This is a genomic window from Syntrophothermus lipocalidus DSM 12680, assembly GCF_000092405.1.
Taxonomy (GTDB): domain Bacteria; phylum Bacillota; class Syntrophomonadia; order Syntrophomonadales; family Syntrophothermaceae; genus Syntrophothermus; species Syntrophothermus lipocalidus.
The window spans coordinates 230,503-345,845 of sequence record NC_014220.1 but is presented as its reverse complement, the minus strand read 5'-3'; the positions used below and the strand labels follow the sequence as shown (position 1 = coordinate 345,845).

Sequence of the window (115,343 nt, the reverse complement as noted above, 5' to 3'; positions counted from 1 at the left end):
CCCTTCTCCGTTTTCTGTGTCTAGGCAATGCTCGTTTCACTCCCTGCTGTTTAAAATCGTCCGCACGTACTGAGCATAAGTTCAAATTACATGATAAAATGATTCTGAACATATGTCAATATAAGAATATTCTGCCCATTATGGCCGACCCCGATAACCGATTCACCGCAACAAGTTGGCGGCCTCAGAAAGGTAACCCTTCTCTCTATCTGGCACTGGCACCAGAAACGTCGCCGGTTAAAGGCCCACATCAGTCTGTTAGGCGCCTGAAAGCTAGGAAAGGTGGGAAAGCAGTGAAAGGATTAATTTTTCGTTGGGCTGTTCGAAGGCTGGTTAAGAAAGGAACGGCAAAGGTAACCCGCCAGTTGGTCCGGGGAATTCTATACCCGGCAGGAACGGCTTTACTGACAAAAGTTATTAGCAATAAGACTTCCCCGCCATCGATTGAATCCTCTTTCTCGGCTTCGGACAGGATTATTTCCAAAGACTTATCTGAAGCGACTAACCACACTCCACCACAAAGCTCACAAGATAATCAAACGGCTCCTTGAGGTTCTCTACAGAAAGCTCCCATACCGTCTTCCCGGCCCCGGGAAGATCTTCGATGCGGGTTCAGCCGGGCACGGGATTGGCTATCCGCTCCTCCCCCCAGACCTCGATCAGGGTCATCAGCTTGTTCTCATTTTCTTTCCATTCCCGCGGGTTGACCCGGTTAGGAACGACGAGGTCAATCCCGGTTTCTTTTTGCCTTATCGATTGTACCTTTCTCTCTATCCGATCCAATTCATCCCTGTCCGGCATGTCGCCTGCGAACCCGATAACAGCCATGACCACATCAGCCCGAGCTAACACTTCAGCCCCTGGCGGGTCGGTAAGCTCCAGGTCAACCACCGCAACACCCGCTCTTTCATCTATTCCTTGCCTCAGTTCCTCCCAGGAGGCGAGCGCCAAGCCTGAGGGCAACCCGGACAACTTTTCCAACCACCGCCGAGCCGCCGAATCTCGCCCCATGTCCACGATAGCTACAGGGTACCCGCCGCGGGCCAAACCACAAGCCAGGTTCACTGCCAGAGTAGTCTTCCCTGCCCCTTCCCTAATAGAAGTAACCGCCACCAGTTTCATATCCATCACACCTGCCATCCAGTCATAGTCAATAACCATCCATATTATGCCAAATAAATACTCAACCTCAATTCAACTAACCCAAACGTCAGAAGGTCGTGAACGTGTCAGCAGACCGCCAATGCGCAGAGCTTGTGCATAAGCTTTTTTTATAAATGCCTCCGGATCCCCCCTGCTCCAACCACCATCGGCGCACACCTCCAAACTCAGGAAACCCCGGTAAGTGGCCTGCGGAAAAACCCTGCCGATTTGTTCCCAGTCGATAACTCCTTCGCCCGGCAGCCAGTGCCGGTCCCGCATCCCGTCGGTGTCGGAAAAATGCGTGGCAACCAAGCGCCCGCCCAGTTCCGAGAGCAATTGAGGACTGTCAGGGTTGTAAAGCAGGTCGTGCGAGCTATCATAACACAGCCCCAAGCAAGGGGATTCGATTTCAGAAAGAACAAGGCGAAGATAAGAGGTGTGGTCAGTGTTTTCCAGAGCCAGAATTATGCCCCCTTGCTCCGCGACTCTCAGGATGCGGCCGATGCTTTCCACGCCGTATTTCAATACACCCGGCGGGGCAGGTCCATCTGCTATGTGCATCACCATCACCGGAATATCGTACCTGATACAATCCTCAACCCAAGCCATGTGTTTCTTCACTTCGGCCTCTCTGACCGACCGGTTTTCGTTCCACAACGCGTTGCACCCGTCATATGGAACGTGTATGTTCTCCAAGAGCAAACCGGATTCCCGTACCATACGCGGCATGTTCTCCTTTTTAATTCCCGGATATCCCTGTTCGTCCTCCCACCAGACAGAAGTAGCACCAAACCCGGCCTCTTTAATCATCCTGAGCCTCTCGCTCAGCGGGAGTACAAACCCGAACCAAGAAAAAATACCCAATTGAAATCCTGAGCCGGGCAATCGCAACTCCCTCCATCTCTAGGCATGTGCGCCTGACCTAATTTGCAATACAAAAAGTAATGCCCTCACCAGTTATGACCTCAATAAAGCTATTCGATGTAATCGACCGAAAACCTTGTCTTGAACCGATACAAAATCGAATAAAACGGCTTGCCAAATACCATGGCAAAAACCACATTACCGATGGCGTGTAAAGTATCTGCCGGCAGGCTGGCCGCATAAGCGGCCACAAAGGTCTTCCACGTCAACGGGTAAACAAAGCCTACCCAGTACCAAAAGTCCATCACCCAGCCGAAAAGATACCCGCACACCCCGCCCACAACCGCGAAAATAGCAGAATTAAATCCTTTCTGGTACCTGGCCAACGCCCCTGCAATCACCCCGCACACGCCCCAGCAGAACATCTGCCAGGGAGTCCACGGCCCCTGTCCCAGAAAGAAATTCGAAACCAAGGCGGCAACCGCACCGACCACAAACCCCATTTGCGGCCCAAAAACATACCCGGTTATCATGACCACAAAAGTCGTGGGCTGGAGCCCCATGATCGCCGCAAACGGTACCCGAGATATGGCAGCCAATGCCGACATAGTAGCGACAACCGCCATCTGCCTGGAGTTGACCCTACCCCATTCGAACCGCCACAATACAACCCCGATAACCAAAGCGATACCCACGGTTAACAGTAAAGCCCAGTTCACTTCCCTGCTGAACCACAGCTTCGCAAACAAACCCGATATTAACGACAGGACCACAACCGTAAAGGTTAATTTAAGAGCTTTTCGGTTCATGTTTCATTGCCGCATCCTTCAATAATCGTTTCTCCCTCATTTCATTCCTAATACATTCCTTAATTGCGCGATGCTGTAAGCACACTGGGCCCTGGTGGCAGGAAGCGCGGCTTGGAAATCAGGATACAACAACCCGTTTTTCCGGGCTGCTTCTACAGACGCTGAATACCAGTATGGGCCAGCGGTTACGGAACCGGCTTTATCAGGGGGCAAGGCCCTCGCCAGTATACTCGCCAGTTCGGCTCCGGTGATCTTACCGTTAGGGTCAAATAAACCGCCAGGCTTGCCCTTCATATAACCTTTGCTTACCACGGCCGCGATAGCCTGACCAGCCCAGTAATTCTTAGGAACATCGGCGAATCCATTGCTGGCTTTGCTCTCTGCCTCTTCCAAACCCAGCCCTCTATACAAGAACACCGCTAACTCTGCTCTCGTTACCCGGTTTTCCGGCCTAAAACTCCCGTCCGGGTACCCGCCCAGAGCCTTGACCTGTACCAGCTTCATTATGGAGTCATAAGCCCAGTATTCCGGAGTAAGGTCGGAAAAAACGCTTTTCGATTCACTTTTCGATTGTTTCCAGTAGTTAACATTTACCGGAAACGGCTTTCCGGCCAAAGCCGTCACCGCATAGGCGGTCATCGTGACGGGCGAAGAGGCCAGTCCTTCCTTCCAGTTGAAGGAACCATCGCTGTTTTGTAAGCTTAGAAGGTGAGTCACGGCGTTCTTTCCGTTTTTCGACCACTTGAGGCCTTGAGGGTCTTCCCCCGCAGCTATTAACCCCTGTATGACCCAGGCATCGGAAGCGGCATTGGCACCGCTGGCCATCCACGCATCACCACAGTTGAATCCCCCGTTGTCCTCCTGGCACCTCTTGATGTAAGCCAGCGCGTTTTTTACCGCAGTCGAATTATTGGGGTTTTCTCCTAAAAGCACCAAGACCTGAAGGGCTACTCCCGTATCATCCGCATCACTCTGGTACCCCTCTAACCAGCTAAAGCCCCCGTCCCCGTTCTGCCGGGCTAACAGCCACTCCCGGGCCTTATCTTGGTTTGGAATCTTTTTTCCGGCAGAGGCCAGAGCCAGTACCGACCACATGTGGGCGTTTATCATCCCTTTTTCTCCTCGACCGGGCTGGAAGAACGCCCCATCGCTCTGTTGAAAAGAACTTATCTTTTCCGTCAAGTCCAGCTCTTTGTACTTAGGATCTTTTGCGGCTGCACTAAGAGCCAGTAACAAACGAGCATAATCACAAGTCTCTTGTATATGGTCCTTACAAGTTTCTAGGTAATCCAAAGGGCTCTTACCAGACGGCGCCCACGCCGTGCCCGCGACATCTTCTCCCGCTGCCTCTAAAGCCATGATGACCCAGCAAGTGACCGCCTGGCTGCTCTCGCCTCCTGGCTTCGCCGGAAAACCACCGTCGCGGTTCTGGACACGGTGCAGGTATTGAACAGCTCTTGCCAGGCTGGATGCCGCCTCTGAACCCGTCACTGGGTAACCGGCCAAAGCTGCCTGCGAGCTCACTAAAACTAAAAACAGCGCTAAACTAAGCCCTATTGCGAAAACTTTCTTTTTCACGCTTATGCACTCCCCCGCTTTTTACTGTTTGCCGTTTCGCCTCGAAATTACCCCCGGAAGGAAGCCCCGCCCTCGTGCTCAACGCAGTTCATCAAGCTGGCTAAGGCTTCCCTAGCCTGGTCAAAGGTAACTATGCCAGGAATAATGTTGTGGAACAGTTTGTTCAACTGCGGTGAATAAAAGGTCGAACCTGTAAGCACATCGTACTTGCTTCCTTGTTCCATAACCTCTCCTGCCGCCATCAACACTATCTCATCAGCGTATTCAGCAGCAAACTCGACATCGTGCGTTACTACGGCCACAGTAGCTCCCCCGGCTTTGAGCTCCAGCAAGAGGCCGCCCAATTCTTCTTTTAATCTATAATCGAGACCCCGGGTGGGCTCGTCCAAAAGCAGCAGCTCGGGCCTGGCTGCCAGAACCGAAGCCAGTGCCACCCGCTGGCGTTCCCCGGTACTCAAATCGCGGGGATTACGGTCAGCAATCGTTTCCAGGCCCAGCCTATTTAGAATCTGCTTCCCGGTTGCATCGTTCTCAAGTCCCAGGTTTTTCTGAGTAAACTCTATCTCCTGCCTTACCGTAGGCATAAACAAATAATCGTTAGGGTTCTGCGATAGGTATCCGACCGTCTTTGCCAGCTCTTCAACGGGCAGCATTCCGGTATCCCGCCCCACAATGATAACCCGTCCACGAGACGGTCTGAGCAAGCCGTTTATGTTTTTGAGAAGAGTAGTCTTTCCTGCCCCGTTCTCTCCCATTATGACCACGAATTTGCCCGGTTGAATGTCTAAGTCGACTGATTTCAGCACTTCGGTTCCACTAGGATAAATGAACCAGAGTTTTTGGACCTCTAGCACAGGTTTCTGGGAGTCAGCCTTGACTACGCGTAGCCTGTCCTCAGCACATGTCGAAGCTGGAAAACCGCAGTTCGAAATCCAGTTCCTGAGAAGCCTTCGTCCTTCTTTGACCGTAACCGGAATGCTCCAGCTCCCCACGCTGGCAAACAACTTGGGCAGAGGAGGGACAAACGGCGTCCCGCCCCTCACAGCCCATTCAGCCATGGCCTCGGGAGCGTGGTGGTCATAAACAATCCTCCCCTCGTCCATCACCAGCACCCGGTCGGCCAGGTGAAAACACCTCTCCAGGCGTTGCTCGATCAGGACCACCGTGATACCGTTTTCCTCGTTCAGCCTCCTCACCATGGTGAGTATTTCCTCTCCCGCCACGGGATCGAGCTGCGATGTGGGTTCGTCTAGCAACAACACCTCTGGCTGCATTGCCAGGACCGAAGCCAAGGCCACCTTTTGTTTTTCCCCGCCCGACAGCTCTGGAATAAATCGGGAAAGAGAGCCTGTTAACGAGAGAGCTTCCGTGACCTCCATCACCCGGCGTCTCATAAGCTTGGGAGGCAGCCCGAGGTTTTCAAGGCCAAAAGCGATTTCCTGCTCCACCCCGGTCATAACCATCTGCGCCTCGGGATCCTGAAAGACTATACCCACCTTCTGTACCAGGCTTCTTTTGTCGAGTTCCCGCAATTCGGTACCGTCGAGATAAACCCTGCCGCCGTATTTGCCCCCGTAAAAACCGGGGATCAAACCGGCTATAACCCGGAGCAGACTGGACTTTCCGCTTCCCGAACCCCCGATTACCAGAACGAACTGTCCCTCAGGGATAGACAAGTTGATCCTGTCTAAAGCTGGCTTTTCCGTGCCGGGATAGTAATAGGTCAGATTTTCGATCTTAACCAAGGCCAACTTTTCCACCCCCAAGCGAGAACAGCAGGTACTGAAAACATAGCAGTCATGACCGAGGCCAGGCCGACTTCCCTACCAGTAATAGCTGCCAGGCGAGGGTAGTACATATAATCGGACCAGCCCCGCCCCACGGCTACTAACGCGGTAATTGCTCCGATCATCACGCCTGCCATTACCAACCAGTCCCGCGGTCGCCACAGCTCCCTCCGGTAATAGCTCCGAGGCCCACTCCCGAAGCCCCTAGCGTGCATGGACTCGGCCAGGAGCAACGAACGCTCAAGCGAAGAAAGTAACAGGACGCTGGCTACCGGAACCAGATTGCCCGCACGCTCCCACCACCTGCCGACTTCGAACTTAACGCCCCGGCAGCGCTGGACCTCGGTTATCCGGTAAAAATCACCTATCATCAAAGGAAAAAGGCGGGTAGCAAGGGTTATGACAAGAGTGGCCCTCGTCATCCAGCGGCTGAGCAGGCTCAATATCTTGTCGGGGTGCACCGCATAGGTGTACAGGCAAAAAACGCTTATTACAACCAAGAGCCTCAGCCCCATGCCTGCTCCGTAAGCCAGGCCTTCCACGGTTACCCTCAAATGACGCAAAAGAGGCACCCTGGCCCCGGAGAACAGCGGGGTTGAACCAGCCTGCCCCACCACAGCGTTAATTAGAACGATTAAGAGAATCATAGCCAGTGTCAGCTTCATGTACGACCGCCATTCCCGAGCAGTATCAGAGGCGATAATGACCGCTCCAACTGCCACGAACAGGCCCAAGAGGTAAGCAGGATGAGAAAACACCAGGGACAGCAGGAATACCGACAGGATAAATACCAGCATAGTAACCGGATGGAGCGTATGAATCAAGTTGCCTTTTTTCCGGTAAGCCAGCATCGCTACTTTCCTGCCTTCCCTTAGAACGGTAACCTCATTACTTTACCTTCCACGACAGCTGCACTGTACAGCCCGGATATTTTCTCCGGCCGCCCGGCCAGGGCCTCGACCGCTTGCTCCAGCCCCTCGCGGTCGATACCTATTACCAGCCACAGAGGACTGCCATCTCCCAGTCCCTCGCCGGTAGCCGCTATGACCGCAGCGTTAGTAGCATACACCCGCGCGGGTTCTCCCCTACAATCGAGCAGTTCGACTCCATCCTCGGTGAAGTGGACAAACGTCCCGTTCCGCCGGTATCCTTGGTTCAGCTTGTCTAGGTAAGGGCTGTCTTTTAGATGTCTCCACTCGCCTACCACGATGGTTGGTCCCGATCTCGATGAAAGCAGGCTCTCGTTCAGAATTCGAACCCCAACCGAAGAAACTCCGCTGGCTTTTAGGGCCTCTTTCAGGGTCTCTCCAAGGTCCAAGCTCCCTGGAGCGCACAAAACGGTAGTTCGCCTTGTTTTCCCGCGGTAGCCATGGAGGAACGGCTCCGGGTAGCAGCCTATCACTGCCGAGTTAACCAATCCAAAAGTATCCCATGAATGGTAGTCCCACCACACCGAATCGCCAGCCCTCAGCTCGTAATCGCCTGCCCCTACGTCCGAGCAGATACCGTTGACAAAGAAAAACCAGTCTTCCCGTGGGCCTGAGAACCCCCCACTCTGCGACTCTACCCCGTTGATCCCGGTAATCAAGCCGCCGCTGTACCCCGTTTTCACCTGACAGTTAGCTTGGAGAACATCGAACACTGTCCAGCCGGGTTCCATGCGAACCTTCTTGTCCAGAAGTTTCGAGCTTCCGAAGTCTTTCGTTACCACGAGGTGCACCGTAGCAGCGGTTTGTCCGGTTTTTCCCTCACCTTTTTCGAGAAAAGCATCCTGGTCAGAATCGGTACCGGGACTTGCTTTTGTCCCGGTAGGCTCCTTAGTGTCCGCCGTTTTCCCAAGCGTTTTCTCCTGAACGGTATCGTTTTTTGCCGCACCGTCTTTGGCCGCTTTCGAAACCTGGATTCGATCCGCATCTTTGTCTGGGCCTGCGCTCTGAACAGCTGCTTCCTTTGTTTTATGGCCGGTAATATCATTGGCCGCCCGGCCGCCGCAACCGGCGACCGCCACCGCCAGAAAAATAACCATCAGGACTGCCAAACAAAAACCCAGTCGGCGTTTTAACAAAACATCATTCCTCCCCCAAAGTCCCTGCTTAAACGGGGCCCTTCAACTCCCTGCGCCTTGCACCCTATTTTGACCCTGGTTCTGCGGCCTGCGATTTCAAATACCTGTAGACGACCACCGCCGCTTCTGCCCGGGTGGTGCTCCTTTGACCCTGGAAAGTCGATCCTTCACATCCTCTCATGAGGCCGCGTTCTACAACGTACTCCACGCTTTTCCGAGCCCAAGCAGGGGTAGATTCTTTATCTCTTAGAACTGTTTGGCTTAGCTGTCCGGGTGCTGGCACTGCGGGCATCCGGGCTAGGATCGAGGCCATCTCGAAGCGGGTTATGGTTCGGCCGGGACCAAAAGTTCCGTCAGGGTAACCACCGGCTAAGCCCTGGTTGGCTACCGCCCCGACAACACCTGCAAACCAGTCTTCATACTTTACATCCCGGAAGCCGGTACCCCTGACCTTGTCCGGAGTCAAGCCTAAGGCGTTTGCCAACATGGCCGCGAATTCCGCCCTGATCACCGGGCGAGCCGGTTCGAAGCCCTTGCCGGTTCCGCGGACAACACCCTTGGCCGCCAGGTACTCTATAGCTTCTTTGGCCCAAGCGAACTTCTCACCGACATCGGGGAAGGAAATGGTCTTCTCCGGTTGTTTTGTCACGACCACCTGGTTCGTCGGCGGCAACTCGACCACCGCAAACTTGGTGAAATGGTCGGTTTTGAATATGGCCAGCCCCTTCTTGGCATCTATCAGTCCGGGAATGGGCACCCATTGTTTATCCTTCTCGTCGTACCAAGCCGGGGTCAGGAGTTCGAGCTTTAGACCCTCATCTATCGGAAGCTTAATAATAACGGTTACGGGCGAAGCGAACTTGGTACCACTGGGCTCAAGCTCGTAAAGGGATGAAGCGATTTTGCCCGGGACCTGCACGTCAACTTGGGACGAATTCAATTCCTTGAGCGATATTTCTACCGTCTCGTTCAAGGCCTTGGCGGGTATGAGCAACGACACCTCCTGTTTGGTATCTGCCAGCACGGCTTCTTCCGTTCCCACCTTCACGGTTACGGATACCCGGTTTTCCGCCAACTCCTTTTTCAAAGCTTCGACCTCGGATTTTGACATGATGTGATCTTGGTTGAGGATCTTGATCCCGGTCAACACCTGCCCGAGTTCGTTCTGGTATTGGCTGACGGCTTCCTTTACCGCTTGCACAATCTCCGGGCTTATCGCTGTTGTCTGAGCCTCTTGCAGGTATTTACCGCTGACGAGATCTTCCCACTTGGGACCGCCGGACATGGCGTTGGTGCTGTACCAAAAGATGATCTTGTCATTTTGGCGTACTGAGCAGTCGCCGGGTAAAACACTCGGCATGCTGCCGTTCACGCTGTAGCACCAGCCGTTCATTCCCTCGTTTCGTTCGCCTTCTATAGCAACCACCAGCCCGGGCCACTGGCTCGAAAACTCCCAGCTCAAACCCGTTTTGTCCAAAGCCCCCATCGCTGTCAGCCCGAATCTATCGTTTGGAGAAAGTTCCACTGATCCTGGGCCGTACAGAAGGTTTCCACCCTTTCCCACCACAGCTATGTTCACCGTTACTGTCTGGTATCCCGAGGTCGTGCCTGACCCAGAATTCGCGGCAGCTACTGTTACCGTTGCCGTTCCGGTCAGACTCCCGTAACTCGCCCTCACCAGGGTGGTACCTGGAGCAAGGGCACTAAGCACGCCTCCAGTATCTATACTGGCGACACTGTCATCACTTACTTCCCATACTGCTTGCGTTGTCACATCGGTCTCGGTTCCGTCTAGGCGGAGGAGTTTCGCAGTGAGATCCTGCTGGTCTCCTACCCTAACACTTGCTTGTGCAGGCCTGATAAATACACCAACGGGCTGATCGTTGCTCAGGGTTGCGCCCAGCATCAGGCAGGCATCCAGAACCCAGGTGTTATCCATTATGTTCTTGCTGCTGCCGAAAGTACCATCTTCGTTCTGTACTCCGGTCAGTAAGTAGTCTACCGGACTGTTTTCCGCGCTGCTCTTCCAAGTTTGGGGATCTATTTCCAAAAGTTTCAAAGTATATATGACTTCAGCCGTGTCTATCGCGGGGTCCTCCCAACCAGCGTCATCTTGAAAACTGCCATTCTCTTTCTGTAGTGCTTTCAGCCATTCGAGGCCCGCCTCTATGGCCTGTGTCACAGCATCTGTCTGGTCCCCTGACGCATAGTGCTTTAGATAATCCAAAGCTCGGATTGCCTGGCAGGTCGCCACAGTATCGTTCCAGGAACTGGTCCAAGCCCCGGTGCTCGTATCCCTTTGGCTCAAAATATACTCAATCGCCGCATTTTTGTCGTAAACCTGGCCTATTACCCCTGCCCTTCCCAAAAGCTCAAAAGCCGCGAGATCACCGAAAGCATTGTTGTCAAAAGACCCGTTCCCCGTGCACGTCTGACGATCGTTTAGTATCTGGAGCAGTTGGTTGGCTTTCTCATTATCCCCGAAAGCCTGCGCTGCCAGCAGATGCTGGGCCAGGAGTTTAGATGAATAAGTACCGCTAAGATTGGACAGTATCTGGTATGTTTTCGCCAGAACCTTATCCTTAAAACTCTGGCTCTCATAAACCCAGCTGCTCAAATCGACTCCGGCCTTATCAAGCACATATGCATCGTAAGCGCCAAAACTCGTCCAACCGTCATCTACTGGAGTCCCAGTTTGAAGCAAGACATAATTATTCTGCACCGCCCTGGCAGCAAGGTCATTAAGACTCGCCTGGGCTTCTGCGGTTCCTGGCAGAATAACCGTTGTTAACAGTACGGCCAGCAAGCAGACCAGCGTTACCAGGCGCTTCCGTCCACCGTTCTTATGCATGAATTCTAACCCTCCCTCAACCATTTCTTTACTACAATGGCATCAACGCCCATCTCTGAAAATCAATCATCGAGCGTTGATCCGTAGCTACCCTACCAAACCAAACACCAATTAAAAAACCCCACTTCCACTGAAAGAAGTGAGGTTAAAACTCACAAGGCCTGATATGCACTCATAGCGCACTCCCCCTCTCACGCGGAAGGTTGACGACGCACCGCCTCGGGCAGGTTTCCTGACTCGCGGATCCTCGCTCCATTCCCGCCTTCCCATCCGGCACGCACCCGGTTCCGTCACAACCGGCTACATGTTCGGACAGTGGCTTACTGGGAATGTCGCTCCCCGCTCACAGTGGCGCGACCGTCCAGGATTCTCACCTGGTTCCCTTTTAACCTCGCTTCGTCTTGCTAGCCGAAACGAAGATACCCGATGCCTTTGTATTTTGTATTTAGTTGCCTCCAACTCCTTACTCTTACTACGATTTAATGTAGCACTTTTAAAGTGCCATATCAAGTATCCCAAACCATTTTTGTTATTTAATTCCATGCCGCGTTAAAGCGAACCGTTAAGACCGTTCTTGAGGGCTCCTCCGACTACTGGGAAACCGAGCCCTTCTTTCTCTTTGGCCCCCGACCCGCGAACCACCACTATTTCTTACGCTCAGACACGATAACCGCCGCTATGATAATTATACCTATTAGAAGCTGCTGGTAATAAGGCTGGACGCTCACGATGGTTAGGCCGTTCGCCAGCACCCCTAGCAAAAGGCAAGCAATAACGGTCCCCGGTATACTGCTCGCCCCCCCTTTCATGCTGGTACCGCCGAGCACGGTGGCTGCAATCGCTTGAAGTTCATACCCGAGGCCGACTGTAGGGTCAGCAGTGTTAAGACGGGATGCTAAAACCAAACCCACTAGCGCCGCTGCTGTTCCGCAGATGGCATAGAGTCCGGTTTTGTACCAGCCCACCGGAACCCCAGTTCGGAGCAGGGCTTCTTCGTTTTCTCCCATAGCGGAAGCGTACAGCCCTAATTTCGTTCGGGTGGCTGCTACCCATCCCAGCAAAGCTACTGCCAAAGCAAGCCAAACCGGAACGGTGAGTCCCATAATGTTTCCCTTCCCTAAACAAGCAAAACCGGATCCGAACCCGTATATAGGGATCCCCTGGGTCAAAATGAGAGCCAATCCCCGCGCAATCGACCCGCAACCCAGGGTAACTATAAAAGGGTTAATATCGAGCAGGGAGATCAAACTCCCGTTCAGCAGTCCTACTAGGGAACCTAAACCCAGAGCGCAAGTTACCGCTGCCGCTACCGTTGCCCCGGCTTTAAGGCAGAGCCCGGCGACAATCCCGCTCAGAGCCACTACCCCACCTACCGAAAGATCAATGCCCCCGCTCGCTATCACGATAGTCATAGCCACTGACATCACGATAAGCACGGCTGTTTGCTCGAGTATATTCTTGGCGTTATCCCACTGCCAAAAATGCGGGGAAACTAACGAGAGGACAGCAGCCAGAACCGCCAAGGCCGTCACCAAGAGCACCTGGTTGAAGTACTTTCCCGTACCCACAGAGATATTTGCCTTGGCCCGCTGCCACAACACTGCCACACTACTGGTTTCTACGCCGTTTCCGTTCCCGTTATCAGTTTCACGACCGTCTCTGGGTCGGTGTGCTTGACGCTGGTACAACTAACAACCCTCCCGTGCCTGAATACGCAGATGCTGTCCGCGATAGAAAAGACTTGGTGAAGGTTATGGCTTATGATAATTACCGAATACCCCTGGTCCCGCAACCTCCTAATCAAATCCAGCACAAGACAGGTCTCCTTATAGCCCAAAGCTGCCGTCGGCTCGTCGAGAACGAAGAGCCTGCCCCCCATGTTAACGGCTCTGGCCATGGCCACCGCCTGCCGCTGGCCTCCGGACAAAAGCCCGACTAGCATGTCCACTGCTGGTAGGTTTATTCCCATTTCTTCCAAAACCTTTCGCGCTCGGCTGTACATCCTTTTCCTGTCTAGAAATATGCCCCTAGTTAACTCCCTGCCGAGAAATACGTTAGTAGCTACATCGCCGCAGTTTACTAAGGCTAAATCCTGGTAAACAGTAGCGATTCCCTCTTGAATAGCCAGGGCAGGGGTCAAATGCGTATACACCCGGTCGTCGATAATAATGCGTCCTTCATCGGGAACCAGTATTCCTGATATGATCTTAACAAACGTAGACTTCCCAGCCCCGTTGTCGCCGACAACAGCGGTAACCTCACCCGGTTCCACCGTGAGGTCAACTCCGGCCAATGCTTTCACGCTACCGAAACTCTTATGCAGGTTTTTCACTTTCAAGCGGATTCCGCTCAATCTCTTCACCTCGCCGACATCACACCTGGGTTCGTCTTTTTGCCCAACGCGACACCTCCCGGACGGCACCCATAGCGTCGGGGGCGTATCCATCGGCCCCAATTTGCCTGGCATAGCTTTCCGTAACCGGGCTCCCGCCCACTATAACCTTGAACCGATCCCTTGCGCCCTCTCTGCACAGCAAATCGATGACTTCTTTCATCCCGGACATAGTCGAAGTCATCAGAGTAGAAAGGGCTATTACATCCGCCTCGACCTCACCGGCCTTTTTCACAAAAGCCCGAGCGGGAACATCCCGCCCCAGGTCGATGACTTCATGGCCCGCACATTCCAGCATGGTTTTTACCAGATTCTTTCCTATATCGTGCACATCGTGCTCGACGACGCCGATTACTATTCGCGTCCTCAATTCCGAAGGCTTTTGAGGCAGGTAGGGCTTTAGAACCTCCAATCCGGCATAGAACGCGTCGCAGCACAGCAGGAGTTCGGGTATGAAATACTGTCCTTTTTCAAAGAGACAACCCGCTCTGTACAAGCCCCGCCGCAAACCGTCATCTATAATATGTCTGACCTCCCCGCCTGAACAAGCATAAGACTCACAGAGAGCCGCGGTTCTTTCGATATCCATACCGAGAACCACCTCGGCAATCAGTTCGGCAAAACTTTTCCTCCCGCTGTTCAATATACTCCCCTCCCTGCTGGCAACCTAGCTGCGCCGCTACTGCTCTCAGACTTCAAACACTCAGGAGTCCGTAATTCCTGGTCCCAAGACCCAACTTCTCGGCGTAGTCAAGCATAAAGTCGCCGCTCACCCCTGTAAAATCCCACAAACCAGCTCCTCACGACGAATTCAAGCCGGTCCGAGTTGCCTCGAACCGGCCTTGACCCTTGCAGCCGTTTTACACCCTGCCTCCTAGTGCCAGCCCTCAAAGGTGTGAACGTTGCTCTTGTTGACCAGGGCCAGGGGGGTCCAGTATATGTCTTCTGTAATCTGGTGTCCCTGCAAAACCTTGAGCATGAGGATTACACCACCTTTTCCGAAAAGGTATGGCGACATGGCTACAGTACCGTCCAGTTCGCCTTTAGCTATGGATTCCCTGGCTTCGTCGATGAAATCTACCCCCACTACCGTCACCTGCTGTTTCTTGCCCTTGGCCTTTAGGGCTTCAACCGCTCCCAGGGCCATGACGTCGTTAGCACAGAATATTCCCTTGAGGTCGGGATGGGCCTGCAGCAGGTTAACCGTTAAATCGTACGCCTTTTGGCGGTCCCAATCACCCGGCTGAACGCTGACCAGTTGAATCCCGGGGCTGCTCTCAAACACTTCTTTGGCCCCGTTCTTGCGGGCTTCTCCCTGGGCTGCTCCGGCCAAACCTTCGATTATCGCCACCTTACCCGACTTCACCTTCTCCACGATAAAACGAGCTCCGAGACGTCCCTGCTCTGCAAAGTCAGAGGTTATGAAAGCTTCGACTTTAGCTCCCTGCTCGGCCGCCGCTTTCTCGTCTATACTGGTGCCCACGGCGACAACCGGAATCCCTTTTTTGTTGGCCTCCGCCACCCCGGAAATGAGGTTGAACGGGGTGATGGCAGAAATGGCGATTGCATCGTACCCCTTGACAACCAAAGCTTTGAGCGTGTCCAGCTGGGAGTTGATGTCGTCCTCTTTAGGGGCTGCCAGCACGTCGATGTCGACTCCGTATTCTTTGGCCGCTTCTTCGTAACCCTGCTTCATAGTAACCCAGAACGGGTTAGCCAGGGTAATCTCTAAAGCCGCTAACTTGTATCTCTTGCCTTTTTCGGGCAGAGGTTTAAGAGAATCCAGCAGTTTAGCCTCGGCTTCCTGGAATGCCGCGTTAGACTTAGCAGGGGCCTTATTTTCGACTTGTGATTTGGACTCGGTCTGTTTTTCCACTTTTGTTTCCGTCTTACCCGCACAACCTGCTGCACACAAGGTAAACATCATCGCAATCACCAGCATAACTGCGGTTAAAACCCGTATTTTCATCCATTTCATCCTCCTCGCTGCGCGCTATTAATACTGGAAACCTTTTAGGAACTCGAGAACATCCCTTTCCGTTACCCTCAACCTGGGTCCGGATTGAGTGCACTTTATCGCTGCACAGGCATTGGCAAATGCGAGGGCCTCGTCAGCGCTTTGCCCCTTGTAGAAAAGAGCGAATATCAGCCCGGCAGCAAATGCGTCCCCAGCCCCGGTAGTGTCGACGGCTTTTACCGGAAAGGCGTCCTTCTTCAGCACTTGTTTTTCGTACAGCCAGGCAGCCCCCTCGGAGCCCAGAGTACATATGACCCCCTCAGGCGGCTGTCCCCACCGTTTCACCTCCTCCAGGGCCCGGAAAATGTCATCGATACCGGTCAGCTCCCGCAGGTTTTCGGCGTTGCTGATCACCAGGGTACTGAGGGTCACCATTTGTGCCAACTCTCTTTTTGGCACCCCGCACAAAGCCATGAAGGACGGGGGACACTGCAGGTTGAAAACCATAGGAATTCCCAGGTCTCTACACCTTTGAGCTAAGGACAAGGCCGGTTTGCCGGGAAACATATCGGTGTAGAAAACGCGGGCATCTTCCAGCATGTGAGGACCGACTTCGTCTGCTGCCAGCGAAAGCAAGGTATTGCCGAGGTTAGCCAACACTATCCTGGACCCGTCGGGGGATACAGCGATGAAGGTATGAAGAGTAATTCCCCCTGCAACTACCTTAACGTGGTCGGCACCTACCCCACACTTTTTGAGGTCCTCGAGGAAGAGCCTGCCGTAGGAGTCATCCCCTATCTTGGCTACCAAAGCCGTATGCACGCCGAGAAAAGACAGAGCAGTGAGAACGTTGGCACAACTCCCCCCGGGAGTCAAACATTCTTCATGAACAAAAGCGAACCCATCAGATTTGGGCAGCGTATTACAACGCAAAACCACATCCATGGCGGCTGTACCTAACCCTACAACCTTTGACGACATTCTCGCTATCTTCCTCCCCTAGAGACTTTGGGTCCTCACCTAATCCACCTAACTTTTTACCGTCTGTACCTAGCCCGCTCACCTCCTATCAGCCTGGGCCTAGTTCTGGCTGCTACGACCCTGGCTTTACCCACGTACTCAGTGGTAAGATTTATAGGCTTTGCCACGGGCCTGAGGTGCATGCCGATCATGGTTAGTCCGATGTCTATCCCCAGGTTAGCGGAAATAGACTCCACCACCACCGGATCCCGGAAGTAACCCCAACTGATAGCGGCGAAAGTCCCTCCTGCTTCCGGGATCGGCAGCACGTTTACCTCCACCAGGTCCTTGTCCAACATCAGACTTTTTTCGACGATAAGGGCTCGGTTGAGGTGCTCACAGCACTGCACGGCAATTTGTAAGTCTTCGGGCTTGTGTTGCCACAGGGCCTTAGCCACAGCGTGGGCTAGAACGGGATCCCCAACCGTGTCCTCCCTTCGGCCTTCGACCCGACTGATACTGCAGGACACAACCAAGATAGCCCCCGGAATATAAGGACCAGCAGCTAACAACTCCTGCATCACGGCTCGGGTGTCCCGGAAAACGCTGTCAGGTGTGACCATTTTCCTTGCCACTCCCTCCTCGTTCGGCTCTCAGTTCTACTTTTAGAGACCTCGAGTCGCCGGGCGGCCCGTCTGTACAGCCGCCATTGTGGGCTGTCCTTACCCTCATTTCCTGTTTCCCACGATTTCTAAGAAAGCATCAATCCTCACCCGGAGCGATTCCCGGTCTGACTCCGAGTAATCGGTTTCGAGATGGAGGTACGGCAGACCTAAATCTTCCTTCACAGCCTGGGCAACTTGGTAAGCCTCGATGTTATAGGTGTGACATGCCTGCCAGGTCAAATCGATCACCCCGTCCACCTGGAAATCTCGAGCCATGTCCTTTATGAGCCGGATGCGCTCGTGGTTGGGGGTCATTACCGAACACGGTATTCTGAGGTACTTTTCGGCCAAAAGCATTAGAGGGTCTCGGGTGTCCTCTTCGTCGATTATCAAACCCACGGTTTTGTACCCGCTGCAGTTCTCCATAGCCACAACTGCTCCCCCGCATTCCTCGACCAGGCTGACCACTTTTTCGCTGCCGACGCCGATCGGGGTGCCCGTGACCAGTATTCTCGGGGCATTCAGTTCCCCGTACTCCCCTTCTTCCAGTTCTGATACCAACTGTTCCAGCATGTGCACCCTTTCCCACCTGTCAGAATGGAATCCTATCTGCCAGGCAACCTTGACCAAGTCCGTCCCCGAGATAACAGGCGGCTTCCTGCGGTTGAGATCAAAAAGCCTCTTAAGAGCCCGGTTGCACTCGTTCACTACGTGAATTGCCTCCCGCAGGGCTGTATCTGTTATTTCCACGTCCAAAACCTCTTCCAACTTGCCTTTCAGTCGCACCATTTCCCGGTACCAGAGCTCGAAAACATATTCCCCGGTCGGAAACTGGGGCAGGTGCATAACGTGGACGGGCTTCAGTTCCTGCAGGAGTTCAAACATTTTCTTCTTGCCGTCACAGGTGGTCTCGCCTATCACTAGGTCGGAAAAGTGAAAGTAAGGGCAGGTGTCGCTCAGGGCGAACCCGTATGATGATTTGATGAGCGGACACAAATTGGCCGGGAGTCTGGTTTCTGCCGCGGCTATCGGTTCCTGCCTGGTCCCGCAAAGGCCTACCGGTATAGCCCCTGCTGCCAACACCAACTCTCGAGGTCCGTAGGAACAGTATATGCCTACAACTTTTACCCCTTTTTCCTTGGCTTCTTTCAGTATCATGAGATTGCGATCTCGAATCGAGTCGAAAGATTCCAACACTCCTGTACCCATAAACCCACTCCCCTGAACTGTTCTAATGTGCGAGCTATTTGCAAGGTACAACTGGCCCGAGATCCGCCTGCTCCATGGAAAACCTCCGGCTAGCCTCGATTAACGCGTGAATATTCTCGGGCGGAGTCTCCAGGGGTACCGTGCATCCCGAGCTCAAAACATAGCCCTTGGGAGAATCAAAACCTTTGCTGAGACACTGGGTCGCAGCTGCCATTACTTCTTCGTACGATCCCCTGGCGAGAACGGAAACCGGCGGAACGTTACCTTTTATGACCAACCGCGCCCCCATAAAACGCTTGGCTTCTTCTACATCCTCCTTTTCGTCAAAGCTGAACTGGCTGACCCCGAGTGCAGCTACGTCCTCCCAAATAGGTTTGGTCGTTCCGCAGATGTGGAGCGATAAAGACCGCCCGAAACAAGACCTGTGCCACTCGCAGATGGTCAACAAGTAGGGTTTCGCGAACTGGCGGAAATGACGAGGGCTGATGACGCTGCACGATGCCAGCGGCTCTCCCAAACTACAAGATACTCCCAGCCTAAAACAGGCTTGCATATAGTTCATGATGCTTTGCGTGCTTATTTCTAATATCTGGTAGGCAAACGCCGGCTTCCTTATAAGGTCTTTCAGAAACTCCTCTGTCCCCCGCAAGCAGGCTGCCAAGGTAAAAGGACCTCCTACGCCGCTTCCTACTTTGACCCGATCGCCGACTCGATCTTTGATGGTTTTCAGGGCTTCCAAGTACATAGGCAGCCGGCCGTCCCTTTCCGCCTCAACCGGCTTCAGCCGCGACAGCGATCTTTCATCCTCGACGACAGCCGTAGCCATCTGGGGACGCTGGTCAGGAGCGTATCTAAGCCTGCAGCCCATAGCCTCAGCCATGCCTAAATAGTCCGGTCCCACGCCTACGGAATCGTATCCAAACACTTCAAAAGCCCGAACTTGGGCCTCGGCCATCAACCCCGGCGAATGCAAGTAGCGATCTACTGGTACCCCCACAACCACCGAAGGATACTCTCCGAGGATAGGACAAACCGGTATCCTGTCCACTTTTTTTCCTTCCGCCAGGGCTTCCATGCGCTCCCTGGGTGTTATGGTTTCCATAACAATGCACTTTACGGGCATTCAGAATCATTCCTCGCTGTAGTCTCCGGTGTCCCTTCATCAACCGCAAATAAGCGCCCTTCTCCTGGATCCGCACCCCCTATTTTCAGAGCCAATTCTACGTTCCTCACCAGAGCCGCTAACTGGAGATATGAAGCCTGCCCAGCGGTCATTTCATCCAGGACCCGGTTAAATGCGGGATGAAAGTCCTCGCCGTTAGCACAAGCTCGACCGGCACTCGCTAAAGCCTCGGCTAGCACAATGTCATCTTTCAGCCTCAGCTCGGCTGGCAGGGGATTGAAAATTACCCAGCCGCTCCCCCAGGAACGGGCAGGCGGCTCTCCCACATCCCAGCTTCCGTCCAACGATACCGGACCGCACCGAAAGAGGAACCCATCGCACAGAGCTTGTCCAACTCCCACAGTCCGAACCTTTTGCGCTCGTAAATATCCCAGCGTACCCTCAAGGTCTACACTGTCTTTGGGAGCTGTCGCTATCAGACACGCCTCGGTCCGGGACAAGCAGATCAAGTCCTGCGAAACCATACCTTCCCGTATGCCTCCCATGCCGGCAGTTACCACGATCACAGGGCTGGATGTAAACAAGCTCATCACGCCCGATACCGTGAGATAGCCGCTGTTTTTCTTATCGAGAGCATCTTTTACCCGCCTCCCGTCCAAGCGCTTCCACCCGTCCGCGGGCCTATGGTGCAAAAATTGTTCAACACCGCCGCAAACGACACGACCTTGCTCCACCCAGACCAGGATTAAACCCTGGTGCCGAGCCAGCTCCTGCTCAATGACTTCGTTAGGGATAGAAGGTAGACCGCACCCCAGCAAAGCGGTTTCGATAACTATCGGTATGCCGGGGTTCTGGGCTGCCCTATTCTCAACCATCACCCTCGACCCCCACCTTTTCGGGTACTTAAGCTAACGGGAATTATCATAACTTATTGTTATGTTCTATATAATTAATTGGACGTATCCACTACTGAATTATAAACTAATATCAACGTCGCAGCCAACCACTTTGTCTTTTTTGTAGCTTTAACTATATGGGACTTTGAAATGGGCAGAAGGGAAAACAGCCCGAACGGAGAGCCCTGACAGAGGACAAATAACCTGAAGCACCTTGGCTATGCGGGAAGAGCAAACGCACGAGCTCTGCTTCTCAACTGATACTGGCCACTTTTAGACCTGAGTCCCTAAGTCCAGCTATGGTAAAAAAATCCCGCTGTGCGCCTGTCAGGGTATTTTAGCTTGCTTTCAGGCGACAAAATATCGGTTCCAGGCAGTACGGTGCCGAATTGTCGCCCAGCGCTCATGGCAAAGGGACACAGAGAAGGTACCCAACTTTGCAGGCTAACGGGCAATCTTGCCCGGAGTATACCTTTCTCTATAATCCCCTCTTCCAACCGACAGGCGCACGCAGGGGCGAGGGAGTCGACATTTGCCTTGGCGCAAATGAGGTCACAGTGCCGCGTCTGACAAGTGTTACATCAAAAAACCCCACTTCCCGTCAAAGAAAGTGGGGCCGCTGTCCGTAAAATGCCCGTTCGGACAGTTCGCGTGCACTCCCCTTCTTGCGCGGAAGGACGAAGATGCTCAGCCTCCGGCAGGTCTCCTGACTCGCGGATCTTCGCTCCATTCCCGCCTTCCCATCCGGCACGCACCCGGTTTTCTCACAACCGGCTACATGTTCGGACAGTGGCCTACTTGGAATGTCGCTCCCCGCTCACAGTGGCGCGACCGTCCAGGATTCTCACCTGGTTCCCTTTTAACCCGCCTGATCCTGCTACCAGGCAGGTCACCCGAGACCTCAATGATTCAGTTGTCGACGGTATCTTACACTAACATTAATACCACATCTTCTCAACACCTGGCAACCATTTTTGTTATTTAGTACCATACCGTACTAAAGAGCGCACTCTTAATTCTTAATTCTTAATTCTTAATTCTTAATTCTTAATTCTTAATTCTTAATTCTTAATTCTTAATTCCTAATTCTTAATTCCTACCATTTCACCAATAGCCCGTACTAGCTCATCCCTTCCCTCACCGGTGAGGCTGGAAAAACATAGCGGTGGATCTGATAAACGGAGCTCCCGCTGGATAGCCGCCAGTTGCGTTTTCCATTTTCCGCGGGCTATCTTGTCGGCCTTGGTAGCTACTACTGTGCGGGGAATCTGGTGATAACCTAGCCACTCGCTCATGAGTTTGTCCGTTTCAGTTGGATGATGCCGTATGTCTACGACCTGAACAACGCCCTTCAGCTGGCGCCTCTCCTTGAGGTACTTTTCTATCAAAAGGCTCCACCGCTTGCGCTCTGCCTGCGAGACTTTGGCATACCCGTAGCCCGGCAGGTCCACCAAAAACCAGGCATCATCGAAAAGGTAGTAGTTTATAGTCCTGGTCTTGCCAGGGGTAGAGCTGGTCAGAGCCAGGTTCCGCCGGTTGGCGAGGCAGTTGATCAAAGAAGATTTGCCTACATTAGACCTTCCGGCCAAAGCTATTTCCGGCAGCCCCGATGCAGGCAAAGATTCTATATCTACGTAAGAGCCCTTGAATTCAGCTTTCTTCACTCTCATGTTCTTCATTGAAGGGTTTGCTCGGCAACAGGTCCTATGACTTCTCCCAGGCTTTCTTTAGCCTCAGGCATTCCTCTAACCAGGGCCTTTTCCAAAACCTGATCCATATGGTCTACCAGGACGAAGTCCATTTTTTTCTTGACATTAGCGGGTACTTCTTCGAGGTCCTTCTTATTTTCGGCAGGCAGAATGACTGTGGTAATGCCCGCCCGGTGAGCAGCCAGCACTTTCTCCTTGATCCCGCCTACAGGGAGAACCCTTCCCCTTAAAGTAATCTCTCCGGTCATGGCTACATCGCTCCGGACCGGCCGTTTGGAGAAAGCCGAAGCGAGGGCGGTCGCCAAAGCAATACCAGCGGATGGGCCGTCTTTGGGGATAGCCCCCTCTGGCACGTGTAGATGCACATCGTATTTCTCGTGAAAATCGGACTCGGTGATCCCCAGCTCCCCCGCTTTGCTCCTCACATAGGAAAGGCTGGCCTGGGCCGACTCTTTCATGATATCGCCCAGGTGTCCCGTCATCGTCAATTTACCGGTTCCGGGAAGCAAAGCGACCTCCACCGATAGGGTGTCACCACCGGTCTCGGTCCAGGCCATGCCGGTAGCAACCCCGACTTGATTTTCTTTTTCTGCCGTACCGTACCGGTATTTTTCTGCTCCCAGGAAAGTCGGTACCGAATTGCTGGTTACCCTAACCGACTTGTTTTTATCAGCCACCACTTCCCGAGCCACCTTACGGCAGATGGTAGCAATCTCCCGTTCCAAGTTACGCACCCCGGCTTCCCGCGTGTACTGCCTGATTATCTTGCGGATAGCGCCTTCAGAGAAGCCGATATTCTTCTTTTTCAGTCCGTGTTCTTTGATCTGTTTCGGGACCAAATAGTCCAGCGCGATCCTGGTTTTCTCCTCTTCAGTGTACCCGGAGATGTAAATGACCTCCATCCGGTCCAACAGAGGACGCGGGATGCTGTAGGGAGAATTGGCAGTCGTTATAAACATCACTTTGGACAGGTCAAACGGCACTTCCAGGTAGTGGTCGCTGAACATGTGGTTCTGTTCAGGATCCAGCACTTCCAATAAAGCCGAAGCGGGATCTCCCCGAAAGTCGGAGCTCATCTTGTCCACCTCGTCCAGCAAGAAAACAGGATTCTTAGTTCCTGCCTGCTTCATTCCCTGGATAATACGCCCAGGCAAAGAACCTACATAGGTGCGGCGGTGTCCTCTAATTTCCGCTTCATCCCTGATCCCGCCCAGAGACATGCGCACGAACTTTCTCCCCAAGGCCCTGGCAATAGACTTTCCGAGCGAGGTCTTACCCACTCCCGGAGGCCCGATGAAACACAAAATGGGCCCCTTCATTTTTCGAGCCAGCTTCCTTATAGCCAGGTACTCGAGTATCCGTTCTTTGGGCTTGGTCAAACCATAGTGGTCCTCGTCCAGTATCTTCTGGGCAACGTCAAGATCCAAACGGTCTCTGGTTTCCTGCGACCACGGCATGGAAAGCAGCCAATCCAGGTAGTTACGTACTACCACCGCTTCCGCTACCATGGGAGGCATCTTTTCCAGCCGCTCTACTTCTTTTAAGGCCTTCTCTTCGATTTCCGGCGGCAGCTTGGCCTGGGCTATCTTTTCCCTCAGTTCCTCTCCTTCAGCTACCCTTTCATCCTTTTCTCCCAGCTCTTTTTGGATGGCCTTCATCTGCTCGCGCAGGTAGTATTCTTTCTGGGTCTTCTCCATCTGCTTCCTGACCCGGATGTTTATCTTTCTTTCGAGCTCCAAGACTTCCATCTCTTTGGCCAAGATTTCACACAGTATCTCCAGCCGTTTCTTGACATCAAGTGATTCCAGTATCGCCTGTTTCTCATGTACCCGCAAAGACAGGTGAGAAGCGACAACGTCGGCTAACCTCCCCGGTTCCTCGATGGCCACCACCGAGACCACAGTCTCCGGCGGTATCTTCTTGCTCATTTTAACGTATTGCTCGAACTGGTAAATAAGAGTCCTCATCAAAGCTTCTATCTCAGGGGCTTTTCTGTCAGGGTACTCTTTGAACTCTTTGATGCCAACCTTAATAAAAGGCTCAAAAAAGATGTATCCCTGAATCTCGGCCCTGTTCAGCCCTTCCACCAGTACCCGCATGGTACCTCCGGGCATCTTAAGTATCTGCTTAATCTCAGCAATGGTGCCTATCTGATAGATGTCATCTTCCCCCGGATCATCGGTCTGGGCTTCCTTCTGAGTGGCCAAGAAAATCTTCTTGTCCTCAAGCATAGCCTCCTCAATGGCGTTGATGGATTTTTCCCGGCCTACATCCAAATGTATAACCATGTGGGGAAATACCAAAACACCTCTTAGCGGCAGCAGTGGGATTTCGCGATAGTAGTACTCCTTCCCCTCGTACACCCCAAATTACACCTCCTATTACGGCCAAACCGCAAGTATATTCTACTATATGAAAAAAACGAATGTAAGAGGGCATCAACGCCGGACAACCGGAAAATACCCGTCTCATTAGATTTTTAGCTGTTTTATTGTACCAGAAACCTATCCAGCGGTCATGTTTAAAATTATGGGTCAACTGCTTAAAAAGCCTTTTAATGAGTAAAAAATGAAGGCTTTTTGCCAAAAATGCCCCTCGGTTGAGCCGGTGAAAGTATGTTTTCAGTCTTAACAGTTAACCAAAGTACGTGGGTATCCTGATACAATAGAGTCCCGCGAAACATCAACCAAGACAGCGTTCTCGATTACCTGGGCAATGCTCTCCACTGGGACTACCTCTATGTCCTCCCAGTGTTCAAAAATCTCGAGCCAGTTTTCCTGGGGTATGAAAACCTGTTTAACGCCTGCGCGGCGAGCCGCCTCAATCTTGGGAATTACCCCGCCTACCGGTTTCACATTCCCAGCCACTGATATCTCCCCAGTCATCGCGACATAAGCCCTGACTGGCCATTGTTTTAGGGCTGAAAAGACCGCAACCGCCATAGCCACCCCGGCTGATGGTCCATCTACAGCCATCCCACCCGGGAAATTGATGTGAATGTCATAATCCCCAGTCTTGAGCCCATATACCCAGCGGAGAGCGGTCATTACGTTCTCAACCGCACCTTTGGCCATACTCTTGCGCCTAAAAGCATGGCCAGAATCGCCGAACTCTTCTTCTTCTATCACCCCGGTCACCTTCCACCGTCCTTGCCCTGGCCTGGCCTTCATCGCGCAGACTTCAACCTCGATCAAGCGTCCCTGGTTAGCGCCGTGAACAGCCAAAGCATTTACCACTCCTACCCGGGGAGTAGGGCTCGGTCGGACCTCATAGCGCGGGTTGAATCTGCCGTGATTAACTACTCTGGCGAGTATTTCCCGATCTATCCTTGAGGCCCCTTTCACGGTTGCGATCCCCGCTGCCAACTGGATAATGTTCACCGCCTCCCTGCCATTGGTAGCGTAACGCGCAACCTCGGCCAAAGCGTCTTCGTCGATGGCACAACCGATCTTTTCCGCTGCCCTCCGGGCTATGAGCTGGATCTCGTCCCTTTCGAGCGGCCGGAAGAATATTTCCATGCAACGAGATCTGAGAGCAGCGGGAAGTTCTTCCGGAGACTTAGTCGTAGCTCCCACCAAGCGGAAGTCGGCGGGAAGCCCGTTCTGAAAAATATCGTGAATATAGGACGGGATGTTCTTGTCCTCCTGACTGTAATAGGCGCTTTCCAAGTAGACTTTTCTCTCTTCCAAAACCTTCAGGAGCTTGTTCAGGTGGGTTGGGTGCAATTCACCAATCTCGTCGATAAAAAGAATGCCGCCGTGAGCCTTGGTGACAGCGCCCGGCTTGGGTTGCGGGATCCCTGCCAATCCGAGGGACCCCGCCCCTTGATAGATCGGGTCATGAACTGAACCTATGAGAGGATCCGCTATATTTCGCTCGTCAAACCGGGTGATGGTAGCATCGATTTCCACAAACCGTGCTTGACCGCCGAAAGGAGAAAGGGGATCGGCTTTCGCGTACTCCAAGACCAGCCTTGCAGCCGCGGTTTTCCCGACTCCCGGAGGGCCGTAAATGATGACGTGCTGAGGATTGGGCCCGCAGAGAGCCGCTTTCAGAGCCTCGATCCCTTCTTCCTGCCCTACTATTTCTTCGAAACGGCTGGGACGGGTCTTACTCGATAAGGGCTCGGTCAAGGATATTCCACGGAGCCTTCTAAGTTTTTCCCGTTCCTTTTCCGAGTCTCGAAATACGGCCGCCTTGGTTCCCCTTTCCCTGCGCAACAGATGCCAGAAATACAATCCAATAACTATGCCGAAGAAAACTTGAATCAGGTAGAAAAATCCCCCTAACTCACTCAAGCGGTATCACCCTCATCCCTACGCTTTGGTGGTTATGCTACTACATATTATCTCCACCACCTAAGCTTTCATCAGGATGGAGCCGGAGTAAAAAAAGGCAGCTTTCGCTGCCTTTATCAGTTTACCCTCCTTTTTGGCTCTACGGTAACCAAGAGAGGTTTTTCCTTTTTCTGTATCACATCCTTTGTCACCACACATTTGGTGACGTCCGCCCGAGATGGTATCTCGTACATAACGTCCAACATAACGTCTTCCACTATGGCCCTTAGACCTCTAGCACCGGTACTGCGCCGCATAGCCTCCTCAGCTATCGCTTTTAAGGCATCGTCAGTAAACTCAAGGTTTACGCCGTCCATGTCGAACAGCTTTTGGTATTGCCGCACCAGAGCGTTTTTAGGCTCAGTCAAAATCCTGACCAGAGCAGACTCGTCTAAGGCGTCCAAAGTTACGATGATAGGCACTCGCCCTACAAACTCTGGAATCAGTCCAAATTTTAGAAGGTCCTGGGGCAATATCTGTTCCAGTATCTCCCCTATTTTCTTCTCTTTCTTGGTCTTGATGTCAGCTCCGAATCCCATCGACTTCTGGCCCACGCGGTTCTGAATTATCTTGTCTATTCCTTCAAAGGCACCGCCACAGATAAAAAGTATATTACTGGTATCAATCTGAATGAACTCCTGGTGAGGGTGCTTGCGTCCACCTTGGGGAGGTACGCTAGCAATAGTCCCTTCCAGTATCTTTAAGAGAGCCTGCTGCACGCCTTCTCCGGATACATCGCGAGTGATTGATGGATTGTCAGTTTTGCGGGCTATTTTGTCAATCTCGTCGATGTAAACTATCCCTTTTTCTGCCTTCTCGATGTCGTAATCAGCCGCCTGGATAAGCTTCAACAGGATGTTTTCAACGTCTTCGCCTACATACCCGGCCTCAGTCAGTGAAGTCGCATCGGCAATGGCAAAGGGCACGTTCAATATCTTGGCCAGTGTCTGAGCCAGAAGCGTCTTCCCGCTACCGGTTGGCCCCAGCATCAGGATGTTGCTCTTCTGCAGCTCAACATCGTCCAGCTTGGTCCCGAGGTTTATCCTTTTGTAATGGTTGTAGACCGCTACTGCCAGTATTTTCTTCGCTTTCTCCTGCCCGATAACGTATTGGTCCAAGATATCTTTTATCTCTTGGGGCTTAGGGATATCTCCCATTTCAAACCCAAAATCCTCGGCCAGTTCTTCTTCTATTATTTCATTGCACAGTTCTATACACTCATCACAAATGTAGACTCCGGGGCCAGCTACCAGCTTTCTCACTTGATCCTGGGTCTTGCCGCAGAAAGAGCACTTTAACTGCCCTCTCTCGTCGCTGCCAAACCGCTGCATAACCTCACCTCGCTCACATTACAATAAGCACTACTTCTTACCCTTACGCTTGGATTCATAGAAAATGTCATCGATAATCCCGTACGCTTTTGCCTCCTCCGCAGTCATAAAAAAGTCCCTTTCCACGTCCCGTTCGATCACTTCCAGTTTTTGCCCGGTCCTTTCTGCCAGTATCTGGTTCAACCGCTTTTTCAGATTGACTATCCTCCGGGCATGTATCTCGATATCGGTGGCCTGTCCCTGGGTCCCACCGATAGGCTGGTGAATCATTATCTCGCTGTTGGGCAAAGCAAACCTCTTGCCCTTGGCCCCAGCTGCCAGTAGAAAAGCTCCCATGCTAGCGGCCATGCCTACACATATGGTCGATACGTCGGGGCGCAGGTACTGCATGGTATCAAAAATAGCCATGCCTGCCGATATTGAGCCTCCCGGACTATTGATGTAGAAATGGATATCCTTGTCCGGGTCCTCTGCTTCTAAGAAAAGGAATTGGGCTATGATTAAGTTCGCAACCTGGTCGTCTATAGGGCTACCTAAAAAAACGATACGGTCTTTCAGTAACCGCGAGTAGATGTCATAAGCCCGTTCCCCGCGGCTCGTCTGTTCCACCACAATCGGTACCAGGTAGGATAACTTGTTCACGTTCTTCACCTCACAAAGTCACAAATTACGCCTTTACTATACAGTTTATTCAGTATCCGTTCTGCTTTCCTCTTCCCCGCCCGAAGGTTGAACGGTAACCGCGTTCTCCAGGAGATAATCAACCGCCTTATCAAGCATTATACCGTACTCGATCCTTCCCCGAGAGGCGGCCACGCGCTCTCTGAGCTGGTCAGCATCCATGCCGAAGTCGCCAGCCACCCTTTGCAGGTGCTGCTGGAAGTCCTCTTCCGTCGGTTCAAGACCCTTTTCCCGCGCGACCTTTTCTAAGACCAGGTTAGCCCGCAGCGTCTTCTCAGCTTCCTGAGCGTAATCTTCTCTGATAGTCTCTAGAGAAGTCCCGGTCACGTTTGTATAGTCCTCCAAGGTCAGGCCCTGCTGCGCTAGCCGTTGTTGGAAGCTTTCCAACATCGAATCTATTTGTTCTTCTATCATAGCAGGATGAATATCTACCTCAGCTGATTCCACAGCCTTAGCCACCACTTCGTCTCGCCTCAGCTGTTTGGTCCTCTCTTCAGCCATCTTGGTTAAATTCTTGCGTATCTCTTCCCGCAACTCCTCAAGAGTTTCGAACTCACTGACCTCTTGGGCAAACTCGTCGTTCAAGGGACTTAACTCCCGGCGCTTGATTTCATGGACATTAACCTTAAACATTGCTTCTTTCCCGGCGAGGTCTTGGCTGTGATAGTCTTCAGGAAACTGTACCTTGATCTCTTTTTCTTCGCCGGTCTTGGTTCCCACCAACTGCTCTTCGAATCCTGGAATAAAAGTCCTAGACCCCAATTCCAAAGAGTAGTCCTCCCCTTTTCCCCCAGGGAAAGGTTCGCCGTCGATGAACCCCTCAAAATCGATCCTCAGCACGTCGCCTTCCTGGGCAGTAACATCGTCTTGGACCTTGACCAAACGGGCATAACGTTCGCGCATAGCCTCCAACCGCTTATCTACGTCTTCTTCCGTAACCGTAATTGGTGAAGTGGTCACCTCTATACCCTCTACCTGCCCCAAAACCACTTCGGGCTTGACCACTACTCTGGCTTTAAAAACAAGAGGCTTGCCTTCTTCCATCTGCACAACATCGATCTGGGGCTCGGTTACCGGGGTAAGATCATTCTCCTTCACTGCCTCTTCGTAGGCAACAGGAAGCAGTTCGTTCAAAGCTTCCTCATACAGGATCTCTTTCCCGAAATATGATTCCAGAACCGGTCTTGGAACGCGGCCCTTCCTAAACCCTGGTACAGAGACATCCTTGACCACGCGCCGGTACGCTTTGTTCAAAGCCTCGCTAACCTTGTCACCTGGAACCTCTATTTCCAGAGCCACTTCATTCTTCTCTATTCTTTCCAGCTTAGATCCCATTTATGCTCCTCCTGTCCTGATGAATGGTTTCACACGTACAGAGAATCTTAAACTCCTTAAAGCAGCCCGTGCCCGGAAAGCATCATCCTGTTTTCTAACCCTCCCTCATAACCCGTACACTAATTACTTCTACGCCCCGCAACCGATGTCCTGCCTTTTAAGCTAATTTGACACAAAAACACAACACCTCGGCACTAGCCGAGGCTACGTTTCAATGGAGCGGAAGACGGGATTCGAACCCGCGGCCCTCGCCTTGGCAAGGCGATGCTCTACCACTGAGCCACTTCCGCGTCTGTATCCACATCATCGCCAACTATATATTAGGACAACGCCCGCTGGATCGTCAAGCTCATAAATTCATAAATAAAGACGGACTATGAAGTTGACAAAAACGCTAGGAATAATGTTATACTCTAACATAAGAAGAGTGTCATCGGAAAATGATAAACGAAAACCAGGAATATAGAGGTGTCCTCAGTTTAACTGAGGCGTCGTTCAACTGGCTGTCCTATCAGCACGATTCTCAGATTTTTGAAATAGAGAGAAGGCGAGAGTGTGGGTGGTCTCCGAGATGAACTTTTGATACAAGATATTCTGCGTCTGAAGAGAGACAAATCTGTTTACATTATTGCTCACTATTACCAGCGGGAAGAGATACAAGCTTTGGCCGATTTTGTCGGGGATTCTTATGCAATGGCTATCGCCGCCAAAAACAGCCCGCATGATATTATTCTGGTTGCCGGTGTAGATTTTATGGCTGAGACGGCGGCAGTGTTATGTCCTGATAAGATAGTCTTAACACCGGAACCGGAAGCGACTTGTCCCATGGCCAGTAATATAAGTGTTAACGATGTATTGTGTTACAAGAAAAAATACCCAGAGAGTATTGTGGTGTGCTATGTTAACACCCCGGCGGAGGTAAAGGCCGTCAGTGACATCTGTTGTACCTCGTCCAATGCGGCAAAGATATTACAAAAGCTGCCAGATAACGCTAAGGTATTCTTTATACCTGACCAGTACCTGGGTTCTTACCTAGCCGGGAAACTGGGTAGGCACATTGATGTCTTTTCAGCCAGCTGCCCGACCCATGCCAGTATTAGCGAGGAACATTTGCTCCAACTAAAAGAGCAGTTTCCGGACGCAAAGGTGCTCGTACACCCAGAATGCTACCCGGAGATTGTGGCCCTGGCCGACTACGTGGGCAGCACCAAAGGAATTCTTGATTATGCCACACAATCGGAGAGTAAGATTTTTATCATTGGGACGGAGTGCGGTATCCTATATTCCCTGGGAAACAATAACCCTGACAAAACATTCATCCTTGCTTCGGAAGAGTTGATTTGCCCAAATATGAAGAGTATCACTCTTGATAAAGTTTTTTATTCTTTGCAATATTTGCAGACCAGAGTAGTTGTCCCCGAGGAAATTAGAGCTAAAGCTGCCATTGCTCTGGAAAGAATGATAGAGTACGCATCTTGAGGATATGCAATAACTGCATTTGCCAGTTCGTTTTTTGCTGGTTCTGAACCATGGAATGGCCTGAGAATTAAGGAAAGGATTGAGGTGAAAACGAGGTGAAAGTCTCTACAAAAGGAAGATATGGGCTGAGAGCAATGCTTGACATGGCCCTACATCAAAACGAAGGTCCGATGGCCGTACACATTGTCGCAGAGCGTCAGGGCTTATCGGAGAGATATTTAGAACAATTGATGGTGCCTCTGAAAAAAGCGGGTTTAGTTAAGAGCGTCCGCGGGCCTCAGGGGGGGTATGTTTTGACTAAAAAACCACGAGACATCACCGTGGGCGAAATAATCAGGGCCCTGGAGGGACCAATTGCTCCCGTCGACTGCGTTAGTGAGCAGACTCCCGAAGAATGCGAGCGTGCTGAGTTTTGTGTGACACGTCTGATATGGTCCAAGATGAGAGACTCAATTGCCGAAGTGCTGGATTCTCTTTCATTGGAGGATCTGATTCAAGAATCAAGAAAGATTTCCGTGCGGAGCCGCTAAATATCTTAGATTTAGTGAGGAGGTTTTGACATGAGACAGATTTATATGGATCACAGCGCAACGACTCCAATTGACCAAGAGGTGTTTGGATGCATGATACCCTACTTAACCGATAGGTTTGGTAATCCTTCCAGCATTTTTTACTCGGCAGGTCAAACTGCCCGTCAGGCAGTAGAGAAGGCTCGAGAGCAAGTGGCATCTCTGCTAAACGCATTGCCGGATGAAGTAATTTTTACCAGTGGCGGGACAGAAGCCGACAACCTGGCCGTAGTTGGTTACGCTAAGGCGAATCGCCATAAGGGCGGCCGGGTGTATGGCCAGAGACTTGGCGTCACCTACGTTGGCCAGCAGTGAAAAAAGCTCCAGACTGTCAATAAACTTCTTGCCTTCTTCAGCGCCGCCCTTCACGCCAAAGGTAAATACGGACCCAGCACCTTTAGGCAGGTATTTTATGGCCAGGTGATAGTACTTGTTACTCCTTAATCCCGGATAGCTAACCCAGGAGACGAGCGGGTGACCCTCCAGGAACTCGGCAATTCTGATTGCGTTGGCTACATGCCTTTCCATTCTAAGGGAAAGTGTCTCTAAACCCTGCAAGAAAAGCATTGAACGGGCTCATGGCCGCCCCGGTATCTCTCAGGAGTTGCACCCTGGCCTTGGTAATGTAAGCAAGTGGTCCCGCCGCTTCGACATATTTTAGGCCATGGTAGCTGGGGTCAGGCTCCGTTAAACCGGGAAACCTTCCGCTTCCCTCCCAGTCGAATCTACCAGAGTCTATTATAACCCCCCCGAGTGACGTACCGTGGCCGCCTATGAACTTGGTGGCGGAGTGAACGACTATATCCGCCCCGAATTCTATCGGCCTAATAAGGTAAGGCGTTGCAAGTGTATTGTCAATTATCAGCGGTATTCCGTTTTCGTGACCGATGTTTGCCACCGCTTCGATGTCTACTATGTTTGCGAGCGGATTGCCGATGGTTTCTATGAATAGGGCCTTCGTCTTGTCGGTTATGGCTCGTCTAAAGTTTTCCGGATCATCAGGGTCCACGAAGACCGTCTTTATGCCCAGTTTGGGAAGGGTCACGGAGAAAAGATTGTAGGTACCTCCATACAGAGTGCTTGCTGAGACTATCTCGTCCCCCGCGCCGGCGATATTCAGTATGGCGTAAGTGATAGCAGAAGAGCCGGATGCTGTAGCTAGAGCACCCACACCTCCTTCAAGTGCTGCCATTCTCTCCTCGAAAACTTCGGTAGTAGGGTTTGTTATCCGGGTGTAGATACTCACGGCCTCTGTCAGAGCAAACAGATTGGCTGCGTGTTCTGTATTTTTAAATACATTAAGATGTAGTCTGGTAGATTGGAACCGCCCTGGCTCCTGTCGTCGGATCGGGTACTTGACCCGCATGTACCTGTAATGTGTCAAACTTTAGTCTCCTTTCTCCCATTCAAACCACTCCTTTCCAAATGCTGCCTCGCCCGGGTTAAACCTGCTCTATATTTACAGCAATTGAAATAACTCGATGCTCAAGTACCGTTCACCCGTGTCTGGTCTTCTTCCCCAATGCAGACCTTGGCAGGATATAATTCATACATAGCTCGATACTTTACCGGAGTAACATTGGGCATTACAACATTTGCCCCCAGCTGCAGGGCCTTTTCTCGCCCATCAGCAGGCCTTAGAGTAGCAAGAGCGGTAGTAGCGGGAATATGAGCATCACGGATTACGATTCTGGTGATGGCTATAACCTTGAAGGTCATCTCCACAGTGCCATTCGCGTTCCCGGCCAGGGGAGTATCCTCGTGGCAGATATACGGACCCACCCCTACCATATCCAGATCCAGCTCTTTGAATTTCAATATATCCATGGCCAGGTCCTCGAACGTCAGGTTCAGAAATCTATACGTTCAGGATGGCTGTAGATAGACATGCGCTCCCCCCGTGCAAAACCAACTATCGTGACGCCTAGTTCCTCTGCTAGATCAACAGCTAGTCCGGTAGGCGCAGAACGCGATACGACTACAGGTACTCGCATACGAACAGTTTTAATCAGCATTTCTGAAGCAATGCGTCCACTAAGCAGTACTATCTTGTCCGTGGGATAAATACTATGGAGGTAAACGTAGCCCAGTATCCGGTCAAGAGCATTATGTCGGCCAATATCCTCATATCTCACCACAATGCCATTGTTGTCAGCTAACGCCGCACCATGTACGCCTCCCGTGAGGTGAAAATTCTCCGATTGCCGATCGAGTTCAGCCATCAGATTAAGGAGGTGTTGGGCCTTAAAACAAGCATCAGTCTCTACAGTCTTGAGCTGATCCCGATCATTGACAAAATAAAGAGCCGGCCGCCCCTTGCCACAGCAACTGGCGAAATTCCTGCGAAGAAAGCTGTCAACCCTTGATACCGGATTTACGGTATCGACCCAAGCTACGCCCTGTTCCATGCGAAACTGCAGGCTAAATACCTCGTCAGGTCCATTTACAAGGCCTTCACTGAGAAGGAATCCTACCACCAATTCTTCCAAAGCATACGGAGAGCATAATAGCGTTGCCAATTCAGAGTCATTCAGCATTATGGTGAGCGGAACCTCATTCACAACTGGATCTTCGGTTTCAACAACTTGATGATCAGAATACACCAGGATCCTGCGACTATCGAATACTTCGGCCATTACTCTTGACCTCCAATCAACCTCAAGTATTGGAGCTATGTCCTATTAAGCTGATATGTATTATAGGTTATATGTTCTAAATGTCAATCATAATCTTCTTCTTGTTATGATTGTTATGAAATCCATGATATTCTCAGTTGTAAGATCAAAAATGTCCGCCTGCTTCTCCTCCTGTATCTGACGGTCATTTGCCCTGTCTACCAAAGTCCTGTACGGTATAGACTTGTTAGCCCGCAAAGTTGGGACGTTTCTCGTTTTGTATTGCCACTTTTGCGCTTAGCCCTGCCAATAGGTATCTATTCGGCGGAACTCATCTGCTATAATTGAGAAGGGTTTCACCGATACTATCATTGAAAAAGCAAAAGGAGTTGATTTTGAGTGTTAACCAAAGATAACCTGTTCACACTCAAGCTCGTACGGCAAGAGAACCACCTCGCTTTGCCCACCATTACCTCGCTCGTGCTCGTGAAAGAGATACACGATGTTCTTTACCAGTATCTAGTAGACGAGGAAAAGGAACGCTTGCTGAACACGTTTCTGGATAAGCTGAAGAGACACATGACCCGGGAAAAAGAAGGCAACGGCCCGTTTTCGGTTCCGGTAGAAGAGCTGAGGTTTCTGGAGCAAGAAGGGCTTGACGAACTCAAGTACATGAACTGGCTGGAGATACCGGTGTACGTGTTCGAAGTCGCTCTGAATGTGGATTCCTCCGATGAAAAGTATGAAGAGTATGTAGAAACCGTTTTTTCGATTCTGGATGAACTGGTGGTCTACAACCGTGTTCCCGGAACCAACTTGGTCAATGTTTATCCTCAAGGCACGGTTTGATTAGCCCCGCAACCCGGTTGAATTGACTACATAGGCATAATTAAGTAATTAAAATCGCGAAAGGCAGGCCCACACCATGATACCTCTGCGTGACAACGTGCCTGGGGAAAAATTCCCTTTCAGCATGTGGCTTATCATCGCCCTCAACTTTTTGGTTTTTTTCTATGAACTGTCTTTACCCTCAGAAGAACTGCAAAAGCTTTTTTACACCTATGGTTTGGTCCCGGCTAATCATTCGCTTTCCTCTTTCATCACCTGCACTTTTCTCCATGGAAGCTGGATGCACATCATCGGCAACATGTGGGCCTTGTTCCTGTTCGGCAACAATGTAGAAGATAAGATGGGCCCGGTTCGTTTTATCTTGTTTTACCTGGCCTGCGGGGTTATCGCCGGAGCCACCCACTGCTACATCTACCCTCAGTCCACGGTCCCTACGGTAGGCGCTTCCGGGGCCCTCGCCGGGGTCATGGGCGCTTATTTCCTCATGTTCCCCAAAGCTCGAGTCCTTACATTGATCCCGGTATTTTTCTTCTTTTACCTGGTTGAGATACCGGCTGTAGTCTACCTGGGTTTTTGGGCTTTCACCCAGCTGGCTTCCGGCACCATCGCCCTCTTCGCCCCGGAAGGAGCCGCCCAGATCGCATTCTGGGCACACGTCGGGGGTTTTGGCGCCGGCATGATTTTGCACCGGCTCTTTCTCGAACCCGTCGAAAACTGAACCACAGATACACACAGATTTAACACTGATTTACACTGATGGCATAAGTTTTATCTGATGTTAGTTATGTATCGTGAGACATCTCTTCCTGTCAATTTGTTTTGTCTGGCTGACACATATTTTAACTTCAAGCTATCTGTGTACATCAGCCCGGCACTCAGCTCAAGCCCTGATTAGTGTATAGCGTTGTTGTGACAGGATGTCATGTTGAAAGCTAGGTGGGCTGAGTGCCGGGTCTGTGTCCATCTGTGGCTTTAACTATGGTTTGACTGCGAAAGCATGTCTAAAAAGAGTAGCAGCTTGGCTTTGACGGCTTCGTCGAAGTTCTGGAACGGGCGGCCGCGTTTAAGTCCCTCCAGCACTGCGGCATAATACCCGCTTACCTCTGGCCGGCACAGCTGTAACCTGCGGACCCGGGCCAAAACCTCATGTTGCCTGTCCAACCCCGCTTCCCACAGGCAGGGGACATCTCCCGCGATTGCACCCTCGACCTCAAGCTCCGGTTCTTCGGCTACCCTCAAACAAGATTCCGCCAGGTCTAACCAGACCTCAAGCGGTTCATCCCCCTGCACCGGGCGTGACTCCTCTAGTACCAAGCCTTCGGGGTCAGTTCTAATCTCTTGCGGTTCCTGGGCTTCTCCCCCTTGGTAAATACGGATCTTAACCCTACCGTTATCCTCGGACAGGTTGTAGGGAGAGGTTGGCAACACAGAAAACAACCGGTAGACTCCGCCGGAATCCAACTCCAGATTAGCGGTGTCGAAGGGGATAGTGTCCAATTCCGGTTCTGTCCCTTTCTTTTCAATATAGAAACGAAAGGGAAGCAAGGTCTTGACTTCCAGGTTTAAAGCAGACTCTCCTCCCGGCCACCGGCACAAACCTTGGATTACGCTGAATTCGGGCGAGTAAGGACGATACACCCGCGATCCTATTCGAGACACGACCTCTTCCACCCCTTGCATCTTAGAAACTCCACCTGTTAACACCACGATGTCGATATCCCATTTCCCGGCCCCGAACAGCCCCAAGCGCTCGGCACTAGGCCCCACCACGTTGTTTATGAAATCTTCCAATCTTGATAAAGTGCGTTCGAAAACCAAAGACAAATTCCTTTTTTCAAAAACCGCTGATAGGCTCCGTCCCCGGTAAAAAGACGGTATATCGATAACTATATCCTCCTGCCCTTGCATCCTGAGTTTGACTTCCTCTGCCCATTTCAACATTCTCGAGTATTCGTACAGCTCCTCCCGGTTCAAACCTTTTTCCTTCTTGAACCTCGGCGGAATCGTTATTCCGGTATTCGCCTCGAAGCAAGGGAAAAGAGTTTGGCGAAGAACCGACTTGTCAATTTCCGCCCCGCTGAAAGCATCGCTGCCGGCGTGCAGCTGGGCTTCTAATACTACTCTCACCTTGCGGTCTGGCCTCACGTGAACGAAGCTGGCGTCGGCCGTCCCTCCGCCGAGGTCAAGGATTAGAATGTTGCCCTGCCACAACCGGGCCTCATCCGGTCCCCCTTCGGCCAACAACCCGACCAAAGCAGCTACCGGTTCCAAGGCCAGCCTCACCCGGACCCCGGGGAAAACGCTTCTTACCGTCTCTAACAACATCCGCCGGGCTTTTAGACCGAAGTAATTGGGAACACCGACCGTAACCGCCTGCAACGGGTGCGGCAGACTTCCGGCAACATACTGGTCACGGAGATAGGAAAAGTACGACCCCAATATCTCACTCAAGCCAAAGTCTCCCACCCTGAAATTCAGGTTCCGCTTTAGCTCGATCTTGAAGAACCGGACGATTTCCGCTTCCTCTTTCGGTAAAGACAAGCTATCCGAACCGAAGCACAACCTGCCTCCCTCTGGTGCCAATGCAACCACCGAAGGCAGCATCCCCCCAGGCCCGAGCAGGTTGACGAAATGGCCGTCTTCATCGACATAACCCAGTTTGGTGTAGCTTGTACCGAAGTCTATTCCCAGGTTCACCGGCATTACCTACCTTTTCATACCCACCACCAGATAAGGTACCTCCCAGCGCTCAATCCCATCAACCTGTATCCAAAACACGTCTCCCTTTTCTTCTAGAACCACGAGATGCTCCTTTTCGGAAACCGGTTTGCGTTCCACATATCCTTTGTCCAAAACCGGCAGGCACTCCGGGGGCAGTTTTTCTCCCACTTTGATGGGATAGCGCCTGACCTCTACCGGCAGGTCCTTCCATGCCCGTTTCAGAGTGCGTGGAGACAACAGGTTATCTACATCCTCCCCAAACCCGGAAAACAGCTGGCGGCACCTGCGCAGACCCTCCGCGACCTCACGGTAACGCCCCTGTGCTTCCAGATACATCTGCAGCCGTTCCCGGTGATAGCGGAGCTTGACATCAATCAGCTCCAGGTATTCTAAGGTATACTCGACCCGGTACCCGAATCGGCTCGGCCAGGGAAGATTCGCCCTGGACCAGCGTTCGCGCAATTCCTGTTCATATCGATAAACAGTTTCCTCGAAAAGCTTCTCCAACTCCAAGGGACTGAGGTCCGGGTAGCGCTGCAGCTTGTCGGCCAGCGCCTCCAGTTCCCTCTGAAACTCTCGCAATAAACGGGCTATCGATCCGGCATAATCTCCTGCAAGTGATCTCATCCACCTGAATTCGCTTAACATCTCCGGTTCGAGGCCTTCGCGGCTAAACCGAAGAAGGCACCGAAAAATCTTTACCCACTGTCCCAAGCGGTGTCTCGCTTCTTCTGCAAACCTCGCCGTGTGTTCGGCCATCTTGTTGCTTGAAACCTGCCGCTGGTAGAAGCCCAATCTCTCCGCTTCAAATTCCAGCCAGGCGCCTATTGTCTCCCGTATCAGGTTTCGTAGGGACGAAGAGAACTCCAAGGCCCGACCCAGCGCTAGAGCCTTTTCAAGCAAGCCGGGCCAGGAATCACCGAGCCTCGACTCCCTAGGAGGTGCGGCCACATCCTCGAGCATTTGTACAAACGTTTCGGCTTGTCCCAGCCAACGCCCCAGTTCGTCTCGAATCCTGGCACCGGGTTCACCTGTCCACCCTTCCTCCCACCAACAAACCGCCGGCAACAGGTTAACGTCGCTTTTGATCAGCTCAGCCCACTCGGCATCCCTCTGAATTTTCTCCACGATGTTGAACTGCTGTTCCAAGGACCTGATCTCGGAGGTTAAGTCTTCTACTACTTCAATTAATTGCCGGTTGACCCTCATACGGTTGTCGGTTAAAGCCTTCAACTCCTGCTGAATTACCTGCTCCAGATCGCTCAAGACCTGAGTAAAATGCTTAAGCAGGTTGGAAAGCCCGGCACAACGCACCAGGTTGCTGACAAGGTCATTTTTTACCTGCTCCCCCTGCCTGCTGACCCGGTAAATTTCGGCCATCATCCGGTTAACCTTTTCTATATACACAGGTATCATCTTCTGGTCGAAGGTACGGTAGTAAAAGCTGTTGACGTGATACAGATAATCCTCCAAAACCTCGATATCGACCGTCCCTGAGGGCAAAAACAGGTTTTGAACCGAGGTCAGTTCCTCGATCTCATTTCTGAGCTGGCCGAGGAGCGAGTTCAAAACCGCCTGACAAGCCTCTTTTAGGTTCGATAGTTCTGGTTCCACTAATCCGTCACCCCCAAAACCCTGCCGAGAAACGCCTGCAAAGCTGCTTTACTGCCCTTGCCCCGAACCAGTTCTTTTTTATTAGAATAGAGTTGGTTATCTCTGTTGGCGAAAGCTTCTGTCCAGCGTAGGACGTCAAACACCTGTCGCCGGGTCTCGCCTTTTGCCACCGCACTCAGAGACTCCGCTATTTCCCGGTTCATAAAACGAACGTTGGGGACCCAGCCCCACAAATCCAAATAACGGGTCAGCATAGATTCGCCCACCTTAGACTTCCTTCGAACGTCCAATCCGGGCATGACCACCAGGCGTACGAACTCCATAATTACGAAAGCCTCGTGGGGTCGGCTCTTCATCCGCTCTCCCACTGCTTGCATACAGCCCTCAATGTCAACACCTTCTCGTTCCCTGCCCTTAAGACATTTGATTATTGCATCATCTGGTCTGGTCTTGGCTAGTCTTAGACAGAATCTCTCCACCTCCGACCGGGGATACACCGAAGGCGTGCTCCTCGCTTCCTGCAAACGCTCATAAAGTTCCAGATAAGCGAGCGATGCGTTCTCGACTACCAGTTGACTGAGGCAAGACCGGTATAGCTTCTCTACTTCCCTCCCCAGGTTCTCACCAAACTCCAGCAAGCAATAAACCGGGATGACGGCCCGGGCCAAACGATCTAAACGGCGGTAGACTCGAACCGCTTCTCTCCCCTGCAGCCTGCCTCTTTCCATGAAATCGCTGTAAGTCTCGACGGTCAAAACCAGGCTGTCCTCAATCCAACCCAGTTCAAATAACCTTACGCAACACTCACAGAGTTTCAAAAGCCTATCAACCCGGTAAGGATGCTCGTAAAGTTCGGCTTCGGCCTGCTCAAGGCTAGACAACAGCGATTTGGCAAGTTCCGTCTTATTTCCGAAAATGCAGTCCAAATCCCGGGCCCTGACCTTGTGTATGGCCACGCCCAGACGGGATTCTCTCGCTCGAATCTCTATCTTTTCTTTCTCTTCCCGCAAGAGACGGCGCAGCTCCGGATTAGCTGTCCGTGAAATTAGGTAATCGATATCTTTACTATCAAAGCCAGCCAATAACCGGCGATAGGCATCGGTTAGGGCCGGGGTATATATGTTTATTAAAAAGTCCCGTCGGCCTCGACCGTCTTTCTGCGGCCATAGCTCGGCTAGTTGTTGCAGGAAACGTAGCCTAAACCCTTCGGACCTATCGCCCAGCCACCTGATAACAGCCATCTGGTCGGAGTAATCCCACAATACACGGTACAAGAGGCGCTGGCTCTGGCTCAGACATAACACCCGAAACAAAAAGTCAAGCACGTCCCGGTCAATCTCAAGTTCTAGCCTCGCGCCCTTGGATATCAGGCTTCTTACCCTCTTGCGGCCTTCCAGTTCCCGGCTCCAGTATGCGAAAATGTCTTCGTTCGGGCCTATGGAAGCTACGCTTTTTACGATGTCCTTCAATCCAATGGTCATAAGCCTCTGACTCCTATCAACCGTCAAGAGTTTGTCAGGTTAAAAAGCCGGTTCCAGTCTCGTGCTAAGGAATCCCATGTATAACACACGCTATCCGTAGAAAACGTGGTTCAGTAAATTGCAGGCATTGGCCGCTTTGCATAGATCAGCTTCGGTAAGGTAGACCAAATAGTAAATAGACTTTTCCTTATTGGTAAAAATACCTGATAAGACATCCTCTCCCCGCACCTCGAAACGGTCTTGAGCCGCTTTGCCCCTCGACAGGTAGCGCACGCTAACTATCCTGCTGACAAACGGGTGCCGGGCGATTCTTCTAAAATGTTGCGCCAGTCCGATCTCCTTATTTTCGTTGCCCACCTCATAAACCAGCACCGGGTCCCTCTTCCTGGGCCGGGGCAACCCGTGCCCGGCAGTTTGGTTCCGTTCAATCCACTCGACGAGATCCCTTACCTGTTCGGCCTTGATCTCGGACCCGTACTCCGTTCGCAGGTATTCTTGTAGGCTTACCGGCATAGTGCTTACCGGCAACGGGCCAAGCTTTAAAGCCTGTACTACCTCCCAATTCTGACACAAGTACTCTAGAAACTCGGCTCGCCCGCTGGCAAACCGGGGCAACCGGATTCCGTAGTCAGCCATCAGCAGGGAACCGTAATTGTCGCGGAATACCCTGTACGATTCCTCGCTACCGGAACGTAGAGTTTCTGTATAAGCAAGGAGACGCCGGTATTCCTCTTCTTCCAAAGGAATCCGGTCAACCAGTTTGCGTAAAACCGCCCTCATCCTCTTCACCATCAAGTGCTGTCATGCCTTACCAGCCTGAACCTCATTTCGCTTCACCTCTTAATTCTACAACAACGGGAATCTGGCCGCATCCAAAACTCGTCACACCGTGACACCAATCCCCTCGCTTAGACTTAGGCAGGCCCTCCAGCAACTGTACCAGATGTTGAGGGGTCGAACAAAAAACGCTATGCACTGTTTGGATGGAGTATCAATTTTTGAATATAATGACAAGGTTTGATACAGACTTTAGTAAGCGGTATTATCGTCTTTGTTCAAGTAAAGCCTGGAAGCAGCCGACTAACAAAGGCGCTAGCTTTCTATGCTACCAGCAACTGTGAGAGCGAGGAGATCTCGATGAGATACATAACGCGGAGTCCCGGTTCTCCTGAGATTCAACCTACCGATGAAGAAATAATCTCAAGCAAGCTTTCGACCTCCCTCGAGAGCAACCTGCAATATTTGCAGAAGCTTTTTCAAGGCTGTTCCGACGCCGTGGTGAGGAAGTTCAAGTTCGGCCGGGAGCTAAGCATAGACGCAGCCCTGGTTTACTTCGACGGCTTGATGCTGAAGAACGAAGCTGAAACCGCCGTGCTTCGCCCTCTGATGATCGATTTTGATATACTGAAACGGAGTCCCGAGACAAAATCGTTCGACATCTACACTGCAGTCCGCGACTACCTGCTTACCGCAGCCGAACTGCAGGAAGCAACCACCTTCCAAGAGGTAGTCGAGTTCACCGCCTCGGGAGACGCGGCCCTGCTCATCGACGGATACGCTCAAGCCCTGATCCTCGACTTTAAGAGCTGGGAAAGCCGAAAAGTTGAAAGCCCGGATGAAGAAGTTTTGATCCGGGGTCCGAAAGAAGGATTCACCGAAACCCTGAGATTCAACACCGCGCTCCTCCGCCGTCGCCTGAAAACCAACCGGTTTAAAACAGAAAGCATGGTACTGGGCAGGATTACCCGCACCAGCATCGTCATCTGCTATATCCAGGACATAGCTCAGGATTCCCTGGTCAACGAAGTAAAAAAACGTCTTCAGACAATCGACATCGATGGGGTGCTGGACGTCGGTTATCTGGAGGAACTCATCGAAGACCACCGCTTCTCGCTGTTTCCTCAAGTAGAACACACTGAACGGCCAGACCGGGTAGTCGGGCACCTTCTAGAAGGACGGGTCGCGGTCCTGGTAGACGGTTCCCCCTGGGCCATGGTGGTACCCACAACCTTCCCCCAGTTCTGGAACTCACCGGAAGACTACTACATGCGGTACATACCTTCGACCCTGACTCGGATACTTCGACAGATCGCCTTTTTGGCGACCCTGCTTTTGCCGTCGATTTACGTAGCTACTATAACCTATCACCAGGAAATGATTCCTACCCCATTGCTTCTGACCATCGCCGCTGCCCGGGAGGGAATACCTTTCCCCACTTTTCTCGAAGCCTTCTTGATGGAGGTCACCTTCGAAATCCTGCGGGAGGCTGGGCTTCGTATGCCTCGCGCCATCGGCCCCGCCATAAGTATCGTCGGGGCCCTGGTCATAGGAGACGCAGCCGTTTCCGCCGGTCTGGTTTCTACGCCAATGGTGGTGGTAGTAGCTTTTACCGGAATCTGCTCGTTCAGCATCCCAGTATACAGCGCCGGGGTTTCTCTTCGCATGGTGCGTTTCCTGATGCTCATAGCCGCCGCCTTCCTGGGTTATTTCGGCTTAATGATAGGCATAATCTTCTTGCTAATTCATTTGGCTTCCATCAGCTCCTTTGGAGTGCCTTACCTGGCTCCCTTGGCTCCTATGCGGTGGGAAGACCTGGGAGACATCCTGGTACGGCGTCCCTGGTGGAGCAGTGTTCGGCGTCCCCAAACACTGGCCCCAGGGAACCGGCTGCGGCAGGCGTAATGATGGGTAATCGAATTTCCCCTTTTCAGCTCTACTGTCTTTTGATGTTCATGATTATGTCCAGTACTGCCATCTTTGAGCCTCCTCACCTCATCAGAGCCGGCGGCAACAACGGCTGGATCCTGGCCTGGTTTTGTGCTCTGGTTGCCTTACCTTATTCCTTGGTCTATTCGGCTTTAGCATCCAAGGCAAACATAGGCCTGGTCCCTTTTTTCGAATCAAGCCTGGGAAAGTGGTTGGCCAAAGCCTTGATTCTCTCGTATTTGTTTTTCCTTATCTTTTCCTGTGCGCTTGGCCTTCGGATGTTTTTCGAGTTTGCACTCTCGGTAGTGCTTTTTGTCGTACCGGTGAGCGTGTTTGCCGGTTTTCTCCTCGCAGCCGCGGCTTGGGCTGCCCGCCGGGGACTAGCCACGATTGGCCGGTTAGCCGAAGTCTTTTTTTGGACTAACACTTTTGGGGCTTTGCTCACAGCAGCTCTTTCTTGCTTCAACATTGACTGGAATAACTTCTTGCCCTTCGTACCAAGAGGTATACTACCGCTGGCGCCGGGGGCCTGGAAACATTCACATGTCTTTGCCGAATCTTACATCGCGTTTTTTTTATCCTCGTTTGTCAGCAATCGCAGCCGGACGTACCTTTCCGTCCTCGGCAGTGTGCTGTCCTCGGCCTTCTGGATATGTGTTTTTACTCTGCTCAGCATCGGGGTTTTCAACCACTACCTGGCAGGAGTTCTTTCTTATCCTATTTATTCTGTAGTAAGGAACATCTCGGTAGGGGATTTTATAGAAAGGGTAGACGCGGTGTTTGTCGCTATTTGGATAACCAACGCTTTTGTCAAAACCAGCCTCTTGCTTTTTGTCATTGCCCATACCAGCGCCGCGGCCGTGCGTTTGCGTGATTACCGCTTTCTGGTGCTACCGTTCGCCCTTCTGATCGGCGCCTTGAGCATCGCAATGTTCAGGAATACAGTTGAATTGAAGTTCTTTTACGATTTCTTTTTCTACCGGGTGATGTTGGTGTTTGCCGTAATCTTGCCGTTGGTTTTATTAATCCTATCGTGGTGGCGAAGAAATGAATGCAATGACCAGAAAGTACCTGATTCTGCTAGTAGTGCTGGTTAGCCTAGGTTCGGTTTCCGGCTGTTGGGACAGCCGCGAGATTAACGACAATTTTGTGGTAGTTGCAATCGGGTGGGACGCTGCCGCTAAAAGACATCTCATGTTTACCGAACAAATTGCTGAAATGCCGCCCCAAGCGGGAAAGCAGAAAGGGGCAAAGACAGCCCGCTCTTCGCCCACCTTCGTGACAGTCTCTAGAGATGGGAGGTCCCTCACCGAAGGACCGCGCAACGTGCATTTAAGACAACCCCGCAGCCCCCTCTGGCAGCACGCTTACTGTTACTTACTAGGCGAAGACCTCTGCCGCCAAGGACTGAGCGGAGCCGTCGACTACTTTCTGCGTAACCGTAATATACGTAAAACCGGCTACCTCTTTGTAGCCCGAAACTCAACCGCCGCCCAGGTTCTTCAAGTGCCGACGGAGGTGGAAAAGCTGCCCGGCCCAGCCCTGGTTTCCATGATCAAGAACCAGGATCTGCATATAGGTATATACACCCCTACTGACATGGGTGACTTCCTTACCAAAACCATAACGCCAGGGATAGAACCTGCTGTTCCAGGAGTAGAGATAGTCAACGAGAACGGTAAGAAGGCCCTGCATCTCTCTGGCATGGCGGTTTTCAAAGAAGGCCGCCTGGTCGGGTGGCTTGACGAAGAAGAATCGCGGGGATACAGGTGGCTCCGTCCGACCCCCCTGGCTGGAGGCACCAAACTTGTCAAATGCCCGTTTTGCGGCAAACCGGTACTGCTCGATACCACGCGTTCACAGTGCCGGATAAAGCCCCGGATAAGCGATGGAAGAATTATCATAACCATCGACATAAAGGAAGAAGGCAATTTTTACGAACAAACTTGTTCTCACCAGCTCCTGACTCCTAAAACACTCCCTCAACTCGAGCAGCAAGCCGCCCAATTAATAACGCGCCAAGTGCGCGCGGCAGTCAATAAAGCCCAAAGTCTCGACTCAGATATCTTTGGCTTCGGCCAGGCCGTTTTTGAGAGCTACCCCAAAGAATGGGCCAGCCTTGAGAGCAAGTGGGCCCAGGTATTCCCAACACTCGAGGTCGAGATCCATGTCAAATCCGAGATCAGGCGGAGTTACCTCACCACTGAAACGTTGCAGTACAGATTTTAGAGCCACAGATATACACAGATTAGCACAGATGATCACGGATTCTATTTTTAATTAGACGCTGATTGACGCAGATGAATTATTAATTATTATTTGTAATCATAATTATAAATCTGGGTTAATCTGCGTCTAAGTATCTGTGTCCGTCTGTGGCTCGAATCCTCACAGCAGGGAGTTGAAACATGCGGCGAAGGATATGTTTGCTCATTCTTATCTTTTCCCTCTTGGCAACATCAGGCTGCTGGGGGCGTGTAGAGTTTCCCCAGGCCGTTGTCATAGGTGGGGCGGGTATGGATCTCTTACCAGACCAAAATATATTAACCTCTTTCCAGCTCATGCTACCGCCTGACATCAGCAGGGGTCCATCTTTCGTCGTTGTTTCTGCCCCCGGCCAAACGGTGTCCGTGGGACGCCGGAGAATAACCCTAGAATCCCCCAGAGTTCAGATTATCGAACACATAGCCGCCTTCGTTGTTGGAGAAGCTATGGCAAGAAACCTGGTAGACATGGTCGATCTCATGTTACGAAGTCCTCACCTTCGAGAAAACACCGATATTTTTGTGGCACGAGGTTCAGAAGCTCGCCAGGTGCTTGAAACCGCTCCGGTCATTGAAAAATCTTCTGTCCAGGCCCTCAAAGCCATGATAAGATCGCAAGACCCGACCACAGGAGTGTATACAGAAGTGAGGATCAATGAAGTGCTTTCCAAGCTCGCGGCTCCCGGTATCGAGCCTGTAATTCCTGGAGTGGAAGTTATATCGGACGCTTCAGGGAAAAAGACGCTGAGGCTTTCCGGCACTGCGGTTTTTAGAAAAGGGCACCTGGTAGGATGGTTAGATACCCGTGAATCGCGGGGTTACCGCTGGCTGCGCCCCAAACAGGTAAGAGGAGGGACGGTTACCGTCACCTGCCCTTTCGACGGCAAACCAGTCTTGTTGGAGATGCTTAGAACGAGATCAGAAATCATACCCCGGTTGGAAAACGGCAGAGTGGCGTTCAGCATCAAGATTAGGGACGACGCAATGTTTTACGAACAAAAATGCACCCATGATTTATTGACTAGTCCCACAATTTCCCAACTAGAAGCCGAAGGCGAGCGCCAGATTGAAGACGAAGTCTTGGCGGCAATTTACAAAGCCCAATCTCTAGAGTCTGACATATTCGGTCTAGGGCTGGCTGTGAGCCGGAGATACCCTCGCGCATGGCAATCCATGGAGAAGAACTGGGAAACCATATTCCCTACCGTGCCCGTCTCCGTGCAGGTCGATGTCAATATCAGAAGGAGCAACTTCTTGACGAAAATCCTGTATCTGCGATGAGCCGAAGATTGATGAGCCACAGATAAACACGAATTTGCATAGATGTACACAGATTGCTGTTGAAATGGGGTAATGTAGATAATAGTTATCAGTGATAATCTGTGCTCCATCTGTGTAAATCTGTGGCTCTAGACTGCTAGGAGGGTGAGTTATGCTGGCTTTGCTGATTCTGCTGTTCCTTGTCATCATCCTTATCGATGTCCCCCCGCTTTTGAGGGACAAGATGTACCGGGAATTGGCGGTGTTTTCGGTTTTGATGGCTATCGCCGTATTGTACAGCCTGGGCCAGTTTTACAACTGGCCCCTTCCCAACCCGGTCAGAGCTTTAGAGACCGTATTTCGTTTCCAGCCATAACGCCCAAAAAAGGCAGGCGAAAGTAAAGGGGGTCCCTCTGATTAGATCCGCAGGCGTCAATCTTCGAATGACGGTGAACTGGCTACAGGTGTTGCTTCTGTGCTTCTCCATTCGCATAGCTTTTGACTTAGTAATGGTGTTGCCTGTCAGTGCCGCCCCCAGTCCCAACCGGGACGTATGGTTGGTTCCGCTGCTCGTCATCCCGGTAGCCTGGCTAGTTGGGGCCATCGTCATCAAACTGGGCAGCATTTTTCCCGATAAGACTATTATTCAGTACAGTCGTACTCTTCTGGGACCCGTTTTCGGTTCGATACTCGCTCTTTTGTATGCCTGGTGGTTCATTTTTTTTGCGGCCCTGGGGGTGCGCATATCGAGCGATTTTTTTCTGAATTCGGTCATGATCTTTACACCCGTCAGCGTCTTGATGGGTTTAACCCTCTTGACCAGCGTCATCGCCGCCCGCCGGGGATTAACAACCATTGCCCTCGTCAACCAGGTTCTAGGACCGGTAATGCTAGGGTTGATCTGGATGCTCATTTTCCTGTCCTTGAACCGGCTGCGGCCGTCCAACCTCTCGCCGTTCATGGCCGGCGGTCTAGGCAACTTGTTGACCAATGCCGTAACCCCCATGGCCGTGTGTTCAGATATAGTTAACTTGGCGATGGTCATACCTTTTATGGATAACCCTGCCCATGCCTCCCGGGTAGTTAAGTGGGGAGTCCCCCTGGGTGCATTGCACCTTATGGCCATCGTTCTGGTAGTTATATCAAGCTTAGGGATTGACAACGCTGCTTTGGCTACCTACCCGGGGTTAAGTGTAGCCAGGCGCATCGCATTCGGCGAGTTTGTGCAAAGGGTGGAGCCGGCGTTACTGACTGTTTGGCTGGGGGGCGTTTTCGTGCAGGTTACTCTCAACCTGATGTGGGCTTCCCAGGCCATGGCCCAAGGCTTTAACCTGCGGTGCTATAAACCCCTGGTACTTCCTTTGTCGGTTTTGGTCGGCTTGGTGGCCCTGCTTTTAGGTGAAAACACGCTTGAGTACACTGCTCTGTTCGACCCCACCTTTTTCGGGCCGTACGGCTTTACTTTTTCCCTTGTCATACCCTCGCTGCTGTTGCTGGTGGCACGGATAAAGCGCCCCGCAATAAAGTCGCCGCCGGAAACACAAACCTGACCCTGGAGTGATGCTGTGAAAAAGAATTGGCTTCTTGTGCTCTTTATCCCGGTCATGATAATCACCGGCGGTTGCTGGGACCGGACTGAATTGAACCAAACTAATTTAGCCATCGCTGTAGGCTTAGATGATCTTCCCGGGGACCGCTTGCGTTTTACTGTACAGATTCCGGTCTCTCAGAAAACACCGGGCCAAACTCCACCATCACCTCCTTTTGTGGTGGTCTCTACTACAGGTGAAACCTTCACTACTGCGGGCCGAAACATCATGTTGAAGAACCCGCGCAGCATCCTCTGGCAGCACTGGTCGGCCAATGTTTGGGGTGAAAGCCTGGCCCGGCGCGGACTGGCCGGCCTGGTCGATGAGTTTGCGCGTAACCGCAACGTGAGAAAAACCGGAGATGTCTTCATCGCCCGCGACACGACCGCCGCCGAAGTTTTGTCGGTTCCTACAGAAGTAGAAAGGATACCCGGAGTAGCCTTGACTTCGATGATAAAAAGCGAGGATCTGTACGCGGGAATATACACGCGCTGTCTTTTGCGCGACTTTATCATCCGCTCCATCAAGCCTGGCATCGAGCCTGCGGTGCCCGGCATCAGCGTGGTCAAAGACCCCAGCGGCCGGTGTTTTCTCCAGATCTCCGGCACCGCGCTTTTTATGAAGGGGAAACTGGTTGGATGGATGAACGAGGAGGAATCGCGCGGGTACCGGTGGTTACAACCGAAAACGGTCTTGGGTGGTATAATGACAGTTCGGTGTCCATACTGCGGCAGCCCGGTCGTGCTCCAGTCTTTGCGCTCACAATGCCGCATCACCCCTGCACTCCAAGGACAAGAGATTATCATGCGGGTAAAGATAAAGCAAGAGGGCTTCTTTTACGAACAGACCTGTACTCACCCTCTGGTCACCCCTGCCATGCTTAAGACCCTGGAAAGAGAATCCGCCCAACTCATCCGCCAACAGGTTCTGGATTCGGTAAAGAAAGCCCAAGAACTGGGTTCCGACGTTTTCGGCTTTGGGCTAGCATTGAAACAGCATTATCCGCAAACATGGGACCGTGTTGGTAGCAGTTGGGAGGAAGTGTTCCCTGCAGTTAGGGTCGAAGTTGACGTGGAGTCCAAGATTCGCCGTACTCACCTAACTCGCCGTACCGCAGTAATCCGGTACTAGGCTAAAAGACGCAGATTGACGCAGATTTTTTAGTGCCTGAATCAAAAAAGGAGGAGCCTCTATGAAAGAAAAAATCTTAGCATCACAGGCTTTCTGGTTGATCTCAACCTCTGTTTTTACTACCTACGCTCTCTACCTACCATCCCGCATAGTTCAGCTATCGGGTCCGGACTTCTGGTTAGCAGAAATACTGGCCCTCGTCCTTTGCTTGCCCTTAATCTTGCTGGTGGTCTTAGCCGGTATGCGTTATCCCGAGCACAGTTTTGTCGAAATAGTAGAAGCAGCCTTGGGCAAACCCTTAGGGGTGTTCCTCAACCTGCTGTTTTTCTTCAGCTACCTTCTCCTGGCCGCCACAGTAGTCCGGGGTTTTGTCGATATTTTGATTGTCGCGATTCTACCTAGAACCCCGCCTGTGGTTTTCATCGCGACCACTCTGGCGGTTTCCGTCTATCTGGTTAACAACGGAATTAGGGTCCTCGGACGGTTGGCTGGGCTCGCCGGACCTATGGTGTTCGCCTTGATGGGGGTAACTGTCTTTCTGGCTCTGAGGGAAGCCGATTTTTCTAACCTGCTGCCGGTGCTGGCCCACGGCTGGAAACCCGTGCTGACCGCCATTCCACCCATCCTCACTTACCTGGCCGAATTCGGAACCATCGCTTTCGTCATGCATCACCTTAACCTCCCCTCATCCGCCTTCAAGATCAGTTTGGGGTGTCTTTTGTTTCTGGGTTTGACCAGTATCGGGCTCACCATAGCCGTCGTCTCCGTTCTTTCTGTCGAGTACAGCGCGGCTCTAACCGCGCCTTTTCTCAGTTTGGCCCGCGGCATCGTGCTCGGCAAGTTTCTCAACCGTATAGAAGCCCTGGTCTTAACCATCTGGATTCTTGGGGGGTTTGTCAAGCTGGCCTTCATCCACTATCTGTCAGCCTCCACCCTTGCTCAAACCCTCCGCTTAAAACGCCACCAGGTGGTTTCTTTGCCTTTAGCCCTGCTTACGGGGACACTTTCCCTCAAGCTTTTTCCCAGCATTTTCGACGTAATCGATTTTCTCTCATGCGTCCTTTGTTGGTATCATCCGCTCATATTCTTTGGTCTTCCCATACTGGTCTGGACAGCTTCGGTTATCCGGTGCCAAGGGGTTTCTTCCCGGGATTCCCTCAAGCAGGCTTGCACGGAGATCAAGCTCAGCCTTTTCCTGTTCGCAAGCACTGTCAAACAGGCTTACTACTCCGTGGTTACGCCTTCAACTCCTTACCAAAATTAATCGCGTCTCCCCTCCCTCGGGTTCTTACTAGCTGGTAAAATCGGAACTGTTTGTTGTATAATCAGACCACGAGACTCCCTTAGAAAGGAGAAAAAGCCTTGAAATACGTGGTGGTGCTGGGCGATGGCATGGCTGACTACCCTATACCCGAACTCGATTACAAAACCCCGCTGGCTCATGCCAGAACCCCAAACTTAGATTTCTTAGCTTCCAGGGGTAGAATGGGTATGGTCAAAACCGTACCTGACGGAATGCCGCCCGGCAGTGACGTAGCCAATCTTTCGGTAATGGGGTATGACCCGACCCGTTACTACACAGGACGCTCGCCCTTGGAGGCGATTGCCATGGGAGTCGAACTTAAGCCGGGCGATGTTGCCTTTCGCTGCAACTTGGTAACCCTTTCTGACGAGCCCGAGTTTACGCAGAAAAGAATGATTGACTACAGCTCAGACGAGATAACCAGCGCCGAGTCGGCCCAACTCATAGCCGCGGTTAAAGAGCGGTTTGACGACGAAGACATCCGTTTCTATCCGGGGGTAAGCTACCGCCACCTCATGGTATGGACAAATGGGCCTTTAGAAGTAGAACTGACTCCGCCCCACGATATTTCCGACCGGGTAATTGCTGAATACCTGCCTCGGGGAAAAGGTAGCGAGGTTCTGCTCGGTTTAATGCTGGAGAGCAACCGTTTTCTACCCTGTCACCCGGTCAACCAGTTCCGGGTTCACCGCGGGCTCCGGCCAGCCACCTCCCTCTGGTTCTGGGGACAGGGAGTTAAACCGGCATTACCCCTTTTTGCAGAAAAATACGGCCTTGTCGGCTCGGTCATCGCCGCCGTTGATCTTACCAAAGGCTTGGGACTGTGCGCCGGTCTTAGGGCGGTAAATGTCCCGGGAGCAACCGGAAACATAACTACAGATTTTCGAGGCAAGACTCGGGCTGCTCTAAAGGAACTGGACGACGGGCAGGATTTTGTCTACATCCACATCGAGGCCCCGGACGAGGCCGGGCATCGCGGAGAACTGGAGATTAAGATTAAGGCTATAGAGGAGATTGACGAAAAGGTAATAGGGGAATTGCTATCCGGACTGCCAAAGTTCGGGGAATATCGTCTTATGGTACTGCCGGACCACCCCACGCCTTTAAGCGTGCGCACCCATACCGCCGAAGAAGTACCCTTTGTGATATTCGACAGTCGGCAGCATTATCCCAATAAAGTCAGCACCTACGACGAAGCGTCGGCCCGAAGCACCGGCCTTCGCTTTGAAAAAGGACATGAACTGATGGACTATTTCATCAAGGGATAGAAAAAGGGGGCTTTCGCCCCCTATTTTCCTTTGGTGCGGCAGAAGGGACTCGAACCCCCACGGTGTTACCCGGTAGATCCTAAGTCTACTGCGTCTGCCAATTCCGCCACTGCCGCCTCTATGACTGTCACTTATTATATATGAGCCATTTCCGTTTTTCAAGGCCGCTGGTCCGTTAGTCCAAAAGCCGCGGCCCACTACCCTAATCAGTCATCACTGGGTATATAAAAGCGCCAAGCACACCACCATTCCTCTGGATGCTCGTCCGGAGGGCAGCCTATACACTCGGTCTTTATCCGGGAATCGATAGTGCTGGCAAATGTCCGGTACTCCACGACCCCTGCCGATTTACACGGGTAGTCTTCCAGCCCCTTGCTCTTACGAGCGCTCTGAACCCGGCAGTCGTTCATCTGGAATATTATGCTGTTAGGCGATTCGTCGATAATCGTCTGTACATTAATCCTGGAATACAGTCTGAACCTCAAAGCTTTTTTCAGGCCTTCCAATCCCGCCTGGTCCGGCAAACCCAAAAGCCTTTTGATTGACCAGGCCTCAAACGGTGAAAACCTGGTCCAGCAGGTGTCGTTGCAGCGCTTGGCGTCGAACATACCCACGGTTCTTTCCACCGCTTGAAACCAGACACCATCTACCGCCAACCAGTTGAGGGCAAGGTTATCAATAACTTCTATCAGTTTTTCCCTGGGCATTTCTAATAGCGGCTTGGGTATTCCTTTTTCCATTTCAAACCCAAATACTTTGGAGAATCTCCTCATCTGAACGTTGTATGCATCGGTCAGGGCTATTTGCAGAATGTCCAAAGCCTGCGGCATACCGAGCTGGTATTCGACCTCCCTGAACCAAAGGGTATGGTGTACCATAACCCGATGCACGAGATCAACCAAAAACCGTGCCAATTGTTCTTGGCTCATGTCCTCGGGCCTCTCGATTTCTGCTCTTTCTACGGCCCTCTCTTCCTGCAGGGCTACTCCCTCGCCCACACCAATCCCTCCCATATTAAGATTTCTTGCTCGTACCAATCGAGCAACCCTTCCGCTATTCGGAAATGCGAGTCACTTCAGTAACGAACGAACCCCACCTCCCTAATTCTCTCTTTCCCCTCCACTAAGAAAGCATTCCTCATCTTTAATCATAAAGGCGGCGCTGCTACCCGTCAATCGGCCAAGCATTAACGCAAGTTCCTTATATTCCTGTTTATTCAACCAACCCAGCAAGAGAATGGCCCGACGCCCAGCCCTTTACCAACTTCAGGCTGAGCACCGGGCTCCTGTTTCTTTAATCCAAAGTACTAGATAAGGGTCATACCCTCGCCATTAAGGCAGGAATATTCCTTCGGGGTCTACTTTGGTGTAAAGGAGCTCAATATCCAGGTAGGTAGGAGGGTGTGTCTCCCCGCTTACCCTGGAAATATTGAGGTCGAAATCTACGTTGTTCTTCACATCTTCCACCGAGAACCCGGGGTGAACCGTGTCTAGGTACATAATACCTTCTTCGTCAAAACGGAAGACCCCCATATCAGTGATAACCGTGTCTATGCCTCCGCGGAAGAACTTCCCGTATACCTCTTTCCTCGGCGCCCACTCACCGCTCGGCCATTTCTTTATGCGCCATCCAGGAGCAGTAATGTAATCGACGTGTTCTTTGAATCTTCTTTTCTCTTGGACCATGATATAGACTGATCTCCTGGCCAAAGAGTTGATGTCGGGGTTACCGCCACTCCCGGTGAAGCGCTTCTTGGGTTTGGCGTAATTACCGACGACAGTAGTATTCACATTGCCATATTTGTCTATCTCGGCTCCTCCCAAGAAGCCAAGGTCAACATAGCCGCAGTGGAGCTGCCCGAAGAATGCCTCTGTAAGTCCAGCTGCGATGGCTGCCTGGTAAGCGCAGCGGGCATCTCCGACTGAGGTCGGCAGGTCAATAGCCCGGCCGTCAACAGACCCTGCTTCATAGATGCAGACCGCGTTCGGGGCGTGCGAAAGTTGGGCCAGCATTATGGCCAGCATAGGCAGGCCAGTTCCGGCAAACACCACGTCACCGTCCCGTACCTCCCGGGCAGCAGATACTGCCAACAGGTCAATGGGTTTGTATTCACCCGGCTTGGCGTATTCGTTCTTGGCCGACATTTATCTCTTCCCCCTTTTCACCCGTGTTGAATAGCCCAGAGCTGCGTTGGCTCTCAATTTTTCCAACCGAGTAATTCCCAATTTCGCTAAGTACTCGTCGTGGTTCTTGACCCCGAATACCCACTCATCCGCCCACTTGTCAAAGCTTTCCTGGGACTTGGAAGCGGAATAGAACGCTCTTATGAAATCGGCGTCGACGTCATAGTACCCTTGAGAGCCCGTGGGATGCGCCGCCCAGGGAAGCTCGACCACGTAATCGACGGCATAACCGGTCGCGAGATTAAGCTTAGGTTCCTGACGCAGGTAACTGTCGGGTACTATCTCTTCTGCCAAAACGATTACCTTGTCCGCAGCCTTGATAGCCTCCGCATCGGTATAGGTCTGGGCATTGACGCGAACCGTTCCTTCGTCTCCTACCTGAGAAGCGTAGATGAGAGCCCAGTCGGGGTTAACCGCCGGCATCAGCAGTATTTCACCCATGTTGTAGAAGGGGTCATGAATAATGTCATACTTCTTCAGAGGAATCTTCGGATTGGAGCCGTCTCTCAGTCCGGCTCTACTCAGCATGTCGAATTCGGGGTTTAAAATGTCGGTGCCCATGCTGTGAGCAGTAGGCATGAAGGGAATTCCATATGCTCCGGCCAAAAGCCTGGCCACACACTGAGCGTGGCTGTAGTCCTCGGTAATGATTGACCCTTTCACCTGGCCAGCTGCTACCATCTCGCCCAACTTTCCATACAACTCGTGCCCGACCCAGCAGGATTCCCATATCTTCACGCATCCTGCCCCGGCCAGGACTTCAGTGTGGGTTCCACCGTTGACCTCGAAAAGATGCAGGTTTTTCTTGCCCTGGCGTGCCAGTTCGTAAACCAAAGCCATCGGCCGGCGCCAGATAGTGAACCCGCTGAAGGTCAACAGGTCGCCGTCCTTAATGAGACTGGCCGCCTCTTGCAGCGTAATTTTTTCCGGTTTACCCATTACTCTACCTCCTCCTCCTCAAATCTAAAAAACAAGTATGAAAATCCGTTACCCCTGTAAAGGGGTAACGGGATTTTCCACAACCACCACAACTAGAAACGACCGATAACGTGCCTGCCAATTATCATCCTTTGAATTTGGTTAGAGCCCTCGTAAATCTGGGTCACTTTCACGTCTCTCATCATGCGTTCGACCGGGAACTCTTTGCAGTAGCCGTACCCGCCCATCAACTGTACACAGTTGGTGCAAACTTCCATAGATGTGTCGGTAGCAAACTTCTTGGCCATAGAAGCTTCCTTGCTGTGGGGAAGCTTGTTGTCCTTCAGCCATGCTGCCCGGTATACCAGAAGCTGAGCCGCTTCCAGGGCAGTAGCCATATCGGCCACCATGAACTGCACACCCTGGTTTGCTGCTAAGGGACGGCCGAACTGCTTTCTTTCTTTTATATAATTAACTGTATATTCAAGAGCGCCCTCACCTATGCCAAGCCCCTGAGCCGCGATTGTTATACGCCCGCCGTCCAGCAATCCCATCGCCACTTCGAACCCATTATTGACCTCACCCAACACGTTTTCTTTTGGTACCTTGACATTGTCAAAGTAGAGCTCGCAGGTAGGAGACCCGTTCATGCCCATCTTCTCTACCGGCTTGCTGATGGAGAAGCCAGGAGTATCTTTCTCTATGATGAGGCATGTGATGCCTTTGCCAGGGGGCTGGGAGGGATCGGTCTTTACGAATGTGCAATACGTAGTAGCATACCCGCCGTTGGTAATGAATATCTTGCTGCCGTTCACTATGAAATGGTCCCCGGCATCCTCTGCCCTGCACCGAATAGAAGCCGCATCTGAACCGGCATTCGGCTCGGTGAGAGCGTACGCCCCTATAATTTCACCGGTGGCCAGCGCCCGGAGGTATTTTTGTTTTGCCTTCTCCGTGCCATAGAGATAAGTGCTCATGCAACCTAACCCGGTATGAACCGCCATTATGACGGCAGTAGATGCACAAGCCTTGGCTAGCTCCTCAATGAACATGGCAAAGTCGAGATAAGTGCCGCCTGCTCCGCCCCACTCTTCCGGAATCGGTATCCCGGTAAGTCCCAGATCAGCTAGCTTCTTGAACGTCTCCATGGGGAACCGGTGCTCGCGGTCGATCTCGGCCGCGATCGGTTCTACTTCGTTTTTGACAAACTTGCGGACCATATCCCTTAACATTAAAGACTCTTCACTCAATTGAAAATGCAATATCCTCACCCCTTGCATTCAACTTCTTTGACAATCCTCCACCTACTTGCTGTAGTCGTAGATACCCTTGCCGGTCTTTCTGCCCAACCAGCCGGCCTGGACATACTGCTTCAACAGCGGGGACGGACGGTACTTCGGATCTCCATACCCTTGGTACATTACATTGAGAATAGCCAGTACCGTATCGAGACCAATCAAGTCAGCCAGAGCCAGCGGTCCCATAGGATGGTTCATCCCCAGTTTCATGATGTTGTCGATATTCTCGGCCGGGGCCACCCCTTCATACAGCTCCCACAAAGCCTCGTTAATCATTACCTGAAGAACCCGGTTCGATACAAACCCGGGTACATCTTTACACCAAACAGGTACTTTACCCATCTTTATTGAGGCCTCTTCTACAACCTGGTAGACTTCATCGGTAGTAGCCAGGCCCCGGATGATTTCGACCAGTTTCATGACCGGCACCGGGTTCATGAAGTGCATTCCGATAACCTTCTCTGGACGCTTGGTGCAAGCTGCAATCTGAGTTATCGGCAGAGATGAGGTGTTAGTAGCAAGAATGGTGTGCTCAGGGCAAATCCTGTCCAATTCGCTGAATATATTCTTCTTAATGTCAAAATTTTCGACGACTGCTTCAATTACCAGGTCAGCATCTTTCGCGTCTTCGAGGCTTACCGATTTGCTGATACGCCCCAGGATGGCGTCCTTCTCTTCTGCGGTCCTCTTGCCTTTCTCCACATCCTTGGAAAGGTTCTTGGTAATTACTCCTAGCCCTTTTTCTACCAGTTCCATGGTAATGTCATACTGGACCACTTCATATCCTGCTTGCGCTGCAACCTGGGTGATGCCTCCACCCATCTGGCCAGCACCCACCACGAATATCTTTTTGACTTCCACCTTTATAACCCCCTCCATGCATTACCTTGAATCCCTTAAGGGCTTACTGTCTACTCGACCTTGATCATCATCGCATCGCCCTGAGCTGCACCGCTGCAGATCCCGCATACTCCGAGTCCGCCGCCGCGCCGCTTGAGCTCGTAGGCCAGGGTCATCAGTATACGGCCGCCAGAGGCTCCGATGGGATGTCCGAAGGCTATGGCGCTACCGTTGACGTTGACCTTCTCATCCAGCTCCTCGTCGGTCAGCCCGAGGATGGCTTTCCCACTGGTCAGAACTACTGCGGCAAAGGCTTCGTTGATCTCGATGAGGTCCATATCTTTGATCGACATGCCCTTCTCGTCTAACAACTTCTTAATCGACAGTCCGGGCACAGTAGCTATATACCTAGGCTCCTGCGAGACTTCAGCGTAACCCAATACGGTTGCCAGCGGCTTGATTCCCAGTTCCTCGGCTTTTTCTTTGGCCATCAGAACCAGCGCACTGGCCCCGTCATTGGTTCCCGGAGCGTTCCCTGCAGTTATGGTTCCCTGCGGGTCGAATACCGGAGGTAGTTTTGCGATGTCTTCATAGGTGCACCCAAATCGAGGCTGCTCGTCAGTGTCCACCACAACCGGCTTCTTTCCTGGTACCGTTACCGGTACGATCTCGTCCTTCAGCCTTCCCGCTTTAATAGCCGCTTCGGCCCGGTTCTGGCTGCGCACTGCCCAGCGGTCCTGAGGCTCGCGATCCAACCCGAACTCTCTTGCGACTTCCGACCCGTGAATAGCCATGTGCCGGTTGTAGAAAGCACACCACAAACCGTCCCATACCATCAAGTCGGTACAGTTCTTGTTCGGAACGCCCATCCGAGCCCCCCAGCGCATGTCGAACAGCCCGAACGGGATATTGGACATGCTCTCCATCCCACCACCGACAGCAATGTCTATATACCCGGCAGCGATCATCTTGTAGGCTAGCCCGCAGGTAATAATACCGGATGAACAGACTTTATTCACCGTGATGGAAGGTACCTCCACGGGGATTCCCGCCTTGATAGCTGCCTGCCGCCCTGGAACCTGCCCGCAACCGGCTTGTACTACCTGACCATAGTAAACGTAATCGACCTGTTCCGGCTTTATGCCTGCCCGGTTGACGGCCTCTTTAATGGCGATGGCTCCCAACTCTACCGCCTTGAACGACTTTAAGGCGCCGCCGAATCTACCAAAAGGTGTTCTTGCTGCTCCTACGATGACAACCTCTCTCACGTTCCATTCCTCCCTTTCAAGTGTTGTAAACAGCTGCAAACTTATCGACCTCCTTCACCATCCCCCTTTCTGGGCTAAAACCCAAGCAATTCTTTTGGTCGAGGACAAACCCTGCCCTTCATCAGCAAAAAAGCCCCGCCAACAAAAGTGACGGGGCTCAAAGGCTCTCTAAATTCACTCACAGTATCCACTTTTTGATCCATCCTGCGCGGCAAGTACCCCTATTTCAAGATAACCCTGCCTTTTAAAGGTCCCCCGAGGAGCTCAGCGGCTCTCAGCAAACTGAGGTCCGGAAGACCCCGGGGTAGGGAGGGTATCCCACAAACTACCACCAGGCTGTCCATTACACTTTAACGACTAGCGGTTTACTTCTTCTGATCACTGCTCGCCACGGTCACCACCGGCTCTTCTTTTAAATAATTCTTGTAACCGCAACGGGGGCATTTGATTTCCAGTTCCTGGCATTCCCTGTACTTTCCTAACAGTTTATTGCACTTCTGGCACCTGAATTCTTTCAATCTGTCTTCACCCCTTCACCGCCACTCAATATAGAAGAACAGATTAGCCCCGTCAGGTCTACCTGGCGGGGCTCAGGGGCTCTCTTCCAGCTATCTCAATTCTATTAAGTTCTTCGCCTTCATCATGCCTCACGTCTCAAAGAAAAATGCCTCCGCGCCGTGTCGCCGTACAAGTCACGGCGCGGGCAACTAGTGAGGGAAGTAATTCGGAAAACTTACGTGACGCGTGCTTCCGATAGGAGCTTCCCGGCAACCGCTTTATTAAAGTGCAAGTTGCGTGCCACCCAAGCTGGAAAAGAAAAAACGTCCATAAACCCCGGTCAAATCCGACAAAGTTCTGAAAACAAAAAATGTGAAAGAGCAAATCCCCTCTTTCACATTTATTGTATAATTGCAACAATATATGGCTAAAACCGTGTGCCCTGCTGTTGCATATTTGCCGGGCACGTTGCGATACCGCAACTAATTCAGTTTATTTATCAGCCCGTATTTGGCAGCCTTTCTCACTATAGTCGAAGCATCGACTCTTAGTTTGCTAGCTATTTGCCTGGTTGTACGGTATTCAGCATAGGCTTTTTCTAATATCTGCCTTTCCACGCTCTCCACCGCGTCTTTTAAGGGAAGAATGCCCGAAACCCTTACTTCCGCGGCCCCCGTTGTTCCTCCACCAAACTGTGGTGGGAGATCTTCCACCTTCACTATGTCACCGCTACACGTGACCAGCAACCTTTCTACCAGGTTCTCCAATTCCCTTACATTGCCGGGCCAATCATACTTCATTAAAACCTCGATAGCTTCCGGAGAAAAACGCTTGTTCATCTCGTATTTTTGATTTATCAATTTTACAAAATGCACAACTAACAACGGAATCTCCTCTTTTCGCTCTCTCAGCGGCGGTACGTAAAGCGGTATCACGTTTAAACGGTAGTAAAGGTCTTCACGGAACTGCTTGTTTTGAACCATTTCCTCGAGATTGCGGTTTGTCCCCGCGAGAATCCTGGCGTCAACTCGTGTGGGCCGGGTGCTACCAACCCGCGTTACCTCTTTACTCTGCAACACCCGCAATAGTTTTACCTGGAGGTTCAAGGGCAGTTCTCCAATCTCATCTAAAAAAAGCGTGCCCCCATCTGCCATTTCAAAGTAACCGGCTTTTCCTTCTCGCCTGGCTCCTGTAAAAGCTCCAGCCTCATAACCGAAAAGTTCTGATTCCAATAAATGCTCAGGAATAGCGCCGCAGTTTACTTTGATAAAAGGTCCTTCTCGCCTTCGGCTGTTGTTATGAATCGTCTCCGCTATCAACTCTTTCCCGGTCCCCGATTCTCCCGTGATTAACACGGTTGAGTCTACCTGTCCCACCCTTACCACCATTTCTATGAGCTTACGCATGGCAGCCGAACCGACAACCAATCTATCCGAACCCACGTACTGCAGCTTCAAAGTCTTCAGCTGGCTTTCATAGTGTTGGCTCAGACTGCGGGCCTGTTCCAGTTTCTGTTCAAGCCGGGTCAGTTCCGTCATATCCCTCACATTGTAGACAATCCTTGTGACCCGCCCGTCTTCATCGAACACCGGGCTGCCTGTCCACAGGATGGCCTTACCCTCGGGGGTTGTCTGCATCGAAGTACAAGGTTGGTCGGTACTGATCCCCAGGCTAGCAGCTTCTTGAGCAACTATGCCCTTTTTAACCAAAACTTCAATGTTCTGCCCCACCAAGGTTCCTGGTTCAAACCCGGTAATTCTTTCCAAAGCTTGGTTGGCCCGCAGAATGTAGCCGTTTCGATCAGTGATGAACAGACCGTCAAACGAAGACTCGATAATAGCATTGAGTACTTCATTGAGATCCTTGACAAACTGTAGCTCCTGGGACACGGCCTCCAGTTCTGATACGTCCTGAAGCACGGCTACGGCGCCAATAAGGGTCTCGCCTTTCCAGATAGGCGTACGGTTAGAAATAAAACAACGGCTATTGAGCCATATTTTTTGAGCGGTTTGGGTTTTACCCTCTTTCAAGACCTCCAGTAACCCCGTGTTAGGTATGATTTCAGCTACGTGCCTACCCAGCGCCTCCTCGGCCGTAACCTGCAAAGCCTTCTCTGCCGCTTGGTTGATAAGCTTGATGATTCCCTTTTCATTAACAGCAATAATCACGTTATGAGTAGCGTTTATTACCGCTTTCAATTCGGTACTCATCCGGTAGTAAGAATCAAAAAAAGCCTCTAGGAAATCGGAATTAGTCACAATCCCTACAATTTCGTCTTCTCGTACTACTGGAATTCGTTTCACTGTAGTGCGGAAATACTGAGAAAGCTCGTCCCTCGGATGGCCAACCAAGACCCGTCTTGTCATCACCTCACTCACCGGAATAGACATGTCCTGCTCCTGGCTTACCAGCCTCAAGATATGGCTCTTGGTCAGCAACCCGATAACCCGGCGGCGTTCATCGACTACCGGCGCCCCATCTATTCCATGTTCGACAAAGACTTTGGCCGCCTCGGAAACAGGCATTTCGGGATGTAAGAGAACCGGGTTGGGAGTCATGATGTCCTCAAGCCTCAACTTAACCACCTCACCTTCCCCTCAGAACCTCTATCCCTTCAATCTGTCCGGTTCAGCATGAATGGTGCCTCGAGCCAGTGAAGCGAATATTCCCCCCACACAAGTAACCGCAAACAGCCCAAGTATCAACCTCATACTTAGCAAGAAAGGCCCGATCTCGGCGGCGTCTATTTTTACTTTCCCCATCACCGCACCGATGATGAGAGCCACCACTGTCATGCTGAAGCTTTGTCCTACCAACCTCATAGTACTCAGGGTCGACGAAGCTATGCCATACTGATGCGCTGGGACTGAGCTCATAACCGCGTTGTTGTTAGGGGAGGCAAAAAGCCCGAATCCTAATCCCATTACCACTAAAGTAATAGCGACATATATAAGAGAGGTGTCGCGGTTCACAAACTGGTACATGATAAGCCCTACCATAGTTAGAGCCATACCCCAAGTCGCCACTATCTGGGGTTCAACTTTATCTGACATCCGGCCCGAGTATGGTGAAACTAAAGCCATGATAACAGGCTGTGAAAGCATGACCATCCCCGCCGCTTGAGCGCTTAGCCCTTTCACCATTTGCAGGTAAATCGATAACAAGAACGTTACCCCAGAGGTTGCCATGTAATTGATAAAAGCTGCCAGGTTGGAGAAGGCAAAGGAACGGTTTCGCAGTAACACTCTCAATTCGATCAAAGGCGATTCCGAGTTCAGCTCGCGGTAAACGAAAAGAGCCAGAAGCACTACCCCCAGCCCTAACAGCCATTTACCCATCGCCGCGGTCGCAATTATGGAAAGGCCGTACATCAATGCCACCAGCCCGGAAGTGTAAAAGGCAGCCCCAGCCAAGTCAAATCCGGTCATCTTTCCGGGAGCTACGTCCGTCTTGATCCTGGTTGCAGCCAGCAAGGCCACCAAAGTTAAGAAGGTGATAAAGAAAAAGATATAACGCCAACCCAAATAATGTGTGATAAATCCTCCCAAGACAGGTCCTACCGATACTCCTACGTACACTACTGCTGAGTTAATGCCCAAAAACTTGCCTCTCATTCCTGGGGGGGTAACGGCTGTGAGTATCGCCATCCCTGTGCTGAAAATCAAAGCTCCTCCCATCCCTTGCAACACCCGCATCGCCAGCAACAACGAAGACGTCCGGGCTAGCCCGCCCACTAAACCGGTCAACCCAAAAATAGCAATACCAGCCATAAAAATGGGTTTGCGCCCTTTTATATCTGCCATGCTTCCGACCGGTAATAACAAAGCTGCCGAAGCTAACATGAAACTGGTAGATATCCAAGTCAAAGCAACTATGTTCGCCCCAATATCTTTACCTATTGCTGGAATAGCGATGTTTATGGCACTACCCGTAAAAGGGGTCAAAAAAGAAGTTATGCAGACAGCTATTAATGTGAATCGTTGCTCTTCAGTTAGCAACAAGCATCCCTCCATGTCTTGCCATAATCATTACGCCACAGTCTACCTTCAATTTAACCATCGTGCCCCACACCTGTCCAGCAAAGTTTCCCCAGGGTCGATGTTGCAAAGAGGTCCGGGGACAAGTATCCTCTAAAGTAGCTTAACTCGTTGGAAAGGAGGAATTCGATGCCGGAATGCATTATATGCCGGCGCAAGGTGCTTATGGTCGACCAAAAAGGCCTCTGCGGCGAGTGCCGGGCCGCCGCTACTTTGGAAGTGGCAACCCGATTAGACACCATTTACCTTCATTACCGTACTGTACAAGGCTCCGACGATTTCGAGGAGTGTCTCAAAAGCTGTGACCTCATAATCAAGGAAGCCGAAGCTCTTCTTCCCTATGAAAAACTGGAAATAGAAGTAGCTCCCCCTCTCCCCTCTGAAATCATTGACATGATGAGGGAAATCAAGGATGACATCATCATGGAAGAAGCCGAGCGCCTGTTACAATCCCTGGATGCAAACACTGCTGCGGACAGTGGCAGGCTACCCATTCCCCCGCGATCATGCGGTGAAGCGGCATTAAAGCTGCGAGAACTCAAAAGCATGATGTCTGCCCCATCGCGCCTGGCAGACATTGAACGAGAGTTCGAAGAGAAGTATCGAACATCTATCATGGACTGATTAGAATCACAGCAATTCCTGTTCCGGGAAATAAAGCCCGATCTGTTCCAACAGCCAGTCATGGATCAGCCCGTTGGTAGCTATTATGTGCCCGGTTTCCATGAACCTTTCTTTGCCCTTCCAGTCAGTGACTCTACCGCCCGCTTCCCTGACAATTACGGTTCCTGCCGCGATATCCCACGGGCAGAGATTCAGTTCCAAGAAACCGTCGAAACGGCCGCAAGCAGTCCAGCACAGGTCTAAGGCCGCGGATCCAGGCCTTCTCAAACCGTGAATACTAGGTATTATATGGGCAAAAAGCTGGAAATAGCTTTGCAAAAACCGGAAACTCCTGAAAGGGAACCCGGTGGTTAAGAGGCAATCGCCGGGCAAGTCATTCCTTGTAACCTGTATCCGCTCTCCATTTAAATATGCGCCCTTCCCTTTTTCAGCCACAAAAACTTCCCGGAAGTTGGGGTCATGAACCACGCCGCCCCAAAGGACTCCGTCTATCTCGTAGGCGATGCTTATACAATAGACGGGTACCCCGTGAATAAAGTTGGTCGTTCCGTCAAGCGGGTCTATATACCAGCAAACACCTGAGTGCTCATTTCCTTTCAACGTACCCCTCTCTTCGGCCAGAATAGCATCTTCGGCAAACATCCCTTTAATGGTCTGAACGATAGCCTCTTCCGCTCTTTCGTCCACATCGGTTACGAAATCGTTGATGCCCTTGGTTCGGATCAAATCCGGATTGATGTTTCCTCTGGCTTCGGTAATCACCTCAGCCGCTGCCTCGGCCGCCTTCAAAGCCACCAGAGTCCTATCCGAAAAATCGACGTTCATTCGTTACACTCCTCATTACTAAAATGAATCCACAGACAAACACAGATTAATGCAGATTTTCACTGATTTTTTAGAGGAATCACCAGTCACATGGTAACGAGCCATTGTAAGGTACCTCCTCAGTCTTGGTTATTTTGCTCAATACCATTTTAACCGAGAGACTTGCCTCGGCTCAGTATTTTCACACAACTGCCCCGAAAATAAGCCACAGATGCACACAGATTTTGCCAGATGTCCACAGATGATTTATGTAATTTGTACCTTTGATTTGATTGCCGCGTCATTAGGAAGCCTCCGCGAATTTCCGTTGTCTAGTGGTGACACCTGATAGGTGTCGTGAGGGTCTGCCCCGAAAATAGAGTCGAAGGGGGAGTGTTAGCCGGGCGAGCGACGTATGACGAGCCGTTGCAACACACGGCGAAACTGAGGGCTGCGAAGCGGAGCGAGAAACAGGAGGTTTCGTCCGGCACTCAGGACCCATCTGCATTAGGAACACCTTCCTTTAACTGGCTAATTTGCATGACGCGTTTGCCCTGAGTGCCGGATCGCACCGAAGTGAGCCGATGTGTTGCAGGCGAGGAGTCTTGGAGCGAGCTGGCTAACACTCCTCCACAGCCGCATTTTCATTCTCTAGTGGTGACACCGAATAGGAGTCGTGAGGGTCTGTGGCCGGGTTTCCCCCAGCAAAAAAGCCGGGATTCCGGCCCTTTATCTGCTTTATTCAGATTGCTCCTACGCATATATGTTAACCAGCTTCCCTGGCTCTTTATTCCCCTCAGATTTGGCTGGCCCGGCAACGGTCACGGTCTTGCCTCCAGCTACGTAGACCCGCCCGCATTCGGGGCAAGTTGCCATATAGAGCTGCACGTACTGGTAGATCACCTCTTTACCCTCTCTGGCCGCCTGGGCTCGTTCCCGCTGCACGTGCTCGTTCTCGTGGGCGGCCACCGTCACCCCGGCCACAGCTGGCGAAAGAGCGGTGGGCGCTTTCATCGAAACCCCAGGGTCGCTCGATTGATCCTGATACCTCCGGTTCTGGCAGGTCTTACATGGTATGATCCCCAATCGTTTAAGCTGCTTCTCAGTAACCCGGTCAACGGTAGGTTCGGGACTGCCCCGATTGTCTTTTCTAACCTCCTCGGGCAACCGGGTACCGCCCGCGTCCGTGGATCCTCCAGCTTCGAGGCGAGAATGAACAGGATTTGCACCTTGACTATCTTTAGCCTGTAGCCTCGTCATCAGGTTCCTCTGATTATGGTAAAAATCCCCCGAACCCGAATTTATTCTCATCGGAAACACGTACCTCTTCCCCGTGCCCAGCATCTACTTTGAATTCATTTTACCCCAATTACCTCGTGGTAAAAAGATTTCCATGATAAAAAAGCGGGCTTTCGCCCGCTTCCCTGGATTCAGGCAAGAACCGCTCAGAAAGTCAAAGCCTTGGGAGCACGAGTCAGTATTTCCATAGCAGCATACATGTTGGTGACCTCACCCACCTTGAGTTTATCTTTCAGCTGGTAGTAGTCCAGACACGTGCCACACGAAAGAATTTGAACTCCTTTGGCGGCCAGGGCTTGCAAGTGCTCCAGCACGGGCGAACCTTCGGTAGTCATAAATACCCCGCTGTTCATGAATATCAGATGGGAGATGCTGGGCTCAAGCTCGGTCAGGGCGTAGAGAAAGCTCTTCATTAACACCTCGCCCAGCTCGTCTGCGCCGACTCCGAAACGGTTACTCTTGACCAGGATTGCTACCTGCCGCTCTTCCTCTCCTAGGGCGGTTTCCGACTGCTTGGCTTTAGTCATGTGAATATAGTACGTCCCTTCTCTATCCTCCACTTCCACCGCATACCCCTGGCTCTGGGCAAGTTTGCTCACATTTTCCAAAGCTGCTGTGTTGTCCACCAGTGTCGTGATACGTTCCGCTTCTCCCCTGTCCATAACCTTCTTGGTCAAAATGACCGGCTGGGGACAGGTTAACCCCCTGGCATCAACGATGTTTTCACCCTTCATCTCCTTGCCACACCCCCTAGTAATCCATTAGTATCGTTCTCTGGCAATCTCGTACACTGCCTTGATCACAGTTTCTACGTCATCAACACTCGTAAAATACCCGAGGCTCATCCTAACCGCCCCCTTCTTCAGCGTTCCAACCGTCCCGTGAGCAAGAGGAGCGCAGTGGAGCCCGGATCTGGTCACTATTCCGTACTTCTGATCCAGGATTAGGCTGACTTCCCCGCAGTCGACGTTCTCGATGTTGAAAGGGACGACCGCCGTCCGGCTGGCGGCGTGCTCCGGTCCGTAAAGCTCAACTCCAGGTATCTCTTTCAATCCCGATATCAGCATCTCGGTCAATTTCTGTTCGTGTTCGCGGATACGCTCGAGGCCTTGGGACATCACGAAGTTGACTCCGGCCAAGAGGCCGGCTGTGCCTGGGGTATTTGGGGTCCCGCTTTCCAAAAGGTCCGGCATCATTTCCGGTTGTTCGAGAAACTCCGATTTTGACCCCGTCCCCCCTTCCTTCAAAGGAGTGATCAAAAGCCCGGGACGAACGTAAATCCCGCCAGTTCCCTGCGGTCCTAAAAGAGCCTTATGCCCGGTAAAACAAAGAATGTCGATGTTCTGCGCTTCAACGTCGATAGACAAGACCCCTGCCGTCTGAGCCGAATCGACCAAAAAGATAATCCCGTTATTTTTAGCAATCCTTCCGAGTTCATCGATGGGCATTATTGTCCCTGTCAAATTAGAAGCGTGGAGAACACAGATCATCCGGGTGTTTGGTTGTATGGCCTTCTTTACCTCCTCAGGATCCAGCGACCCGTCCGGATGGCAGGGAACCGCGGTCCATTCAACCCCCTTTTTCCGGAGTACGTGCAGGGGACGGGCTACTGCATTGTGCTCCATACTGGTAGTGATCACGTGGTCTCCCGGTTCCAGTATACCCTTGAGGCCTACGTTTAAGGCCTCGGTCACATTCAAAGTGAAGGCGATATGGGAGCTTTCCTTCACATTGAACAACTTGGCCAAGGCCTCCCTTGCCTCCATGAGCACCGACCCCGCGGCTAGGGTCTTGCTGCTGGCTCCCCGTCCCGGGTTGCCACCCTGATAGCGGTTGAAACGATCCACCGCCTCATAAACCGACTCGGGTTTAGGATACGAAGTGGCCGCGTTATCGAGATAAATCACCCTCATCTCGTCCTGTCCTTTCCCTCCTCTTGCCCTGCAGCCACCAGGCCACATACAGCACTAACGCCTTGTACCCTTAGGAACTCCTGTATTTCCATTGTTTCCTCTTGGCTACAGGGACAATTCCTTCTACTTTAACTTGTACCGTTTCCGCTACCGCCTTCACCTCGTCTACCGCCTCGGCAGGGACTACCAGAGATATCCCACAGCAACAACTGACTGCCCTCGGGGTAGGCGCTATAGTACAGCTGATCCCGTGTACCTGCAGTTTACGGTAAAGCCGCAGCCCTTCGTGATGGTTAGGAAAGAGCACGTACCAGTCAACCTCTTCCATAACATCCCCCTACTTCCTGAGCCTTTCCAAAAAAGCCTCCACCCTGGTCCGGAGCTGCTCGAAGTCCTGCTCGCTGTAATCGGTCTCTATATGCAGGTAAGGAATTCCTTGGGCGTCTAACGCCTGCTTCACCAAGTAGCTCTCAGTGGAATATAGCCCACAGAATTGGAGATTGTAGTCTATGATCCCGTCGACCCGGTATTCTTGGGCTAACCTCAAAATATCCTGGATCCGGTTAGAGTTGGGCGTAAAACAGGCGCAGTTTGTCTTCATATACCTTTCAGCCAGAGCTATAATCTGCCCGTCCAAGTCCCTGGGCTCCTCTTCGACCAAATGCTCAAAATACCTGGTGCCGGTGCAGGATTCTTCCACCACCACCGGAGCCCCGGCCGACTCGACCAGATGGTGCAGCTTCCAGTTGGGGATAGCCATAGGCGTACCGGTTATCATAATCCTGGGGGCTCCCGCTGGGAAAACCCCTTCACCCCGTTTCACGCGCTGTTCGAGTTCCTCACAGAGATTGTTGGTCATTTCTGTGAACCTGCTTGGATCATCGTAAAACGCGATCTCGGTAGCCAGCAGAGCGTCTTTACCGCTGATGGGCACCGGGTCGGCTTTCCTGGTTTCGTACAAGCGCTTCAAAGCCCTGCGTTTGTTGTTGAGCATAACAATGCTCTGGTGAAGCGCTTCAGGCGTAACCCGGTTACCGGTAAACTCCTCTACCACCTTTATAAAACCCTTGATTTCGTCGGCCCAGCGGCCGATGTCTTGGGGCCTTTTCATCTGTGGAACATCCATTACGTGGAACGGAACCTCGCCCGCCAGTATTTCCCACGCTTTCTTTTTGCCATCGCAGGTCGTTTCACCCACGTACATGTCTGCTATCCGGAAAAACGGACAGGTACGGTCAAGCCTGGCACCTACGGAGGCCTTGATTAGCGGGCAGGTGTTCACGGGGAGCACGCTTTCCCCTGCCGGTACCCAGAACTGCGAACCTCCGCACAAACCGGTAGCGATTCCCCCGGCCGCAAAAACCACCTCATCAGGTACGTAAACGCAAAAAGTGCCGAAGACTTTTCCTCCCCGGGCCTGGTGTTCCAGGAGCTCAGTCGGGCGCACCCCGTGGATCTCGGCTACCACGAAGTTGAAGTAATTCATCCCTTCCGGTCGTTTCTCCTGGGAAAGGTAAATCCCTCCAAAGGCATCGGGCAGGGCTTCGCACAACAAATCGTGCTTATCGACATTCATCCCCAGGTCTTCCCACATCTTGCGGTAATCAGCCATTTTAGTTCATCCTCCTTACCCCGTTAGTATAATATTAAAACCCGGACCACAGTTGCGAACTGTTTTGAACGGAATCGCCACGATTCTCGGTCAGAACTCCCTCCGGACCCCTCGCAGGCCCGTTTCGATATCACGAAAGCCACTGGGCCTTCCCCTCTACCTGGTCCCGGGCGATCAGGGCCGCTCCTACTGCTCCGGCCATCTGGCACTGCTCGGGAACCACCACCTCAGCCCCTAACTCCGCTTCCAGGCACAAACGCAAGTCCTCGTTTCGGGCTACCCCTCCTGTAAAGGTGATCCTATCGACGAGTCCCAAACGTTGAACCATGCTGGCTATACGCCGGGCAATCGACCGGTGCAGCCCGGCCACGATTTCTCCCTTGTCTCTTCCTGCCGCCAAAAGCCCTATGACCTCACTTTCGGCAAAGACGGCGCACATGCTGCTCAGATGTACGGGTTTCTTGCCCCGAGCGAGATCGGCTAATTCGCTAACATCTGCTCCCAAAGCCGCCGCCGTAACCTGAAGAAATCGCCCGGTCCCAGCAGCGCACTTATCGTTCATAATGAAATCGAGGACCCTTCCTCGGTGATCGATTTTAATAACTTTACTGTCCTGTCCTCCCACATCTATCACAGCCGCGCTTCCTGGCACCATATGAGCAGCACCCCGAGCGTGGCATGTGATTTCTGTAACTGCTTTGTGAACGAACGACAAGGATATGCGCCCGTACCCGGTGCCCACTACAAAATCCACTTGCTTTTCGCTAACTCCCAGGTCAGCCATTAGCTCGCGAAAAGTCCTTAAACCTGCATCCCGTGGACTCCAACCTGTAGGCGCCAAGCGGCAGTAGGTTTTGTCTCCGTCGATTACCGCAACCTTTGTGGCTACGGAACCGACGTCGACTCCTGCTACCAACACAGGTACTTCCTCCTTTCTTCATCTTCATCGCAGCTTTCTGATGTCTCGCTCCAAATACGTAGCCACAGATGTACACTGATGTTCCCAGATGAACACTGACACGAGTGACGGATTTGGCATCCTTTTGTTCTGGCTTATAACTTTTTGTTATCGATATGACGCCCGGACTTTTGCACAATTGTATCATAAGTCTTTCACTGGCGTCGATAGCTCGTTTTAGTTATAACTATGGGTTATGGTTTTGGCCACGCCTCGGCCCGCGCCTTTCCAAAATATGCTTCCAATCAAGCCTAGATAATCTACCTCTTGGTTCATTGGTATATAATTGAGAGAAAACGGTTGCAAAATTGCTACATGAAGGAGGAAACAGAATAGTGAGCATCGGTGTCACGCGCTACTTTATTGACGCGCACGCTCATATAATGACAGAGAAGAGAAATCGTGGTGGGCTGAGGTGGGCACACAGAATGATAAAAGATTTTCAGTCCCCACAGGAAACAGATCCTGAAAAACTGTTATCCCACGCCACTTCTTGCGGAGCAGATTACCTGTTCAACCTGTTCTATCCGTTGCGGGCTGGCGAAACTCGAACCATTCACCAGTGGCAATACCAATTCGCCACTAAACATCCCGAAGTCATACCTTTTGCGTCGATTCACCCGGCGGATGAAGACAAAATCGGTATTCTAACCGAGGCCCTTGATGTCTTAGGTATGGCCGGCGTGAAGATCCATCCTTACGTGCAGGAGTTCGACCTCCTGGACCCGCGCATGGAGGAAGTCTACAGCTATATTGAAGCCCGCCAGTGCCCACTGCTTATCCACAGCGGGTTTGCCCGTTTTTACGGGCTTCCTTCCATGGCAGAGCAAGTAGATACTTTCCTAAAAAGATACCCGCGAATGAAAGTGGTCCTGGTCCACATGCTGTGGCCTGATCGAGAAATAGAGTTTTGCAAGGATTACCTGGAGGCTTATCCCAGTCTTTATCTGGATATCACAAACACCGCATGTTTGGTGCAGGAACACCCTGGCCAGTCTGAAATGCTCCGCTCCTTTATCGCCCGCTACAGTCACCGTATGCTGGCCGGAAGCGACTTCCCTATGAGTGCGGCTTATCCGGTTAGCTCGGTTTACCAAGCTATCTACAATGTCTGCCCTGACAGGGAAAGTGCTGAAAACGTGTGCTGGCGAACGGCCGTCCATCTGGTCGGGGCCGAGCGTTTCATTGGTCTCAACTTGACCTAACCCTTAATGCCAAAGCCACGGGCTACACATAAAGCCGCTTCAAACCGGGTTACGTATCGGTACGGGTAGAACTGTCGATAAAGCAAAGTCCGTAGTCCGTCTAGCAATCCCCGGCTCCAGGCCTGCACTACTGCTGGACGGGCCCAGGATGGCGTACGCTTCAGGTCAGTGTAAGGCGGTTTTCCTCCGAATCCGGCTCCGAAGGCCCTCACCAGCATGGCTGCCATCTCGGCTCTCGTGACCGGCTGGTTAGGGCGAAGCGTACCGTCTGGATAACCCGCTACCAGTCCTCTTCTTACAGCTTCGGCCAGATCCTGGCGAGCCCAAGCAGGTACCTCTTTTTGATCTAGAAATTCCTTTGCCACAGCCGACCTCTCGCGCCCTCCTCCCGCTCTGACCAGTATCAGCAAGAACTCGAGCCGTGTTATTGGCTTGTTCGGGCGATAGGTCCCATCCGGGTACCCGGCTACCACTGAGCTTTCAGCTAATCTGGCTATGGACTCATTGTCCGGCTTTCCAGATATATCCGCAAAAGTTCTCGTCTCACCCCTTGATGGGCTAAAAGGCTCGATGCCAACCCTTAGAAAAGCCAGTCCCCCGTTTTTATCCAAGGTAACCAGTTCTACTTCATGTTCTCCCGAGTGTACAGCAAGCAAAGCACTGAATCTACCACCTTGGTCTGCCTTCAGTCTGGTTCGGCTACCGTCTGCGCGGTAAACGTAGACCGCATAACCTGAGGTTTGACCGTCTACCACCAGCACTCCGTTCAATTCCTTGACCGAAGCCATCAAGAACGGCTTCGATAGGCTTGACTTTACCTGCGCTGCCACCAGAGCTGCCAGTTTCTGTCCCGACCCCTGAAGAGATAAAGCTACCAGCCTCACCTCATCCCCTGAGACCAAATCCTGGGGTTCAATCCAGTAGCCCCCTTTCGTGACCAGGCAGTTGTCCGCTATGAGGTAGCTGTTTCCCCCAACAGTTACGGTTTTCGGTGTTGCCTCCCGGTACGCGTCAAACCTACCGGTCGTGTCTTCTGCCACTTCAGCCACGTCCATCCTCAGCACCGTGTTCCGATTTCCATCGATCACAGCTCTTACCCAACTCCCAGGCTGAACTCCCGCCACATCGACCGGAAGATCCCACCTGAAAACCTGCGTTTCTTGATCCAGGTTCAGTTCGCGCATCACGTTGTCCTGACCGGTGAGGTACAGTTTCTTTTGTTTTTCTACCAGGTAAATGACCTGACCGTAAAGCACCTTTGAGTATGCTTCTAGGGCCAGAACCCGGTTGCTCTTAGGAACCAGCACCAGTTTGGCATAGTCTCCCAGTTTTACACCACTCAACTGGGTCTTTTCCCCGTCCCTGGTTACGGGAAGCCCGGGGAAACAAGAGTATTCCTTTCCAGTCTCCAGTATCAACCTCCCGGTGTCTGGATCAACTTGTGTTACCCGCCCCTGAACCACCTCTCGTTTTACCGCAACATACATAACATCTCCGCTAACAGCTGACACGTACAGTTCCACCGGCATGCCTGGCAGTAACCCTTCCAACCCCGAAGCCTGGGACGTCCCGTAAGGTCTATCGTTCAAGCCGGAATCCACGCACTCGTCCAGGAAGGTGACAAGCGTGTCCGTTCGAACCTTATAGGTCGTTGCTTCCTCCAGGAGCTTCACCGTCCGTGACTCATAGTCTACCGCCTGCACCACTCCGGTTTCTTTCCGATAGCTGGCTTTGATCAGCCAAGCCCTTTGGGTGCTCGGATTTACCGTAGCCCACACCTCGATCCCCGCTGGAAGCTCGCTAGAAGACACCGATTCCCCATTCAGGGTGTAAACCCCTTCAATCTCCCGTTTGGCCCGATCATCTATTAGATATCCCCCCGCTCTAACCTGGGGGTTAACCTCCATCAACTGCTCACCTTGCGGACTAGATAAGACCTGAACCCCTCCTGCTTGGTACGTACGCCCGAATATGTATGCCCGCTCGGCCCCCAAGTAAACATCGCTTCCCGGCAGAACCCGCCCAGAAGTGAAGGGTACTGTTTCCCCGTTTACCACCATCACCGGCTGTCGAGTGTCCAGTGATACCGTCCCCAGACCTGCCAGCCGAAGAGAACCGTGGTCGCTCTCGATCAGAACATCACGTGCCGGCTGTTGCCCGTAGACCAGGGCGTAGTCTTGGAACAGTCCCCCGCTCCCTGTCGCTCCAACTCGCACGGACGCGGCCTTCACCCGTACCGTGTACTCACCAGTAACCGGGTGCTCAATCCGCACCTGCTCCACGTTATTGCTGTTGTCAGGTCCACTCAGCCCTAGAAAATGGTTCCCAGTGTAAACCTTGCCATCCGGTCCCTCAACTACAAGGTCGAGGTCGTTCACCAGGTTTCCTGCTCCCCCCTGCCCCACAGCATCTGTCCAAACCAAAGTAACTATCAAAGGAAGCTGTGGTTCACGCACCCGAACCTTCCAGGCCCTTTCCTGGCCAGTTGCCAGCCCCTGCCGGTCATCCTCGAACCGGGTAAGCTCTTCTTCCAGCATCAGTATCGTCTGAGCCAGGTCCAGAGTACCAAACCCCAACCTCATAACGTTTTGCTGGCTCGGGCGGCTACCGTCGATCAACAAGGCTTTGAGCAGAGCAGCCGAAGGGTTGGCTACCCCCTCCTTCTCTAAATACTCGGTCAACAAAGCGACCGCCCCGCCGGTGATAGCAGCCGCCATGCTGGTACCACCCATTCGGGTGTAATCCGAGTCAGCTGCAAGGTTGCTCTCGGTCAAACGGGAACAGGCAGAAATGACGGCCGAAGCCGGCACCATAAGGTCAGGCTTGATTCTCCCATCCGCAGTCGGGCCCCGGCTGGAAAACGAAGCGGGTTCTTCTGCGTCCCGGGCATCGGGCCCGAACGAAGGCCTAGGCGTTTGGGCAGCACCAACCACCAAGGCATTCTTGCTGTTGGCCTCTTCTGTTAAAGTTCCTTTACCAGGGCCGCTGTTGCCAGCCCCGAATACAGGCAGGAACTCGGGATAAGCCCGCACAAACGCATCTACCTGTTGCGCAGTCCGGCTGTATGTGTTGCCGCTCGTTCCCCACCCATTCACATGTACCCTTACCCCTGCCCGATAGGCAGCCAGAAACATTCCGGCAACATCCTGGGGAACCTGCAGCTTGCCTGAAGGGTCGAGCAGGGCTTGAAAATAAAGGCTGGCGTTCGGCGCGATACCTTTGTACTTACCGCCTGAAGCCTTGCCAGTCCCGGCAATGGTCGCTGCCATGTGAGTCCCGTGCCCAACCGGATCATCGGGTACCGCCCTGCCGGCCCAGGATCCCAGGGAAACTATCTTCGGTATTTCACCCGGTACGCTGGTGAGATCAGGGTGCATGTCGAGAAGGTTTCCTTTGTCAAGGCCACTGTCTGCCAAGCCCACGACCTGCCCGCGCCCGGTCAATCCTCCGGGCACCGCCAGGTCCCGGGCAGTGATGGGAGTGCACCCAATAAGATCCGCCGTGCGGTCGTTCAGAAAACTGACCTCGCGAGCCCTACTGCTAACCCAAACTGCCGGTACGTAAGCAGTATCTATGTAAAGTAAAAAACCGGAGAGCAAACAAGTGGATAAGACCAGAGCTATCAAAGAGCGTATCTTCTTCCACATACATTTCGTCTCCTCGAAGTCTAGATAGATCTTACCGCCGGAATTGACCCGACTGCCAAGTCGCCAAAAGGCTTTCATGTGTATCAACACGTAAATGCGTGCTAGAATTTATTTAGTGAAGGTGAGTAACATGGACCATCAGAATATTACTCTTTCGTTGCCCAAGGAACTTCTTCGCCGGGTAAAACACCTTGCCGTAGAGCGAGATACGTCCGTGTCGGCTTTGCTTATCGAAGCACTGGAAGAAGCCGTTCTGGCCGGCGACGAGTACGACCGGGCAAGGGATAGGCAGCTGGCGCTAATGGAAAAAGGTCTTGATCTTGGCACCCAAGGCCTTATATCCTGGAAGAGGGACGAACTCCATGAAAGGTAGCCCTGAGCAACGGTACCAGTTACGAAGGAATAAAGGTCGTAAACCCTCTTGTATCTAACCCAAGTAAATCATGATATCTACTTGCGCCCGATGCTCACCAGATAATCTTTGATGCCCTGGGCAATGGCGGCCGCGGCCCTGAGCTGGATAGAGGTTTGAGCCAAAAGCGTTTCCTCCTCCGGATTAGTGATGAAGAGCGTTTCCACCAGCGCGCAAGGTATGACTGTTTCCCGCAGAACCGCAAAATTCCCCTGCCGGACCCCCATATCACCGCGGGCTAACTCACTCAGAAGAGCCTTCTGGATAGACGAAGCCAGCAACCGCCGATCTCCTTCTTGGCTGTAAAGAACCTGGTTATCGGCAGGTGCGTAATAATAGGTTGATATCCCCTGCTTGTCCGGGCTAGTCGAGCCGTTGCAGTGAATAGACACGAATAAGTCAGCATCGGCGTTATTGGCCACCTGGCTCCTTTCTGCCAGGCTCAAATAGACATCGGCGGTGCGTGTGTAAGCCACGTCAATGCCGTCTAGAGACAGGATCCTCCCCACCTCAAGGGCAATAGGAAGATTGATGTCTTTTTCCTGAGTTCCGGCCGGGCCAATGGCACCGGGATCTTTTCCTCCGTGACCGGGGTCAAGCACGACCCGCACCTGGCCTGTCCTCCTAGCAGAAAGGTCAGCCTTTATGAAGACTTTTAGCTCCTTTCCTCCCTGGCTGGGCGTCACACCGAAAACCGGTTTACCTATAGTAGCGAAGGTCAATAGGGTGATGGGATACTGTTCCATTCTTTCTTCCACCTGTACCTGGGTGGCTCCTTTACCGTCCAACCCTATAACGTCGCCGACCGAGTTTTTGCGGATGCCTTTCAAAGTCAGCACAAAGTGCCCGCTTTCGCTTTTTGTCTCGTAGGCGGTGCCTACCGACAGGCTCACGGTAACTATCTGTATGTTACCTGCCACTATTTCGGTTATGCCAGTTAGTTCCCCTTCCACCACCGGTACGGTTTCAGGAGGCGAGGGTTCCGGTTCCGGCTGAGGCTCATAGCGCTCGCTGCCCCTGGAGGGAAGAGAGGCTTCAGGTTCCTGGGAGTTTGACGGCGCATTCGGTGTTGTCCCGCCGCTAGCCGAATTCGAAGGGGGATCTGCTGTCTGGTTTGTATTTTGGTTCATATTCGGAGTCGAACCGCTGGTAACCACCTGCACCAGCCAGCCGGCCACCCAGCCCTGGGCCCCGCTCTCGGTCTTAACCAGATACCAATCGGATGAACTCTTCAGCACCTGCACCGTATCGCCCTTTACCAGTTGTCCAACTTTGCTGTAGCTGGTACCGGGACCAGAGCGAAGGTTAACCACCTGCCCTGTAACCAAGGCCGCTTTGTTTTGAGTCCCCTGGGCAACCGAACCCTGCGTGCTGCTGGATCCGGTAGTTGCAACATTGTTCCTTATCTTGACGAGCGAGGAACTTATGTATCCGACAGGGATCCCTTGTCCGGTTATCTTATACCAATCGCCGCTTTTATCTACCACCGTAAGAACAGTCCCTTTGCTTACCTTTCCGACTACCTTATAAGAAGTGCCCGGCCCTTGGCGCAAATTGACCGTGGTTCCGGTCACTTCAACCGTGGTTGTTCCCGAACCGGTAGCTGAGACGGTGCTAGAGGACGTAGTCGAAACCACCGGCTGGGACTGACTAGTGGCTTTGACGGAGATGAGAGAAGAGGACACCCAACCGGTCTTGTTCCCGGCGAACCTTATCTGACACCAATCACCGGCCTGTTTTATCACCTCAACCTGAGCCCCTTTGGTAATGGCCCCCACCTTGGTATAGTTGGTTCCCGGCCCTGACCTGATATTTACCACCGAGCCGGTGATAGTTCCTGTAGCAGCCCAGGCGGCGCTCGCTACCACCAGAAAAGACAGCACAAAAGTCACCAATACCAATACTGAAATGAGACGCGCGGTTCTCGTATTAATCCGCCTCATTATGTAATAGCCCCCTTTCAGCCATGTTTAATGCGATAAACTGACCGCTATCCGTTGGTCCTACTGCTTCTTTTCGTAAACTTAGCTTCAGACGGGCGCCGGACCACCCAATCCAGCTTCTGAACACAAAATAGCGACTGTTACGGTACCTTTGCAACAAAAATGTCTCTGACTTGTTAATACGATCGTTTATCGTTAAAACTTACACTCATAACTCATGTATTTTCCTGTTTCGACAAAATGTCCCTGGGTCCTTCCGGCAGCCACTGTAAAATTGTTCCGCAATCGCAAACTCGGCTACCCACGTTAAACACAGTCGCAAGCGTCGGCATCCAGAACCTCTTAATCTCATACCTACTTGGAAAAAACGCCGGTGCGGCAACGCGGAGTCATTGAGGTCTGAAGACGGTAGGAGTATCCATGGCTGGCAGTTACTATAGATACTTTAATCACCCCGGACTGAGGCGAAGTAAATCTCAGTTCCTCCACCAGGTTAGCCACGGGGTTAGAAGCAGCAGGAATAGTAGATGTCACGGTTTGATAAAAGTCCCGATATAGAACCCCGTTGTAATACCGGAATCCGAGCTTTTGCCCTGTGCTGTCCAGGAACACCACTTCGTCGTCGGTTAGTTTGACCACTTTCTGTGCTTGTATCAAGCTCCGGTATAGGTAGTCCACCGCCACCCGGGCCTGGTCCTGAACCTCAGTCCGGTTGTCAGAATTGTCAAAACTCTTGTACCCGGTTAGATAAAAACTAACCCAGGCCAGGGCTATGATCCCGGTCAGGGCTAGGGCTACTAACAGCTCTATTAAAGTTACTCCACTGCAGCGAAAATCCTTCGCAGCGTCTTTTGAGGCCCATCCCGGACACGGCTTCACTCAGCAAACCCTCTCCCCCAAACAACGCTCATCAAATCGACCCGACGAAGCCTGCCCCTTGTCTCCCATGATACTTCGACCTCCACCCGGTAAAGGTCTAGAGCCTCGTCGTAATCATCTATCCTCACCTGAGCCGTCATTTCCTCCCGCTGGCCCTCGACCGCCAATCCTAGTTCTTCCCAATTCCCGCGTACCGGGCTGTAAGTCTCTTGGCTCAAGGCGGGAAGGTTTTCCGCAGATGCCTTGACCTGCTCCATGATCTCGGTAGCGTAAGCTGTCGCCCGCGACTGGTCAGCTGCCAAAACATTCCACGCAGAAGCACTTACCAAAGCCGCTGAAACGCTTACGGCAACCACCGCAATCAAGGCCAAAGCTGCCAACACCTCTATTAAACTCATCCCCCTCTTCCAAATTGTGCAAATTGGAGACGGTTCTTGATTTGCATTCTCGTTTTGCATTGCTCATCATTTTCCGTCACAGTTGTTGTTACACGAAACCGTGTACCCGTTGGTAGCATCACCGGAAAGAGTATACGACTCCCCGTCTACTGGACATTTGAACTCGCCGCGCTGAAGGTATCCGGCACTTTTCAGGGTTGTTATGATGTTTTCCGCGGTAAGGGTAACCGGATTAGGTTCGTTGGCAGCATAGAGGTTGGCAGCGTCTTCTATGAGCTTGACGTTGGCCATGCAGGCCTTTTCCTTGGACAAATTAAGTGCTTTCACCACCTGGGGAGCGGCCAGACTTGCCAAAAGAGCCAATACCGCTACCACCGCCACCAGCTCTATCAGCGTGAAACCGTTTGCTTTAGCTCGTACCCGCCGGTGTTTCCTCTGATACTTTTCTCTTGCATCCCCTTTTCCTCTCCTCACACTTCCCCGCTCCTTCCACTGTCTTTATTCACCTTTGTGGATCGGGCCAGAATCCTTAGGCCGCACCTTTTGCGCCTTAACCTCTATCCTTCAAAACATCGTAAATCCGGGCCGCCCGTTTCTCACTTCACAACCGTGATCATCTCAAACACCGGGAGCAAAGTCCCGATTACCACCATGCCCACCACCCCGGCCATAAATAGGATGAGCGCCGGCTCGAACAGAGCAATCAGAGCGTCCACCGCTCGCCCGGTTTCTCCCTCATAGTACTCGGCCACCTTCACGAGCATCTGGTCTAGAGTCCCGGTTTCCTCACCCACGTTGACCATCTGTATCACCATCGGTTCAAAAACCCCGGCAAGGCCCAAGGACTGAGACATGCTGCTACCGTGTTCGATGCTGCGCACGACTGTCTCCATGCGGCTAGCTATCACCCGGTTACCCGCAGCCTGGCCCGCAATGGGCAAAGCAACCACCACAGGCACTCCGGAACCTGCCAGAAGCCCTAGAATTCTAGTAAACCGTGCCGAAGCTATCCTGGTGCTCAGCCTCCCAACTATGGGCAAACGCAAGCAAAAGTGGTCCCAGACCTGCCTGCCCCTCGGCGTCCCGCTCCAGGTTTTCAGTACCACCGCCACCGACAAAAACGAGGCGGCGAGCCCCCAGAAATGGTTACGGATCAATCTCGTAAACCCTAACAACAACCGGGTAGCGGTCGGAAGGCTCACACCAGCTCCGTTGAAAACCGAGGCAAAAGCCGGGACCACAAAACTGGTCAGAAAAGCAACCACCGCCAAAGTAAGAATCGCTACTGTACAGGGGTAAATAAGGGCGTTCTTGATCCTCTGTTTTACTTCATGTTCCTTTTCTAAATGAGCAGCCAGCCTCTCCAAGACCTCATCCAATCTGCCCCCTGTCTCCCCCGCCTTTACCATCTGCACGTACAAGTCAGAAAAGATGCTCGGGTACTCCGCTAAAGCTTCCCATAACGGCAATCCCCGCCGCACGGACCGCATGATGCCAGTCGTAGCCTGGCGGAGGTGCCGGTTGCGAGCTTGCAACTGCAGTACCTGTAAACAATGGAGCAGAGGCAGCCCTGACTTTATCATGGTGGCAAATTGACGGGTAAACAGTACTATTTCCCCGGTCCTTACCAATTTTAAGGGCAGCCGCCCCAGCCATTCCTCGGGATGGCGGATCTCCTTTAACTCCACTACGAATAACCCCTGGTAGGTCAGCTCTCTTATTGCTACGTCTTCGCTTTCTGCCTCAATTTGCCCGGTTACCTGTTTGCTTTGCCAGTTCCGGGCCCGAAATCGATACGACTTCGCCACTTTTCTCACTCCGGTACAACTAAACGGCCTGATTGCCCTGGGTCTAGTCGAATTAACCCGTTCCTTCCTCTTCCTACACCGCCCAGTCCATTACGGTAATTCATTACGACACCAAATTTATCGTTCCTTTGTCGAAATTTCACGAAAAATCGACACCAGAGAGAAATCTGCTCTAACGAGGCAAAAACCGTCCTCGAAAATCCAACGGCGCCGTGAGAGAAAACAGCTTTCATACTCGCCTCTCCCGGCAAATACAATTAACCAAGACGTTTCCGGAGTTGGTAAGGTGAGAGTGTTATTCATACCCAAAATCTACCTGCAACTTTTCGGGCTGGCAGTCATCGTCGCATTAGTTACCGGAGTACTCTACCCTGCCTTGGGAATGAGCCTTATATCACGCCTGTCCCGTAACAACGAAGTATCGCTGGTCGCGGTCGGAGACGTGATGGTGGGAAGGCGTGTGGCCGAGGCCATGAGAATTCTCGGACCTGGTTATCCTTTCGCCCAAACGGCGGGCATTCTAACCAAAGGCGATATAACCTTTGCCAACCTGGAATCTCCACTGGGATTGCCGAACAAGAATTATCCTCAGTATGGCCTGTTCAAACCAAACCCGTCGGCGATAGAGGGCCTAAGGCAAGCGGGCATCGACATCGTATCACTGGCTAACAACCACGCCTGTGACTGCGGAAAAGCGGCCTTGTTAGACACCCTTACCAATCTCAAACAAAATCGTATCCTGTACTGCGGGGCCGGAGCCAACCTTGCCGAAGCGAGGAGACCGGTCATAATAACCGAGAACGGACTGCGAGTAGCGTTCTTATCCTACTGTGATTTTTCATTCATCTGGAGTAAACAGCACTCCTTGTTCCGGGCTGGTACCGAGCCCGGAATAGCTCCGTTAGAAAAGAAATACCTAGTCGAAGACATTCCCAAAGCCTGCAAAATGGCAAACGTGGTGGTGGTTTCCCTGCACTTCGGTCAGGAATACACGGATTGCCCTACGCCATCTCAGGTAGAAGCCGCCCGGCTGGCAGTGGACAGCGGCGCCGACCTGGTGCTGGGACACCACCCCCACTGTCTTCATGGAATAGAAAAATACAAGTCCGGTCTGATCTTCTATAGCCTGGGCAACTTTGTTTTCGACCTTAAACGGGAAAAAACCAAAACCAGCATGATAGTGAAATGCACCCTTACCCCCCGAGGGGTACCGAACTATGAATTACTTCCGGTTTATATCAGTAACTGCCAGCCAAGTTTGCTTGCTGGGCAGTGGAAAGGCTCGGTTCTCCAACGAATTGATGAACTCTCGAAGTGCGTACCGCCCGCGAACGCTTGCCCAGGCGATCACCCTGATCGCTGCCGCTGACACGTCCTTGTTTCCTCCTTCCGGATCTGTTAAAGTTCTCATAGAAATTGGTCGGAAGAGGAGATATTGAGATCGTGGGTTTTTTCGAAAGGACAGTTGGAGTAGCAAGTGCCATGGTCCAGGCCACAAGCAAACAAGGCTGGATAACTATCGGCGTAGCTGGAACCCTCCTCATCGGGTTTTGGGTTCTGCGTAGGCTTCTGACCCGCCTCATTACTGCTGTCTGCTACAAGATGGCCTCCCGAACCAAAACCAGCTTGGACAATCACCTAATCGAAGCATTTACCAAGCCCCTGGAGTGGTTTTTTGCCCTTCTGGGCCTCTACCTGGCCTTGAATTACCTTTCCTTGAAACCTGCGGCTGACGCTTTTATTTCCAACGTGTTTCGAACCGGTGTTATTCTCCTGATCAGCGCCGGTTTGTACAACTTCGCTGGCAGTTTCGAGGCCTTGAGCGAAGAATACGAAGAGCTGTTTGGGGCCAAGGTTGACAAGATACTGGTTCCTTTTCTCTCCAAGGTGCTCAAATTCGTCATAATCGCCCTGGCCGTAACCGTCATCGCCCAGGAATGGGACTATAAAATAGACGGGCTGATAGCCGGGCTGGGATTGGGCGGACTAGCAATCTCCCTGGCGGCAAAAGATGCTTTAGCCAACGTTTTCGGCGGAATCGTCATAATCACTGACAAACCCTTCTCCATCGGTGACTGGATCCAAACCCCCAGCGTTGAAGGCACGGTCGAAGACATAAGCTTTCGCAGCACCAAGGTCCGGACCTTCACCCAGGCCCTGGTGACAGTGCCTAATTCAACCCTGGCATCCGAACCGATAACCAACTGGTCCCGCATGGGCAAGCGGCGAGTCATGTTCAAGCTGGGGCTGACCTACGGCACCTCTCGTACCCAGATCCGGGAGTTTGTTTCGGCTGTTGAAAGACTGCTCACATCCCACCCTGAGGTTGACCAAGAAACGATAGTGGTGCGCTTCGACGGTTTCGGAGAAAGCAGCCTCGACATCTTAATACAGTTCTTCGTGAAGCCAACGGCTTTGGCCGATTACGCTCGGGTAAGAGAGGATATCAACCTCGAAATAATGGCTCTTATGGAGGAACAAGGCCTTAGCGTGGCCTTCCCCAGCCGTAGCCTTTACTTTGAAACGCCGGCAACCGTTACTCCGATGCGGCCACCGGTGGCAGAAGCCGAACCCATCAAGAAAGATTAATAACCGGCAAGATAACGGGTTTCTACGTCGTAGTGTGTAAGCACTGAGCAGAACTATTCTGGTAAGGAGTGGTAGCAAGTGGGGATGATACTCGTCACCGGCGGAGCCGGCTACATAGGCAGCCACGTGGTCAAAGCTTTGGGCCAAGCCGGGTATGATGTGGTAGTATATGACAACCTTTCTACCGGCCACGAGTGGGCAGTGTTGTACGGAAAGCTAATCAGGGGCGATGTTCGAGATCAGGAGGCCTTAGACAAGGTCTTTAAACAGCACAGCATTGATGCCGTGATGCACTTCGCAGCCCACATCGTGGTCCCGGAATCGGTACGCCAGCCTCTGAAATACTACCTCAACAACGTAACCGGCAGCCTGAGCCTGCTGGAAGCGATGAAAAGAAACGGCCTGAGAAAGTTCATCTTCTCTTCCTCGGCCGCCGTCTACGGGATACCTGACAAAATCCCCATAACCGAAGAAAACCGGCTCGATCCCATAAATCCATACGGGCAAACCAAGGCCGTGGTCGAAAAGGTCCTGGCCGACATGGCCTATGCGCAAGACCTAGATTACGTCGCCCTGCGCTACTTCAACGTCGCCGGTGCTGATCCCCAGGCCCGCATCGGTGAAGGGAAAGAAGACGCGACCCACATCATAACGATGTGCGTAAGGACTGCTGCGGGACTGCGCCCCTGCCTGGAAATATTCGGCACCGACTACCCCACCCCTGACGGGACCTGTATAAGGGACTACATCCACGTAGACGACCTGGCCCATGCTCATCTCCTAGCGCTGGAACACTTGCTCGCCGGAGGCAAAAGCCGGGTTTACAACTGCGGCTACAGCCGGGGTTATTCGGTTCTCCAGGTGGTAGAAGCAGCCAAGAAAGTCACCGGCGTCGATTTTCCCGTCAAATACTCTGGCCGTCGCGAAGGGGATCCCCCGGCCCTGGTAGCAGATGCCACCAAACTCCAGGCCGAACTAGGCTTCACTCCCCGTTACGATAACCTGGACCACATAATCGAAACCGCCTGGCGGTGGGAACAAAAACGGATCCGCCTGGCTTTGAAATAAGACCTGATTAACCCAAATTAACTTTATTTGGCCCCATGGCTAAGTGAATACTAGCTTGAATAACGGACGAATAAACCGACAGGGGGTATTTCCTGTCGGTTTATTAGCTCATGTGATAACCTTTGTCCATGAAAATTGCGGGCAAACATTATTGCAGTCACCGCGGTTTTCCTGTGGTGGAGGCAAAAACAATATGCTGCACGCAGGCTTATTCCTTTGAGACGCTTTCTTGTCGGCTTCATGGAATAGAGACTGCCTTAGTTCCCTCTCCTATTAAATCCTGCTCGCTCTGGCGCTCTTCCACGCTCCGGGAAACGCTGGCCTGTTCGAAGGTAGCCATTTTCCCTATCACTTGGGCAGCCCCTTCGATGATAGGCATAGCCAGGGCGGCACCCGTGCCTTCTCCCAGACGCAGGTCGAGGTCAAGTAACGGGCGCAGACCGAGGCGTCTCAGCATGTGCCTGTGCCCGGGCTCGCGCGAAACGTGTCCGGCAAACATGTAGTCTGCGCTAGCCGGTGCCAGCGCGTGGGCCAGAAGAGCGCCGGCCGTAGATATAAGCCCGTCTACGACGACCGGCACCCGGCAGTAAGCCGCCCCCAGGATCAGCCCGGCAATACCGCCGATTTCAAACCCGCCTACCTTAGCCAGCACATCCACCGCATCGTTTGGATCCGGCTTATTTATCTCGAGCGCTTTCTTGATGGCCTGGATTTTCTTGCTCAATCCAACATCATCCACTCCGGTGCCCCGACCCGTAATCTCAGCCACGGAAAGCCCCGAAAGAGCAGCCAGTATCGCGCTGCTCGGAGTCGTATTTCCTATACCCATATCCCCGGTGCCGAGAAGGTCCACTCCTTCTTCGACCAGATGGCCCGCGATGCGGATGCCGGCCTCTAGGGATTGAACAGCCTGCTCTCTGGTCATGGCCGGTCCTTTGCACATATTTTTAGTCCCGTAGTCTACCTTGTACGAAAGGATCTCCCCCTGCTGCACGAGTTCGCCGAGATCCTGGGCCACCCCCATATCGACTACTATAACCCTGGCACCTGCTACCGAAGCCAGCACGTTTATAGCCGCTCCCCCGGCTACGAAGTTGGCGACCATCTGCGGTGTCACTTCTTGAGGATAGGCACTGACGCCTTCTTCCACTACGCCATGGTCTCCGGCCATGGTAACAATAGCTTTACGGTTAACGCTCGGTTTTAGGGTCTCTTTAATGGCTGCCAGGCGTTCGGCAATGACTAGAACTTCCCCCAGGCTCCCGCGGGGCATGGTCAAGTTGTCGATATGACTCCGCGCCTTTTTGCGCCATTCATCCTTCAACGGTTCGATGCCTTGAATAACCTTGTCCAGAGTTAAAACCACAGTAATTCCCCCTCCTTGGTTCTCGCTAATAGCGACCTTCCAACTGTCCTCAACATGAGTACCACTTCAGCCGTGTGTCCAGTACCTCTGCCAATGTGACATGCCACGACACAAACCCGGCCCGGCCCAAGCTATCAAAATACCCCCAGTAACAAGATCATCTACCCCCTCCCCCTTAAACAAATCAGCCAAAATAAAAAAGTCCCCGGCTTAAGCCGAGAACTTTACCATCGTCCTCGAGCACGTCGTCTTCCTCACCGCGAGAAGACGAAGAGCTCATACCAGGCAGGTCTCCTGGCTCCCGGATCACCGCTACCTGCGCCTTCCCATCCCCCTTTCCCGAGACGTCTCTCGGGTTGAGAAACAGTGGCCAATCGCAGGCTCGCTCCCCGGTCACAGTGGCGGGACCGCTCGGGCTTTTCACCCGATTCCCTATTATCCCCTAAGGGGCACCTGGCTGAGATTGCTACTATGCTCTTTGATTTCAAATTGTACTGGTACCCGTTCCTCGTGTCAAGAACAAAGTCTTCTTTTCCTCCCGGCGCAAAATCAGTGTTACATATTTCACAAGCATTGTTTTCGCCACTACTCTTTTCAAGACTTAATTTTCAAATGCAGAAACCGTTCGCTGATTGAATTCAGACACAATTGTGTTATGGAAGCGGGGTAATCAGGGAAAGCGGCGCGGGATAGATGCCGATGAGAACGGTGGCCACGAGGCACACCCAGAGGGTCAGGCCTGTGGCCGTTCCCGGGTTCAACCTGGTGACTGTCCCTGCCTCACCGATATACATGGCTTTAGCCACCGACAGGTAGTAGTAAACGGAAACCATGCTCATGACAAGGCCAACAAACGCCAGCCACAACCACCCTGCTTGCACCGCACCCGTGAACAGGTAAAATTTACCGACAAAGCCTGCCAGGGGAGGAATCCCGGCCAGGGACAAGAGACAAACCGTCATCACCGCCGCCATGAACGGCGAACGCTCGGCCAAGCCGTTCATGGCCTTGATCTCGGTGCTGCCGGTATCAACCTCAACAGCAGTCGCCACCGCAAAAGCGCCGACGTTGGCGAAGACGTAAATCATGGCATAGAAGGCCGCTCCTTTTAGCCCGTAATCGTTCATAGCCGCAAGTCCGGTCAGCATATACCCTGCCTGCGCGATACTGGAATACGCGAGCAGCCGCTTGATGTCAACCTGTACCAAGGCAATCAGATTGCCGACTACCATGGTCAAGCCGGCCAGTACAGCTACCACCAGCCGCCAGTCTACCGCCGTCTCAGGCAAGGCGGTCGTGAAAACCCTTAACATCGCGCCCAGGGCCGCCGCCTTCGATCCCACGGCCAAAAAAGCGGTTACGGTGATAGGCGAGCCCTGGTAAATGTCTGGAGCCCACATGTGAAACGGCACCAGGGCCAGTTTAAAGCCGAATCCGGCCAAGATAAGCAGCACCCCTGCCGCCAGTACCGGTTGGGTAAGGAGATTCGCGGCGATCTCCGCAAGTACTGTACTGCCGGTCACGGCATACACAAGGCTTATACCGAAGAGCATGACCGCTGATGAAACCGCCCCCAGGATTAAGTATTTCAAACCCGCCTCTCCTGAACGCTCATCCCGAACACAATACGCTGCCAGGATGTAAAAACTTATGGTCATCAGTTCCATCCCCACATAAAGGGTGAGGAGTTCTCCCGCGGTCACCATGACCGTCATTCCTAGAAGCGCCAGGACCATAAGCCCGTAGAACTCGTCTGTGCGCCGCCCAAACCGGCGGGCATACAAGTCTGAGCTCAGAACCACCAGTATTCCCGCTATCAGGAACAGGGTCTTGAAAAAGGTGCTCCAGGCATCTAGATGGTATATACCACCGAACAGGACGGTATCCCCTCGATAAAGATGAAGCGTCATCGCCAGGATGGCTCCCAGGGCTACAGAGGTTATCACTCCCTGAACCCTCCTCGCCCTTACGGGAACCAACACTCCCCACCCCAGCAGTATCAAGCCCAAGACAACCAGACCGATCTCGGTTGACAGCAACTCTAGCGGAACCATCCTATCCCTCCTAACTGCAGCGGTCCGATGTGGGCCACGATGTCTCCCACTCCCAGGTTGATTATGTCCATCAAGCTAAACGGCGCCAGCCCACCGACGATAATGGCCGCTCCTAGAACCACCAAGGGCACCATCTCCACCCCTTTTAAGTCTTCCAAGTGAGACCATTCCTCTCGCAAAGGCCCGAAAAGTATATTACCGAGAGCCCGCAAGACATAGAGGGCAGTGAGAATGATACCCGATACGGCTAGAACGGTGAACACCCGGTAAACCCCAAAACTCCCGACGAAAATCGTGAACTCTCCGATGAAGTTTACCAGGCCCGGCAGTCCCAGCGAAGCGAGCCCGGCCAACATGAACCCGAAAGCCAAGCGCGGCATCCGGTGGGCCAGGCCTCCGAAATCGTCAACGTTCCGGGTATGGCTCTTGTCGTAAAGGTTCCCGACCATGGCGAAGAAGAGCGCAGCCATAACCCCGTGGCCGAACATCATCATTACCGCTCCGTTCACGCTTACCAGGTTCAAGGCCGCCAAGCCCAGGAGCACGTAACCCATGTGGCTCACGCTGGAATAACCCACGATGTACTTCAGGTCTTTTTGGGCCAGGCAGATGAAGGCCGCGTATACCACGTTGCCAATAGCCAGGACGGCGATGAGGGGCGCGACGTAAGCTGCTCCCTGCGGCAGGAGCCAAATCCCGAACCGGATGAGAGCGTAACCCCCTATTTTTTTCAAAACCCCAGCATGAACCATGCTGACAGCAGTCGGAGCCCCAGCGTACCCGTCAGGTGACCAGGCGTGAAACGGGAACATGGAGAGCAGGGTTCCGAACCCGAAAGCCATCAGGGCAAAAACAAACACCTGAAACCCGACCGGAAAATCGAGAGCAGCCAGGGTCAAAACGTCCATACTCGGGTAACCCAAGATTTCACCGGACTTCACGAAAAGGGAAATCATGCCTACCAGGAGAAAGGCACTGCCCACGAGCAGGTAAATGGTCAGCTTCATCCCGGCGTATTCCTTCGTCACCCGCTTGCTGCTGCCGTACATGATGATGAGGAGGTAGATGGGTATTACCACCACCTCATAAAACAGGAAAAATATGAAGAGGTCAGTGGTTACAAAAGTACCCATTACCCCGGTTAAAAGGAGCAGAAAGAGGCTGAAAAACTCCTTTACCCTGTGCGCTACCCGCCAGGAAGCGAAGACGGCGCTGAACCCGATCAGGGTTGTAAGAACCAGCATGGGAACGCTGATGCCGTCTACCCCTAGGGAATAGCTTACCCCCAGGTCAGGTATCCAGGGAACGTGCTCCACAAACTGAAAACCGCCCGTACTCCGGTCGTAGGTTCCCCACACCCACAAGGACAAAGCCATGCTCACCAGAGTCGTTGTCGCGGCTATCGTTTTCGCAAGCTCTTCTTTCTCCCGCGGCACCAGCATTATGAGGATGGCCCCGGCTACCGGAGCCAGCAGTATAGTCGTCAATATCGGCCAACCGCTCACCTACCGCCCCTCCTTCTTCAACTTACAGCCGGGCCCAGCCGAAAACCAGCACCAGGCCGATCAAGGTTACGGCTCCGGCCAGCATGTACCCGGCATAAGTCTGCACCTGCCCGGTTTCGGTATAGCTCAAAACTCGTCCACCCTTTCCGGTCAGGGCCGCCACCCCGTTTACCAGGCCATTGACCACGTATATATCGATCCAGAACAAAAGCTTCCCCGTCCCGTCCACCAGGCACCTGGTAAGCCAGAGATAGATCTCATCGATGTAGTACTTGTTGGCGAGCAGCCGATACACTCCGGGCAGCCGCTCTTTTACCTGGTCTGGGTCGATCCAGCCTTTTTGGTACACAGCCCAGGCCAGGGCTATACCGGCCAAAGCCACCCCTGAAGATACCAACATAATAGCCATCGAAGCCTCATGGTGGGGGGCTCCAGGGTACGTCACCCAGCGGGCAAAAGCGTTCCCCGCCGCGGGGGATCCCAAAAAGCCCGCGAAGATGCTAAGAAAAGCAAGTACGATAAGCGGCACCGTTATCACGGCTGGAGACTCGTGGGGATGGCCTTCGGCATCTTGCCGCCCGAAAAAGACCACGAACACCAGGCGGAACATGTAAAAAGCGGTCAGGAAGGCCACCAGGGTACCCAAGAGATACATCCCCGTGAATCCTTGAGCCCAGGCTGAAAGCAGTATCTCGTCTTTGCTCCAGAACCCTGACAGGGGCGGAATTCCGGCCAAGGCCAGGGCTCCTATGATAAACGTCCAGGCGGTTACAGGCAGTTTCTTAGAAAGCCGCCCCATTTTCCATATGTCCTGTTCACCGGCCAAAGCATGGATGACACTGCCTGCCGCTAAAAACAGCAATCCTTTGAAGAAGGCATGGGTCATCAGGTGGAACATCCCCGCAGTCATGGCCCCTATACCCATAGCCATTACCATGTATCCCAACTGGCTCAAAGTAGAGTAGGCCAGGATGCGTTTGATATCGTTCTGGGCCACGGCTATGGTAGCGGCAAACAAGGCCGTGAACCCGCCTACGACCGCGATTACTGCCATGGTTTCCGGGCTAGCCTTGAATATGAAAAACGCCCTGGCGATCAAGTACACCCCGACCGCAACCATAGTAGCGGCGTGGATAAGAGCGCTGACCGGTGTCGGGCCTTCCATCGCATCCGGAAGCCACACGTGCAGCGGGAACTGGGCCGATTTGCCAACTGGTCCTGCAAAGAGCAGCAGTGATATGACTATCAACACGGCAGTGTTGGTGTATCCGGCGATTTGCCCGGCTAACCCTTCGAAGTCCAGGGTGCCGAATACGATCTGCAAAAACAGGATGCCCAAGAGAAACCCGAAATCTCCGATGCGGTTGGTTATGAAAGCCTTTTTCGCCGCTTCCCTGGCCGAGACCCGCTCGAACCAGAAACCGATAAGTAAATAAGAAGCCAATCCTACCAGTTCCCAGAACACGTAGATCTGGCCGAAGTTGCTCGACAGGACCAATCCCAGCATGGCCCCGGCGAAAAGGGACTGGTAAGCGAAGTAACTGGCAAAACCCGGGTCACCGCGCATGTACCCGAGAGAATAGACCTGAACCAAGAAAGCCACTATGGTCACCACCAAGAGCATCACCGCGGCCAACCCGTCGATCATTACCCCCATGTCTACATGCAGACCGGGCATAGACAACCAGGGTACGGCCAGTTTGTAACTGAACCCCTCGCCCTGGGCCAAGACGTGAACCGCTACCGCCGCCGACAGGAACAGAGATAAAGCGATAGCCGCAATCGAAACCGCAGCCGCCACCCGCGGCCACCGGTGGAAATAGAGCCCGATGAGGGCAAAGGCCAAGACAGGGATAACCGCTATCAACCACGACCAGCCAAGGCTAGCTTCCAGCACCTGAACCACCTGCCTTACCACTTAAGTAGGTTGAATTCATCGAGGTTTACCGACCTTCTCTGGCGGAAAACGGTGATTATCAAAGCCAATCCCACCGCTACTTCGGCTGCTGCCACTACGATGACGAAGAGCGCGATAAGCTGGCCTATGGCCTCGTGCGGGGTTACGTACCGGTTGACGGCGATAAAGTTTACGTTAACGGCATTGAGCATGAGCTCCACCGACATTAAAACCGCCACCGCGTTTCTTTTAGCCAAAACCCCATATGCCCCTATGCCGAACAGCAGAGTGCCCAACAAAAGGTAATGCTGAAGCCCTATCATTCCTCTCCCCCTTTGGCCAGTATAATGGCCCCGACTATTGCAACCAAGAGCAAAACGGCCGCTACCTCGAAAGCCACCACGTAGTCACCCAAGAGCAGCTTCGCCATCTGTCCTACCCGATCGGTTTCAACAGCCAACCCTTTCGCGGGAAAGCTCGTCTGCCAAACGGCCTTTCCCAAGGCGGTGGTCAAAAGCACGGCTATAGCCGCTCCCCACCAGCGGCTAACCGGATGGAATAAACTGGTCCGCCTGATATCGTCTTTGATGACCAGCATCACCGCAAAGATGACCAGGACCGAAACAGCGCCGGCATAAATCATAATCTGCACCAACCCCAGAAAGTCCGCTCCTAGAAGGAAGTACAATGCCGCCACCCCTAGAAACGAAGCTACGAGAAAGAAAGCTGCCCGGACGATATTGGATGAAAACACTACCCCGGCCGCCCCGGTCACGGTCACTACTGCCAGGATATAAAACGTTACTGCTTCCCACGTCACCGGCTTTCGCCCCCTGTCTCGCCCAAGCCTTGTTTCTTCGCCTGTTTGAGCAAGGCTTCCGCAACCTTGCGGGCCTTGTCTTCGTCTTCGGCCATCAGCTCCACCAGCTTATCCGCCCTCTGCGGCTGGTTCTGAAGAAATGCTGCCAGAATCGGGGCCTCCTCTTGGTTCTCGAGGTAACGGCCCAACACCTTCGCCGGATTTTTGGCCAAGGCGGTTTTCAGGGCTTCCTTCTTTTTCTCCCGCTTGTCATCCGGGCCAGGCGAGTCGGCCTCCTTCTCCCCCATCCCCGTTACAGCTTTTTGGGGCTGGCTTTGGACTGCAGTCGGGGCTGGTGTTTCCTTCCCTTCCACGGGCGCCGGGCCCTGGTATACCACCTTTAACTGGTCCCGGCTGAACGTCGCCCACTCGAACTCGTGGTTGAAATGAAGACATTGGGCCGGGCAGTTCTCCACGCACAGGTTGCAGAACATGCAGTACTGGTGGTCAATCTCATAGCTGAGCAGCCTCTTCTTCTTCGCGGTTTCGTCCCGACCCTCTTCTAGGCTCAAAACCCCGTTGGGGCATGTCCGAACGCAGATGCTGCACACGATACATTTTTCCGGCTCTATGTACAGCCGCCCGCGAAAACGCGGGTACAGCTTGGGCCGCTCTTCCGGGTACTGCTCGGTCAGCTTGCGATCGAAGAAGTGTTTAAAGGTAACCTTTAATCCTTTCAAAAGACCGGTTCCGTAAACCCGCATCACCCAGCAACCCCCTTTGCCAGGTAGACCCCTACCCCGGTCAGCATGAGGTTGGCGAGGGTCACCGGTATCAGCACCTTCCAGTTAAAGGCCATGAGCTGGTCCATGCGGATGCGGGGGAAAGTCCACCTGATCCACATAAACACCAGCATCAACCCGTAGGTCTTGATCACGATCCAGAGCCAGGAGGGCAGCCCCGGCCCATGCCACCCGCCTAAAAACATGGTCGCAGCCAGAGCCGAAACCGCAAACAGGTTCGTGTACTCCGCCAGGAAGAACAAAGCCCAGCGCATACCGCTGTATTCGGTGTAAGCTCCGGCAGTCAGTTCCTGCTCTGCTTCCGGCATGTCGAAAGGAGCCCGGTTCAGCTCGGCGGTGGCAGCGATGAAATAGGTGATAAATGCCACCGGCTGCAGCAGTATGAACCAGACCTTCTCCTGAGCAGCCACGATATCCGAAAGGCGAAGCGACCCGGCTATCATCACCACGCCGAGAAGCGAAAGCACGAGGGGTATCTCATAGCTGATTATCTGGGCCACCGAGCGCATCGCTCCTAAAAGCGACCACTTGTTGTTGGACCCCCAACCCGCCATGAGGAGAGCGATGGTAGCCAGAGAACCGAGGGAAAGGAAATAGAACAGGCCTATGTTCAAGTCCACCACTTGCATGCCGCGGCCGAACGGCAGTACTGCGTAAAGCATTACCGCCACGGTCATGAAAAGCACCGGCGCTAGCTTGAACAAAGGCCGGTCTGCCCCAGAAGGTACGATATCCTCCTTTGTAAGCAGCTTCAGGGCGTCGGCTACGGTCTGCAGGGTTCCGAAAGGCCCCACCCGGTTAGGTCCCAGCCGCAGCTGGATGAATCCCGAAACCCTACGCTCCAGCCACACTAAGACGATGACGTTCACGGTTATGATCCCCGCCAGGCAGGCAAACTGTACGAACAGCAACACGAGATCAGCAGCCTCTCGGCTTAAACCCCACCGCGTGAGCCAAGCCAGCAGTATATGCGCCGTGTCGACAAACAAGGTTTCTATCTGAGCCACCCCTACCCCTCCTACTCGTCCTCTTCTTCAGCGGTCAGCTTCTCCCAAAACCGGGTCCAAGGTAGCGATATTGGCAATAACGTCCTGCACCAGCCCGCCCTTCGAGATCAGAGGCAGAACCATCAGGTTCACGAAAGACGGGGCCCTTATATGCAGCCGGTAAGGTTTTTCTCCCCCATCGGCCACTATATAGTAGCCGAGTTCCCCTTTGGACGATTCGATCCGGTGGTACACCTCGCGCCCTTTTTCCACCTTCAAGACCCTGGGAACCTTGCCCCGAATATCGCCCCTGGGAAGCCCCCTCAGGGCCTGCTCTATGATGCGAGCGCTCTGTTTTATCTCTTCTACCCTCACCATCGTCCGGTCCCAGCAGTCTCCTTCGGTTCCCACCGGGATCTCGAATTCGAAACGCTCGTATATGCCGTAAGGCTCGGCCTTGCGAATATCGTAGGCGACGCCGCAGGCCCTCAAGTTGGGCCCGCTGGTACCGTAGGCTATGGCATCTTGGGCTGAGAGCCGGCCCACACCTTTCAGCCGGGCCTGAAAAAGCTCGTTTCCGAAGAGCAGCCGGTCATATTCCTCCAGCATCTGCGGCAGGTCAGCGAGGAAACTTTTCACCGCTGGGAAAAACTCGTCCGGCAGGTCCTCTGCCACTCCGCCCAGTCGCATGTAAGAAGCTATCAGCCGCTGCCCGCTCGTCATCTCGAACATGTCCATGATACGTTCCCGGTCCCGGAAACAGTAAATGAGCCCGGTGGTAGCCCCCAGGTCAATGGCCAGGCTGCCGATATACAGCAGATGAGAGGCTATCCGCGAAAGCTCCGCCATAATCACCCGGATGTACTCCGCCCTTTCCGGGACCGCGATGCCGGCCAGCTTTTCCACTGCCTGAACATAGCCCAGGGTGGGCAGGTGGCTGGCCAGGTAATCCAGGCGCGATGTATAAGGTATGTACTGGCTGTAAGTGCGGCTTTCGGCTATCTTCTCAAACGAACGGTGTACGTAGCCCACGTGCACCGCCATGTCCACTACTAGTTCACCTTCCAGTACGGTTTCGGCGTGCAGTCCCCCATGGGTGCTCGGGTGTTGAGGACCTATATTTATGACCATTCTTTCGGCACTGAGCACTCTCATCACCTCTCAGCCGGAAAATCTTTGCGCAAGGGATGCCCTTCGAAACCCTCGGGCAGGAGTATCCTTCTCAGGTTGGAGTGCCCTTCAAAGCTTATCCCTAAGAGATCGAACACTTCCCTCTCCTGCCAGTCCGCAGCCGGCCACACCGACACTACCGAGGGCACAACCGGCTCTTCTCTCGAAACGCTGGTTTTAACCACGAGCCCGCGGTTTTCGGGCACCGCGTAGACATGATAAACCAGTTCGAACCTGTCCCGGTAATCAACTGCCGTGAGATTGGCCAGGTAATTAAACCCATGAATCTCTTTCAACCGTCTCATGAGTAACGAAACCTGCGGGCAAATGACCCTTATAACAGTAAAACCCGCCCCCTCTTCTATCAGAACCTGGTCCCCGAACACCTGACTGATGTCTTCTACTACTCCCTTCAAAACCTTCATCCCTTATACCCCCGCCCAGACTGTCCGGATTCTACCTTTTTCTTGAGCTCCAAAAGCCCATGAAACAAGGCCTCAGGCCGGGGCGGGCAACCGGGCACGTACACGTCGACCGGAAGAAAAGAATCACAACCGGGAAGAACGCTGTACCCGTCCTTGAACGGTCCCCCGCTGGTGGCGCAGTTGCCCATGGCCAGAACCCACTTCGGCTCCGGCATTTGGGCCCATACCCGCTCTACTACCGGCTTCATCTTCAAGGTAACCGGGCCGGCCACGATTAAAAGGTCGGCCTGGCGGGGCGAAGCGCGGAAGACTTCGTAGCCGTAACGGGCGATGTCAAACCGGGCCGCTCCGGCGGCCATCATCTCGATCGGACAGCAGTTGCAGCCGTAGGTCAAAGGCCAAAAAGAACGGGAACGTCCCCAGTTCCAGATCTTCTCGAGAGTAGTTACGATAATGTTCGGACCCGTGTCTAGTACCACCGCAGAGCCCCCTCCTTCCACGCGTACCAGAGCCCGGCAACCAGTATTATAATGAAAACGAGCATCTCGATCAAAGCGAACAAGCCGAGCCGGCCGAATTTTACCGCCCACGGCAAAAGAAACACGATTTCCACGTCGAACGCCAGAAATACCAGGGCATACAGGAAATAGTTAACCCGGAAACGCCCCCAAGTCGGGCCGATACTATCAACCCCACACTCGTAGGGAAGCAGCTTTTCGTCTCCTTTTTTTACTTTAGGCTTCCTGCGAAACACCCACGCCGCCGCTAGGGCCGCGATCGGAAAAGCCGCAGCCAGGAAAAAGAATACCCCCAAGGTCGCAGAATCAGACAACCTCCATTTCCCCCTTGCCCAAACGTCTGAATATTCTCGGTATCCCCGTTACTTTATCATCTACTACCGAGCGCAGCAAAATCCAACATATTGTAATTATAATTATAATGATCTCTTATGTAAGTCCTCATTGGCCATTATGATAACAAATACTATCATTACCTGCAAGCCGTTAAACTAATAATACATCACAACATTTCTAGGGTTATGTTTTGCGCGATCTCGTTTATTATCTCAAGTTGTTTGTTTCTCTTTATCACTGCCCGGTAGGAACTGGACCGGGTGCGAAACACCGCCTGTCTAACTATCAGTTTAGCCATATAATCCCCCTTGCCTCTCCGGGAGCATTAGACAATGTCGTTATCTACCATAGCCCAGGCTCTGTAGAGTTTCACTCCAACCACTCCCTCTGTTACGAAACGGCGAAAGAACCTATCATCCCTTCTGCTGCTGGCCATAACTCGTCGAACCCGTTTTCCTCAGCCGCGAAAGTGAGGGCATAAGCCCTGGTTCCCAGCAGAGTACACAATTGAACGACCTTTAGATTCACATACCCTTGTTTGCTGGTAAAAACTATCCGGCGGGCGGGCTGCCCAGCCAGCTCGGCCGCTTCTATGGTCTCCAGCCGGTAGGAAGGGATTATCTCTTTTTCCTTTTCGGTCATAGACTGCACGTACTGGTCCAGGTCAGTCTCCGTCCCCGACAACTCCTGCACGGTAATGTTGAAATTAGGCTGAAACATGCTGCTGCCTGCATCCTTGGGGGCCAGAAACATCACTATTACCCCTTTATCCCCTTCCTTCTTCTTCCACTCCCTGGGGTATTCCAGGCTTATCCCGTAAGCCCGGTTTTTGTAAGTTTTAGTCGAACCAGAAGTGAAGCCGGAAAACCCTACCACGAACACTCCTCCTTCGTCCCGAGGTATTCAGGTTTAGCACTTTCACATTATATATATCATACCGTGTTGGCGGCTTCGGGAAAACAGGCTTGCATAGACAAACCAGGGGGACGGTTCCTGCGGTTTATTTTAGGGTGCTAAGTCTCGGTTCCGGCTTCGCGGAGCTTGCTGGCCTCCGGGAACCTGCAGTCAGCAAAAGTCAACCAGAAGAACCGTCCCTATGGTTGATTTGACAAAATGCTCCAGTCTAGCTATCATAGTGGTTGGTTTGGAGGTGGGTATGATGGAATTCTGGTTGTCCATCGGCATATTTCTTGCCGCCTATGCCATGATCATGCTGGAGAAAGTACACCGCACCGTTATCGCTATGATCGGCGGTGTCATAGTGGTGTGGGCTGGGATACTGAGCCAGGAGAAGGCTTTTGCCTCGATCGATTGGAACACCATCGGCCTGCTCACCGGTATGATGATAATCGTAGGTATAACCCGGCAAAGCGGCCTGTTCGAATACCTGGCCATAAAATCTGCCAAACTGGCCAAAGGCGAACCGGTCCTCATTATGGTGGCCTTGGCGCTCTTCACCGCTGTGGCCTCCGCTTTCCTGGACAATGTGACCACCGTGCTCCTGGTAGTTCCCGTCACCTTTGCCATCGCCGACCGCTTGGAGGTACCGGCATTTCCCATGGTCTTCGCCGAGATCATGGCATCCAACATCGGCGGCACCGCTACCCTGATCGGTGATCCCCCTAATATAATGATAGGAAGCGCCGCCGGTCTTGGTTTTATAGACTTCCTCGCCAACGTGACTCTGCCGGCCGTCATTATCCTGGCCGTCACCCTGGGCATCTTGGTGCTTATGTTCCGCAAGCAGCTCCTGTCCTCTCCCGAAAAAACGGCAAGCATTATGGCTGTTAACGACGAGGAATATATCAAAGACCGAGCCTTGATGAAAAGATCCCTGGTCGTCCTGGGGCTTACGATGCTGGGGTTTGTCCTGCACCAGGCTCTCCACCTGGAGTCGGCTACCATCGCCCTGACCGGGGCCGCCCTTTTGATGCTGTGGCCAGCCGACAGCCCTGAAGAGGTTCTCTTGACTGTAGACTGGACCACCATTTTCTTCTTTGCCGGGCTGTTTATAATGGTCGGGGGCATGGAGCACGCCGGAGTTATCGAAGCCATAGCGAAAAAATCTCTGGAACTGACGCACGGCCACCTGGTAGCAACGGGCCTGCTGGTGCTTTGGCTCTCAGCCGTAGCCTCCGCCTTCGTAGACAACATCCCCTTTACTGCGGCTATGATACCTTTACTGCAAACCGTTGGCAGCATAAGCCATATCCCGATGGAATCCGTGTGGTGGTCCCTATCCCTGGGCGCCTGCCTGGGCGGCAACGGCACCCTTATCGGGGCTTCAGCCAATGTCATCGTAGCCGGCATCTCCGCCAAATACGGCCGTCCCATCGGCTTCATCGAGTTTCTGAAACTCGGCTTTCCCTTGATGCTGCTGTCAATAGTCTTATCGAGCCTGTACCTATACCTGTTTTACTGGCGATAGCGTCCACAAGCCACAGATGAACACTGATTTTCATTAGACGCTGATTTACGCAGATATTCACGATACTTGAAAAATGTCATCATAAACTGCGACTTTCCCCTTTTCGTAAGCAGATGCTACATCAGAAGAATCTATTCAGAGCTAGAATATGATTCTCTATCAGAACAAAGCAACTGATTCCTAATATTAGGAAAACATCTGTGTCCATCTGTGGCTGTTCCTTGATTTCTGCGTCAATCCGCGTCCAATCATCAATCAAAAACGCCCGTGGACAGGTAACGTTCGCCGGTGTCCGGAGCTATAGCCAGGATACGGTGACCACTGCCCAGGCGACCGGCTATTTCGAGGGCAGCCCATACCGCGGCTCCGGACGAAATCCCGACCAGAAGCCCTTCCTCGCGGGCCAGCCGCCGGGTGATCCGGTAGGCGTCCTCGTCACTCACCTGCACCACTTCATCCACCAGGCTCATGTCCAGCACCTCGGGAACAAAGCCAGGGCCAATCCCCTGGATAAGATGCAACCCAGGCTGACCCCCAGATAACACCGGCGAGTTCTTCGGCTCTATCGCAATGACCTTGAGTTCCGGCGTTCTCTCCTTGAGATAACGTGCAGTACCCGTAAGTGTCCCCCCAGTGCCGACTCCGGCCACGAAGTAATCCAGCCGTCCTTCCACCGCCTGCCAGATTTCGGGTCCGGTAGTGCGGTAGTGAATTTCCGGATTTGAGGGGTTGGCAAACTGGTTAGGCATGAACCAGCCGCGGTTTTCTCTCACCAACTCTTCGGCTTTCCGCACCGCTCCGGCCATGCCCTGGTCCCCGGGCGTCAGTACCAGGTCGGCCCCGTAGGCTTTAAGCATCTGGCGCCGCTCGGCGCTCATGCTGTCGGGCATGACAATGACCAGGCGGTAACCCCGGGCTGCTGCTGCCACCGCCAGGCCGATGCCCGTGTTTCCGCTCGTAGGCTCAACTATCGTGCCTCCCGGCTTAATGAGCCCTTTGGCCTCGGCGTCCAGGATCATGGCAGTCCCTATCCTGTCCTTGATGCTCCCTCCAGGATTGAAAAACTCTAGTTTCAAAAGCACCTCGGCCGCCTCCGGGCCAGCCAGCTTGTTCAGCCGCATGATCGGGGTTTTCCCTATCAGTTCCGTAACGCTGTTAGCAATCACCAGTCATCCTCCTTTCTAGCCACAGATGAACACAGATGCCCACAGATTAACACTGATGATTATTTGATTAGACACTGATTAACTTGGACATCGTATTAGCTAAGATTCAAAATACATCAGTGTGAATCTGTGGCTATAAATCTGTGGCTACAAATACTTGTTTACCAAGTCGATCGCGCAGTACTCCCCACACATGGAACAGACCTCCTGGTCAAAGGGGTTACGTTCACGGCGAATCTGCCGCGCTTTCTCAGGGTCAAGCGCCAGCTCGAACTGCTTCCCCCAATCAAGTTCGCGCCGGGCCTGAGCCATAGCCTCGTCGCGGGCCCAGGCTGCCTGCAGCCCCTTGGCGATGTCCGCCGCATGGGCGGCAATGCGCGAGGCCACGACCCCTTCTCTCACATCCTCACCCGTGGGCAGCCCCAGGTGCTCGGTCGGGGTGACGTAGCAGAGAAAATCGGCCCCTGCCCAAGCCGCCAGGGCCCCTCCGATAGCAGCAGCGATGTGATCATACCCCGCGGCTATGTCGGTCACGATAGGGCCGAGGACGTAAAAAGGAGCCCCGTGGCACAGCCGCTTCTGCAGCTGGATATTGGCCTGAACCTGGTTCAAAGGCACGTGTCCCGGCCCTTCCACCATAACCTGCACCCCGGCCTCGCGCGCCTTCAAGACCAACTCTCCCAGAACCATCAGTTCCTGCAGCTGGGCCCAATCGGTAGCATCTGCCAGGCACCCCGGCCGTAGCCCGTCTCCCAGGCTCAAGGTAACGTCGTGCTCGCGGCATATCTCTAACAGCCGGTCGAACTGGGCGTATAGCGGGTTCTCCTCTCCTCGGTGCAGCATCCAACCGGCCATTATGGCCCCGCCCCGGCTGACGATTCCGGCAAGGCGAGGGCGCTGCTTCAGCCCTTCGACTATTCTCCGGGTTACCCCGCAGTGCACGGTCATAAAGTCTACCCCGGCTATGGCCTGATCCTCGATGACCGCAAAAAGTTCCTCTGGCTCCATTTCTACTACCGGGCGAGACTTCTCTCTGGTCCTCACCGCCGCCTCGTACACCGGCACAGTACCCACTGGCACGTGACTGCGGCTAAGTATCTCGCGCAGGCAGATCTTAACATCCCCTCCAGTAGAGAGATCCATCACCGTATCCGCCCCCGCAGCTAAAGCTGCCTCCAGTTTTTCTACCTCAGTCTGCCAATCGGGAAACACAGGCGATGTGCCGATATTAGCATTCACTTTTGTGCGCAGGCCCAGTCCGATACCACAAGGCACCAAGCCCCGGTGGTTAGGATTGGCCGGTATAACCGCCAACCCTTCAGCCACTCGCTGCCGCAGTACCTCAGGATGAATCCCCTCGGCCTTTGCTACCGATTCTATCTCTTGGGTTATCTTTCCCTGTCTTCCCTTTTCTAACTGCGTCACTCCAATTCCTCCAATCCTGCGTCCGTCTGCGTCTCAATTGTCTCAAATCCGCATCATCTCTATGAACCTCCGCATCTGGTCCCAGGGATCCGGGCTGTCCCAGACCGCCGAAATAACAGCAACTCCCGCTGCCCCGGCATTGAGAACTTCGCGCGCGTTTTCAGGCGTGATTCCCCCGATGGCTATCACCGGCACCGGAGAAAAGCTAGCCACTTGCCGCACCGTTTCCAGACCACAGGGAGGAGCCGCGTCCTGCTTGCTGGCCGTCGCGAATACCGGCCCCAACCCCAGGTAATCAGCTCCTGCCGCTATCGCCGCCCTGGCTTCCTCAACGGTACTCACCGATACCCCAACGATTTTGCCCGGGCCCATCATGGCTCGGGCGACCTCGGGCGGAATATCAGTCTGCCCCAAGTGCACGCCGTCAGCTCCCACGGCAACAGCCACATCTGCCCGGTCATTGACGATGAAGATCGCACCGTGTTCCCGGCAGGATCGGGCTACCCGTAGACCTACTTCTATCATCTCCCTGCTATCCTTTTCCTTTTCCCTCAGTTGAATGACTCGGGTTCCCATCCGTATGGCCTTTTCAGCCAGCTCTGCGTAGTCCTGCCCGCTACACCAAGGGCTCCCTATGATGAGATTTAAGACTGGCTCGCGTCCCGGCTCGGGCCTTTTTCTCCAGTTCGCAAAAACCAGGCTGCGCAGCCGAGCCACCGCCCGGTCGGCCACTGTCCCCGGATAGTACAAAGCCGAGTGATTGACTGGCCCGGATCCTTTTCCCGGACTGTATGAATAGCGGAGCCCGGTAGTTACAAAATCCTTGGCCGCCTGGGCCGCTTCCCAAGGTTCCATCCCGTAGGCCAGAAACGAGGCCAGGGCTGCCGAATAAGTGCACCCGGTCCCGTGCGTGTTAGGAGTAGGAATATAAGGACCCTCCAGTTCTCGAAACTCCCGCCCGTCGAAGGCCAGGTCTAGACAACGTTCCCCTCGCTTTACCCCGGTAATGATCACGAACCGTGCTCCCATATCCCGTATAGCCCGGGCCGCCTGGTGCAGATCCGCTTCCTTACGGATGCTAGCCCCCCACAGGACCGACGCTTCATCCGGGTTAGGAGTGACGAAGTCGGCTGCCGGCATCATCAACTCGCGCATGGCCCGTTCCGCTTCCGGCAAGAGCAGCCGGTGTCCGGTAGTGGAAACCATCACCGGATCCACAACTACATTTCTGACCCGGTGTTCCCCCAGCTTTCTAGCCACGGCCCGGATGATGCCCTCATCGTAAAGCATCCCCGTCTTGGCTGCCTCCACTTTTATGTCAAGGAACACGCTGTCCATCTGCTGTTCCACCAGAGCCGGGTCTATGCCACCCACGCCCTGAACTCCCAAGGTATTCTGAGCGGTAACCGCGGTGATCACACTCGTGCCGTAGACCCCTAAAGCCGCAAAAGTCTTGAGGTCCGCCTGTATCCCTGCCCCGCCTCCCGAATCCGAACCGGCTATGGTAAGAACTTTGTGCACCTCGTCCGGTGTCATGGCCTCCACCTCTTTCCCCAAAAATAAACGAGCACTCCCCGAAGAGAGTGCGGTTGACCATCACCTGGTGATGTTCGTCCCCCGTTTCCCTCCGCTGGCATTACCCAGATCAGGTTCTAAGGGTTGGCATCATGCCTCTCAGCCTTGTCGGCACCCCCACCGGGTTAATCTCACGATGTGCTGCTGTTATTAATGATTATACCTTATAGGCTTATTTTCGCCACCGGTTTAAAGCATCGGAAAGAAGCCACCCTGCAAAAGTTCTCGAAGCAAATTCCGGTACTGAAAATATGGACAAGGAATGTATTGGAGTCGCATTTTATAGAAATAACTGGTATGATAATGGTACTTACAGAAACTAAGCAAAAGGAGGCGAACTGGATGGAATTGAAAGGATCGAAGACCGAAGCCAACCTCTGGGCAGCTTTTGCCGGTGAGTCCCAAGCCCGCAACAAATACACCTACTTCGCGAGCCAGGCCAAGAAAGAAGGACTGGAACAGATTGCCGGCATCTTCCTCGAAACCGCCGACAATGAAAAAGAGCACGCCAAGCGGTTGTTCAAATTCCTCGAAGGCATAGGCACTACTGCCCAAAACCTGGAGGAAGCGGCCAAAGGCGAAAACTACGAACATACCACCATGTACAAAGAGTTTGAGAAAATAGCCCGGGAAGAAGGCTTTGACGACATCGCCGATGTCTTCCGGGAAATAGCGGAAGTGGAAGAAGAGCACGAAAAGCGGTACCTGGCCCTGTTAAAGCGGCTTAATGAAGGAACCCTGTTCCGCCGCGATGAGCCCATCCGCTGGCGCTGCCGCAACTGCGGGTATGTACACGAAGGTCCTGAGCCGCCTGAAGTCTGCCCGGCCTGCGCCCATCCCCGCGGTTACTACGAGCCGGCCTGCGACAACTACTAAAAAGCGTGAAAGTGACCGGGAAAATTCCCGGTCACGCTTTTTCCTCATCGTTGACTTTCAAAAAGCAAGCCTCCGGGTAGCATCTCGCGAGATGACGAAAATTCGATTGCCCAGACGGTCGAGGGGCGTTAACCGGCCCGTTTCCAAAACTCCTTGCCTGTTTAACGCCCCTTGCCATAAGGTTTCACACATGTCCCCGAATCAGCAACCTAGTTGCTTTTGTCCTCCGATTTCAACTCCTTCCGCATGTACTCGACCACGTACTGGTCAACCTTCTGACTGAGCCTGTAAATCAGCTCCTTACGAGCGTTCATCCTGGCCGCATTATTGAGAAGTGTGCGCGCAAGTTCGATTCTTTCTTTCACGTCCAACCCTAATCCTCCCCAACTGGTATTTTGAACACGACAAGTTAGTCTCAAAGCAAAATTGTACATGAAATATATGCTTAGAGCAAATTCTATTTATGAGCTCGTTGCCTATTCAGATAGGCGCTCAAGTCCGTTAAAGTTATTTTGAGTACATTTTTGCGGAGATTGCGATGCAATTGGATTTGAAAGCTCTCGGTCGAAGAATAAGGGAACAAAGGCAGAAACTCGGGCTATCCCGCAGCCAACTGGCCGAAATCATCGGGGTTTCTGATTACTATGTCGGTCAGTTGGAGCGAGGTGAACGGGTAATGAGTCTTGCGGTTTTCATGAGGTTTGTTTTCTGTCTTCGCGTCTCTCCCGATTATTTGTTAACCGGGGCCCAAAACGACAATATCCTTTCTGTGGGCGACCCGGGCCACACGCACTACTTTGCTTCCAGCAAACCCGACCCCGAGCTCACGGAGCTCCTCGCCCGCTGTTCTTCCCAGGAACTCGAATTGATAAAAGAAATCGTCAAGCTGCTCCTAGCCTACACCTCGGCTCAATCCCTGCGTTAGGCCCAGCCCCTGCACACGTCGACCCACCTCACGTTCCGCGAGTAGAGGTCGAGCTCCTCGCAGGTGAGCTCGATGGCCGAGTTGCTGCTGCCGCAGGCGGGAAAGACCGTATCAAACCGTTTGAGCGACACGTCGCAGAAAACAGGCACGTCCTGCTTCAGTCCAAACGGACAGACTCCGCCCACCGGGTGCCCGGTCAGGGCCAAGGCCTCGTCTGGGCTCAGCATGTGGGGCTTGAACCCGAACTCCTGCTTGAATTTCTTGTTGTCGACTCTAGCATCGCCCGCAGCGACCACCAGCAAAGCCCCTTCCCCGTTTTTAAAAGCCAAGGTCTTGGCAATCCGGGCCGGCTCTACTCCTACCGCCTGAGCAGCCAGCTCGACCGTAGCGCTCGAGGTGTCGAATTCCAAAATATCCTTCTCCCTATCCCACTGCCGAAGATACTCACGCACGTCTTTGATCCCCATTATTTCTACTCCTTTCCCCTTCCCCAACTCACGCAAACATTATACATCCTTTATACATGCTTCGCAAAAACTAGCCTCCGGGCAAACCAAAAACCGGTTGACTTCGTGGAATAAACTTCCTAAAATTAAACTGACCAGTCAGTACATACGGGGAGAGGAGACGGCATGGACCAGAGGCCTGTAAACCGCGGTACATACAACCCTTATCGCGTCATCGCCCTCGTAGCGGTAGGATTGCTCGCTTTGAGCTTGACGACCTTTGGATGGCTCAATTACCGTGAGCAAAAACTGCTGGCCAGCAGGGGCGCCGAGTTGGAAGTAACCGGTAATATCGAAGCGGACGAGGTGATGGTAGCTTTCAAGGTCCCGGGTAAAATCGCCTGTTTCGCTGTAGACGAAGGAGACGAGGTAAAACCGGGTCAGGTTTTGGCCACGTTGGAAACAGACGAGCTCAAGACCCAAGTAGCCCAGGCCAAAGCCGCTCTGGAGGCGGCCAAGGTCGAGCTGATCAAGGCTCAAAACGCTGTAGGGTTGCAGAGCGGTGTCAGCTTAAGCCAGGTACAAGAAGCCGAAGCAGCGGTCAGACAAGCGCAAGCCAACCTCGACATCTGTGAAACCACCTGGAAGCGGATCCAGGACCTTTATGCCAGCGGAGCCGTTTCCGCGCAAGATAAAGACAAGGCCGAAGCCGAATACAAAGCCGCTCTCGCGCGACTGGCCCAGGCGCAGGCCGCCTTAGAAAAAGCCAAGTCGGGAGAACTGCAGGTGACCTTGAGCGAAAACGACGTAGCCGCCGCCCAGGCTCAGGTAGCCTTGGCTCAAGCCAAGTACGACGAAGCCGTGGTTTACTTGAACAACGCTACCCTTAAGTCGACTCTGGCCGGAATAGTTACCCTGCGCCTTATGGAACCGGGGGAAACCGTAGGTGCCGGCACACCGGTTCTGCGCATCACCGACCTCAAAAACACATGGGTCAAGGTATTCGTCGGCGAAAATAGAATCGGCCGCGTCAAACCGGGGACCAAAGCGAAGGTCAAAGTCGCGGCTTTTGACAACCGGGAGTTCGGCGGCGTAGTCAAATGGGTCAACCCTGCCGGCGATTTCGCCACCCAAAAGGCGGTAAATGACCAGTATGACCGGGACATCCGCAGCTTCGAGGTAAAAGTAAGTATCCCCAATCCGGATCTGGAATTGAAAACGGGAATGACCGAGACAGTGAGGTTTTCGGCAGATGAGTAGTGCTGAGTCTAGGGTACGGGTTTCCGGATTGACATGTGCATATAGAGGGGAAACGGTGTTGAATGGAGTGGATTTTGAGGCCGGTCCCGGGACGGTATTCGCCCTGTTCGGTTACTCCGGGTCTGGCAAAACCACGCTAATATCGGTTCTCGCGGGTCTCCTCCCCTACCGTTGGGGCAAGGTCCAGACCTGTGACCGGCGGGAGATCGGCCTGGTAACCCAGTTCCCCAGCCTTTTTCCCCGCCTTACCGCCTGTGAGAACCTGCAGGCTATCGGTATGATGAAGGGAATACCTGCGTCTGATCTTGCCCGCCTGGTGCCGTTACTGGTGGAGGAGCTCGGTCTAGGCGCGTTAGAAAACCGCCGGGTGACGCACCTGCCGCAGGGAGCAAAACAGCGGGTGAGCCTGGCCTGCGCCCTCATAAATGAACCGAAGCTCCTCCTCCTGGACGACATCTTGGCCCGTACCGACCCCGACTCGGCCCAGGTTATCATCGAGGCCCTTCTGCGCCGCGTAGATGAAGGCAGTACCTGCATATGGGCCACCGACCGGCTAGAAGAAATAAGGACCCTGGCTCGTGCCTGCAGTCTCCGCATCGGGTATCTGCGAGAAGGGAGTCTTACCGTGTACCAGCCCCAGGAGTTCTTCGAATTGTTTGCCCGCAGCGGTGAGCGTGAGGCCGCACCTTCGCAAGAACAGGAGGGAGGCAGGGTTTGATGCGGCTGCGTGCTTTGGCAGGAATTGCCTATGCGGAAACCTTGTGCCTGCTGCGTAACCGGACGCTGACCGTGATCTTCATCGCAGTTCCTCTTTTGATGCTAATATTTTTAGGCGGTGTCTACCGCGATCAGGTCATTGTCCACATCCCCACCGTTATCCTGGATCTCGATCGCAGTCCCATGAGCCGGGAAATAATCCAAGCCATCAAAGCCAATCCGTCCCTCGAGGTGGTCGGTTACGCCGCCGATTATGAACAAACCCAATCCTGGCTCAAAGAAGAAAAAGCCCGGGTGGCGGTCGTTATCCCCGAGAACCTGGACCGCCGGGCGGGGCGGGGAGAACCTGCCCGCATCCTGACCATCATCGATGGGAGCAACATGGTTTTCACCAACATCGCCACTTCAGCCACCGGGGACGTGATAAACGAGCTGGCCGCCACCCTGCGCAGCAGGCTTCTCCTTTCCCGGGGGCTTTTGACCGTGCAGGTTCAACGCATCCTCACAGCGGTGCAGTTTCCTGTTACCGCCCGCTACAACCCGGCTTACAACTACGCCTTCTTCCTCCTTTTCGGCATGGCTTTTTACATCCTCCAGCAGACTTACCTCCTGGGAGTGGCTACTACCATTTCCCGGGAAAGGGAAATGGGAACTTGGGTGCAGTACCGCGCCTTGCCCTACGGCTACGGTCTCATCTGCGCGGGTAAGCTGCTGCCTTACCTGTTGACAGCCCTGGCACAGGCGGGGCTCATCCTCCTGGGCGGGGCCTGCCTGTACCGCCTTCCGGTACACGGTTCGGCCTGGCTCCTGGCCTTAACCACCGCGGTTTTCCTGGTAACCGTCGGGCTATTTGGCATCCTGGTTTCAGCCTTGACCGCTAAAATAAACTCAGTTCGGTTCACGATGGTAATGGCCATGCCCTCTTTTATACTGTCGGGGTTTACCTGGCCGTTGGACGCCATGCATCCCGTAGCCCGGATAATCGGGGAGTGCCTGCCCCTGACCTGGTATCTTCAGGCTTTCCAAACCATCACCATGAAGGGAGCTGGCTGGAGTGCCATCAGCCCTTATGTCGTCAACCTGGCTCTCATCAGCCTGGTCTGTGGCGTCCTGGCGGCTTTAGCCCTGAAAATAACCGACCGTTACCTGGTTCAATGCCCTCTGTCGGCAACCTGTAATTCCGAGCAGGAGGTTTTTAAAGTGCAATCCCTGCGTAACATAGCAAGCGTAGCATACCTGGAGTGGCTGGCAATCACCCGCGACAAGTTTATAATAATGGTGCTCTTTGCTGCTACCGCTTTCTACTTGACCCTGTTCGGCCTGGCTTACTGTGCCGGCATTCTAACGGAAATCCCCGTGGCAGTGGTGGACCGGGATCACAGCCCCGCCAGCCGCGAGCTGGTCCGCATGCTGGAAGCCCATCCCCGCATGGCCATCGTTTTTTATCCCGATACGATTCGGGAAATGGACCGGGCTCTCGATGAAAACCGCGTTCGAGCCGCGGTAGTCATCCCCGAAGACTTTGAAAAATCTCTGACCAGAGGCGATCCGGCGCGGGTTCAGGTGATCATAGACGGGTGCAACCTGATCTATGCGTACAACCTTCGCAAAGCGGCGGCCGAGGTGAACCGTTCGGTAGGAGCCGAACTGATGTCCAAGACCATGCTCGGGGCTGGCCTGGAACCGGATCAGGCCGAAGACGTTCTCAAATCTATTCAATTCGTCTCGGAGTCGCGGTATAACCCCACGTACAACTATACCTATTTCCTTTTCCTGCTGCTCGTCGTCATCGCGGTCCAGCAAACCTGCCTCTTAGGAGAAGGCCTCACCCTTGCCCGCGAAAAAGAGGATAACACGTGGGTCCATTTTGCCATGTCTGGCTTGAGCAATGCCCAGATATTCTGGGGCAAGGTCATTCCCTACTACCTGGTGCTGTTGGCCAACGGCGGCCTGGCCTTGGCCGGTTCGCATCTTTTTCTGGGGCTGCCCGTGCACGGCAATATATTCCTTTTGTGGCTGGCCTTGGCCCTGTTTGGCCTGGCCGTAGTAGGCCTGGGCTACGCCCTTTCCGGCGTCTTCCGCGACACCGTACAGGCCACCACTGTCATTTGCCTCTTCAACCTGCCTATGGCTCTGGCTACCGGATTCACCTGGCCGCACCAGAGCATGGCCGCCTGGGTTCGGTATTTCGGATACTTATGCCCTGCCACCTGGATGACCCACGCCGCCCGTGCCATAACCATGAAATCGGCAGGCTTGAACGAGGTATTGACCGACATCCTGGTTCTGGCTATCATGGCAGTGGTGTTCGTTGGCCTGGCTGTACTCTCTACCTGCAGGATAAGGAATGTCCAGTGGCAGCAGTACGACGAACCGGACTGAGGGAAAATAAACTTTAAAAGGAGCAGTACCTGATGGACAAGAGCCCGCCCCAAGACACGGGAAAGAAAAAGAAGCTGTTTGAAGCGGCAGCCCGCCTGTTTGCCGAAAAAGGATTTGAAAAAACCACGGTCGACGAGATCGCCGAAGCCGCAGCCGTGGCTAAAGGTACAGTCTATTATTACTTCAAGGGAAAGGAAGATATCTTCCTCTTTCTCATCGACGAAGCGATGGCCATCCTGAAGCAACGACTAAACCGAGCTCTGGCCGGAATCGAAGAAGAAACCCCTGCCATACTGGAAAAGCTGGTCCAGGTCCACCTGGCTTTCTTCACAGACTACTGGGATGTATGCCGGGTCATCCTGGCCGAAGCCTGGGGATCGCTAGACCGCCAGCAGAGGCTCCAGGAGCTCTTGACCGAGTATTATGCCCTAATCGGTGGGTATTTCTTGCGGGGAATGGAAGAGGGCGCCATACGCCGACAAGATCCCGAAGTCCTCGCCGTCGCCTTTTTCGGCATGACCGCAGTAACCGCCCTGCATTTTCTGGGCAAGCCCACTCCTGTCGACTGGAACGACATCGAAAACCGGCTTTGTGCCCTTTTCTTTGGCGGGGCAAAACCGTAACGGTGTGACCGAGTCCTGACGGGCGTAAAATCCCCGGGTCATGAGGGGGCTAGGCCTCGACCATTTCCGGGTGTCTCAGGTCCCATACCGGCCGGTAGCGGAATCCCACCCCGCGCATGTGCGGAACCTGCAGCAAAAATTTACGACTACGTCCGTTCGTACTACAGCCATACCGGTTCTCCCTCTGTAGACCCGGTTGTTATTTTCAAGATGGCTCTGCTCGGATACCTGTACGGGATAATCAGCGAGAGGAAACTTGCCGAAGAGTGTCGGTTAAATTTAGCGTTTATGTGGTTTCTTGGATACGACCTGGACGAAACACCACCTGACCACAGCATTCTTTCCAAAGCTCGGGTTCGTTTTGGAAGAGAGGTTTACGAACAGTTCTTCCGACACATTGTCCAAGTATGCCAGGAGCAAGGATTAATCCAAGGCGAAAAAGTGTTCGTAGATGCTACCGTCATGCAAGTTAATGCTTCCTTGGACTCCTTAGTAAAGGGTAGATTTTATCATGAACAGGAAAAGACGGTAAAAGAATATCCGGACGAAGTTTGGTAGTACGAAGGTACATACTCAGGTCCTGTTAGCTTTGGCGGCGCACAATATCAGGCAGTTGGTAAAATGGATGGGAGGTAAACGAAAGGAACCCGGGCAGAGCTCCGGTTTAACGGCATTTTTTCTCCGGCTATGGTCACCCAATTCCTTATCATTCTCACTGACTTAGCCTTACCGATAGGGGTTCGGCAACAGGTCCGTTGACAAAGACACCCAAAGGTAGTTGCTAAGATTTATACTCCAAAAGGTATTGCCTTAAAGTTAACTCCAAGTATTAAACTAATCTCACAAAATATTAGGGAGGGAGATGTTACCTATGATGAAATTTGGATTTTATAATCCAACCCGGCTCATCTTTGGTGCGGGTTCGCTGGCGCAGTTAGAAAAAGCGGTACGTCCGTATGGTAAAAAAGCACTGCTCGTCATTGGCGGAGGAAGTGTAAAGAAAAGCGGAGCATTTGACCAAGCGGTAGCAAGTCTCAAAGCAGCGGGTGTTTCAGTGGTGGAATTCTCTGGTGTTGAGCCAAACCCACGTCTGTCAACTGTGGTGCGCGCTGCAGAGCTGGCAAAAAAAGAAGCATGTGATGTGGTTATAGGCATGGGTGGCGGTAGCGTCATGGACACCTCAAAAGTAATTGCAGCCTCAGTCCTTTATGAAGGACATCCCAGGGATATGCTTGTGCGGGCAGGGAAAGTGCCCAGGCTGCCAGAGCGAGCTCTCCCCATTATCACTGTTCCTACCCTGGCGGCAACTGGCTCGGAAATGAACAACGGTGCGGTGATCACAATTGACGATGAAGGAGAAAAGCTAAAAACATTTGTTAAGGCCGAGGTTCTCTATCCTCGTGTGGCAGTGGTGGATCCTGAACTTACGGTGACAGTGCCCAAGAACCACACAGCTTTCGGGGTTTGCGACATAATAACCCATGTGACAGAGGGTTATTTTAACGGTATAGACGGGACTCCTCTTCAGGACAGATTTGCCGAGGGAGTGATTCTTACTGTCTTGGAGTGGGGACCAAAGGCGGTTAGAGATGGAAGTGACCTGGAAGCGCGCACTCAGGTGCAGTGGGCGTCGATAGTTGCCCTGAACGGCTGGGTTCAGGTTGGTACAAATTATATAGCACCGGTTCACATGATCGAGCATACACTTTCCGCGCTCTACGATATCCCCCATGGAGCAGGGCTGGCAGTCGTGAACCTGGCCTGGATGCGCTTTGCTGCAAGATTCCGTCCCGACCGGTTTGCCAAATTTGCTCAGCATATTTTTGGCCTTGCGGCAACGGGCAAAGACGACTTGAGCCTGGCTATGGAGGGTATTGATAGGTTTGAAGAGTTTTTGCGTTCCATAGGGTGTCCTACACGCCTGTCGGAATTGGGCATTGGAGAAATTACCAAGGAAATGCTTTTCGGTTATGCGGAAGAGACGCTGAAAGTGCTTCGGGATGAAGAAGGAAGGCTTCCAGGTCGTCCCCCTCTGCGAAAGGAAGATATTGTAGAAATACTGCGTATGGCAATGTAATTAATTCAACAGGAGGGATTAACATGCAAAAGGTGATTTTGAACAACGGTGTTGAAATGCCCATACTGGGCTTCGGCGTTTATCAAATTACCGACCTAACGCAGTGTGAACAGTGTGTTTATGACGCAATCAAGGTAGGTTATCGATTAATCGATACTGCAGCCGCTTATATGAATGAAGAAGCGGTTGGCAAGGCTATTAAGAGGGCAATCGAGGAAGGTATGGTGAAAAGAGAAGGACTTTTTGTTACTACAAAACTTTGGATACAAGACGCGGGCTACGAGTCGACCAAGAAAGCATTTGAAAAATCGCTTAAAAAGCTTCAGCTTGACTATATCGACCTTTACTTGATTCATCAACCGTTTGGTGATGTCCATTGTGCTTGGCGGGCTATGGAGGAGCTTTATCATGAGGGATTGGTTAGGGCGATAGGAGTCAGTAACTTCCAACCAGATCGTTTAATGGATTTAATAGTTCACCACGAGGTAGTTCCTGCTGTGAATCAGATTGAAATACACCCGTTTTACCAGCAAACAGAAAGCATCGAGTTCATGAAGAAGTATAATATACAGCCAGAAGCCTGGGGGCCTTTTGCAGAAGGCAGGAACAACATCTTTCAGAATGAAGTTTTAGCATCTGTAGCCAAAAAGTACAATAAAACAGTTGCGCAGGTGATTTTACGCTGGGTGGTCCAAAGGGGGATAGTCACAATACCGAAGACTGTACACAAAGAAAGGATGATCGAAAACATTGGCATATTCGACTTTGAATTAAGTCAAGAGGATATGGAAAAAAGTGCAACATTGGACACTAAAAAGAGCCTGTTCTTATCGCATAATGATCCGGAAACCGTGAAATGGCTTGGTACGCTTAAATTTGATACATAGTGGGCAAATGAAAAACGGTGATTTTGAACGGTTTGGCTATGGTGTCGGACTTATTGTAAGCCTGCCCGTAGTTGCCGGAAACGGCCTACCGCCAATAAATCTATATCAGAATGCTCGTCGAAACCGCCCCACGCCGAGCAGCCGTAGAGGTAAACCTCCCGCGCCCCGCACTTATGCCTCAACATGGCCGCTATATCGCCGGCCTTTTGCCAAGCCAGCCTTAACCGTTCCTCTTTTTTTCGCTCATCCAGCTTAACCAGCTCAGGATGCAAGGCCTTAAAAACGGCCACATCAACCTTGTTCTTTTTTGGGCCCACTCTAAGGGCCACCTTTCACGTATTTCTGCCGGAATGGTTACCTGGCCCGTTTGAAATAAAGGCAATACAGGTAGATGGAGGGAGCGAGTTTTACGCCGATTTTGAGTTAGCATGCAAGGAATATGGGATAAGGCTGCTTTGTTTACCATCCCGAAGCCCGAAGCTGAACGGGGTGGTAGAAAGGATTAACCGGACTTAGAGAGAGGTATTCTGGGCCTGCTACGAAGGAGAAGTGAGACTGGAAGAAGTGCGGCCCGAGTTAACTGGTTGAATCCGGCAGGAAACGGAAGTCGACAAGGAGAATAGAATAACCAATATGATTGGGACCAAGAAGTCCGTGGGGGTTGATATTTATGGAGGAAAGCCAGAAAGCCAAACAGGCACCGGGAGCTATCCAGATATTGTACAAGGTTGTCACAAGTCCAGGAGAAGCCTTTGCAGCCGTTGCAGAAGCACCCCGGCCTCTTATACCAGTGCTCATGCTTGTGGCGGTGAACCTCATCGTAGCTTTGGTGATGCTGCCTAAAGTCAAGGAATTCACCAGAATTACGCTGGAAGAGCTTCATGCTCCTCCCGAGCAGATAGCGATATCGTTGAAGGCGGTCGCTGTCAGCACGGCAGCGACGGCCATCGTGGTACCCTTGTTGATTTGGCTGATGGAAGCTGCTGTACTGAAGCTAATCGATCAGTTCACAGTACGCGGAACCCCGTTCAAAACGCTGTTTTCTGTTGCTGTTGTGGCGTGGGTCCCGGCTGCTATTGGGAATCTGGTCAAAATGTTGCTGTCGTTGTTTGCTCAGGCCAAAGATCTAATGCTGATACAGACAAGCTTGGCAGTTCTTCTACCCAGGGGACAGACGTCCGGGGCGCTGTTTGCGGTTTTATCAAAAGTTGACCTGTTTGTGGTCTGGAATCTCATTCTGCTAGCCATCGGAGCGGGGATAACTCTAAAAATCGGAACCAGGCGTGCGGCGGTGTACATCTTTACCTTGTGGGTGCTGTACCTGGGTTTGACAGCGATTTTGGCGCGGGCGTTTGGTCCAAAGCTGCCGCTGAGCGGGTGAAACCTGACCTAGGGAAGAAGGCTACTTTGTTGCCGCGCGGGCACATCGCCAGGGTAGTTTTCGGGAAGCGTCGGGGGAGGAGATTTTTTTGCCACAGATTCCTTTCAACCAACGTAACAAGGTCATCATCGGTGTCACTATGACGGCGATTGTTGCCCTTCTGTTCGGGATCAACATCTACCGTTTCAGACAGAAAGAGGTGCTTGAGGTTCAAACGGCAGTAGTAAGAAAGGCCCCTTTGGTAGCCAACATTTTTACTACCGGTACGGTTGTGGTTCGTGATAAGGAGGTCATCACTGCTAAGACCAGCGGCATCGTCCAGGACGTAAAAGTTAAAGTAGGTGATCAGGTGAAGGCAGGACAGGTGCTGCTTCAGTTCAATGACCGGGATTTGATACTGGAAGCACAGCAGGCGGAGGCGGCGCTGATGGAGGCGCGGGCGCAGGCGGTGTTACAGGCAAAGGGCGAGACCGAACCGGCGGTGCAGCAGGCAAAGCTGGTTTACGACAACGCCAAAGAAAAGCTGAAACGCAATCAGGAACTGTACGCGGCCGGAGCAATATCCTTAGAACAG

Annotated in this window: 103 protein-coding genes, 2 tRNA genes, 1 pseudogene and 4 riboswitches (1 of these 110 running past the window's edge); of the genes and pseudogenes, 32 read left to right on the top strand and 74 right to left on the bottom strand. The window is 52.8% G+C overall.

All coding sequences use genetic code 11. From position 1 onward, the window contains the following. Positions 1–612: 612 nt before the first annotated feature. The 24 genes from SLIP_RS01620 to SLIP_RS01505 form a co-directional block, all read right to left on the bottom strand. Entirely contained in the window at positions 613–1,122 is a 510-nt protein-coding gene (locus tag SLIP_RS01620; protein WP_041432595.1) for a nucleotide-binding protein, read from the bottom strand. 72 nt (positions 1,123–1,194) lie between these two features. After that, a complete protein-coding gene (locus SLIP_RS01615) occupies positions 1,195–1,953 on the bottom strand; it encodes a sugar phosphate isomerase/epimerase family protein (RefSeq protein WP_148216487.1) in 759 nt (252 codons plus the stop codon). 164 nt (positions 1,954–2,117) lie between these two features. Further along, positions 2,118–2,816: an ECF transporter S component gene (locus SLIP_RS01610; protein WP_013174518.1), complete on the bottom strand. Its 699-nt coding sequence runs from the start codon at positions 2,814–2,816 to the stop codon at positions 2,118–2,120. Positions 2,817–2,852: 36 nt separating this feature from the next. Beyond that, the gene (locus SLIP_RS11910) at positions 2,853–4,394 is read right to left on the bottom strand and encodes an S-layer homology domain-containing protein (protein WP_013174517.1); all 1,542 of its coding nucleotides are present in this window, start codon (positions 4,392–4,394) and stop codon (positions 2,853–2,855) included. Between the two features lie 47 nt (positions 4,395–4,441). Beyond that, complete coding sequence (locus tag SLIP_RS01600) at positions 4,442–6,154, bottom strand: ABC transporter ATP-binding protein (RefSeq protein ID WP_423218580.1); 1,713 nt, start codon at positions 6,152–6,154, stop codon at positions 4,442–4,444. Continuing rightward, positions 6,118–7,032 carry an energy-coupling factor transporter transmembrane component T gene (locus SLIP_RS01595; RefSeq protein ID WP_013174515.1) on the bottom strand — a complete coding sequence of 305 codons (915 nt, stop codon included), beginning with the start codon at positions 7,030–7,032 and terminating at the stop codon, positions 6,118–6,120. The genes SLIP_RS01600 and SLIP_RS01595 overlap by 37 nt, the downstream gene beginning before the upstream one ends. Positions 7,033–7,052: 20 nt before the next feature. Next, positions 7,053–8,246, bottom strand: a complete 1,194-nt coding sequence (locus tag SLIP_RS01590; protein ID WP_013174514.1) for a DUF4430 domain-containing protein — start codon at positions 8,244–8,246, stop codon at positions 7,053–7,055. Between the two features lie 64 nt (positions 8,247–8,310). Continuing rightward, on the bottom strand, positions 8,311–11,097 hold the full coding sequence (locus SLIP_RS01585; protein WP_013174513.1) for an S-layer homology domain-containing protein: 2,787 nt from the start codon (positions 11,095–11,097) through the stop codon (positions 8,311–8,313). A 205-nt stretch (positions 11,098–11,302) separates the two neighbouring features. Then, positions 11,303–11,539: riboswitch (cobalamin riboswitch) on the bottom strand. 202 nt (positions 11,540–11,741) lie between these two features. After that, positions 11,742–12,785, bottom strand: coding sequence for an ABC transporter permease (locus tag SLIP_RS01580; RefSeq protein ID WP_148216486.1), 1,044 nt, complete (start codon positions 12,783–12,785; stop codon positions 11,742–11,744). Beyond that, positions 12,716–13,459: an ATP-binding cassette domain-containing protein gene (locus SLIP_RS01575; RefSeq protein ID WP_049764994.1), complete on the bottom strand. Its 744-nt coding sequence runs from the start codon at positions 13,457–13,459 to the stop codon at positions 12,716–12,718. Before SLIP_RS01575 ends, SLIP_RS01580 begins: the two co-directional genes overlap by 70 nt. Positions 13,460–13,469: 10 nt before the next feature. Beyond that, positions 13,470–14,132 carry a corrinoid protein gene (locus SLIP_RS01570; RefSeq protein ID WP_013174509.1) on the bottom strand — a complete coding sequence of 221 codons (663 nt, stop codon included), beginning with the start codon at positions 14,130–14,132 and terminating at the stop codon, positions 13,470–13,472. Between the two features lie 231 nt (positions 14,133–14,363). Beyond that, complete coding sequence (locus tag SLIP_RS01565; protein ID WP_013174508.1) at positions 14,364–15,458, bottom strand: sugar ABC transporter substrate-binding protein; 1,095 nt, start codon at positions 15,456–15,458, stop codon at positions 14,364–14,366. Positions 15,459–15,485: 27 nt separating this feature from the next. After that, positions 15,486–16,427 (bottom strand): carbohydrate kinase family protein, encoded by a 942-nt coding sequence (locus SLIP_RS01560; protein ID WP_013174507.1) that lies wholly within the window; start codon positions 16,425–16,427, stop codon positions 15,486–15,488. A gap of 56 nt (positions 16,428–16,483) precedes the next feature. Continuing rightward, positions 16,484–17,041 carry a TIGR01440 family protein gene (locus SLIP_RS01555; RefSeq protein WP_013174506.1) on the bottom strand — a complete coding sequence of 186 codons (558 nt, stop codon included), beginning with the start codon at positions 17,039–17,041 and terminating at the stop codon, positions 16,484–16,486. 93 nt (positions 17,042–17,134) lie between these two features. Continuing rightward, positions 17,135–18,280, bottom strand: a complete 1,146-nt coding sequence (locus SLIP_RS01550; protein WP_013174505.1) for a double-cubane-cluster-containing anaerobic reductase — start codon at positions 18,278–18,280, stop codon at positions 17,135–17,137. A 34-nt stretch (positions 18,281–18,314) separates the two neighbouring features. Further along, entirely contained in the window at positions 18,315–19,403 is a 1,089-nt protein-coding gene (locus SLIP_RS01545; protein ID WP_013174504.1) for a uroporphyrinogen decarboxylase family protein, read from the bottom strand. Beyond that, positions 19,394–20,278 (bottom strand): pseudouridine-5'-phosphate glycosidase, encoded by an 885-nt coding sequence (locus SLIP_RS01540; protein ID WP_242649134.1) that lies wholly within the window; start codon positions 20,276–20,278, stop codon positions 19,394–19,396. The genes SLIP_RS01545 and SLIP_RS01540 overlap by 10 nt, the downstream gene beginning before the upstream one ends. Before the next feature lie 700 nt (positions 20,279–20,978). After that, a riboswitch (cobalamin riboswitch) is annotated at positions 20,979–21,211 on the bottom strand. Positions 21,212–21,381: 170 nt separating this feature from the next. Next, the gene (yihA, locus tag SLIP_RS01535; RefSeq protein WP_013174502.1) at positions 21,382–21,978 is read right to left on the bottom strand and encodes a ribosome biogenesis GTP-binding protein YihA/YsxC; all 597 of its coding nucleotides are present in this window, start codon (positions 21,976–21,978) and stop codon (positions 21,382–21,384) included. Continuing rightward, positions 21,975–24,371 (bottom strand): endopeptidase La, encoded by a 2,397-nt coding sequence (gene lon / locus SLIP_RS01530; protein ID WP_013174501.1) that lies wholly within the window; start codon positions 24,369–24,371, stop codon positions 21,975–21,977. The genes yihA and lon overlap by 4 nt, the downstream gene beginning before the upstream one ends. Positions 24,372–24,635: 264 nt before the next feature. After that, positions 24,636–26,306, bottom strand: a complete 1,671-nt coding sequence (gene lonB, locus SLIP_RS01525) for an ATP-dependent protease LonB (RefSeq protein WP_013174500.1) — start codon at positions 26,304–26,306, stop codon at positions 24,636–24,638. Between the two features lie 116 nt (positions 26,307–26,422). Continuing rightward, positions 26,423–27,676 carry an ATP-dependent Clp protease ATP-binding subunit ClpX gene (gene clpX, locus SLIP_RS01520; protein WP_013174499.1) on the bottom strand — a complete coding sequence of 418 codons (1,254 nt, stop codon included), beginning with the start codon at positions 27,674–27,676 and terminating at the stop codon, positions 26,423–26,425. A 30-nt stretch (positions 27,677–27,706) separates the two neighbouring features. Next, positions 27,707–28,300, bottom strand: a complete 594-nt coding sequence (clpP, locus tag SLIP_RS01515; protein ID WP_207635752.1) for an ATP-dependent Clp endopeptidase proteolytic subunit ClpP — start codon at positions 28,298–28,300, stop codon at positions 27,707–27,709. Between the two features lie 63 nt (positions 28,301–28,363). Beyond that, the gene (tig, locus tag SLIP_RS01510) at positions 28,364–29,692 is read right to left on the bottom strand and encodes a trigger factor (RefSeq protein ID WP_013174497.1); all 1,329 of its coding nucleotides are present in this window, start codon (positions 29,690–29,692) and stop codon (positions 28,364–28,366) included. Between the two features lie 215 nt (positions 29,693–29,907). Continuing rightward, positions 29,908–29,982, bottom strand: a tRNA-Gly gene (locus tag SLIP_RS01505). Between the two features lie 265 nt (positions 29,983–30,247). Between SLIP_RS01505 and nadA the strand changes: the two genes are divergently transcribed. The 3 genes from nadA (at position 30,248) to SLIP_RS12285 (ending at position 32,055) form a co-directional block, all read left to right on the top strand. Continuing rightward, the gene (gene nadA, locus SLIP_RS01500; protein ID WP_013174496.1) at positions 30,248–31,171 is read left to right on the top strand and encodes a quinolinate synthase NadA; all 924 of its coding nucleotides are present in this window, start codon (positions 30,248–30,250) and stop codon (positions 31,169–31,171) included. A gap of 95 nt (positions 31,172–31,266) precedes the next feature. Beyond that, on the top strand, positions 31,267–31,701 hold the full coding sequence (locus tag SLIP_RS01495; RefSeq protein WP_013174495.1) for an RrF2 family transcriptional regulator: 435 nt from the start codon (positions 31,267–31,269) through the stop codon (positions 31,699–31,701). 30 nt (positions 31,702–31,731) lie between these two features. Further along, complete coding sequence (locus SLIP_RS12285) at positions 31,732–32,055, top strand: aminotransferase class V-fold PLP-dependent enzyme (RefSeq protein WP_013174494.1); 324 nt, start codon at positions 31,732–31,734, stop codon at positions 32,053–32,055. Here the strand turns inward: SLIP_RS12285 and SLIP_RS01490 are convergent. From SLIP_RS01490 to fdhD, 3 genes and pseudogenes are all read right to left on the bottom strand, one after another. Beyond that, positions 31,981–33,146, bottom strand: a pseudogene (locus SLIP_RS01490) (O-acetylhomoserine aminocarboxypropyltransferase/cysteine synthase family protein); the annotation flags it as partial. The gene SLIP_RS12285 and the pseudogene SLIP_RS01490 overlap by 75 nt on opposite strands. A gap of 79 nt (positions 33,147–33,225) precedes the next feature. Next, a complete protein-coding gene (locus tag SLIP_RS01485) occupies positions 33,226–33,567 on the bottom strand; it encodes a hypothetical protein (RefSeq protein WP_041432583.1) in 342 nt (113 codons plus the stop codon). A gap of 23 nt (positions 33,568–33,590) precedes the next feature. Then, complete coding sequence (fdhD, locus tag SLIP_RS01480) at positions 33,591–34,376, bottom strand: formate dehydrogenase accessory sulfurtransferase FdhD (protein ID WP_013174493.1); 786 nt, start codon at positions 34,374–34,376, stop codon at positions 33,591–33,593. 378 nt (positions 34,377–34,754) lie between these two features. On the opposite strand from fdhD, the gene SLIP_RS01475 reads away from it, so the two are divergent. Both SLIP_RS01475 and SLIP_RS01470 read left to right on the top strand, forming a co-directional pair. Next, a complete protein-coding gene (locus SLIP_RS01475) occupies positions 34,755–35,204 on the top strand; it encodes a hypothetical protein (RefSeq protein ID WP_013174492.1) in 450 nt (149 codons plus the stop codon). Between the two features lie 76 nt (positions 35,205–35,280). Continuing rightward, positions 35,281–35,922 carry a rhomboid family intramembrane serine protease gene (locus tag SLIP_RS01470; protein WP_013174491.1) on the top strand — a complete coding sequence of 214 codons (642 nt, stop codon included), beginning with the start codon at positions 35,281–35,283 and terminating at the stop codon, positions 35,920–35,922. Between the two features lie 254 nt (positions 35,923–36,176). Here the strand turns inward: SLIP_RS01470 and SLIP_RS01465 are convergent, their stop codons facing one another. From SLIP_RS01465 to SLIP_RS01450, 4 genes are all read right to left on the bottom strand, one after another. Then, positions 36,177–37,907 (bottom strand): Hsp70 family protein, encoded by a 1,731-nt coding sequence (locus SLIP_RS01465; RefSeq protein WP_013174490.1) that lies wholly within the window; start codon positions 37,905–37,907, stop codon positions 36,177–36,179. Positions 37,908–37,910: 3 nt separating this feature from the next. Continuing rightward, entirely contained in the window at positions 37,911–39,539 is a 1,629-nt protein-coding gene (locus SLIP_RS01460) for a hypothetical protein (protein WP_013174489.1), read from the bottom strand. After that, on the bottom strand, positions 39,539–41,020 hold the full coding sequence (locus SLIP_RS01455) for a hypothetical protein (protein ID WP_013174488.1): 1,482 nt from the start codon (positions 41,018–41,020) through the stop codon (positions 39,539–39,541). Before SLIP_RS01455 ends, SLIP_RS01460 begins: the two co-directional genes overlap by 1 nt. A 90-nt stretch (positions 41,021–41,110) precedes the next feature. Next, positions 41,111–41,815, bottom strand: a complete 705-nt coding sequence (locus SLIP_RS01450; protein WP_148216485.1) for a hypothetical protein — start codon at positions 41,813–41,815, stop codon at positions 41,111–41,113. Positions 41,816–42,157: 342 nt separating this feature from the next. Between SLIP_RS01450 and SLIP_RS01445 the strand changes: the two genes are divergently transcribed. From SLIP_RS01445 to SLIP_RS01405, 9 genes are all read left to right on the top strand, one after another. Further along, complete coding sequence (locus SLIP_RS01445) at positions 42,158–43,702, top strand: spore germination protein (protein ID WP_013174486.1); 1,545 nt, start codon at positions 42,158–42,160, stop codon at positions 43,700–43,702. A 2-nt stretch (positions 43,703–43,704) separates the two neighbouring features. Beyond that, the gene (locus tag SLIP_RS01440; RefSeq protein ID WP_041432575.1) at positions 43,705–44,823 is read left to right on the top strand and encodes a GerAB/ArcD/ProY family transporter; all 1,119 of its coding nucleotides are present in this window, start codon (positions 43,705–43,707) and stop codon (positions 44,821–44,823) included. Beyond that, entirely contained in the window at positions 44,774–45,955 is a 1,182-nt protein-coding gene (locus tag SLIP_RS01435) for a Ger(x)C family spore germination protein (protein WP_013174484.1), read from the top strand. The genes SLIP_RS01440 and SLIP_RS01435 overlap by 50 nt, the downstream gene beginning before the upstream one ends. A 179-nt stretch (positions 45,956–46,134) precedes the next feature. Continuing rightward, on the top strand, positions 46,135–47,271 hold the full coding sequence (locus SLIP_RS01430; protein WP_013174483.1) for a Ger(x)C family spore germination protein: 1,137 nt from the start codon (positions 46,135–46,137) through the stop codon (positions 47,269–47,271). A 151-nt stretch (positions 47,272–47,422) separates the two neighbouring features. Next, positions 47,423–47,626, top strand: a complete 204-nt coding sequence (locus SLIP_RS01425) for a hypothetical protein (protein ID WP_013174482.1) — start codon at positions 47,423–47,425, stop codon at positions 47,624–47,626. Between the two features lie 67 nt (positions 47,627–47,693). Further along, entirely contained in the window at positions 47,694–48,800 is a 1,107-nt protein-coding gene (locus SLIP_RS01420; RefSeq protein WP_013174481.1) for a GerAB/ArcD/ProY family transporter, read from the top strand. A 15-nt stretch (positions 48,801–48,815) separates the two neighbouring features. Then, positions 48,816–49,970, top strand: coding sequence for a Ger(x)C family spore germination protein (locus tag SLIP_RS01415; protein ID WP_013174480.1), 1,155 nt, complete (start codon positions 48,816–48,818; stop codon positions 49,968–49,970). A 61-nt stretch (positions 49,971–50,031) separates the two neighbouring features. Next, positions 50,032–51,234, top strand: a complete 1,203-nt coding sequence (locus SLIP_RS01410) for a GerAB/ArcD/ProY family transporter (RefSeq protein ID WP_013174479.1) — start codon at positions 50,032–50,034, stop codon at positions 51,232–51,234. 98 nt (positions 51,235–51,332) lie between these two features. Next, positions 51,333–52,541: a cofactor-independent phosphoglycerate mutase gene (locus SLIP_RS01405; protein ID WP_013174478.1), complete on the top strand. Its 1,209-nt coding sequence runs from the start codon at positions 51,333–51,335 to the stop codon at positions 52,539–52,541. 31 nt (positions 52,542–52,572) lie between these two features. On the opposite strand, the gene SLIP_RS01400 is transcribed toward SLIP_RS01405, so the two are convergent. The 10 genes from SLIP_RS01400 to SLIP_RS01360 all read right to left on the bottom strand — a co-directional run bounded on the left by SLIP_RS01400 (position 52,573) and on the right by SLIP_RS01360 (position 63,544). Next, positions 52,573–52,657 (bottom strand) — tRNA-Leu (locus tag SLIP_RS01400). 90 nt (positions 52,658–52,747) lie between these two features. Continuing rightward, positions 52,748–53,539, bottom strand: coding sequence for a DUF6125 family protein (locus SLIP_RS01395; RefSeq protein ID WP_013174477.1), 792 nt, complete (start codon positions 53,537–53,539; stop codon positions 52,748–52,750). 333 nt (positions 53,540–53,872) lie between these two features. After that, positions 53,873–54,685 carry a CoA-transferase subunit beta gene (locus SLIP_RS01390; protein ID WP_013174476.1) on the bottom strand — a complete coding sequence of 271 codons (813 nt, stop codon included), beginning with the start codon at positions 54,683–54,685 and terminating at the stop codon, positions 53,873–53,875. Then, the gene (locus tag SLIP_RS01385) at positions 54,686–55,663 is read right to left on the bottom strand and encodes a CoA transferase subunit A (RefSeq protein ID WP_013174475.1); all 978 of its coding nucleotides are present in this window, start codon (positions 55,661–55,663) and stop codon (positions 54,686–54,688) included. Positions 55,664–55,755: 92 nt separating this feature from the next. Continuing rightward, a complete protein-coding gene (locus tag SLIP_RS01380; protein WP_041433222.1) occupies positions 55,756–56,904 on the bottom strand; it encodes an acyl-CoA dehydrogenase in 1,149 nt (382 codons plus the stop codon). 42 nt (positions 56,905–56,946) lie between these two features. Further along, positions 56,947–57,819, bottom strand: coding sequence for a 3-hydroxybutyryl-CoA dehydrogenase (locus tag SLIP_RS01375; protein WP_013174473.1), 873 nt, complete (start codon positions 57,817–57,819; stop codon positions 56,947–56,949). 32 nt (positions 57,820–57,851) lie between these two features. Next, a complete protein-coding gene (locus tag SLIP_RS01370; RefSeq protein ID WP_013174472.1) occupies positions 57,852–59,087 on the bottom strand; it encodes an acetyl-CoA C-acetyltransferase in 1,236 nt (411 codons plus the stop codon). A 326-nt stretch (positions 59,088–59,413) separates the two neighbouring features. Continuing rightward, complete coding sequence (locus tag SLIP_RS12280; protein ID WP_083761930.1) at positions 59,414–59,566, bottom strand: Com family DNA-binding transcriptional regulator; 153 nt, start codon at positions 59,564–59,566, stop codon at positions 59,414–59,416. A gap of 462 nt (positions 59,567–60,028) precedes the next feature. Continuing rightward, positions 60,029–62,122, bottom strand: a complete 2,094-nt coding sequence (locus SLIP_RS01365) for a sigma 54-interacting transcriptional regulator (protein ID WP_013174471.1) — start codon at positions 62,120–62,122, stop codon at positions 60,029–60,031. Positions 62,123–62,152: 30 nt separating this feature from the next. Then, the gene (locus SLIP_RS01360; RefSeq protein ID WP_242649115.1) at positions 62,153–63,544 is read right to left on the bottom strand and encodes an MFS transporter; all 1,392 of its coding nucleotides are present in this window, start codon (positions 63,542–63,544) and stop codon (positions 62,153–62,155) included. Positions 63,545–63,712: 168 nt separating this feature from the next. Here SLIP_RS01360 and SLIP_RS01355 point away from each other — a divergent pair, with 168 nt between their 5' ends. Beyond that, positions 63,713–64,207, top strand: coding sequence for a hypothetical protein (locus SLIP_RS01355; protein WP_013174469.1), 495 nt, complete (start codon positions 63,713–63,715; stop codon positions 64,205–64,207). A gap of 6 nt (positions 64,208–64,213) precedes the next feature. Here the strand turns inward: SLIP_RS01355 and SLIP_RS01350 are convergent, their stop codons facing one another. From SLIP_RS01350 to SLIP_RS01320, 7 genes are all read right to left on the bottom strand, one after another. Next, positions 64,214–65,032 (bottom strand): inositol monophosphatase family protein, encoded by an 819-nt coding sequence (locus SLIP_RS01350; RefSeq protein WP_013174468.1) that lies wholly within the window; start codon positions 65,030–65,032, stop codon positions 64,214–64,216. Between the two features lie 732 nt (positions 65,033–65,764). Continuing rightward, positions 65,765–66,322: a hypothetical protein gene (locus tag SLIP_RS11905; protein ID WP_049764993.1), complete on the bottom strand. Its 558-nt coding sequence runs from the start codon at positions 66,320–66,322 to the stop codon at positions 65,765–65,767. A 134-nt stretch (positions 66,323–66,456) separates the two neighbouring features. After that, the gene (gene yedF, locus SLIP_RS01340; RefSeq protein WP_013174466.1) at positions 66,457–67,044 is read right to left on the bottom strand and encodes a sulfurtransferase-like selenium metabolism protein YedF; all 588 of its coding nucleotides are present in this window, start codon (positions 67,042–67,044) and stop codon (positions 66,457–66,459) included. A 27-nt stretch (positions 67,045–67,071) separates the two neighbouring features. Then, positions 67,072–68,223 (bottom strand): aminotransferase class V-fold PLP-dependent enzyme, encoded by a 1,152-nt coding sequence (locus tag SLIP_RS01335; RefSeq protein WP_013174465.1) that lies wholly within the window; start codon positions 68,221–68,223, stop codon positions 67,072–67,074. A 70-nt stretch (positions 68,224–68,293) separates the two neighbouring features. Next, entirely contained in the window at positions 68,294–68,551 is a 258-nt protein-coding gene (locus SLIP_RS01330; protein ID WP_013174463.1) for a putative Se/S carrier protein, read from the bottom strand. A 9-nt stretch (positions 68,552–68,560) separates the two neighbouring features. Further along, on the bottom strand, positions 68,561–69,835 hold the full coding sequence (locus SLIP_RS01325; protein WP_013174462.1) for a double-cubane-cluster-containing anaerobic reductase: 1,275 nt from the start codon (positions 69,833–69,835) through the stop codon (positions 68,561–68,563). A gap of 130 nt (positions 69,836–69,965) precedes the next feature. Next, complete coding sequence (locus SLIP_RS01320; RefSeq protein WP_013174461.1) at positions 69,966–70,754, bottom strand: acyl-CoA dehydratase activase; 789 nt, start codon at positions 70,752–70,754, stop codon at positions 69,966–69,968. Positions 70,755–71,128: 374 nt separating this feature from the next. On the opposite strand from SLIP_RS01320, the gene SLIP_RS01315 reads away from it, so the two are divergent. Continuing rightward, a complete protein-coding gene (locus tag SLIP_RS01315) occupies positions 71,129–71,998 on the top strand; it encodes an amidohydrolase family protein (protein WP_013174460.1) in 870 nt (289 codons plus the stop codon). Here SLIP_RS01315 and SLIP_RS01310 read toward each other — a convergent pair. Then, positions 71,995–75,645 (bottom strand): S8 family serine peptidase, encoded by a 3,651-nt coding sequence (locus SLIP_RS01310; RefSeq protein WP_013174459.1) that lies wholly within the window; start codon positions 75,643–75,645, stop codon positions 71,995–71,997. The two genes, SLIP_RS01315 and SLIP_RS01310, sit on opposite strands and share 4 nt — an antisense overlap. Positions 75,646–75,775: 130 nt before the next feature. Between SLIP_RS01310 and SLIP_RS01305 the strand changes: the two genes are divergently transcribed. Continuing rightward, positions 75,776–76,018: a ribbon-helix-helix domain-containing protein gene (locus SLIP_RS01305; RefSeq protein ID WP_013174458.1), complete on the top strand. Its 243-nt coding sequence runs from the start codon at positions 75,776–75,778 to the stop codon at positions 76,016–76,018. Between the two features lie 77 nt (positions 76,019–76,095). On the opposite strand, the gene SLIP_RS11900 is transcribed toward SLIP_RS01305, so the two are convergent. The 5 genes from SLIP_RS11900 to SLIP_RS01280 all read right to left on the bottom strand — a co-directional run bounded on the left by SLIP_RS11900 (position 76,096) and on the right by SLIP_RS01280 (position 81,085). Continuing rightward, entirely contained in the window at positions 76,096–78,000 is a 1,905-nt protein-coding gene (locus SLIP_RS11900; protein WP_013174457.1) for an N-acetylmuramoyl-L-alanine amidase family protein, read from the bottom strand. A gap of 354 nt (positions 78,001–78,354) precedes the next feature. Further along, entirely contained in the window at positions 78,355–78,879 is a 525-nt protein-coding gene (locus tag SLIP_RS01295; RefSeq protein ID WP_013174456.1) for a PilW family protein, read from the bottom strand. Further along, complete coding sequence (locus SLIP_RS01290) at positions 78,876–79,337, bottom strand: prepilin-type N-terminal cleavage/methylation domain-containing protein (RefSeq protein ID WP_013174455.1); 462 nt, start codon at positions 79,335–79,337, stop codon at positions 78,876–78,878. Before SLIP_RS01290 ends, SLIP_RS01295 begins: the two co-directional genes overlap by 4 nt. A 6-nt stretch (positions 79,338–79,343) precedes the next feature. Continuing rightward, positions 79,344–79,751, bottom strand: a complete 408-nt coding sequence (locus tag SLIP_RS01285; protein ID WP_013174454.1) for a competence type IV pilus major pilin ComGC — start codon at positions 79,749–79,751, stop codon at positions 79,344–79,346. A 122-nt stretch (positions 79,752–79,873) separates the two neighbouring features. After that, positions 79,874–81,085, bottom strand: a complete 1,212-nt coding sequence (locus SLIP_RS01280) for a type II secretion system F family protein (protein WP_013174453.1) — start codon at positions 81,083–81,085, stop codon at positions 79,874–79,876. A 286-nt stretch (positions 81,086–81,371) separates the two neighbouring features. Here SLIP_RS01280 and SLIP_RS01275 point away from each other — a divergent pair, with 286 nt between their 5' ends. The 3 genes from SLIP_RS01275 (at position 81,372) to galE (ending at position 84,742) form a co-directional block, all read left to right on the top strand. Then, positions 81,372–82,454 (top strand): CapA family protein, encoded by a 1,083-nt coding sequence (locus SLIP_RS01275; RefSeq protein WP_013174452.1) that lies wholly within the window; start codon positions 81,372–81,374, stop codon positions 82,452–82,454. Between the two features lie 74 nt (positions 82,455–82,528). After that, positions 82,529–83,674: a mechanosensitive ion channel family protein gene (locus SLIP_RS01270; protein WP_013174451.1), complete on the top strand. Its 1,146-nt coding sequence runs from the start codon at positions 82,529–82,531 to the stop codon at positions 83,672–83,674. Between the two features lie 84 nt (positions 83,675–83,758). After that, a complete protein-coding gene (gene galE / locus SLIP_RS01265; RefSeq protein WP_041433206.1) occupies positions 83,759–84,742 on the top strand; it encodes a UDP-glucose 4-epimerase GalE in 984 nt (327 codons plus the stop codon). A 238-nt stretch (positions 84,743–84,980) separates the two neighbouring features. Here galE and cobT read toward each other — a convergent pair whose 3' ends face one another. From cobT to SLIP_RS01195, 14 genes are all read right to left on the bottom strand, one after another. Further along, entirely contained in the window at positions 84,981–86,108 is a 1,128-nt protein-coding gene (gene cobT / locus SLIP_RS01260) for a nicotinate-nucleotide--dimethylbenzimidazole phosphoribosyltransferase (RefSeq protein ID WP_013174449.1), read from the bottom strand. Between the two features lie 267 nt (positions 86,109–86,375). Further along, positions 86,376–86,580: riboswitch (cobalamin riboswitch) on the bottom strand. A gap of 181 nt (positions 86,581–86,761) precedes the next feature. After that, on the bottom strand, positions 86,762–88,162 hold the full coding sequence (locus tag SLIP_RS01250; RefSeq protein ID WP_013174448.1) for an NADH-quinone oxidoreductase subunit N: 1,401 nt from the start codon (positions 88,160–88,162) through the stop codon (positions 86,762–86,764). Further along, positions 88,150–89,667 carry a complex I subunit 4 family protein gene (locus SLIP_RS01245; RefSeq protein ID WP_013174447.1) on the bottom strand — a complete coding sequence of 506 codons (1,518 nt, stop codon included), beginning with the start codon at positions 89,665–89,667 and terminating at the stop codon, positions 88,150–88,152. The genes SLIP_RS01250 and SLIP_RS01245 overlap by 13 nt, the downstream gene beginning before the upstream one ends. A gap of 22 nt (positions 89,668–89,689) precedes the next feature. Continuing rightward, positions 89,690–91,564, bottom strand: a complete 1,875-nt coding sequence (nuoL, locus tag SLIP_RS01240) for an NADH-quinone oxidoreductase subunit L (protein ID WP_013174446.1) — start codon at positions 91,562–91,564, stop codon at positions 89,690–89,692. Positions 91,565–91,578: 14 nt separating this feature from the next. Continuing rightward, a complete protein-coding gene (gene nuoK / locus SLIP_RS01235) occupies positions 91,579–91,887 on the bottom strand; it encodes an NADH-quinone oxidoreductase subunit NuoK (protein WP_013174445.1) in 309 nt (102 codons plus the stop codon). Beyond that, entirely contained in the window at positions 91,884–92,384 is a 501-nt protein-coding gene (locus SLIP_RS01230; protein ID WP_013174444.1) for an NADH-quinone oxidoreductase subunit J, read from the bottom strand. Before SLIP_RS01230 ends, nuoK begins: the two co-directional genes overlap by 4 nt. Then, positions 92,381–93,127, bottom strand: a complete 747-nt coding sequence (locus tag SLIP_RS11895; RefSeq protein ID WP_013174443.1) for a NuoI/complex I 23 kDa subunit family protein — start codon at positions 93,125–93,127, stop codon at positions 92,381–92,383. The genes SLIP_RS01230 and SLIP_RS11895 overlap by 4 nt, the downstream gene beginning before the upstream one ends. Continuing rightward, complete coding sequence (gene nuoH / locus SLIP_RS01220) at positions 93,127–94,164, bottom strand: NADH-quinone oxidoreductase subunit NuoH (RefSeq protein WP_041433199.1); 1,038 nt, start codon at positions 94,162–94,164, stop codon at positions 93,127–93,129. The genes SLIP_RS11895 and nuoH overlap by 1 nt, the downstream gene beginning before the upstream one ends. Positions 94,165–94,200: 36 nt before the next feature. Beyond that, the gene (locus tag SLIP_RS01215; RefSeq protein ID WP_013174441.1) at positions 94,201–95,307 is read right to left on the bottom strand and encodes an NADH-quinone oxidoreductase subunit D; all 1,107 of its coding nucleotides are present in this window, start codon (positions 95,305–95,307) and stop codon (positions 94,201–94,203) included. Next, the gene (locus tag SLIP_RS01210) at positions 95,307–95,747 is read right to left on the bottom strand and encodes an NADH-quinone oxidoreductase subunit C (RefSeq protein WP_013174440.1); all 441 of its coding nucleotides are present in this window, start codon (positions 95,745–95,747) and stop codon (positions 95,307–95,309) included. Before SLIP_RS01210 ends, SLIP_RS01215 begins: the two co-directional genes overlap by 1 nt. Further along, a complete protein-coding gene (locus SLIP_RS01205) occupies positions 95,744–96,226 on the bottom strand; it encodes an NADH-quinone oxidoreductase subunit B (RefSeq protein ID WP_013174439.1) in 483 nt (160 codons plus the stop codon). Before SLIP_RS01205 ends, SLIP_RS01210 begins: the two co-directional genes overlap by 4 nt. Next, the gene (locus tag SLIP_RS01200) at positions 96,217–96,525 is read right to left on the bottom strand and encodes an NADH-quinone oxidoreductase subunit A (protein ID WP_242649131.1); all 309 of its coding nucleotides are present in this window, start codon (positions 96,523–96,525) and stop codon (positions 96,217–96,219) included. Before SLIP_RS01200 ends, SLIP_RS01205 begins: the two co-directional genes overlap by 10 nt. A gap of 242 nt (positions 96,526–96,767) precedes the next feature. Continuing rightward, positions 96,768–96,899, bottom strand: coding sequence for a hypothetical protein (locus SLIP_RS12995; protein WP_013174437.1), 132 nt, complete (start codon positions 96,897–96,899; stop codon positions 96,768–96,770). A 92-nt stretch (positions 96,900–96,991) separates the two neighbouring features. Next, positions 96,992–97,477 (bottom strand): PsbP-related protein, encoded by a 486-nt coding sequence (locus tag SLIP_RS01195; RefSeq protein WP_013174436.1) that lies wholly within the window; start codon positions 97,475–97,477, stop codon positions 96,992–96,994. A gap of 280 nt (positions 97,478–97,757) precedes the next feature. Between SLIP_RS01195 and SLIP_RS01190 the strand changes: the two genes are divergently transcribed. Further along, entirely contained in the window at positions 97,758–99,029 is a 1,272-nt protein-coding gene (locus SLIP_RS01190; protein WP_013174435.1) for an ArsB/NhaD family transporter, read from the top strand. Between the two features lie 251 nt (positions 99,030–99,280). On the opposite strand, the gene cysK is transcribed toward SLIP_RS01190, so the two are convergent. The 3 genes from cysK to thiD form a co-directional block, all read right to left on the bottom strand. Further along, on the bottom strand, positions 99,281–100,198 hold the full coding sequence (cysK, locus tag SLIP_RS01185) for a cysteine synthase A (protein ID WP_041432553.1): 918 nt from the start codon (positions 100,196–100,198) through the stop codon (positions 99,281–99,283). A gap of 144 nt (positions 100,199–100,342) precedes the next feature. Continuing rightward, positions 100,343–101,620 carry a phosphomethylpyrimidine synthase ThiC gene (thiC, locus tag SLIP_RS01180; RefSeq protein WP_013174433.1) on the bottom strand — a complete coding sequence of 426 codons (1,278 nt, stop codon included), beginning with the start codon at positions 101,618–101,620 and terminating at the stop codon, positions 100,343–100,345. Between the two features lie 42 nt (positions 101,621–101,662). Continuing rightward, on the bottom strand, positions 101,663–103,177 hold the full coding sequence (thiD, locus tag SLIP_RS12680) for a bifunctional hydroxymethylpyrimidine kinase/phosphomethylpyrimidine kinase (protein ID WP_169303740.1): 1,515 nt from the start codon (positions 103,175–103,177) through the stop codon (positions 101,663–101,665). A gap of 48 nt (positions 103,178–103,225) precedes the next feature. Continuing rightward, positions 103,226–103,324: riboswitch (TPP riboswitch) on the bottom strand. Positions 103,325–103,537: 213 nt separating this feature from the next. Between thiD and rbr the strand changes: the two genes are divergently transcribed. Then, a complete protein-coding gene (gene rbr, locus SLIP_RS01170; RefSeq protein WP_013174431.1) occupies positions 103,538–104,071 on the top strand; it encodes a rubrerythrin in 534 nt (177 codons plus the stop codon). A 209-nt stretch (positions 104,072–104,280) separates the two neighbouring features. Here rbr and SLIP_RS12275 read toward each other — a convergent pair whose 3' ends face one another. Further along, on the bottom strand, positions 104,281–104,436 hold the full coding sequence (locus tag SLIP_RS12275) for a Spo0E family sporulation regulatory protein-aspartic acid phosphatase (RefSeq protein WP_242649130.1): 156 nt from the start codon (positions 104,434–104,436) through the stop codon (positions 104,281–104,283). A gap of 173 nt (positions 104,437–104,609) precedes the next feature. On the opposite strand from SLIP_RS12275, the gene SLIP_RS01165 reads away from it, so the two are divergent. Further along, the gene (locus SLIP_RS01165; protein ID WP_013174429.1) at positions 104,610–104,996 is read left to right on the top strand and encodes a helix-turn-helix domain-containing protein; all 387 of its coding nucleotides are present in this window, start codon (positions 104,610–104,612) and stop codon (positions 104,994–104,996) included. On the opposite strand, the gene SLIP_RS01160 is transcribed toward SLIP_RS01165, so the two are convergent. After that, positions 104,993–105,463: a YbaK/EbsC family protein gene (locus SLIP_RS01160; RefSeq protein ID WP_013174428.1), complete on the bottom strand. Its 471-nt coding sequence runs from the start codon at positions 105,461–105,463 to the stop codon at positions 104,993–104,995. The genes SLIP_RS01165 and SLIP_RS01160 overlap by 4 nt on opposite strands. A gap of 165 nt (positions 105,464–105,628) precedes the next feature. Between SLIP_RS01160 and SLIP_RS01155 the strand changes: the two genes are divergently transcribed. The 7 genes from SLIP_RS01155 to SLIP_RS01125 all read left to right on the top strand — a co-directional run bounded on the left by SLIP_RS01155 (position 105,629) and on the right by SLIP_RS01125 (position 113,388). Further along, the gene (locus tag SLIP_RS01155; protein WP_013174427.1) at positions 105,629–106,702 is read left to right on the top strand and encodes an HlyD family secretion protein; all 1,074 of its coding nucleotides are present in this window, start codon (positions 105,629–105,631) and stop codon (positions 106,700–106,702) included. After that, on the top strand, positions 106,695–107,420 hold the full coding sequence (locus tag SLIP_RS01150; RefSeq protein WP_013174426.1) for an ATP-binding cassette domain-containing protein: 726 nt from the start codon (positions 106,695–106,697) through the stop codon (positions 107,418–107,420). The genes SLIP_RS01155 and SLIP_RS01150 overlap by 8 nt, the downstream gene beginning before the upstream one ends. Continuing rightward, positions 107,420–109,801, top strand: coding sequence for an ABC transporter permease (locus SLIP_RS01145; RefSeq protein WP_013174425.1), 2,382 nt, complete (start codon positions 107,420–107,422; stop codon positions 109,799–109,801). Before SLIP_RS01150 ends, SLIP_RS01145 begins: the two co-directional genes overlap by 1 nt. 32 nt (positions 109,802–109,833) lie before the next feature. Next, positions 109,834–110,424, top strand: coding sequence for a TetR/AcrR family transcriptional regulator (locus SLIP_RS01140; protein WP_013174424.1), 591 nt, complete (start codon positions 109,834–109,836; stop codon positions 110,422–110,424). A 15-nt stretch (positions 110,425–110,439) separates the two neighbouring features. Then, on the top strand, positions 110,440–110,982 hold the full coding sequence (locus SLIP_RS01135; RefSeq protein ID WP_341271057.1) for a transposase: 543 nt from the start codon (positions 110,440–110,442) through the stop codon (positions 110,980–110,982). Between the two features lie 313 nt (positions 110,983–111,295). Then, positions 111,296–112,501 carry an iron-containing alcohol dehydrogenase gene (locus SLIP_RS01130; RefSeq protein ID WP_013174423.1) on the top strand — a complete coding sequence of 402 codons (1,206 nt, stop codon included), beginning with the start codon at positions 111,296–111,298 and terminating at the stop codon, positions 112,499–112,501. A gap of 23 nt (positions 112,502–112,524) precedes the next feature. Continuing rightward, positions 112,525–113,388 carry an aldo/keto reductase gene (locus SLIP_RS01125; RefSeq protein ID WP_013174422.1) on the top strand — a complete coding sequence of 288 codons (864 nt, stop codon included), beginning with the start codon at positions 112,525–112,527 and terminating at the stop codon, positions 113,386–113,388. 50 nt (positions 113,389–113,438) lie between these two features. Here SLIP_RS01125 and SLIP_RS12530 read toward each other — a convergent pair whose 3' ends face one another. Then, positions 113,439–113,705: a nucleotidyltransferase family protein gene (locus SLIP_RS12530; RefSeq protein ID WP_013174421.1), complete on the bottom strand. Its 267-nt coding sequence runs from the start codon at positions 113,703–113,705 to the stop codon at positions 113,439–113,441. A gap of 353 nt (positions 113,706–114,058) precedes the next feature. On the opposite strand from SLIP_RS12530, the gene SLIP_RS01115 reads away from it, so the two are divergent. Next, on the top strand, positions 114,059–114,769 hold the full coding sequence (locus SLIP_RS01115; RefSeq protein WP_013174420.1) for a YIP1 family protein: 711 nt from the start codon (positions 114,059–114,061) through the stop codon (positions 114,767–114,769). A gap of 88 nt (positions 114,770–114,857) precedes the next feature. Further along, positions 114,858–115,343, top strand: the 5' end (the start) of a protein-coding gene (locus SLIP_RS01110) for an efflux RND transporter periplasmic adaptor subunit (protein WP_013174419.1). The gene runs 729 nt beyond the window's last position; only the first 486 of its 1,215 coding nucleotides appear in the window; its start codon is at positions 114,858–114,860; its stop codon lies beyond the right edge, outside the window.

Coding starts and splice junctions, on each gene's coding strand:
- SLIP_RS01620 (WP_041432595.1), bottom strand. CDS start 1,122: ATGAAACTGGTGGCGGTTACTTCTATTAGGGAAGGGGCAGGGAAGACT.
- SLIP_RS01615 (WP_148216487.1), bottom strand. CDS start 1,953: ATGATTAAAGAGGCCGGGTTTGGTGCTACTTCTGTCTGGTGGGAGGAC.
- SLIP_RS01610 (WP_013174518.1), bottom strand. CDS start 2,816: ATGAACCGAAAAGCTCTTAAATTAACCTTTACGGTTGTGGTCCTGTCG.
- SLIP_RS01595 (WP_013174515.1), bottom strand. CDS start 7,032: ATGCTGGCTTACCGGAAAAAAGGCAACTTGATTCATACGCTCCATCCG.
- SLIP_RS01585 (WP_013174513.1), bottom strand. CDS start 11,097: ATGCATAAGAACGGTGGACGGAAGCGCCTGGTAACGCTGGTCTGCTTG.
- SLIP_RS01565 (WP_013174508.1), bottom strand. CDS start 15,458: ATGAAAATACGGGTTTTAACCGCAGTTATGCTGGTGATTGCGATGATG.
- SLIP_RS01560 (WP_013174507.1), bottom strand. CDS start 16,427: ATGTCGTCAAAGGTTGTAGGGTTAGGTACAGCCGCCATGGATGTGGTT.
- SLIP_RS01550 (WP_013174505.1), bottom strand. CDS start 18,280: ATGGGTACAGGAGTGTTGGAATCTTTCGACTCGATTCGAGATCGCAAT.
- SLIP_RS01545 (WP_013174504.1), bottom strand. CDS start 19,403: ATGCCCGTAAAGTGCATTGTTATGGAAACCATAACACCCAGGGAGCGC.
- SLIP_RS01540 (WP_242649134.1), bottom strand. CDS start 20,278: ATGGTTGAGAATAGGGCAGCCCAGAACCCCGGCATACCGATAGTTATC.
- yihA (WP_013174502.1), bottom strand. CDS start 21,978: ATGAAGAACATGAGAGTGAAGAAAGCTGAATTCAAGGGCTCTTACGTA.
- clpX (WP_013174499.1), bottom strand. CDS start 27,676: ATGCAGCGGTTTGGCAGCGACGAGAGAGGGCAGTTAAAGTGCTCTTTC.
- tig (WP_013174497.1), bottom strand. CDS start 29,692: ATGGGATCTAAGCTGGAAAGAATAGAGAAGAATGAAGTGGCTCTGGAA.
- SLIP_RS12285 (WP_013174494.1), top strand. CDS start 31,732: ATGAGACAGATTTATATGGATCACAGCGCAACGACTCCAATTGACCAA.
- SLIP_RS01485 (WP_041432583.1), bottom strand. CDS start 33,567: ATGGATATATTGAAATTCAAAGAGCTGGATCTGGATATGGTAGGGGTG.
- fdhD (WP_013174493.1), bottom strand. CDS start 34,376: ATGGCCGAAGTATTCGATAGTCGCAGGATCCTGGTGTATTCTGATCAT.
- SLIP_RS01470 (WP_013174491.1), top strand. CDS start 35,281: ATGATACCTCTGCGTGACAACGTGCCTGGGGAAAAATTCCCTTTCAGC.
- SLIP_RS01465 (WP_013174490.1), bottom strand. CDS start 37,907: ATGCCGGTGAACCTGGGAATAGACTTCGGTACAAGCTACACCAAACTG.
- SLIP_RS01455 (WP_013174488.1), bottom strand. CDS start 41,020: ATGACCATTGGATTGAAGGACATCGTAAAAAGCGTAGCTTCCATAGGC.
- SLIP_RS01445 (WP_013174486.1), top strand. CDS start 42,158: ATGAGATACATAACGCGGAGTCCCGGTTCTCCTGAGATTCAACCTACC.
- SLIP_RS01440 (WP_041432575.1), top strand. CDS start 43,705: ATGGGTAATCGAATTTCCCCTTTTCAGCTCTACTGTCTTTTGATGTTC.
- SLIP_RS01435 (WP_013174484.1), top strand. CDS start 44,774: ATGAATGCAATGACCAGAAAGTACCTGATTCTGCTAGTAGTGCTGGTT.
- SLIP_RS01430 (WP_013174483.1), top strand. CDS start 46,135: ATGCGGCGAAGGATATGTTTGCTCATTCTTATCTTTTCCCTCTTGGCA.
- SLIP_RS01425 (WP_013174482.1), top strand. CDS start 47,423: ATGCTGGCTTTGCTGATTCTGCTGTTCCTTGTCATCATCCTTATCGAT.
- SLIP_RS01420 (WP_013174481.1), top strand. CDS start 47,694: ATGACGGTGAACTGGCTACAGGTGTTGCTTCTGTGCTTCTCCATTCGC.
- SLIP_RS01410 (WP_013174479.1), top strand. CDS start 50,032: ATGAAAGAAAAAATCTTAGCATCACAGGCTTTCTGGTTGATCTCAACC.
- SLIP_RS01390 (WP_013174476.1), bottom strand. CDS start 54,685: ATGTCGGCCAAGAACGAATACGCCAAGCCGGGTGAATACAAACCCATT.
- SLIP_RS01385 (WP_013174475.1), bottom strand. CDS start 55,663: ATGGGTAAACCGGAAAAAATTACGCTGCAAGAGGCGGCCAGTCTCATT.
- SLIP_RS01375 (WP_013174473.1), bottom strand. CDS start 57,819: ATGGAGGGGGTTATAAAGGTGGAAGTCAAAAAGATATTCGTGGTGGGT.
- SLIP_RS01355 (WP_013174469.1), top strand. CDS start 63,713: ATGCCGGAATGCATTATATGCCGGCGCAAGGTGCTTATGGTCGACCAA.
- SLIP_RS01350 (WP_013174468.1), bottom strand. CDS start 65,032: ATGAACGTCGATTTTTCGGATAGGACTCTGGTGGCTTTGAAGGCGGCC.
- SLIP_RS11905 (WP_049764993.1), bottom strand. CDS start 66,322: ATGAGAATAAATTCGGGTTCGGGGGATTTTTACCATAATCAGAGGAAC.
- yedF (WP_013174466.1), bottom strand. CDS start 67,044: ATGAAGGGTGAAAACATCGTTGATGCCAGGGGGTTAACCTGTCCCCAG.
- SLIP_RS01335 (WP_013174465.1), bottom strand. CDS start 68,223: ATGAGGGTGATTTATCTCGATAACGCGGCCACTTCGTATCCTAAACCC.
- SLIP_RS01330 (WP_013174463.1), bottom strand. CDS start 68,551: ATGGAAGAGGTTGACTGGTACGTGCTCTTTCCTAACCATCACGAAGGG.
- SLIP_RS01325 (WP_013174462.1), bottom strand. CDS start 69,835: ATGGCTGATTACCGCAAGATGTGGGAAGACCTGGGGATGAATGTCGAT.
- SLIP_RS01310 (WP_013174459.1), bottom strand. CDS start 75,645: ATGTGGAAGAAGATACGCTCTTTGATAGCTCTGGTCTTATCCACTTGT.
- SLIP_RS01305 (WP_013174458.1), top strand. CDS start 75,776: ATGGACCATCAGAATATTACTCTTTCGTTGCCCAAGGAACTTCTTCGC.
- SLIP_RS11900 (WP_013174457.1), bottom strand. CDS start 78,000: ATGAGGCGGATTAATACGAGAACCGCGCGTCTCATTTCAGTATTGGTA.
- SLIP_RS01290 (WP_013174455.1), bottom strand. CDS start 79,337: ATGCAAAACGAGAATGCAAATCAAGAACCGTCTCCAATTTGCACAATT.
- galE (WP_041433206.1), top strand. CDS start 83,759: ATGATACTCGTCACCGGCGGAGCCGGCTACATAGGCAGCCACGTGGTC.
- SLIP_RS01250 (WP_013174448.1), bottom strand. CDS start 88,162: ATGGTTCCGCTAGAGTTGCTGTCAACCGAGATCGGTCTGGTTGTCTTG.
- nuoK (WP_013174445.1), bottom strand. CDS start 91,887: ATGATAGGGCTTCAGCATTACCTTTTGTTGGGCACTCTGCTGTTCGGC.
- SLIP_RS11895 (WP_013174443.1), bottom strand. CDS start 93,127: ATGCGGGTTTACGGAACCGGTCTTTTGAAAGGATTAAAGGTTACCTTT.
- SLIP_RS01215 (WP_013174441.1), bottom strand. CDS start 95,307: ATGAGAGTGCTCAGTGCCGAAAGAATGGTCATAAATATAGGTCCTCAA.
- SLIP_RS01210 (WP_013174440.1), bottom strand. CDS start 95,747: ATGAAGGTTTTGAAGGGAGTAGTAGAAGACATCAGTCAGGTGTTCGGG.
- SLIP_RS12995 (WP_013174437.1), bottom strand. CDS start 96,899: ATGGCTAAACTGATAGTTAGACAGGCGGTGTTTCGCACCCGGTCCAGT.
- SLIP_RS01190 (WP_013174435.1), top strand. CDS start 97,758: ATGATGGAATTCTGGTTGTCCATCGGCATATTTCTTGCCGCCTATGCC.
- rbr (WP_013174431.1), top strand. CDS start 103,538: ATGGAATTGAAAGGATCGAAGACCGAAGCCAACCTCTGGGCAGCTTTT.
- SLIP_RS01165 (WP_013174429.1), top strand. CDS start 104,610: ATGCAATTGGATTTGAAAGCTCTCGGTCGAAGAATAAGGGAACAAAGG.
- SLIP_RS01160 (WP_013174428.1), bottom strand. CDS start 105,463: ATGGGGATCAAAGACGTGCGTGAGTATCTTCGGCAGTGGGATAGGGAG.
- SLIP_RS01155 (WP_013174427.1), top strand. CDS start 105,629: ATGGACCAGAGGCCTGTAAACCGCGGTACATACAACCCTTATCGCGTC.
- SLIP_RS01150 (WP_013174426.1), top strand. CDS start 106,695: ATGAGTAGTGCTGAGTCTAGGGTACGGGTTTCCGGATTGACATGTGCA.
- SLIP_RS01145 (WP_013174425.1), top strand. CDS start 107,420: ATGCGGCTGCGTGCTTTGGCAGGAATTGCCTATGCGGAAACCTTGTGC.
- SLIP_RS01140 (WP_013174424.1), top strand. CDS start 109,834: ATGGACAAGAGCCCGCCCCAAGACACGGGAAAGAAAAAGAAGCTGTTT.
- SLIP_RS01130 (WP_013174423.1), top strand. CDS start 111,296: ATGATGAAATTTGGATTTTATAATCCAACCCGGCTCATCTTTGGTGCG.
- SLIP_RS01125 (WP_013174422.1), top strand. CDS start 112,525: ATGCAAAAGGTGATTTTGAACAACGGTGTTGAAATGCCCATACTGGGC.
- SLIP_RS01115 (WP_013174420.1), top strand. CDS start 114,059: ATGGAGGAAAGCCAGAAAGCCAAACAGGCACCGGGAGCTATCCAGATA.